At 42.6% G+C, this 115,343-nt stretch carries 104 protein-coding genes and 1 tRNA gene (1 of these 105 running past the window's edge); 57 read left to right on the plus strand and 48 right to left on the minus strand.

Annotated features, from left to right (window positions below):
* The 3 genes from F0145_RS05010 to F0145_RS05020 form a co-directional block, all read right to left on the minus strand.
* The coding region (locus tag F0145_RS05010) for an IS4 family transposase (protein WP_150087222.1) at positions 1–960 on the minus strand (960 nt) is incomplete at its 3' end.
* Positions 961–1,452 (minus strand): 5-methylcytosine restriction system specificity protein McrC, encoded by a 492-nt coding sequence (locus F0145_RS05015; protein WP_150087223.1) that lies wholly within the window; start codon positions 1,450–1,452, stop codon positions 961–963.
* Positions 1,436–3,871, minus strand: coding sequence for an McrB family protein (locus tag F0145_RS05020; protein ID WP_150087224.1), 2,436 nt, complete (start codon positions 3,869–3,871; stop codon positions 1,436–1,438). The genes F0145_RS05015 and F0145_RS05020 overlap by 17 nt, the downstream gene beginning before the upstream one ends.
* Positions 3,872–4,247: 376 nt before the next feature.
* Here F0145_RS05020 and F0145_RS05025 point away from each other — a divergent pair, with 376 nt between their 5' ends.
* From F0145_RS05025 to F0145_RS05045, 5 genes are all read left to right on the plus strand, one after another.
* Entirely contained in the window at positions 4,248–7,607 is a 3,360-nt protein-coding gene (locus tag F0145_RS05025; RefSeq protein ID WP_150087225.1) for a helicase-related protein, read from the plus strand.
* A 2-nt stretch (positions 7,608–7,609) separates the two neighbouring features.
* On the plus strand, positions 7,610–8,443 hold the full coding sequence (locus F0145_RS05030; RefSeq protein ID WP_150087226.1) for a KilA-N domain-containing protein: 834 nt from the start codon (positions 7,610–7,612) through the stop codon (positions 8,441–8,443).
* 233 nt (positions 8,444–8,676) lie between these two features.
* Complete coding sequence (locus F0145_RS05035; protein ID WP_150087227.1) at positions 8,677–9,444, plus strand: hypothetical protein; 768 nt, start codon at positions 8,677–8,679, stop codon at positions 9,442–9,444.
* A 150-nt stretch (positions 9,445–9,594) separates the two neighbouring features.
* Positions 9,595–11,982, plus strand: a complete 2,388-nt coding sequence (locus F0145_RS05040; RefSeq protein WP_150087228.1) for an Eco57I restriction-modification methylase domain-containing protein — start codon at positions 9,595–9,597, stop codon at positions 11,980–11,982.
* Positions 11,969–13,528 carry an AAA family ATPase gene (locus tag F0145_RS05045; RefSeq protein WP_150087229.1) on the plus strand — a complete coding sequence of 520 codons (1,560 nt, stop codon included), beginning with the start codon at positions 11,969–11,971 and terminating at the stop codon, positions 13,526–13,528. Before F0145_RS05040 ends, F0145_RS05045 begins: the two co-directional genes overlap by 14 nt.
* Positions 13,529–16,093: 2,565 nt before the next feature.
* On the opposite strand, the gene F0145_RS05050 is transcribed toward F0145_RS05045, so the two are convergent.
* Genes F0145_RS05050 through F0145_RS05060 form a run of 3 tightly spaced genes read right to left on the minus strand, consistent with a single transcriptional unit; the run spans position 16,094 to position 16,911 of the window.
* On the minus strand, positions 16,094–16,336 hold the full coding sequence (locus tag F0145_RS05050; protein ID WP_150087230.1) for a hypothetical protein: 243 nt from the start codon (positions 16,334–16,336) through the stop codon (positions 16,094–16,096).
* Between the two features lie 6 nt (positions 16,337–16,342).
* Positions 16,343–16,531 (minus strand): DeoR family transcriptional regulator, encoded by a 189-nt coding sequence (locus F0145_RS05055; RefSeq protein ID WP_150087231.1) that lies wholly within the window; start codon positions 16,529–16,531, stop codon positions 16,343–16,345.
* Positions 16,532–16,533: 2 nt separating this feature from the next.
* Positions 16,534–16,911, minus strand: a complete 378-nt coding sequence (locus tag F0145_RS05060; protein ID WP_150087232.1) for a hypothetical protein — start codon at positions 16,909–16,911, stop codon at positions 16,534–16,536.
* Positions 16,912–17,225: 314 nt separating this feature from the next.
* Between F0145_RS05060 and F0145_RS05065 the strand changes: the two genes are divergently transcribed.
* Positions 17,226–17,744 carry a hypothetical protein gene (locus tag F0145_RS05065; protein WP_150087233.1) on the plus strand — a complete coding sequence of 173 codons (519 nt, stop codon included), beginning with the start codon at positions 17,226–17,228 and terminating at the stop codon, positions 17,742–17,744.
* A 54-nt stretch (positions 17,745–17,798) separates the two neighbouring features.
* Positions 17,799–18,560: an SOS response-associated peptidase gene (locus F0145_RS05070; RefSeq protein WP_150087234.1), complete on the plus strand. Its 762-nt coding sequence runs from the start codon at positions 17,799–17,801 to the stop codon at positions 18,558–18,560.
* A 133-nt stretch (positions 18,561–18,693) separates the two neighbouring features.
* Here the strand turns inward: F0145_RS05070 and F0145_RS05075 are convergent, their stop codons facing one another.
* On the minus strand, positions 18,694–19,041 hold the full coding sequence (locus F0145_RS05075) for a hypothetical protein (protein ID WP_150087235.1): 348 nt from the start codon (positions 19,039–19,041) through the stop codon (positions 18,694–18,696).
* Positions 19,038–19,436, minus strand: coding sequence for a hypothetical protein (locus tag F0145_RS05080; RefSeq protein WP_150087236.1), 399 nt, complete (start codon positions 19,434–19,436; stop codon positions 19,038–19,040). The genes F0145_RS05075 and F0145_RS05080 overlap by 4 nt, the downstream gene beginning before the upstream one ends.
* A 231-nt stretch (positions 19,437–19,667) precedes the next feature.
* On the opposite strand from F0145_RS05080, the gene dinB reads away from it, so the two are divergent.
* The 3 genes from dinB (at position 19,668) to F0145_RS05095 (ending at position 24,701) form a co-directional block, all read left to right on the plus strand.
* On the plus strand, positions 19,668–20,834 hold the full coding sequence (gene dinB, locus F0145_RS05085) for a DNA polymerase IV (protein WP_150087237.1): 1,167 nt from the start codon (positions 19,668–19,670) through the stop codon (positions 20,832–20,834).
* A gap of 4 nt (positions 20,835–20,838) precedes the next feature.
* On the plus strand, positions 20,839–23,790 hold the full coding sequence (locus tag F0145_RS05090; protein WP_150087238.1) for a DNA polymerase III subunit alpha: 2,952 nt from the start codon (positions 20,839–20,841) through the stop codon (positions 23,788–23,790).
* A gap of 311 nt (positions 23,791–24,101) precedes the next feature.
* Complete coding sequence (locus F0145_RS05095) at positions 24,102–24,701, plus strand: hypothetical protein (RefSeq protein WP_150087239.1); 600 nt, start codon at positions 24,102–24,104, stop codon at positions 24,699–24,701.
* A 96-nt stretch (positions 24,702–24,797) separates the two neighbouring features.
* On the opposite strand, the gene mobC is transcribed toward F0145_RS05095, so the two are convergent.
* From mobC to F0145_RS05115, 4 genes are all read right to left on the minus strand, one after another.
* Positions 24,798–26,786, minus strand: coding sequence for a conjugal transfer protein MobC (mobC, locus tag F0145_RS05100; protein ID WP_150087240.1), 1,989 nt, complete (start codon positions 26,784–26,786; stop codon positions 24,798–24,800).
* 20 nt (positions 26,787–26,806) lie between these two features.
* Positions 26,807–28,126 (minus strand): relaxase/mobilization nuclease domain-containing protein, encoded by a 1,320-nt coding sequence (locus F0145_RS05105; RefSeq protein ID WP_150087241.1) that lies wholly within the window; start codon positions 28,124–28,126, stop codon positions 26,807–26,809.
* The gene (locus F0145_RS05110) at positions 28,114–28,503 is read right to left on the minus strand and encodes a plasmid mobilization protein (RefSeq protein ID WP_150087242.1); all 390 of its coding nucleotides are present in this window, start codon (positions 28,501–28,503) and stop codon (positions 28,114–28,116) included. The genes F0145_RS05105 and F0145_RS05110 overlap by 13 nt, the downstream gene beginning before the upstream one ends.
* Positions 28,504–28,733: 230 nt before the next feature.
* Positions 28,734–29,639 carry a toprim domain-containing protein gene (locus F0145_RS05115; protein WP_150087243.1) on the minus strand — a complete coding sequence of 302 codons (906 nt, stop codon included), beginning with the start codon at positions 29,637–29,639 and terminating at the stop codon, positions 28,734–28,736.
* 157 nt (positions 29,640–29,796) lie between these two features.
* Here F0145_RS05115 and F0145_RS05120 point away from each other — a divergent pair, with 157 nt between their 5' ends.
* Positions 29,797–30,111: a hypothetical protein gene (locus tag F0145_RS05120; RefSeq protein WP_150087244.1), complete on the plus strand. Its 315-nt coding sequence runs from the start codon at positions 29,797–29,799 to the stop codon at positions 30,109–30,111.
* A 19-nt stretch (positions 30,112–30,130) separates the two neighbouring features.
* On the opposite strand, the gene F0145_RS05125 is transcribed toward F0145_RS05120, so the two are convergent.
* Positions 30,131–30,661 carry a hypothetical protein gene (locus F0145_RS05125; RefSeq protein ID WP_150087245.1) on the minus strand — a complete coding sequence of 177 codons (531 nt, stop codon included), beginning with the start codon at positions 30,659–30,661 and terminating at the stop codon, positions 30,131–30,133.
* A gap of 522 nt (positions 30,662–31,183) precedes the next feature.
* On the opposite strand from F0145_RS05125, the gene F0145_RS05130 reads away from it, so the two are divergent.
* From F0145_RS05130 to F0145_RS05210, 17 genes are all read left to right on the plus strand, one after another.
* Positions 31,184–31,750: a GNAT family N-acetyltransferase gene (locus F0145_RS05130; protein ID WP_150087246.1), complete on the plus strand. Its 567-nt coding sequence runs from the start codon at positions 31,184–31,186 to the stop codon at positions 31,748–31,750.
* Positions 31,751–31,769: 19 nt separating this feature from the next.
* The gene (locus tag F0145_RS05135) at positions 31,770–33,959 is read left to right on the plus strand and encodes an ATP-binding response regulator (protein WP_223815856.1); all 2,190 of its coding nucleotides are present in this window, start codon (positions 31,770–31,772) and stop codon (positions 33,957–33,959) included.
* 139 nt (positions 33,960–34,098) lie between these two features.
* Positions 34,099–35,304 (plus strand): hypothetical protein, encoded by a 1,206-nt coding sequence (locus tag F0145_RS05140; protein WP_150087248.1) that lies wholly within the window; start codon positions 34,099–34,101, stop codon positions 35,302–35,304.
* A gap of 597 nt (positions 35,305–35,901) precedes the next feature.
* Positions 35,902–36,450, plus strand: coding sequence for a hypothetical protein (locus tag F0145_RS05145; RefSeq protein WP_150087249.1), 549 nt, complete (start codon positions 35,902–35,904; stop codon positions 36,448–36,450).
* 187 nt (positions 36,451–36,637) lie between these two features.
* Positions 36,638–36,976, plus strand: coding sequence for a DUF4134 domain-containing protein (locus tag F0145_RS05150; RefSeq protein ID WP_150087250.1), 339 nt, complete (start codon positions 36,638–36,640; stop codon positions 36,974–36,976).
* 33 nt (positions 36,977–37,009) lie between these two features.
* The gene (locus tag F0145_RS05155; protein WP_150087251.1) at positions 37,010–37,330 is read left to right on the plus strand and encodes a DUF4133 domain-containing protein; all 321 of its coding nucleotides are present in this window, start codon (positions 37,010–37,012) and stop codon (positions 37,328–37,330) included.
* Positions 37,331–37,333: 3 nt separating this feature from the next.
* Positions 37,334–39,811 (plus strand): TraG family conjugative transposon ATPase, encoded by a 2,478-nt coding sequence (locus tag F0145_RS05160; protein WP_150087252.1) that lies wholly within the window; start codon positions 37,334–37,336, stop codon positions 39,809–39,811.
* Positions 39,812–39,822: 11 nt separating this feature from the next.
* Positions 39,823–40,500 carry a conjugal transfer protein TraI gene (locus tag F0145_RS05165; protein ID WP_150087253.1) on the plus strand — a complete coding sequence of 226 codons (678 nt, stop codon included), beginning with the start codon at positions 39,823–39,825 and terminating at the stop codon, positions 40,498–40,500.
* A gap of 7 nt (positions 40,501–40,507) precedes the next feature.
* Entirely contained in the window at positions 40,508–41,146 is a 639-nt protein-coding gene (locus F0145_RS05170; protein ID WP_150087254.1) for a hypothetical protein, read from the plus strand.
* A 12-nt stretch (positions 41,147–41,158) separates the two neighbouring features.
* The gene (locus F0145_RS05175) at positions 41,159–41,788 is read left to right on the plus strand and encodes a TerB family tellurite resistance protein (protein WP_150087255.1); all 630 of its coding nucleotides are present in this window, start codon (positions 41,159–41,161) and stop codon (positions 41,786–41,788) included.
* A gap of 17 nt (positions 41,789–41,805) precedes the next feature.
* Entirely contained in the window at positions 41,806–42,984 is a 1,179-nt protein-coding gene (gene traJ, locus F0145_RS05180; protein ID WP_150087256.1) for a conjugative transposon protein TraJ, read from the plus strand.
* A gap of 31 nt (positions 42,985–43,015) precedes the next feature.
* Positions 43,016–43,633 (plus strand): conjugative transposon protein TraK, encoded by a 618-nt coding sequence (gene traK, locus F0145_RS05185; RefSeq protein WP_150087257.1) that lies wholly within the window; start codon positions 43,016–43,018, stop codon positions 43,631–43,633.
* A 49-nt stretch (positions 43,634–43,682) separates the two neighbouring features.
* The gene (gene traM, locus F0145_RS05190; protein WP_150087258.1) at positions 43,683–45,023 is read left to right on the plus strand and encodes a conjugative transposon protein TraM; all 1,341 of its coding nucleotides are present in this window, start codon (positions 43,683–43,685) and stop codon (positions 45,021–45,023) included.
* Positions 45,024–45,071: 48 nt separating this feature from the next.
* Positions 45,072–45,917, plus strand: coding sequence for a conjugative transposon protein TraN (gene traN, locus F0145_RS05195; protein ID WP_150087259.1), 846 nt, complete (start codon positions 45,072–45,074; stop codon positions 45,915–45,917).
* 51 nt (positions 45,918–45,968) lie between these two features.
* Positions 45,969–46,772, plus strand: coding sequence for a hypothetical protein (locus F0145_RS05200; protein ID WP_150087260.1), 804 nt, complete (start codon positions 45,969–45,971; stop codon positions 46,770–46,772).
* A 13-nt stretch (positions 46,773–46,785) separates the two neighbouring features.
* Positions 46,786–47,094 (plus strand): hypothetical protein, encoded by a 309-nt coding sequence (locus F0145_RS05205; protein ID WP_150087261.1) that lies wholly within the window; start codon positions 46,786–46,788, stop codon positions 47,092–47,094.
* A 23-nt stretch (positions 47,095–47,117) separates the two neighbouring features.
* A complete protein-coding gene (locus tag F0145_RS05210; RefSeq protein ID WP_150087262.1) occupies positions 47,118–47,378 on the plus strand; it encodes a helix-turn-helix domain-containing protein in 261 nt (86 codons plus the stop codon).
* Between the two features lie 49 nt (positions 47,379–47,427).
* Here F0145_RS05210 and F0145_RS26100 read toward each other — a convergent pair whose 3' ends face one another.
* From F0145_RS26100 to F0145_RS05250, 8 genes are all read right to left on the minus strand, one after another.
* Positions 47,428–47,595 (minus strand): hypothetical protein, encoded by a 168-nt coding sequence (locus F0145_RS26100; RefSeq protein WP_190277474.1) that lies wholly within the window; start codon positions 47,593–47,595, stop codon positions 47,428–47,430.
* Positions 47,596–47,720: 125 nt separating this feature from the next.
* The gene (locus F0145_RS05220) at positions 47,721–48,944 is read right to left on the minus strand and encodes a site-specific integrase (protein ID WP_150087264.1); all 1,224 of its coding nucleotides are present in this window, start codon (positions 48,942–48,944) and stop codon (positions 47,721–47,723) included.
* A gap of 248 nt (positions 48,945–49,192) precedes the next feature.
* Positions 49,193–49,280, minus strand: a tRNA-Ser gene (locus tag F0145_RS05225).
* Positions 49,281–49,349: 69 nt separating this feature from the next.
* On the minus strand, positions 49,350–50,426 hold the full coding sequence (locus F0145_RS05230; protein WP_150087265.1) for an asparaginase: 1,077 nt from the start codon (positions 50,424–50,426) through the stop codon (positions 49,350–49,352).
* A gap of 1 nt (position 50,427) precedes the next feature.
* Entirely contained in the window at positions 50,428–51,204 is a 777-nt protein-coding gene (locus F0145_RS05235) for a TatD family hydrolase (protein ID WP_150087266.1), read from the minus strand.
* Between the two features lie 25 nt (positions 51,205–51,229).
* Positions 51,230–52,324 (minus strand): glycosyltransferase, encoded by a 1,095-nt coding sequence (locus F0145_RS05240; RefSeq protein ID WP_150087267.1) that lies wholly within the window; start codon positions 52,322–52,324, stop codon positions 51,230–51,232.
* Positions 52,321–52,950, minus strand: a complete 630-nt coding sequence (locus F0145_RS05245) for a polysaccharide deacetylase family protein (protein ID WP_150087268.1) — start codon at positions 52,948–52,950, stop codon at positions 52,321–52,323. The genes F0145_RS05240 and F0145_RS05245 overlap by 4 nt, the downstream gene beginning before the upstream one ends.
* Positions 52,937–54,088 carry a glycosyltransferase family 4 protein gene (locus F0145_RS05250; protein WP_150087269.1) on the minus strand — a complete coding sequence of 384 codons (1,152 nt, stop codon included), beginning with the start codon at positions 54,086–54,088 and terminating at the stop codon, positions 52,937–52,939. The genes F0145_RS05245 and F0145_RS05250 overlap by 14 nt, the downstream gene beginning before the upstream one ends.
* A 503-nt stretch (positions 54,089–54,591) precedes the next feature.
* Between F0145_RS05250 and F0145_RS05255 the strand changes: the two genes are divergently transcribed.
* Positions 54,592–55,740 carry a M12 family metallopeptidase gene (locus tag F0145_RS05255; RefSeq protein WP_150087270.1) on the plus strand — a complete coding sequence of 383 codons (1,149 nt, stop codon included), beginning with the start codon at positions 54,592–54,594 and terminating at the stop codon, positions 55,738–55,740.
* A 297-nt stretch (positions 55,741–56,037) separates the two neighbouring features.
* Here F0145_RS05255 and cobA read toward each other — a convergent pair whose 3' ends face one another.
* Together cobA and F0145_RS05265 are read right to left on the minus strand one after the other, a co-directional pair.
* Positions 56,038–56,763, minus strand: a complete 726-nt coding sequence (gene cobA / locus F0145_RS05260) for a uroporphyrinogen-III C-methyltransferase (RefSeq protein WP_150087271.1) — start codon at positions 56,761–56,763, stop codon at positions 56,038–56,040.
* 136 nt (positions 56,764–56,899) lie between these two features.
* Positions 56,900–57,715 (minus strand): hypothetical protein, encoded by an 816-nt coding sequence (locus tag F0145_RS05265; protein ID WP_150087272.1) that lies wholly within the window; start codon positions 57,713–57,715, stop codon positions 56,900–56,902.
* 514 nt (positions 57,716–58,229) lie between these two features.
* On the opposite strand from F0145_RS05265, the gene F0145_RS05270 reads away from it, so the two are divergent.
* Positions 58,230–59,267, plus strand: a complete 1,038-nt coding sequence (locus F0145_RS05270) for a lysylphosphatidylglycerol synthase transmembrane domain-containing protein (RefSeq protein ID WP_150087273.1) — start codon at positions 58,230–58,232, stop codon at positions 59,265–59,267.
* Between the two features lie 62 nt (positions 59,268–59,329).
* Here the strand turns inward: F0145_RS05270 and F0145_RS05275 are convergent, their stop codons facing one another.
* On the minus strand, positions 59,330–60,835 hold the full coding sequence (locus tag F0145_RS05275) for a Gfo/Idh/MocA family protein (RefSeq protein ID WP_150087274.1): 1,506 nt from the start codon (positions 60,833–60,835) through the stop codon (positions 59,330–59,332).
* Positions 60,836–61,079: 244 nt separating this feature from the next.
* Here F0145_RS05275 and F0145_RS05280 point away from each other — a divergent pair, with 244 nt between their 5' ends.
* From F0145_RS05280 to F0145_RS05295, 4 genes are all read left to right on the plus strand, one after another.
* Complete coding sequence (locus tag F0145_RS05280) at positions 61,080–62,201, plus strand: glycosyltransferase (RefSeq protein WP_150087275.1); 1,122 nt, start codon at positions 61,080–61,082, stop codon at positions 62,199–62,201.
* 138 nt (positions 62,202–62,339) lie between these two features.
* The gene (locus F0145_RS05285) at positions 62,340–62,597 is read left to right on the plus strand and encodes a hypothetical protein (protein WP_150087276.1); all 258 of its coding nucleotides are present in this window, start codon (positions 62,340–62,342) and stop codon (positions 62,595–62,597) included.
* On the plus strand, positions 62,598–63,773 hold the full coding sequence (locus F0145_RS05290) for an ABC transporter permease (protein WP_150087277.1): 1,176 nt from the start codon (positions 62,598–62,600) through the stop codon (positions 63,771–63,773). It begins immediately after the preceding gene.
* A complete protein-coding gene (locus F0145_RS05295) occupies positions 63,736–64,989 on the plus strand; it encodes a GAF domain-containing SpoIIE family protein phosphatase (RefSeq protein WP_150087278.1) in 1,254 nt (417 codons plus the stop codon). Before F0145_RS05290 ends, F0145_RS05295 begins: the two co-directional genes overlap by 38 nt.
* Before the next feature lie 431 nt (positions 64,990–65,420).
* On the opposite strand, the gene F0145_RS05300 is transcribed toward F0145_RS05295, so the two are convergent.
* The 3 genes from F0145_RS05300 to F0145_RS05310 are packed head-to-tail and all read right to left on the minus strand — an operon-like array spanning position 65,421 to position 67,586.
* Complete coding sequence (locus F0145_RS05300) at positions 65,421–65,852, minus strand: Dabb family protein (protein WP_150087279.1); 432 nt, start codon at positions 65,850–65,852, stop codon at positions 65,421–65,423.
* 23 nt (positions 65,853–65,875) lie between these two features.
* Positions 65,876–66,970: a ComEC/Rec2 family competence protein gene (locus F0145_RS05305; RefSeq protein WP_150087280.1), complete on the minus strand. Its 1,095-nt coding sequence runs from the start codon at positions 66,968–66,970 to the stop codon at positions 65,876–65,878.
* 25 nt (positions 66,971–66,995) lie between these two features.
* Complete coding sequence (locus F0145_RS05310; RefSeq protein WP_150087281.1) at positions 66,996–67,586, minus strand: DUF4202 domain-containing protein; 591 nt, start codon at positions 67,584–67,586, stop codon at positions 66,996–66,998.
* Positions 67,587–67,691: 105 nt separating this feature from the next.
* On the opposite strand from F0145_RS05310, the gene ruvC reads away from it, so the two are divergent.
* The gene (ruvC, locus tag F0145_RS05315; RefSeq protein WP_150087282.1) at positions 67,692–68,261 is read left to right on the plus strand and encodes a crossover junction endodeoxyribonuclease RuvC; all 570 of its coding nucleotides are present in this window, start codon (positions 67,692–67,694) and stop codon (positions 68,259–68,261) included.
* A gap of 326 nt (positions 68,262–68,587) precedes the next feature.
* Here ruvC and F0145_RS05320 read toward each other — a convergent pair whose 3' ends face one another.
* The 6 genes from F0145_RS05320 to rsmA all read right to left on the minus strand — a co-directional run bounded on the left by F0145_RS05320 (position 68,588) and on the right by rsmA (position 73,991).
* Positions 68,588–69,733, minus strand: coding sequence for a sugar phosphate isomerase/epimerase family protein (locus F0145_RS05320; protein ID WP_150087283.1), 1,146 nt, complete (start codon positions 69,731–69,733; stop codon positions 68,588–68,590).
* Between the two features lie 105 nt (positions 69,734–69,838).
* A complete protein-coding gene (locus F0145_RS05325) occupies positions 69,839–70,231 on the minus strand; it encodes an HIT family protein (protein ID WP_150087284.1) in 393 nt (130 codons plus the stop codon).
* A gap of 5 nt (positions 70,232–70,236) precedes the next feature.
* Positions 70,237–70,710 carry a transcription elongation factor GreA gene (gene greA, locus F0145_RS05330; RefSeq protein ID WP_150087285.1) on the minus strand — a complete coding sequence of 158 codons (474 nt, stop codon included), beginning with the start codon at positions 70,708–70,710 and terminating at the stop codon, positions 70,237–70,239.
* 175 nt (positions 70,711–70,885) lie between these two features.
* Entirely contained in the window at positions 70,886–71,845 is a 960-nt protein-coding gene (locus F0145_RS05335) for an NAD(P)-dependent oxidoreductase (RefSeq protein ID WP_150087286.1), read from the minus strand.
* A gap of 9 nt (positions 71,846–71,854) precedes the next feature.
* Positions 71,855–73,219 carry a magnesium transporter gene (gene mgtE / locus F0145_RS05340; RefSeq protein ID WP_223815827.1) on the minus strand — a complete coding sequence of 455 codons (1,365 nt, stop codon included), beginning with the start codon at positions 73,217–73,219 and terminating at the stop codon, positions 71,855–71,857.
* On the minus strand, positions 73,212–73,991 hold the full coding sequence (gene rsmA / locus F0145_RS05345; RefSeq protein WP_150087287.1) for a 16S rRNA (adenine(1518)-N(6)/adenine(1519)-N(6))-dimethyltransferase RsmA: 780 nt from the start codon (positions 73,989–73,991) through the stop codon (positions 73,212–73,214). Before rsmA ends, mgtE begins: the two co-directional genes overlap by 8 nt.
* A gap of 162 nt (positions 73,992–74,153) precedes the next feature.
* Here rsmA and F0145_RS05350 point away from each other — a divergent pair, with 162 nt between their 5' ends.
* The 9 genes from F0145_RS05350 to accC all read left to right on the plus strand — a co-directional run bounded on the left by F0145_RS05350 (position 74,154) and on the right by accC (position 82,141).
* Positions 74,154–75,587 (plus strand): leucyl aminopeptidase family protein, encoded by a 1,434-nt coding sequence (locus F0145_RS05350; protein WP_150087288.1) that lies wholly within the window; start codon positions 74,154–74,156, stop codon positions 75,585–75,587.
* 58 nt (positions 75,588–75,645) lie between these two features.
* A complete protein-coding gene (gene pdxA, locus F0145_RS05355; RefSeq protein ID WP_150087289.1) occupies positions 75,646–76,668 on the plus strand; it encodes a 4-hydroxythreonine-4-phosphate dehydrogenase PdxA in 1,023 nt (340 codons plus the stop codon).
* 69 nt (positions 76,669–76,737) lie between these two features.
* Positions 76,738–77,283 (plus strand): YceD family protein, encoded by a 546-nt coding sequence (locus F0145_RS05360; protein WP_150087290.1) that lies wholly within the window; start codon positions 76,738–76,740, stop codon positions 77,281–77,283.
* 29 nt (positions 77,284–77,312) lie between these two features.
* Complete coding sequence (gene rpmF / locus F0145_RS05365) at positions 77,313–77,498, plus strand: 50S ribosomal protein L32 (RefSeq protein ID WP_146897292.1); 186 nt, start codon at positions 77,313–77,315, stop codon at positions 77,496–77,498.
* Between the two features lie 2 nt (positions 77,499–77,500).
* Positions 77,501–78,442 (plus strand): phosphate acyltransferase PlsX, encoded by a 942-nt coding sequence (gene plsX, locus F0145_RS05370; RefSeq protein WP_150087291.1) that lies wholly within the window; start codon positions 77,501–77,503, stop codon positions 78,440–78,442.
* Positions 78,443–78,471: 29 nt separating this feature from the next.
* Positions 78,472–79,476, plus strand: coding sequence for a beta-ketoacyl-ACP synthase III (locus tag F0145_RS05375; protein ID WP_150087292.1), 1,005 nt, complete (start codon positions 78,472–78,474; stop codon positions 79,474–79,476).
* Positions 79,477–79,617: 141 nt separating this feature from the next.
* On the plus strand, positions 79,618–80,181 hold the full coding sequence (efp, locus tag F0145_RS05380; protein ID WP_146897304.1) for an elongation factor P: 564 nt from the start codon (positions 79,618–79,620) through the stop codon (positions 80,179–80,181).
* A gap of 3 nt (positions 80,182–80,184) precedes the next feature.
* Positions 80,185–80,691, plus strand: a complete 507-nt coding sequence (gene accB, locus F0145_RS05385) for an acetyl-CoA carboxylase biotin carboxyl carrier protein (protein ID WP_150087293.1) — start codon at positions 80,185–80,187, stop codon at positions 80,689–80,691.
* A gap of 106 nt (positions 80,692–80,797) precedes the next feature.
* Entirely contained in the window at positions 80,798–82,141 is a 1,344-nt protein-coding gene (accC, locus tag F0145_RS05390; RefSeq protein WP_150087294.1) for an acetyl-CoA carboxylase biotin carboxylase subunit, read from the plus strand.
* A gap of 162 nt (positions 82,142–82,303) precedes the next feature.
* Here accC and F0145_RS05395 read toward each other — a convergent pair whose 3' ends face one another.
* Positions 82,304–82,882 carry a DUF3109 family protein gene (locus F0145_RS05395; RefSeq protein ID WP_150087295.1) on the minus strand — a complete coding sequence of 193 codons (579 nt, stop codon included), beginning with the start codon at positions 82,880–82,882 and terminating at the stop codon, positions 82,304–82,306.
* A gap of 279 nt (positions 82,883–83,161) precedes the next feature.
* Here F0145_RS05395 and F0145_RS05400 point away from each other — a divergent pair, with 279 nt between their 5' ends.
* A complete protein-coding gene (locus tag F0145_RS05400; RefSeq protein WP_150087296.1) occupies positions 83,162–83,875 on the plus strand; it encodes a hypothetical protein in 714 nt (237 codons plus the stop codon).
* A 145-nt stretch (positions 83,876–84,020) separates the two neighbouring features.
* Here F0145_RS05400 and F0145_RS05405 read toward each other — a convergent pair whose 3' ends face one another.
* The 3 genes from F0145_RS05405 to F0145_RS05415 all read right to left on the minus strand — a co-directional run bounded on the left by F0145_RS05405 (position 84,021) and on the right by F0145_RS05415 (position 86,750).
* Positions 84,021–84,557: a DUF4142 domain-containing protein gene (locus F0145_RS05405; protein WP_150087297.1), complete on the minus strand. Its 537-nt coding sequence runs from the start codon at positions 84,555–84,557 to the stop codon at positions 84,021–84,023.
* A 365-nt stretch (positions 84,558–84,922) separates the two neighbouring features.
* Complete coding sequence (locus F0145_RS05410; protein WP_150087298.1) at positions 84,923–86,380, minus strand: M56 family metallopeptidase; 1,458 nt, start codon at positions 86,378–86,380, stop codon at positions 84,923–84,925.
* A gap of 4 nt (positions 86,381–86,384) precedes the next feature.
* Positions 86,385–86,750 carry a BlaI/MecI/CopY family transcriptional regulator gene (locus F0145_RS05415; RefSeq protein WP_150087299.1) on the minus strand — a complete coding sequence of 122 codons (366 nt, stop codon included), beginning with the start codon at positions 86,748–86,750 and terminating at the stop codon, positions 86,385–86,387.
* A gap of 227 nt (positions 86,751–86,977) precedes the next feature.
* Here F0145_RS05415 and F0145_RS05420 point away from each other — a divergent pair, with 227 nt between their 5' ends.
* From F0145_RS05420 to F0145_RS05435, 4 genes are all read left to right on the plus strand, one after another.
* A complete protein-coding gene (locus F0145_RS05420; protein WP_150087300.1) occupies positions 86,978–89,206 on the plus strand; it encodes an ATP-dependent helicase in 2,229 nt (742 codons plus the stop codon).
* Between the two features lie 171 nt (positions 89,207–89,377).
* Positions 89,378–90,043, plus strand: coding sequence for a DUF4290 domain-containing protein (locus F0145_RS05425; protein ID WP_150087301.1), 666 nt, complete (start codon positions 89,378–89,380; stop codon positions 90,041–90,043).
* Between the two features lie 161 nt (positions 90,044–90,204).
* Positions 90,205–91,512: a UDP-N-acetylglucosamine 1-carboxyvinyltransferase gene (gene murA, locus F0145_RS05430; RefSeq protein WP_150087302.1), complete on the plus strand. Its 1,308-nt coding sequence runs from the start codon at positions 90,205–90,207 to the stop codon at positions 91,510–91,512.
* Between the two features lie 199 nt (positions 91,513–91,711).
* Positions 91,712–92,608, plus strand: coding sequence for a DUF4349 domain-containing protein (locus F0145_RS05435; RefSeq protein ID WP_150087303.1), 897 nt, complete (start codon positions 91,712–91,714; stop codon positions 92,606–92,608).
* Positions 92,609–92,770: 162 nt separating this feature from the next.
* Here F0145_RS05435 and F0145_RS05440 read toward each other — a convergent pair whose 3' ends face one another.
* Together F0145_RS05440 and F0145_RS05445 are read right to left on the minus strand one after the other, a co-directional pair.
* Positions 92,771–93,892, minus strand: a complete 1,122-nt coding sequence (locus F0145_RS05440) for an acyltransferase family protein (protein WP_150087304.1) — start codon at positions 93,890–93,892, stop codon at positions 92,771–92,773.
* A gap of 253 nt (positions 93,893–94,145) precedes the next feature.
* Complete coding sequence (locus F0145_RS05445; protein WP_150087305.1) at positions 94,146–95,306, minus strand: THUMP domain-containing class I SAM-dependent RNA methyltransferase; 1,161 nt, start codon at positions 95,304–95,306, stop codon at positions 94,146–94,148.
* A gap of 209 nt (positions 95,307–95,515) precedes the next feature.
* Between F0145_RS05445 and murB the strand changes: the two genes are divergently transcribed.
* Entirely contained in the window at positions 95,516–96,532 is a 1,017-nt protein-coding gene (gene murB / locus F0145_RS05450; RefSeq protein WP_150087306.1) for a UDP-N-acetylmuramate dehydrogenase, read from the plus strand.
* A gap of 295 nt (positions 96,533–96,827) precedes the next feature.
* Here murB and F0145_RS05455 read toward each other — a convergent pair whose 3' ends face one another.
* From F0145_RS05455 to F0145_RS05470, 4 genes are all read right to left on the minus strand, one after another.
* Positions 96,828–99,215 (minus strand): endonuclease MutS2, encoded by a 2,388-nt coding sequence (locus tag F0145_RS05455; RefSeq protein ID WP_150087307.1) that lies wholly within the window; start codon positions 99,213–99,215, stop codon positions 96,828–96,830.
* A gap of 279 nt (positions 99,216–99,494) precedes the next feature.
* The gene (locus tag F0145_RS05460; protein WP_150087308.1) at positions 99,495–100,265 is read right to left on the minus strand and encodes a TIGR02757 family protein; all 771 of its coding nucleotides are present in this window, start codon (positions 100,263–100,265) and stop codon (positions 99,495–99,497) included.
* An 83-nt stretch (positions 100,266–100,348) separates the two neighbouring features.
* The gene (locus F0145_RS05465) at positions 100,349–101,350 is read right to left on the minus strand and encodes a DPBB and LysM peptidoglycan-binding domain-containing protein (RefSeq protein ID WP_223815829.1); all 1,002 of its coding nucleotides are present in this window, start codon (positions 101,348–101,350) and stop codon (positions 100,349–100,351) included.
* Between the two features lie 13 nt (positions 101,351–101,363).
* Positions 101,364–102,212: a DUF4905 domain-containing protein gene (locus tag F0145_RS05470; protein WP_150087309.1), complete on the minus strand. Its 849-nt coding sequence runs from the start codon at positions 102,210–102,212 to the stop codon at positions 101,364–101,366.
* A 237-nt stretch (positions 102,213–102,449) separates the two neighbouring features.
* Between F0145_RS05470 and kdsB the strand changes: the two genes are divergently transcribed.
* From kdsB to F0145_RS05485, 3 genes are all read left to right on the plus strand, one after another.
* Positions 102,450–103,196 carry a 3-deoxy-manno-octulosonate cytidylyltransferase gene (kdsB, locus tag F0145_RS05475; RefSeq protein ID WP_150087310.1) on the plus strand — a complete coding sequence of 249 codons (747 nt, stop codon included), beginning with the start codon at positions 102,450–102,452 and terminating at the stop codon, positions 103,194–103,196.
* Between the two features lie 238 nt (positions 103,197–103,434).
* Positions 103,435–104,343 carry an ABC transporter ATP-binding protein gene (locus F0145_RS05480; protein WP_150087311.1) on the plus strand — a complete coding sequence of 303 codons (909 nt, stop codon included), beginning with the start codon at positions 103,435–103,437 and terminating at the stop codon, positions 104,341–104,343.
* Positions 104,340–105,113, plus strand: a complete 774-nt coding sequence (locus F0145_RS05485; protein WP_150087312.1) for an ABC transporter permease subunit — start codon at positions 104,340–104,342, stop codon at positions 105,111–105,113. The genes F0145_RS05480 and F0145_RS05485 overlap by 4 nt, the downstream gene beginning before the upstream one ends.
* 99 nt (positions 105,114–105,212) lie before the next feature.
* On the opposite strand, the gene F0145_RS05490 is transcribed toward F0145_RS05485, so the two are convergent.
* From F0145_RS05490 to dnaG, 3 genes are all read right to left on the minus strand, one after another.
* Positions 105,213–105,887, minus strand: a complete 675-nt coding sequence (locus tag F0145_RS05490) for a hypothetical protein (protein ID WP_150087313.1) — start codon at positions 105,885–105,887, stop codon at positions 105,213–105,215.
* A 3-nt stretch (positions 105,888–105,890) separates the two neighbouring features.
* Entirely contained in the window at positions 105,891–107,093 is a 1,203-nt protein-coding gene (locus F0145_RS05495) for a bifunctional 3,4-dihydroxy-2-butanone-4-phosphate synthase/GTP cyclohydrolase II (RefSeq protein WP_150087314.1), read from the minus strand.
* A gap of 316 nt (positions 107,094–107,409) precedes the next feature.
* Positions 107,410–109,320, minus strand: coding sequence for a DNA primase (gene dnaG / locus F0145_RS05500; RefSeq protein ID WP_150087315.1), 1,911 nt, complete (start codon positions 109,318–109,320; stop codon positions 107,410–107,412).
* 295 nt (positions 109,321–109,615) lie between these two features.
* On the opposite strand from dnaG, the gene F0145_RS26105 reads away from it, so the two are divergent.
* Together F0145_RS26105 and F0145_RS05505 are read left to right on the plus strand one after the other, a co-directional pair.
* The gene (locus F0145_RS26105; protein WP_190277475.1) at positions 109,616–109,762 is read left to right on the plus strand and encodes a hypothetical protein; all 147 of its coding nucleotides are present in this window, start codon (positions 109,616–109,618) and stop codon (positions 109,760–109,762) included.
* A 1,025-nt stretch (positions 109,763–110,787) separates the two neighbouring features.
* Positions 110,788–111,498, plus strand: coding sequence for a DUF421 domain-containing protein (locus F0145_RS05505; protein ID WP_150087316.1), 711 nt, complete (start codon positions 110,788–110,790; stop codon positions 111,496–111,498).
* Positions 111,499–111,531: 33 nt separating this feature from the next.
* Here the strand turns inward: F0145_RS05505 and F0145_RS05510 are convergent, their stop codons facing one another.
* Both F0145_RS05510 and F0145_RS05515 read right to left on the minus strand, forming a co-directional pair.
* On the minus strand, positions 111,532–112,491 hold the full coding sequence (locus tag F0145_RS05510; RefSeq protein ID WP_150087317.1) for a hypothetical protein: 960 nt from the start codon (positions 112,489–112,491) through the stop codon (positions 111,532–111,534).
* 116 nt (positions 112,492–112,607) lie between these two features.
* A complete protein-coding gene (locus F0145_RS05515; RefSeq protein WP_150087318.1) occupies positions 112,608–113,666 on the minus strand; it encodes a formylglycine-generating enzyme family protein in 1,059 nt (352 codons plus the stop codon).
* 339 nt (positions 113,667–114,005) lie between these two features.
* On the opposite strand from F0145_RS05515, the gene F0145_RS05520 reads away from it, so the two are divergent.
* Both F0145_RS05520 and F0145_RS05525 read left to right on the plus strand, forming a co-directional pair.
* Positions 114,006–115,109 carry an Mrp/NBP35 family ATP-binding protein gene (locus tag F0145_RS05520; protein ID WP_150087319.1) on the plus strand — a complete coding sequence of 368 codons (1,104 nt, stop codon included), beginning with the start codon at positions 114,006–114,008 and terminating at the stop codon, positions 115,107–115,109.
* A gap of 4 nt (positions 115,110–115,113) precedes the next feature.
* A protein-coding gene (locus tag F0145_RS05525) for a NifU family protein (protein WP_150087320.1) crosses the window boundary here: on the plus strand, positions 115,114–115,343 show its 5' portion. 40 nt of this gene lie beyond the right edge of the window; only the first 230 of its 270 coding nucleotides appear in the window; it begins with the start codon at positions 115,114–115,116; its stop codon lies off the right edge, out of view.

The following is a 115,343-nucleotide window of genomic DNA, read 5'->3' on the forward strand; positions in this document are numbered from 1 at the left end:
CCGGAAGACCTGCTCAATGTTCCAGCGTAAACTATACCAGTAGATTAGCTGGTGCGCCTGCTGTTGGGTTTGGACTACATGGGTCGTGAGCAAGCGCCAGTAAATGGGCGCTTGCCCGGCGGGCGCATCTATTTCCTTGGCTTCTACCACATACAGGGCTTTGCCCACGCCTTTCATAACTAACCCCACTTTTGCCCAGCGTAAAGCCACTACCGCTTGCCTGGCTACGCGGCCGCGGCGGGTTTCGCCCGCTAGTTGTAGCTGGTAGCGTCCCCCTTCCGGCAGGCTGGTCAGTAAAGTAGAAAGCTTGCCGGCACCGTTGACCAGCAGGCGGTCCGCATTCGAGCGCACCAGCAAATGGGTCTGGTTGTCGGGCACTTGTAAAAACAACTCGCTAATGTCGCCTTCCCGGTCACAGATAATGGTCAACGCGCTGGCCTTTGCCAACACCTGCTTACTGGCTTGAGCAGCCTGAATCCAGCGGTAGCTTTCTTTCTCTTCTATGGGCTGCTTTTGATACTGCCTTTGCTTTCTATCTAGCGCCATTGCTTCTCTACTCCAGACCTGCACATGGCTGTAGCCCAGGCAGCGGCCAGTATCCGCTTGCACCACCAGCGAAGGATGCAGGAAAAAGCCTAAGGACTGCTTATCTCCAATCACCCCGAGCTGCTGCTGGTCGGAAATGTTGCGCCGGTTGCGTTCAAAGTTAGGCTGCGTCGTATCCTGAAATACTAAATAATGGGCGCCCACCTCCACTTGCCGCGCACAGTCCGCTTGCAAGTACGAAATGATTTGACTGGTCTGCAAACGGGGGTTATGCAGCAGACGGTAGTAACTCCGCTGCTCGGCTTCGCTCGCACTTAGCTGATGTATCACCACACTTTGCTTTTCTATTATCTTTTCTACTACTTGCTTGACCCGTCGCTCTATCCGAATGTTGCTAAATATTGCATCTGCCATTTACCCCCAACAGCTCCCCGCTCCATTTTGTGTCCTAATCGTAGCTGTATAATGTGCAAAAATATAAATCAGCGCTTCCAGGAAGTCATCCGTTGGCAAGTCGTCGAGGGCCGTTTTAGAAACGGGAAAATTTATTCTTCGGCAATAACTAAGCCAATATAAAAGATGCTGAAAGTAGCTCTTGAAGTCGGGTTCTTTACAATCCTGAAAAATCTTCGGGTAAATTTCAATTCGGTGTCCTTCAAATTGCACCACGCCAACATAATTTCGAGCTTTAATTTTATTATGATAAAAGGTAAAGAAGCGCTGTTTGGCAGCGCTTCTGCCTTCATTTATTTTTTTGGATTCATCTTCTTTATACCAATTGCGGCTTTCCCATACGGTATTTAAATATTCCTGAAAATCCGAAATAAATTCAGGTTGCGAATAGGGCCAGGCAAGCGCTTTATTTTCAATTGCTTTCCATTCAAAGAGTCTAGTTAGAGCTTCCATCCACAGAATTTATACTTACCGGAACATTGTCAAAAAGTACTTTATTAAACCCGCTGGGTTCAGCCGTAGCTACAAATAATTGCTTCAAGGTGCTATCACTTATAGCCTGCTGAACGAGGGTAAGCATTTCCTGCTCTTTGTTATAAAAGTACTCGGCTAATAGCGGAAGTACCTTATGGTTCATAGTAAATATCAAGTCAACCTCATTATTGCCCGCATTCATAAAGTAAGAATGACCTATCAGGAAATCTTTCCCCTTTTTCTTTAAAATCAATTGATTAAGCGCGGTAAAGAAAGATTGAATATTAGCATCCTTGATGGCAGTAACATCGGGCAATAATTCTTTAAAGACAAACCGGCGGCGTAAAGCAATATCCAGGAGGGCAATCGATTTATCTGCTGTATTCATAGTGCCAATAATATAAAGATTGGGGGGCACCGAAAAACTCTCTCCATTTGAAAGTTTAATTTCTAATTCTTGTAAGCCGCCTAATCGCTTATCTGGCTCTAATAAAGTAATTAATTCTCCGAGTACCCTGGAAATATTGGCTCGGTTTATCTCATCTATTATCAGCACGTAAGTTTGCAGCGGTTCATACTTGGCAGTGGCAGAAATGGCCTGAGCTGCTTCTTTCAGGTGTTTAACAAAAGGATGAATATAGACGCCTAATCCATTATTAAGGTAAGACCTGGTTCCTTCGTAAACATCTTTTAGGGTGCTGATAGATAGCTTATGGCTGGTACCACCATTTTGCTTTTCAAAATCCAGATTAAATTCGTTTCGCTTGGTTATTTTAAAACTATAACCCTCTTTTCTATTCGCAATGACAACCGGATTATTGTTCTCCAGTGGCTTCAGTACCTCTTCAAATACTTCATCAAAAGAGACTTGGATTCTTTCGGGTTGTTTACTTGCCTTTAAATAGTTTTCCCGGGCTCGTTGGCAAATTTTATAGAACACACCCTCATGTCGTTTAAAAGCCATGGAATCTCCATCCAACTTGGGTTTAATGCCTACTACAAAATCTTCGTATCCATAGCTCTGGTGGAAGGTGATAAATTCTGCCCGGCCATTCTTCAGGTAAGTATTAAATTTGTTTTGCAAAGCTCTACGTTTTTCAATTGCATCTTCACCGAAATTACTTTCATAATCCTCAGGCTTTCCGCCTTCCAAAATACTCATCGCGTATTCTGTAGTTCTATAAGTTTTACCAGTACCAGGTGGGCCATATAAAATAAGATTTAAAGGTAATTCTACCTTCCTCATTTCCGGTTTTTCGTCTACTTCAATAAGGTCATCCGGTTCATCGTCTAAAGGTTCATCTGTGTTGAAGAAGATGGCTTGAATGTGCTCGGGTTTAGTTACTTTATGTACTGTTGTCCAATAGCCGTTACTCGGTAGTACAAATGATTCGAAGTTTTCTTCCCATTTAACCTTTAAATTTTCGCCGTCATTGGCATTTCCCGTTACTTCCCCTCTGGCTTTAATTCTCATCACCGAATCGGTTCTGCGCTCTGTATAAACCGATTTAATAGCTATCATGCTGCCTACTGGAATAGATTTTACCTGCTCTTTAAACAGGCCGTTTGCGTTTTGCCATATACCTTCGGCCAGGAACCTTTCTGTCTGGTCCTCTTTATCCCAACTTGACCCAACTAAATAATAATTAAGCAACTCAACCTTGCTGTAAACTAATGCTGTTTTGTTGTGGATGATGTTGTAATAGCTTGAGAAAGATGAAAATTGGTACAAGTTCTTCCCATTCTCAAAATCAGTTCGTATCCGGTGTAATTGGGTTAGATTGGAGGAACCAGTCTTAAAAGTTTTCTTTGCGTTGGCTTGTTCAAATATCTGAATAACCTCATAAATGGATTTTCCCTTTACATTAAATAAGTGTTGGTCTTGTTCCAAAGGAGCGAGGCTATCATTCTGGTAAACACCAAAGTTTTCGAAAACCAAGTCATCATTTAAAGTAATTACTCGGTCGTTATTATGGAAAGTGCTTGTATACTTTTCTAAAGCGACTGATTTAACGATATAGAATTTAATAAAGTACTCGGCTAATGCAGCTTGCCGAAAATCCTCGTAATTTATTTCTCCCGAAAAAATATATGGTTGCTTTATCGCGCCTTTTAATTGAGCATTAACTTCAGGGCTAATGGCGTGAATTGATAAAAAATTGTCTGACCTCAATTCAAATGGTTCTACTTCGCCAAAAACCAAAGTATCTCCTTCAACTACAGATTTTAATACTCCTAAATAAACAAACCCTTTACCTATAAAGAATCCTTTATCTCCTATTTGTAATTTGCTATAAGTTTTATTCCACCTTTCAGGTAAAGGATCGCGCCAGGTAATGGAAGCAGTTGAAGGGTCGTACTGGTCTTGAATAGTTATTTTAGCAAAGAAAGTTGGCATAATGTAGGTCTATTAAAATTTTTTTAATATACATGGAATGAAATATATTTTAATGCCTTTTTATTTATGAATTTAAATAATAGAATTTATAGCATAGATTTGGAGAAATGAGGAGTAGTTACAAACCACTTATGGAAAAGAGCGCCAAAGGAGGGAATTAAAGTTTTTGGGATAAAAGTAATCGACTCACTGCACTCGGAAAAGGATTCAGTTAAATTTGTATGCTTAATAGAGATAGCCGCTAAACGTTCTTCCCTGGGTCGTAGAGCACCCGCCATAACAAACTATCAGACGTTGTCTAGTGAGCAATTTTATTTTAATCCGGTACTATTATCACTTTCATACACAATTAGGAACAAAGAGACACAAAGAATAAATGTCAACTAAATTTTTTACAAATCAAGATAGTAACAGCTTATTGAAGAAATTCGAAGGTGTCTTTTCTAATATTGAGAGCATTAAACATTTTGATGCCTTGGTTGGCTACTTTAGAACTTCGGGGTACTTTAAAGTAAGAGCATTCCTGGATAAAATTCCCAAAATCAGAATTTTAGTTGGAATAAATGTAGACCAACTCATTAAAAAATACCACGATAAAGGCCAGTTATATTTAGATAATCCGGATGAAACGAAAGATAGTCTTTTAGAAGAACTTATTAAGAATATACAGGAGGCCGATTATGATGAGGTTACTGAAAAAGGAATTATTCAATTTATAAAAGACTTAACCGAAGGAAAAATTGAATTAAGGGCCCATCCGAAAAAGAAAATTCATGCTAAAGTTTACATCTTTCGGCCAGTTCCATTTAATGAATATGCTCCATGTGAGGTAATTACCGGCTCATCTAACCTTACAGATGCCGGTTTAGGAGCAAACCCCGAGTCTAATTACGAATTCAATGTAAGTTTAAGGGACTACGAAGATGTAAAATTTGCGACCGAAGAGTTTGAGAGGTTATGGTTAGAATCAGTTCCTATACTACATGCAGAAGCTCAGAGGATTAAGGAAAATACCTATCTTAAAGATGACTTTACTCCTTTTGAGCTCTATATAAAAATGCTTATTGAGTATTTTGGGAAAAGAGTAGATTACGACCCGTATAATATTGATTTATTATTGCCTAATAAGTTCATGCGCTTGAAATATCAGTCGGACGCAGCTAACCAGGGTTTTGCTATTATGATGAAACACAATGGTTTCATTTTGGCTGACGTAGTGGGTTTAGGTAAAACCATAATCGCCTGTATGGTGATTAAAAAGTTTATTTATGAAAACGGTACCCATTCTAAAATTTTGATGGTAGTGCCACCGGCATTACAAGCTAACTGGCGAAGAACAACAGAGGATTTCCAAATCAGAAATCACTTCGAGTTTATTAATATTGGCAGCTTGAACCGGGTCTTAGATGAAAATGATTACTCCTATTCCAATGCCGATAAATTTGACATGGTGGTGATAGATGAATCTCATAAGTTCAGGAATGATTATACCGATATGTATTTGGCATTGCAAGAAGTCTGCAAAAAGCCTCGCTCTAGGCCAGCCGAGAACGGGGATACCAGAAAAAAAGTGATCCTTATTTCTGCTACCCCACTCAACAACCGGCCACAAGATATAGAAAACCAGCTATATTTATTTCAGGATAGAAGGAACAGCACTTTAGAGAATATTAAAAATCTACAGGATTATTTTAAGCCGCTTAATGAGCAATATAAAAAATTAGCCGCAGAGAAAACCCTAAACATTAGAAAGCTAAAATCTCTTTTCCAGAAATTGAGAGATGATGTAGTGGAACCCCTTGTAATTAGAAGAACTAGAACGGATATTGAAAACAACAAGGAGTATTTGGAGGATATGGCAAATCAAAAAATTATCTTCCCCAAGGTAGATGACCCTATTTCCCTGTATTATCAATTAGACGGTAAACTAGGCAAGCTTTTCTATGAAACGGTTTCCCTTATTACAGGCTTAGACGAAAACGGGCAAGAGTCTGATGGTCTGGGGTACTACCGGTACAGAGCTATTGAATTCTTGACAAAAGAAGAAGATAAAAAAACATACGGTAATGTAAAATCAATTTCAGGCCGGTTAAGTGCCATTATGAAAACGCTTTTAGTTAAACGATTGGAAAGTAGCTTTTTTGCCTTTTCCCAATCTATAAAGCGGTTTCAGAAAGCTATTAACAACATGATTAGCATGTTTGAAGACGAACGAGTGTTTGTAGCACCAGCCTTGGATATTAACAAGCTGCTGGAAGAAGGATTGAGTTATGACCAGATTGAAGCAAAAATCAATGAGAAGGGTGGGAATAACAAAGAATTTAAACCGGGTGATTTTGATAAAAAATTTATTGGTTTCCTAAAAACAGACAAAGAAAAGATTGATGATTTAGTCGCCAGATGGGGCCGGGTAAAAGAAGACCCTAAGCTGGAAGAATTTTCAGAGCAGATTAAGAAAGAATTTTTTAAGAAGAAAAAAAACCATAGCGGGAAACTAGTTATTTTTTCAGAATCTAAAGAAACGGCCGAACAATTATCCAAACACCTGTCAGAATCTTCGGAACATAGAATTCTAACGGTAAGCGCCGACAACCGAAGGGCAGTCGAAAATATTTTACTGCAAAACTTCGACGCAAACTTGGAAGAAGAAAAATGGCGAAATGATTACGATATAGTTATTACTACCGAAGTTTTGGCCGAAGGGATAAACCTGCATAGAAGTAATTTAATTGTAAACTACGATGTTCCTTGGAATGCCACGCGTTTAATGCAGCGCATCGGGCGGGTTAACCGTATTGGTTCCCGGGCCGAGCAGATTTATGTCTATAATTTTTACCCGTCAGCCCACGGCGACGAACAAATTAAATTAGTAAATAATGCACTCCGGAAATTGCAGGCATTCCATTCTGCTTTCGGCGAAGACAATAAAATTTTCTCTTTACTCGAGGAGAAAGGCGAAGGAGCATTATTTGGGAATAAAATTCAGAAAGAAGAAAGCGAAATTTTAAAATATCTGAACGAACTCCGGGAATTTAAAAAGAAGTCCCCAAAGCGTTTTAATGAAATCAGCAAAATACCCAATAAAGCCAGGTGCGGCCGGCAAACCCAAGCAGGCCAGCAATTAACGCTACTGGAAGCCGATTCTGGTATTATAAATTACCCGTTGCATAACACATCAGTTACTTATTTGAAAAGCGATAATCATCCGGGAATTTTTTGTTTAATTACACCAGAACTGAACATTATTGAAATGAATTTTCTGCAAGCGATAAAAATTTACAAAGCAGATGAACAAGAAAAGGCCGTTGCCTTACACAAACAACACCATGAACAAACCGGAAAAGGGCTTGACTATTTTAAATCCGAAAAAAACCAGGCAAATATTCAAACTATTTCCCGGAAGAATTTAAGTCCGGCCGAAAACAAGGCAATAACAAACATTAATGCTATTTTAAAATTTGCACCTACCGAGCAGAAGAAAATGGCATTACAGCGGACTTTAGACTTAATTAAAAAGGGAACTTATGGTTCCAAGGGATTGCCAAAATCAATTAATGATTTTTTTACGATAAATGTAAAGCTGTTAAAAGAACCTACCGCCTTTATAGAACTCCTATTTATTGATGTGCTGGACCGTTACGACCTTTCTTCCAATGCCGACGAAGGATCAAAGGAAAATTTACGGCAAGGTGGCATTATTAATCCTAAAATTGTATTAACCCAAAGCTTTGTGTAAAAATGTCCAAAGGCAAAAAAGCTGCTATTGAGGTAAAAGGCACTTCTATAACTGTTATTACCCACGGCAAAGAAGACTTTATATCATTGAGCGATATGGTGAAAAGCTTTGATGGCGGCGCTGCTTTAATTGAGCAATGGCTTCGGAACAAAAATACCGTAGAGTTTTTAGGCATCTGGGAGCAGATTAATAACCCGGATTTTAATTCCCCCGAATTCGAGGGAATTAAAAATGAAGCCGGTACTAACCGTTTTTACCTTTCTGCTAAAAAATGGATTGAAACTACCATGGCAAAAGGTTTAATTGCCAGTGCTGGCAGGTACGGCGGCACCTATGCCCACCGGGACATTGCTTTTGAATTTGGCAGCTGGCTCAGCCCAGAGTTTAAACTCTACCTTATCAAAGAATTTCAGCGGCTGAAAGACGATGAGAATAGCCGCCTATCCTTAAATTGGGATTTGCACCGTACGTTAGCCAAAGTAAACTACCGCATCCATACCGATTCTATTAAAGAAAATATCATTCCGCCCACCATTACAAAAGAACAAGCCAGGCTAATTTATGCCAATGAAGCCGACCTGCTAAATGTAGCTATATTTGGTAAAACAGCCGCAGAATGGCGACAGGAAAACCCGGACTTAAAAGGCAACATCAGGGACTACAGCACCATTGAGCAATTATTGGTACTGTCTAACTTGGAAAGTTTAAATGCAGAATTTATCCGAATGAACCTGCCCCCGGCTGAGCGACTTAAAAAACTTAATGAGATTGCTATTACCCAATTAAAATCTTTACTGCCAACGCCGCAAATAAAAAAATTACCAAAGCAAAAATAATGGCCGCTAACCGCATTCAATTACAAACCGCCTTAAATAAACCGTACGATAGAATTCTTTTTGGGCAAGAAATATTAAGACCTGTATTTGGCGCCAGTCTCTCCTTAAATACTTCTTTAATCCCGGCTTCGGTCCAGCCTAATAAATCGGAGCAGGCTGTAATCAATACAGTTTCCATTTATGGTAGCATTACTTTAGAAGATAACACCGAAATAACCTGTTACGAAATAACGTTGCAACCACAGGTTAGGCTGGAGCAGAATAAAGTTGCTATTCAGCGATATGTGAGAAAGCTGCTTACAGCCGGGCAGGCGGCTTTGGTAAATTTTATTGTACCTAAAAATAAAGATTTTTGGCGATTAACGCTGGTAGCTAAAGACAGTGAGCTAACCGAACAAGGCATAAAGGAAAAAACAACCCATGCCAAACGTTACACCTATATAATAGAAACGGGGGCTAACAAAACGAATAAAACCCTGGCCGAGCGGCTGGAAAAATTATCTATTTCTGACCTCTACTTCAAAGATATTACCGAAGCTTTTTCGGTTGAAAAATTAAGCAAAGCCTTTTTTGATGAATATACCTTGCACTACCAGAAGTTTTATGAGTATCTGCAAGAATCAAATTATCGAAAATCAGTTTTTAAGGTTTCCTTACCTACCGATGCTACTAAAGAAGACAAGGATAAAGCGTTCAAACAAATCCGGGACTTTACAAAAAAACTATTAGGCCGGATTGTATTCTTATATTTTGTCCAAAAGAAATGCTGGTTAGGGGCAAGTAATATAAATTACCAAGATGGCAAGCAAGATTTTATAAAGTACTTATTTAAGCAATCTGGGGGAAACGAAACCTTTTACAGCAATTGGCTTTCAGTTTTGTTTTTTGAAACCTTAAATGAAGAACGTCCAAACGAAAATTTTACCATGCCAGATGGCTCAAAAGTGAAAGTGCCTTTTTTAAATGGTGGCTTATTTGACAGAGATGACTATGACGAATAATTATTAACATTTAAACCTAAGTTATTCCATAACCCTGATTTTGAGGAAACCATATTAACTAAAAAGAACAAGGAATACAGCCGGGGCTTCCTAGACTTTTTGGATGCCTTTAACTTTACCGTTTATGAAGACAGTCCCGACGACCACACAGTGGCCGTTGATCCCGAGATGTTAGGACATATTTTTGAAAACTTGTTGGAAGACAACAAAGACAAGGGTGCTTTTTATACGCCCAAAGAAATTGTGCACTACATGTGTCAGGAGAGCTTAATCGAGTTCCTTGCTACCCATTGCTTGAATTACAATTCTAATGATTTAGGAAAATTTCCCTCTTCTGGAAATTTAAAAGCGTTTCTTTCTGATTTGGTAAAACTTAAAATAGTTAACCAAGCACATTTAAATTCTGAGCAAGAAAATGAGGAATGGTTAAAAATGCTATTAAGTTTTATTGACGAATTATTAACTACTGTAAAAATATGTGACCCAGCTATTGGGAGCGGAGCATTCCCAATGGGTTTATTGCAGGAAATATTTACGCTTAAAGAAGTAATTACTTACGAAACCAAAGCTTCTTGGAACCCTGCCCAGGTTAAAGAAAACATTATACAAAATAGCATTTATGGAGTAGATATTGAGAAAGGCGCTGTAGATATTGCCCGGCTGCGTTTCTGGCTTAGTTTAGTTGTAAACGAAGATAAACCCAAAGCCCTGCCCAATTTAGATTATAAAATTGTGGTAGGTGATAGCTTGGTAAGTAAGTTTGAGGACAAGATTATTGAAGTAGATTGGGAAGTAAAGGAAGGCACCCAAACCACTATTTTTGGGAACGAAAACGTATTGAAACAGCAGGAATTATTACAGAAAATTTCTGATAAACAATCTAAATTTTTTCACCCTAAAAGTAAGAACAAGCCATCGTTACATGCCGAAATAAGAGATTTGAAAATTGATATTTTGATTAACCAATTAGAATTGATGATTAAAACTAACGGCATTGAAAAACAACCATTATCTTCTAATAAAAAGTTTAAAGACCTAACTATATTATATAACCGAACTCAAGATTGGAAAGAAACTATTAGTAAACTACGAAACTTAAGAAAAGATAAAGATAAAATTTTTAAACATTTCGATTGGAAATTAAATTTTCCAGAAGTATTAAATCCAAATTTGGTATTAGAAGAAAAACAAAGAGGTTTTGATATTCTAATTGGAAACCCGCCTTATGTTGACTCAGAAACAATGATGAAGTCATATCCTTTAATCAGGGATGTTATCAATAGAAAGTTCAAGGCTGCAAAAGGAAATTGGGATTTATACATTCCTTTTCATGAATTAGCAATTAATCTAATGAGAGTAAATGGAGTAAAAGCTTTTATATCTCCAAATAAGTGGCTTTCAATAGCTTATGCTACTGAATTCAGGAGGTTGTACAAAAATAAATGTTATAAAATATGTAATTGTAATGGTGTAAAAGTTTTTGAAGCAGGTGTAACCCCAGTCATCTCTTTTTTTAAGTGTAGTACAATATCCCAAATTTATATTGATAGAGTAAACCAAAAATTTGAGTTCAGTACTAAAAATATAGTTGAATCAGAGCTTATTGATCAGAACTCATTAGGTCTATTATTATCTAATTCATCTTCTATTTTGCTCAAAATAAAAAGGATTAAAACCAACTTTAAAGATTATATTATTTGTGAAAATCCTTTTTCAACAAGTGAAGCTTATCAACTCTGTGATATTTTAATTGATAGCAACAATGAGAAAGAAGAATTCTTTAAGTTAATTAATACAGGAACTATTGACCCTTACATATCCCTATGGGGTACTAAACAAACTACTTATTTAAAATCCAGGTATCTACACCCAATTGCCAAATTAAATGATCTAAATAAACTATTTCCAAGGCGAGTTCAGCAAATCAAATCAAGAAAACTAATAATAACAGGAATGAGGTATTTAGAATGTTTTTTTGATATAGATGGAGAATATATAGCAGGCAAATCAACGCTAATTATTAAAGAAGTAAAAGAAGACAATTATCTTCTATTTTGTGCATTACTTAATTCTAAATTAATATCATTTTTTATAAAAGAATCATATAGTTCGCTTGGGATTGATGGAGGAGTAAATTTTACGAAATCAATTATTGAAGATGTTCCTTTGCCTACAGTTGATTCAACATTAATTGAAAAATTTTCTTGTTTTGTAGAATATATTATATTCCTAAAAAAAATAAATTTAATTCTTATAAGTGAACAACTAATGCCTGCTTATTTCCAACAAATAATAGATGGAATGGTATACGAACTGTATTTTCCTGATTTACTCAAAAATCATAATCGTGAAATTATCTCACATTTAGGTGAATTACCTAGAATTACAGATAATATGAATGATGAGAAGAAGTTGAGCATTATTAAAACCGTATTTAACCGCTTAAATGACCGAGAACACCAAATAAGGGTAAACATGTTTTATATTAATTCTATTCCTGAAATTGCTATTATTGAAGGCAAGCATGAGAATAACTGATATTCGGATAAAAAACTACCGAGCCTTTTATGGCGAGCATCATTTTGAATTGGATAGAGATGGTAAAAACCTAATGCTGTACGGCGAGAACGGCAGCGGTAAGAGTTCTTTATTCACAGCCTTAAAAGATTTTTTTCTTTCGTCTGATGAAAAGTTAAAAGAAGTAGAAGAAAATATTTTTGTTCCTGCTTCACAAAAAAACACGGCAAGTATTAAAATTACCCTTCGCGAAAGTGCTGAATCTTCTAAGAATATTGATTTTGAATTAAACTCAATCCAAAAAGAAATTATCAGTACGGATAAAGTTGTCATATCAGCAGCAAATAAAATTAAGGGCTTCTTCGATTATCGTAATTTACTAAAAACACACATCAATCACGAGCAGCAAGTAGACCTATTTAAAATAATAGTGCATGAAATTCTTTATCATTCAGTTAATCGTTTTTCCAATAAAGAAATTGGTAAAGAGTGGGATGCCATTTATGAGGACACTCATGATAAAAAGCAAACAACTAGATTAAAGGAGGCAACAAAGAATTACCTCAAAGATAAATTTAATCCTGGTCTTATCGAAATATTGCAATCTATAGAACAAGACACCAATACCTTTCTCAAATATTTTGGAATTAACGTTAACATAAAACTTGATTTTGATAAAGTAGAATATTTAGGAAGGAGAGGTTTATCAGGTAATAAAACTAGCTTAAACATAGATTTTTATAAACAGCATATCCCTAAACATCAGAATTTCTTAAACGAAGCCAGATTAACTGCTTTAGCCATAAGCTTATATTTAGCATCAATAAAAATAAACCCGACTAAAGGGGTTTTAAAAATTTTAGTACTCGACGATTTACTTATTGGTTTGGACATGAGTAACCGTTTGCCCTTACTTGATATTATTAAAGATCATTTTGTAGAAGTTAAAACTGATGACCGGTTTCAGATTATTATGACTACTTATGACAAAGTTTGGTATGAATTAGTGAAAAGCTACTTTGGACCCGAGCAATGGAAATTTGTTGAGGTATATTCGAGATGCTTGCACGATGAAGATTTTGAAATCCCAATAATTAAGCATGATAACGGCTATCTTCCCCTTGCTAAAAAGCATCTGGCGGAGAAGGATTTCAAAGCATCTGCGGTATATATCCGGACAGAGTTTGAACGGTTAGTGAAAACAATTTGTGATAAACAACGCATTCCGGTATCTTATCGCAAAAATCAAAAAGAAGTAACGAGCGATGATTTCTGGAATGCTATTGAACTACAAACAGATTTAGACCCAGATTTAATAAAACAAATCAAAATTCACCGAGGCGTCGTTATGAACCCTTTCAGCCATTATGACTTAGAAAAGCCAGAATTTGAAAAAGAATTAAGAGATACAATAACATCAGTTGAAAGACTCAGTAAAGTACCTATAAAAAACTTAAAGAAAAGGACCTATAGTGATTTGTTGAAAGAAATATCAAGACTTGAGCTGCAACTAAAAAAACCAATAATTAGTAAAATAATTAGCGCTTTAATTGACAAAAGTAAATAGCTTTTCCATTTATTCAGTAAGTTACTCAAGTATTTAATTTAAAATGGTATCTTCTTTTCTTGATTGCATAATATGTGAAGGTTCAAGACATGCACTACAGTTTTACTTGTTGACATAATCACCAATAATTAACATTATGGCTGTAGGTATGGGTAACTCGATAGAGTTATCCATACCTACAGCCTTTTTTCTACCTTTTGAGAAGATGCATAAGCAAGAGGATGAAAAGCTTCACTCAGCCGATTAGAAATAGTTTCCAGCTTCATATTTTCTTTACCAGGACAAAATCCCAAAACTTAAATAAATCATCTTCAATTTGTTTAGACAACTTCTAACCTAGTTAGGCTACCCCTGACAACATGAAGAGGCACAAATTGAAACCAGTCATATTAAGTAGAGAAGAAATCAGGCTGGCCGTTTTATAGGTCTGCCGGGCCATAAAATGCTTTCGGTCATTCAGCATTAGTAAGAAAGTTAAAATAACTACGATGGTGAGGCTGGCTGCTGTTATCTTTGCTATGACTTCTAGATCTTTTTCCCTTTGCTAAAAAGTTAAACTGTTAGGAGTTTAAAATGTTGAGGTTGTTGGTAGGTGTAACAGACCTGGGCTCCAGGTGCTGGTAACTTTCTGGCTGGGTGATTTCCGTACTTCAAAATTTTGATTGCTCCTAAATCGCTGGTGTAGGCTAATCAGCTAACTTACCTGGTGTTTTAGGTTTTTTTATTAGCTGCATGGAGCTATTTGCAGAGCCTACTTCTGGCAATTTACCCCAGCACCGTTCATTTTACAAACCTTAAACGGACCATTAGAAATTGTAAAGTATGCCAGGCATTTTCGCTACTTCTCCCCTAGTACTAAATTTTCTAAATAATATCTAATCTACCTAAAATTTATTAGATGAATTACAAGGCTTAAACGAGCCTTCTAAATTGTAAGCCGGCCACCGCATTATAAATAGGAGCTTATGCCGGGGATTTACCGGTTCGATTCCTTACCTGGTGTTTAAAGTATAAAATACTTAAAAGGTCAAGGGTAAGCCGGTGCTCTGGTACCCTGGTAACTCTACCCTTCCGACAGCTTACCTGATTTTAGGCTATTTAAAAATTTTTAAACCCGTTTACATGAGCTCTACGGACATTGTATAATTGTAAAGCGCGCAAGCTACCTCCGCTACACCCTCCCCTTTTGCTAAATTATCAAATTCATACCGCTGTTTACAATACCTCTACGTTCATTCTACAATTGTAAAAAAAGCATCAGCCTTTTTGTCAGGCCGCTACTTCCGCCATTTTATTAAAGAAGTTTAGTATTTTACAAACCATAAACGGTCATTTTAAGCTTGTAAAATATCCCCTTCTTTACTCCCAGCCACTCTGACTACTCCTTTTTTCCAATCTTTAGGAAGTCCTGACATTTTACATTATAAGCCGGAACAAATTACGCCTTACATTGAGCAGCTTTACGACGATGCCGAAATCTGGCTCATTAATCAGTGAGCTCCTTATCTGACATAGCAGTTTCAGGAACTCGACATACTTCATAACTCGGTATTGATGGTCTTGCCGCTGGTGCGCCGGAGGCCGTCGGGGTACGCTGCTCACCAATTTGACCTGTACCTGTTCATCAAATATAATCAGGTAATCGAGCTTAGATAACTGGATCCTACCGGGTGAAAGAATTAATCCGCCAGAAAGGAGATGACTCGTCGCACTGTTACAAATCAGAAATAGCCCTAATGGCCGTTGAACGGATGAAAACCAGGAATCATTATATCAGATAGTATTAATCTATTACCTGAGTGTGTTGGGTTGTTCAGGTAATTCCTCTCGTCAGGGAAATTGTCTATTTGTACTTGCAGCATTAAGCGCTTATTCTCCATAATCCACTCCTCTGTAAAAACCTTTAGCTCATTGGCAAGGAAAGATGTTCCAATTATATGGCAGGTCATCTATCTTGAGTTTCTTGTAAGGTCGCCCGTAATCTTAATGTAGATCAAGGCAAAGTTCTTGGAGATGGATTTTATTTTGGTCAATCCTTCCAGTTTGGTCAAAGAAAAGCTTTATGCTGTATATAGAAATGCGTGTTACTTTGACATAATACCTACCCTAATCGAACAATCCCCAGTTTTGGCCATCCATCATACAGTATACAGACGGTACTCATGCTAGAAGCTATTTCAAAGGCTATCAACTATGGGCATTCAGTTTAAAATACCGGATGATGATGGAACCTACCCTTTTAAATCTGACAAATCTATGGTTGCAAGTAACAGCTCCAGAGCCTTCCTGCTTTTAGAATCTCTTACCAATTCTATTTAGCTATCAGGTGCCTGGTACCATATTTCAGCAAAGAAGCTGCTTATGTGATATAGAACAATTCGCTAATCATCCTCCTGCCGGAAACAGATAAATGAACTATATTGCCAGCCAGACTAACGTTTCCCGTTTCTCATTGTTCTGAAAATTACACAGGTATAAATCCATTATCTGCTTAAATGGGTAAACTTTACTATAGTATTTTCTCAGAAGCAAACGAAAGCCTTAATGGTTTAATGCCAATAGTCATTATAATTCATGATCCCGCTCACCGGTATAATCTTGTTTAAGGGCAACCGTTTGTCGCATTACATGAGCATCCGGGACGTCTTTTAACAATTCTCTTATTTCTTCCAGACTGTAATTAGTTTTAAATTCCAGTTCGACATCCGAAAAAACAGGATGAGGTAAAATAGTATAAGAAGATAGCGCAAACATATCAATAACTAAGTCTAAGTCCTCCCGGGTTTCGGCTCTTAATTTGTATTGCATCTGTTTTTATTTGTTAAAACCAAATTTATTTAAAACCGGCAGCAGTTTGGCTTTTGTTTCTTCGCTCAGAGGCCGGGCTTCTCTCTTAATTTTATCCAAGTACCCGCGCGGTAAACCTGCTTCACGTTCTATCTTCCGAGCCGTAGGCAGGTTGTTCAGGAAAGTGGTTAAGGTTTCTTTATTGAGTTCTGCCATATTTAACTATTATAGTTAACCGGGGTTTTACAATTTTCTAATGCATAATCTACCCAATACTTTAGCCATTCCATACTTACAAGCTGCCCATTTTCTTCTGGCCATTCCGGGTCCATATAAATACCCATTTCTTCATCTATATTAGGAGAATAACCCGCTACAGCGTTAGGATATTTAGACTTTAAAGTCTCGTATGCATTATCTATTATTTCTTTGTGCTCTTTAACTAACGGAACACATCCGGGATGTTCCCGCAACAACCCATAACTTTCATTATAGAATAAATCTACTAATCGGACGAACTCGGCGAATTCCCGCCAACTTGAATAACTAGGCCTCCGTTTAGAAGTCTGATCCGTAGGTTCATCATATATAGGCAATGCTTATGTTTAAACACATCAGCTTCCCACTTGATAAAACTTTCCAAACCGTAATCATATACTTCTGTCCGAAGTTCTCCTATAATTAAGGTGTATCCCATAGCATGGTGTTTAAATTTCTCAAACATACAAAAAGAACGACATATAGCGCACATATTTCAAAATACTTTTCAGTTACTCTTTACAGATTAACCAAGCTTCCTATTTCATAGGATTCAATATATTTCTTGGTAATATGAATAATTTAAGTGTTAAATTTGGTAATATTCTGTATATTATACATCAATTTTGATTTTAAGCTATGGAGACTCAAGATGGAGAAATATCTTATTTATTTTGAAAACGGGGAGCCAGGCGCAATAACTGCGATTTTCGCCAAAGATGTTGAACAAGCTAAATACAAATATTGCTTAGAGCATGTTCTGCATGATTCCCTTTTTCTTTCTTATATCTATTCAGACTTAGGTCACGAGTTATTTAAGAAAGATGATAAAGGTGAAATCTATGGCAGGAATGCTGAAGGGAAATGGAGTTTGCGGGAAGATGTAACGCCAGAACAGGCTAAAATTATTTTCGATAATAACGTAAAACAGCTATTTAAAAATAACCCTGAATACGCTGAACTTTTGCTAAACTGGTGGTATACCGATGCTGATAAGGACCCAGTTTACCCTGAAACGAACCATGATATTACCTTACAGGAAGAGCAAGTGCTTTGGGATAAGTTTATTTCGGAAATGCATGAAAAATGGCAATTTCCGGAGGAAATGCTCCTAATACTCTTGGTTGCTTCCTGGCCTGAAAACAGAATGATAATACCTATAGCGCAATAAGCGTAGGGCCATCAGGCTATGTAAATCCATCACCTGCTTAAATGATTAAACTTTATGTGCGGACGCGCTTCGATTGACAAAGAAAAGATTCCCAAGCAGCACCGGTTTGCGGCCAAACTGGAGGGCGTGGCCTTTGAAAAGAACTTTGATGCCCGCCCTTCCCAACAACTCCCAATTATTCTGCCTGACTTAGATAAAGCGATTATAGCTACCTGGGCTTCTCCCGAAAAAGAACCGGATGGAAAACCTACCCTGCCCTTCAATGTCCGGCAGGAAAACCTGTTGTTTATCGCTAGGTTTCGCAGCTTATTGCCCCGCAACCGCTGCATCATCCCGATTGACGGGTTCTTTGAGTGGAAAGAAATAGAAGCCGAACTGGATGAAAATATAGTTGAACCCGCAGTCGGCTTAGGGCTGGATATGTTTGGCAACCCTATTAGAAGCAGGGCGGAGAAAAAACGATTGAAGAAAGCCAAGCCGCAGAAACAGAAATACCGCTTTACCCTAAAAGATAAAGAACCATTCGGGTTAGCCGGGCTGTGGCGGGAAAGCCTGCTGCCGGCTACCGGGGAACTGCGCCGCTATTTTACCATTATTACCACCCAGGCCAATGCGGCCGTGATGCCTTACCACGACCGTATGCCCGTTATTTTATCGCCCGAAGATGAAGCTAAATGGATGAATAATCGGTTGCAGGAAAAACAATGGTATAACCTGCTCCAGCCTTACGATGCCAAACAAATGGCAGTGATGGCCATTGATGATTACGAAAGTACGCTAGGTAATTATGTGGCCCCGCAACTAAACTCCAGGTAATTCAGGTTCGCTGAGCAACTTAGAAACTTGCCTAACCAAATGAATGCTGGCATTCCGTAGCGGCAAAAAGGGAGCCTTGCGTATATAGTTTTTCGGCCTGGCATTTCTTTTCATAAAGCCGCAGAAACTCCTGTCAGAAGGCTAAATTATACCCTAAATACTCTAAATCTACTTTCACTTCCTGACTTTCAAGGATTGTTATTTGGATTTTGTTATGCACCGCCGCACCCTTATGGGGGAGCTGGTTTAGAACGCTTAAAAGTTGGTCTAATTTTTCTTCCCGGCTACTAGCGGATAACTCGACAACATCCGAAAAAATAATTTCTTCTACCTTTTCGCTCACCGCCGCTGAAACAGGTAAAGCGCCCGACTGGTAAGCGTTGATTAACTTTTCGTCTGTAATACCAAAGAACCAACGCATGTCCGCTAAGGTCAAGTGCCTTCCTTTACAAAATGCTGTAAATGCCTCCTTCGTCATCATAGGTACTGAATATGCAGTTCATTTTCGTTAGCCCCGGCTTTAGGCGCTTCGTAATAACTATCCCGGACCTGAATCTCACCGTTATCCTTAATTTCACCGGTATTATATTCGGCCAGCATGACCCTGTTGGGGGTACCATAATCTAAATACAATCGTACTTTTCCCGGACTGTCTAAGAAATTAATGGAGGTGATTCTTTTCTTATTAAAGTCCACAAATGCTTTAGCCGAAGTAAAAGTAAAGCCCAATGCTTTTAAACTTTCTTTTAGTTTACCTGCACGGAAGGCATCTATCTTTTGGTTTACTTCATCCAGGTAAGCCTGTGCTTCCTTCGATATTTTAGCCTTTCCTTTTAATTTACCTGATTTCGATTGTAATGCATTAACATTTTTCATAATTCTATTTTTAAAGGTTACTACTTATGCAGTCGTGGTTAATAGTAATATCAGCTTGACTAATAGCTTGAATAATAGCCTGAATAGCAGCCTATATAAAGCTAATATTATTGGCTAATATATAGAACATGTTAATAAATGCTAATATATGTGGATATTTATTTCTTATATATTTAGCTTATCCATATTAATTATGTGTATTTGCTAAAATTATTAGCTTTATGGATAACTATGCTGCTAACAGAAAACCGGACCATTGCCCACCTGGACCTGGATACTTTTTTTATTTCGGTAGAGCGCTTGCGTAATTCTCAGCTTGTTGGTAAACCCGTTATGGTGGGTGGTTCTTCGGACCGGGGGGTAGTGGCCAGTTGCAGTTATGAAACGCGGTATTTTGGGGTCCATGCGGGTATGCCCATGCGCCTGGCCCGGCAGCTCTGCCCCGAAGCTTTGGTGTTGCGGGGGGATATGGAAGCGTATAGTAAATATTCCCAGGACGTGACCCAGGTGATTGCGGCCCACGCACCCGTGTACGAAAAAGCTTCGATTGACGAGCATTACCTGGATGTAAGCGGCATGGACCGCTTCTACGGTACCTGGCAGTGGACGAAAGAATTACGCCAGAACATCATCAAAGAAACCGGCTTGCCCGTTTCCTTTGGTTTATCGGTGAACAAAACCGTTTCCAAGATTGCCACCGGACAAGCGAAGCCCAACGGGGAAATACAGGTTCAACCGGAACAGGTAAAGCCATTTCTGGCCCCCTTATCTATCCGCAAGATACCGGGGGTCGGGCAGAAGAATTACCAACTCCTTCGCAACATGGGTATTCCGACCATTGAGGTGCTGACCATGATTCCGGTAGAGCTAATGCAGAAAGTACTGGGCCAGGAAGGGGTGCATATCTGGGAAAAAGCCAACGGCATTGACCGCACCCCGGTTATACCCTATGCCGAGCAAAAAACCATCAGTACCGAGCAGACCTTTCACACCGACACCACGGATATGGTGAAGCTCAACAACCTGCTCGTTTCCATGACCGAGAACCTGGCTTTTGAGCTGCGGAAGCAAGGCAAACTCACGGGCTGCATTACGGTTAAAATCCGTTACGCGAACTTCGATACCCACACCCAGCAATTATCTATTCCGTACAACGCCGCCGACCATATTTTAATCCGCAAAGCCAAAGAATTGTTCGGCAAACTCTATAACCGCCGGCTGCTCGTGCGCTTACTGGGGGTGCGCCTGAGTAACCTGGTGCAAGGATTCCAGCAGATAGATTTATTTGAAGATACGGCCGAAATGGCCAACCTCTACCAGGCCATGGATAAAATTCGCTGCCGCTACGGCGAGGATGCCGTGAAGAGGGCGGTGGGTTTAAAATCAGGTTTAGCTTAACCTTATGCTGGCCTTTGTGCACTCCTACTATAGTTTGCGCTATGGCACGTTGTCGCCGGAAGAACTGGCGCTGGAAGCCAAAACCAAAGGCTACCAAGCCTTAGCCTTAACTGATATTAATTATACTTCCGGCGTATTTCCTTTCATCAAGGCTTGCCTGGCGCAAGGAATTCAGCCCTTGGTGGGCATTGAGTTCCGGCGCGACAACCAGTGGCTGTACACGGGTATTGCCCAAAACCAGCAGGGTTTTCGGGAGCTGAACCGTTTTTTAAGTACTTACCTGCTCCAGCACCAACCCTTACCTGATGTTCCGCCGGAATTTAACCACGCCTACATTATCTATCCTTTTGCCCGCTATAACCCCAACCATAATAAAAACCCGCTGCGGGCGAACGAATATGTAGCCGTAGCACCGGCCGATGTTAACAAGCTGCATTTTTCGGATATAAGAAAACACCCCGAGAAGCTATTAATGTGGGGGCTTTTTACCTGTAAAAACCAGACGGGCTTGGAGTTGCACCAGCATTTACGGGCCATTGATAATAACATCCTGTTAAGCCAACTCAACCCGGCGCATGGTCTTTCGGATAATAATTGTTTTTTGCCTAGTTCTGAATTACTAATTAAATACCAGCAATTACCGGCGCTTATCCGCAATGCCGAAAAACTTGCTACGGCGGCAGCGTTCAGCTTTGATTTTACCAGCCGCAAAAACAAATTTACTTTCACCGGCACCGCCTCCGACGACAAAGAGCTACTGGAAAAGCTGGCCTGGGACGGGCTGCGTAACCGCTACGGGGCGAGCCACCAGGAAGCGAAACAACGGGTCGCGCACGAGCTGGCCATTATCCACAAACTGGGCTTTAGCTCTTATTTTCTCATTACCTGGGATGTTATCAGGTATTCTTTATCGCGCAACTTTTACCACGTGGGCCGGGGCAGCGGGGCCAACAGCGTGGTAGCTTATTGCCTGCGCATTACCGATGTAGACCCGATACAACTGGACTTGTACTTTGAGCGGTTCCTGAACCCCAAGCGCACGAGCCCGCCCGATTTTGATATTGATTACAGTTGGCTGGAACGCGACGAAGTGCTCGATTATATTTTCAAGCGCTACCAAAAAGAACATACGGCCTTGCTGGGGGCCATGAGCACCTTTCAGCCAAGTTCTATCCTGCGCGAACTGGGCAAAGTTTATGGGCTGCCTAAAGCCGAATTAGATGCGCTGGTCGAACAGCCCGCCGCGCCCGGTAATGCCAATCACCTGACCGGACAAATCTTCCGGTACGGGAAGCTGCTCACCGATTTTCCCAATCTGCGCAGCATCCACGCCGGCGGAGTGTTGATTTCAGAGGAGCCGATTACCAATTACACCGCCCTGGATATGCCCCCCAAAGGCATGCCTACTACCCAATGGGATATGTACACCGCAGAAGATATTGGTTTCGAGAAGCTGGATATATTGAGCCAGCGGGGCATTGGCCACATCAAGGAATGCGTGGATTTAGTGTGGCAGAACCAGCAAATTAAAATAGATGCCCACGATATAGAGCGGTTTAAGCAGGACGAAAAAGTCAAGGCGCAACTTAAAGCCGGCAGTACCATTGGCTGCTTTTACATCGAGAGCCCGGCCATGCGGGGCTTGCTCAAGAAATTGCGGTGTGATAATTATTTAAGCCTGGTCGCGGCCAGTTCGATTATCCGGCCCGGCGTTGCCCAGTCGGGCATGATGCGGACCTACATCCAGCGGTTTCACGCGCCAGATAAAATCCAGTACCTGCACCCGGTCATGGAAGAGCAGCTGAAAGAAACTTTCGGGGTCATGGTGTACCAGGAAGATGTCATCAAAGTAGCGCACCACTTTGCCGGCCTGGATTTAGCCGATGCCGATGTGCTGCGGCGGGGCATGAGCGGTAAGTACCGGTCCAAGACCGAGTTCCAGAAACTGGTGGATAAATTCTTTAGTAATTGCCAGGCCAAAGGTTACCCGGAAGCGCTAACCAAGGAAGTCTGGAGGCAGATAGAAAGTTTCGCGGGTTATTCTTTTTCCAAAGCCCACTCGGCCAGCTTTGCCGTGGAAAGTTACCAGAGTTTGTACCTGAAAACTTATTACCCGCTGGAGTTTATGACAGCGGTAATCAATAACTTCGGCGGTTTTTATAAAACCTGGGTGTACGTGCAGCAGGCGCAGAAAGCGGGGGCCGTTATTCATTTGCCCTGCGTGAACCATAGCTTTCTGACTACCGCTATCTTTGGCCACGATATGTACCTGGGTTTGATTCACATCCAACACCTGGAGCAGAAACTTGCCCAAACGATGGTAGCCGCGCAGCAGCAAAATGGCCCGTATACCAGCCTGGAAAATTTTATTCAGCGGACCGGTATTACCTTAGAAGCGCTCTTAATATTAATCCGGGTACAGGCTTTACGCTTTACCGGCCAGTCTAAAAAAGCCCTGCTCTGGGAAGCCCATTTACTGCTGGGGTATCAGGTAAACCACCGGCATACTAACCTGTTGTTCCAGGCCCCGGCTAAAACGTTTACGCTGCCGGCGCTGACCCATACATTGATTGAAGATGCTTACGACGAAATAGAGCTGCTGGGCTTTCCCGTTAGCTGTACTTACTTTGATTTACTGCAAACGAAGTTTCGCGGCGAGGTGCTGGCTACTAACCTGTTGCCCTATGTAGGTCAAAAAGTACGGATGCTGGGAATATTAGTAACCACCAAATACGTGCGCACAGTAAAAGGCGATATCATGCAGTTCGGCACCTTTCTGGATGTGGACGGATTTTTTTTTGATACGGTGCATTTCCCGCAATCATTGAAGCTGTGGCCCTTTAAAGGTTTTGGGGTGTATTTGCTCTACGGGAAAGTCGTTGAGGAATTTGGCTTCCCCAGCATTGAGGTGGAGAAGCTGGCGAAGATGCCTTTTCAGAAAGACCCCAGGTACTGAAGGGTTACAAACTTTTCTCAAGGCAATAATCCAGTGGGGCTTTAAATATAAAAAACTTATCATACCCGGTTGACCTTTAATGCTTTTGGCTATAAACCAGCAAACCTGATTAACAGCTGGTTCCTAATTTACTATAAAAGACTGTAGCTTGAAGGACAAACCTTCTTTTTACCAGTTTCCTACTTAGTAAGCTTGGTTTACTGCTTGTAAAATACTGATAAGTCGGTATTGCTTTAAACTCTTTAAATTAGAATCTTTATTCTATACTTTTTTCAAAAATCATCCATCATTTGGTTCTGTGAATATGTAAAATGAAAGTCCTGGACAATCCCAAACACACTTCGGACGAGAAGCTTCATTGGGAAATTGAAAAATTAAAGGCTGAAGTTGATACCCATAAGCGAAGCCATTATAAGAACCCTAGTCTGATAATTACAGCCTTGCTAGGAATTTTGGGTATTTGGCTGCAATATAAAAGTTCCAACCGCGAATATCAGTTAGCTGAGATAAAAAAAGAACAGGCTGAACCGGACATCGCAAATCTGGAAGTTAAGCGGACGCAAGTTACTCTTGACATTACCAATCTTAATAAAAAAAGAGCGGAGACCGACCAGCTCTTAGCCCAAGCGCAACAAGACCTTAACACCACATTACAGCAGCGAAAATTAGAAGAACAGAAAATCGCGGATGCTTTTAATTCCCTGACTAAGGCCCAGGCTGCCTTAGCCAAAGGACAGTCCTCAACCGCAGTGGTGGCCGCTGTTAAAGATGCAACGGCTCTGATAAAAGATGCCAGTCAAACCAATCAAGTTAATGCGCAAAAATCTCGCGCAACCTTAAAACGGATAGAGCGACTCCGAAAGGAGGTAACTTCAAAGAAGAATCCTAAGTCAAAGCTTAATGGATTTTAGATAAAAATACCCAAAAACAGGTATTTAGGTTGCCGATGTTGGAGATTTATTAAGTCGTATTCCAGAGATAACTAACAGCTTTATCAGCCGTTCAATTTAATAGTTGGCTTTTTTTATAAGCAAATATTCTAATGCTGGGTCGTTAATAATTCTATCCATTTCGGCTTGCATGAGTTGGGTTACTTCCTGCTTTATTTGGGAATAATTCTTTTGGACCGTAGCGTTATCGAGCTTGCGAATAACCGGAATTTCCTCGTAACTCCTCTCCTCTTTTTTTAATTGAGCGTGGTTGTTTTGTATCTGGCAATGAAACGCCTTTAACTCTATTTTTTGGTTTGGGTCATCGGCTACCAGGCCCACAAATTCCCCTGAAGATAGGGCGGCAATCCGGGAAGGCGGAATCGCAGATTCCAATTGCTGGGAACGACTAATGGAGGTATCGGAGCTGTTGATGGAATAGCTGGCACGGTCCTGCATAATGCGCCCGAAGCGCTCCGATAATTGCTTGGCCGTATCGCCGGTTACCTGGCCGCTGATAATATTGCCCGTTATATTCATCAGCACATCGGCCTGCTCGCGGCCATAATCTTTGCGGAGTTGGCTCAGGTCCTGCACCCCTAAAGTAGTGGCTACCTTATTCGAGCGGGCCGTGGCCAGCAGGTTATCCATGTTGCTCAGGTAAATGGTAGGAAACTCGTCAAAGATGAGGCTGCTTTTCTGTTTGCCTTTCTGGTTTACCAGCTTTACCAGCCGGGTAACGTACAAGGACAGCACCGCCCCATAAATCTGAATTTTCTGCGGGTTATTGCCCATGCAAACCAGCTTCGGTTCGTGCGGGTTGTTAATATCCAACGTAAAATCCTGGCCCGATAATACGTAGTACAACTGGGGCGAAGCCAGCCTTGCCATGGCTACTTTGGCCGAAGCAATCTGTCCTTCTAACTGCTCCATGGCCCCGTTCAGGTAAGCCGTGATAAACGGATTAATGAGCACCTCTATTTCGGGTTCGGTTCGGAGTACGGTAAAGAGCGTGTCATACTCCACCTGCATTAATTCTATCACATGCGGCAGCGTGCAATACTCCCCGTTCTGGTACCGCCGCAAGAACCAAATAATGGCCGTTAAAAAGTTAATCGGCGATTCCACAAAGAAATCGCCCTGCCGTTTTATCCACTCCCGGTTCAGCCCCAGCAAAATCGTTCGAGCCGATTCCGCCGCATCGGTAATGTCGGTCATGGCGATTGGGTCCAGCGGATTGCAGCGGTGGCTACGACTTAAATCATCAAAGTTTATAATATAGAATTGGGGTTCTATTGCATACCGGTCCCGGTGCTTTAACCAGGTATTATAAGCAATCCGGCTCAGGTCATCAAACTTAAAGTCGTAGACAAACATGGTAAATCCTTTTTGAATGTGTTGAGTGATAACATGCCGGATTACAAAGTAAGATTTACCTGCACCCGGGGAACCCAGCACCAGCAAACCCCGGAAAGGATTAATGATGTTCACCCAGCTTTGGCGCACCTTATTTTTCAACCGGTAAAGGCCCGGCAGGTTAATGGAATATTCATTTTCCAGTTGCCTTTCTTCCTGCGGAAAGGTCTCGTTCTGCTGGTTAAATATGTCGTTCTGGAGTTTGTTTTTAATAATTCGGGAAAGCTGGGTACCGCCTGCCAGCAAAAGCAAATAGCCCACTGCTACCAGCCCCATATAAAGCATAACTACCTGGGTATCTTTTATTTCCAACAGCAAAACCAGGTAGCTACCATAGTATATCAGTAAGCCGGTAAACAGGTAAGCAAAAGCTACCTGGTAGCTTAGTTTTTCCGCTTTACGACCTTTCACTCCCAGTAAGGAAATGCTTAACAAAACCATAGCCAACAGCTTGGATAACTGGAAGAAAGAGAACAGTTGCGTGTTTTGAACAATGCCTAAGAACCGGTCCGTTAGCAAGCTCGTGAGTTGCCACTCCTCAAAAGCAGCATAACCATAAAAGTAAAAATGAAGTATTAAAATAGCCAGGCTCATGATTCTGGTCATATCCAGAATTTTGCGCAGCGCCTGTTCGTTCTCTCCGGTTTGCATAGCCATATAGCAGGATTTTATTAATGATTACCTAAGCGTCTTTGCCTTTTCTTTTTGCGGTAATTTTTCAGTTGTTGCGGCACGTAGTCGAACGTCTGCTCCGGCTGCAGAAAAGCTTCCAGAATTTTGTTTAGCTCGGATAACATGGTATTACTATCAGGTTCCTGCCTTTTCATGACCTCTTGCGGAGAAGATGATTTTTGATATTTTCTTTTCCTAGTTTCTGGCTGCTCCGACCCAATTCTTTCAGCTTGGCTTAAGGTTTGATTGGGAGCAGCAGGCAGCTGAATGCCACACCTTTCCTGGATACCGGGCGCACTATATTTTTTACCCAGGTCGCTGCCCTTGTATACGCCTTTGGTGCGGTGGTCAACGTACGTAATACCATAGATACGACCATCCTTACTTAGTTGTAAGACCAGGCTAATTCCTTCTTTTTTCAGGCGGTCCTTTAAACCAGCCAGCGAAATATTCGGTTGCTTTAAAAAAGTTAAATCTACAGCATTTTTCACCCGGACTTTACTTGGTTCCCGGGCGGTTTGGTTCAGTTTAAATTTACTTTCTAAATATTTCAGCGTGGGTTGCTGGTAAAAAGCACTGGCTTTAATGGGCACCCCTACCCTATTTCCCTGTTCATCCAGGAGCCGGTACAGCAAGCCCCGGTGCTGGTACATTTTGGAATGCTCGCTGCCTCGGTCGGCTTCCACGTTGTATTGCCTAAGCACGGCATTGAGCTCCGGCAAGGAGGTGTATTTATACTCCTGGAGTACCTTGTTTAACACTTGGCCAATGGCTCTTCTGGTTTCCGATTTGCCGTACTGAACCTTCTGAACGGAGACTGGTTCCAGGTCAGAAAGCTGCCTTTTTGAATGGTCTTTTGCCTTCACCAGCCCAAAACTTTGCTCGATTTCTTGGCGGGCTATTTCAGAAACATTTTTACCCAGGTTATGCAAGGAAATCCGTTTGCCATCCGGTTGAATATTAGTCGTTACCAGGTGCACGTGCGGGTGCGCTGCATCGTGGTGCTGGTAGACCAGAAAAGGCTGCTCCCCAAAGCCAATCTTCTCCAGGTAAGCCGTTGCTATCTCTTTTAACCTGTCGGTGGGTAGCTGTTCAGAGGGGTCAAAATTCAGGGAGATATGCACGCTGTTTACTTTTGTCCTTTCGTTTAAGCTTGCCTGTTTCAGCAATCGGTTAAGCTTCTGGGAAATAGTTAAGGCTTCCACCTGCTGCACATAATTCCCGGCCAAAATACATTCGGCTTTCCCTTCTTTCACCTTTTGTTCATTATAATTAAAAGCCCGCCGGAGGTTGCGGCTGGTATGAATTACTGCAACCATATTGCTTCTATTTTCGCCATCCTATTTTTGATTTCCGCCACTTTTTCCTGCAGTAATTTTTCCTCCATTTCCCAGGTTAGCAGCCAGCTCCGAAACTCGGGTAGCTGGCTCAAAGTATGCAGCTTTTTCACGGCCTGGTTGAAGTTGTTACCAATGCTGTTCAACTCCTTTCGTAGGGTTATCAACTCAGCCATAAACTCATCCAGCGATTGGTTGCGGTGATTAATGGTAACTGGTTTTTGCAGCAATATTTTGCGGGCGTAATCACTTATTTCCCGGCAAGTAGTCTGGTGAAAGTGGCGGTAAATTTGCTCCTGTTCCTGGGGCTTTAAGCGCAGGTGCAGCCACTTGGTACGGTTGTCATTTTTCGCTTCCATTACCTAACTTTCTTCACAATTTTAATCTTCTTTATACTTGGCGCTGCTCCGCCTCCGACTCTGGAGGAAAGGACTGAATTTCCTGGTGGTGATACAACCATACATCTTGCCGATTGCACCAAAAACCGCAATCTTTCGGCCCGTAACTGGTGCTGCAGGCATTATCAGCGGAAATTAGCAGAAAGCGGCGATGCTTTAGTAATGCCCTTCGCCCTTCCACAAAAGGTGTTTTAATGCAGGTTGTTTTTGAGACTTTTCCTTTGCGTTTTACCCTGGTTAATCAACCATTCATTTAAGTCTTTGCAAGGCCGGTATAAAGCACTTTTATCATGGTACTGGAGACTTATGTCTAAAGCTTTTTGCGTTATTTTTAGGCCGGCAGCATCCCGGTCCAAATAAAGATTAATGGTCTGGTGCTGCTCCAAGAAAAGTCGTGCTTTTTCAAAAAAAGAGATCGAATTCAGCACCAGAAAATCCATTTGTCTTTGGGCAGATGGGGAAAGTACTTTCAGGTAAGATAGAAAGTCGAAAAAACCTTCGAAAACCGCCACTTGCGGGGCACCGTTTTGGAAGGTAGTAATGCCTTTGGGAGAGCTGCTGATTTTGAAATAAGGATGCCGTAATTCATAACCTCCAGCATCATTTCGAAACCCAATGGCTACGTATTCTTTATCTTTTAGCTGGTAGCTGATTTCCTGGCAATATTTTTTTGCCAGGTCCAGGGTAATGCAGCGTTGCTGAACGTAACGGCACAAAAAAAAGGACCAGAGCGGTCTTTCCTTTAAGATGCTAATCGAGTGTTCATTTGCTTCCCGGTTTACATTTTCCCGGATAATAGCCGGTCCTTGAACAGAGAGGGTTCCAGGTAAGTGGTGTAACAATTCACTTACGGTACAGCCATGATAACGAATGGCAAAGTCAATCAGGTTACCACCTTGCCCTAAGCCATGGTCGTACCAGCAGTTGTGCTTTTGGTTCACTTTAAAAGAAGGGGTTTTCTCCTCACGCAAGGGCGAAAGATACCAGTAATCCTGATTCTTTACTTTTACCGGGTGGTGGCCTAATTGAGCCAGATAGCCTACCAGGTCTATCTGCCGGGCTTCCGCGCAGGAAGCCGATTGCTTTCTTGTCTCCATAACTTCACTTTATCCTGCTCTCAGACAACAGTGAAGTTAAACAGCGCCTATGACATTTACCTATCATGGCCGGATTTTGGCCATGACTGTTTTCTACCGGGAGCGTATATTTTCATAACCAAAAAATTAAGCTAATATTCATCTAAAGCAGAAAATCATGTTAACCACTGATGATGTAGCCCGGGTGTATGATACCATACTGAGTATTCCGGGCATGAACGAGAAAGTAAAAATAGATTTAAAAATTACCCGTAAAAATGCTTTGCTACTAAATCGGATAATTCAGAGAGGGTTGAGTAGTAATAATGAAGAAGATTCCACCGACCTGCTGGATAAGGTTCCGCAAGATGCCTTACAGGAACTAGCCTCTCTAGCAGAGGAGTGTTTAAAGAAAGCAGGATTAACTGAGTTTAGTGAAAAGTTAAAAATGTTGGATGGGAAACATTCAAGCCCTACAATCGGGAATGTATAATAATCCGGTGTTTGCAAGCCTACTTTCTTTTCTCTAATTGCCACTGGTTACCTTCCAGGATAAAAAAAGCTTTATTGGTGGGTTTCCGGTTAAAGCGGGTAGGCTGAAGGGTGGCAAAGGGTGTTAGATTTATATAAGCAGTTGTATATTCTGCTACAGCACTTTTTCCATCAGGCTGGGTTTTCAAAGAGGTTATTTCCACCAGTTCTTCATCTGCTAATTTCACCTTTTGAATGTAAAGGTGTTTATCGGCTTCCGGGGTCTCTAACAAGTAAGGCTGCGCATTGGGAGTAAATTTAATCAAAGGTTTTCCAAGCTCACTTATTTTTTGAGTTTGGCTTATAATTACAACACCAGCTTTATCCAATCCGGCTTCTATCGTCTTTCGGGCATGTTGAGGGTCGCTGCAGTAAAGGTCATAGTCAATTACTTTAGGATATTGCTGGTCTTGCTGGACCAACTGAAAAGCCTTTTCTGAGGTTATTTCATTGGAAGTACAACCTGCTAGTATTAAACAGGTTAACCCCAACATGGCAGTTACCTTTTTCATAGCAAATGGATTTAGATTTCTATTCTAAAATACTTAAATTTTACTTTATTGTAAAACATTAAAGATTAAAAGGGAGAAAACCGTTTACTTTTAGTTCATTTAAGATTCTTAAACCATCAGCGCCCGGTCGATTGGATGAATGAAATGGAAGGATGGAATGGAAGGATGGAATGAGACGGGGCGCCACCTTACAGGTGTACGGGCTGCCAGCCCTTTTTATAGTTAATAAATTATCTGGCAGCTGGTACACCTGTTCTGATGAACATTCTTGCAATCTGTTATAATTAAACCATCATAAAAAAATCATAATTTTTAACAAATAAATGATTGTTACCAATTTTTCAAAGGAACCAATGTTTATGCCATTTAGTTGTCATCCAAACACATATAAACCACCCCAGCTTTCCTGACTCTAATGATAACGCAAATTTTACTTCGTTGTAATTTACCTAAAGCCTTGGTGTGGTAGTTAATGATATAAGCTACGGTGAAAAAACTTCTTTAACTTTTATTAGAACACCTATGATAAAAGCAACCTACAACGATAAAGATTTGGTGGTGGATATTCTTACCAGGTCTTTTGAATCTAACCAAAGTGTTAACTACATCGTGAAGCAGGATAAGGAACGACTAAAGAGAATTAAATACTTAATGGATTATTCTTTTGAGGTTTGTTATTTATTTGGTAATGTCTTCCTTTCGTCAGATAAAAAAGCCTGTGCTTTGGTTTTGTACCCCGACAAAAAAAAGACCACCTTCAAGACCGTTTTATTAGATGTAAAGCTTATTCTTAATACGGTAGGCTTCCAGAATATAAAAAAGACGCTTTCCCGGGAAAGCCTCATAAAAGGAATTCAGCCAAAAGAACACATGTATTATTTATGGTTTATTGGTGTCGATCCTAAATTTCAGCAGTCGGGCATTGGAACTTCCCTTCTAAACGACCTTATCCAGGATAGCAATCTTAAAAAAAGGCCAATTTATTTAGAGACCTCCACCTTAAAAAATTTGCCGTGGTACCAAAAGTTCGGCTTCCAGGTTTACCATGAAGCTTATTTAGGATACAAATTATTTTTTCTAAAAAGATAAATTATAAAATTTTGATGTGATGTTGGTATTTGGGACAGAAATGCACCTGGTAACATTCGTTTTCCTGGTTTTAGAAATCGCGATGTTCTTTTTTCAGTTTATTTACTTCTTGTCCAGGCCTCAGGAAAAAAACAGATTCTGGTACCTGGTATTACTATTTCTTCTGATTCTTTATAATGTAACCGGCGGTTTATTCCCGGATAAAAATTTGCCACTACCTATTATTGCCCAAAATATAATGGCCTATGGCAGCGGGTTTATAATGGCCTCCTATATTCCTTATTACTTCTATAAGGCCTTCAACTTACAACAACTGCGCTTCCATGCCTTATATGGGATTTACCTTTTCTTGATATTACCGTTTCTGGTATTCTTTGTAGTAGAGTATTCCATAAATGGTAATCTGGATTTGGCAAGACAACACGGAATTATTATTCCATTTTTCTACACCATTGTACTACTTCTTAGCATTTTAAAAGCTACTCGGGCAAAATATAAAAGCAACCCAACAAAAAGCAATCTAACAGAAGTTGTAATAGTTTGCTGCGCTGTAATTCCATGGGCATCTATGCCCATTATGGCTTATTTTAACGCCAGTCAGCTATTGGAAGTAAGTGTATGTAACGGAGGGTTTATTATAATTACCATTATATTTATCAGGCAATCAATACATAAGTCCAGAGAAGAATTTAGAAAGCTGCAGGAGTTAAATACTAAACTTTCCGAAAAAGTAAAGGAGAGAACCCAACAGTTGGAAGCCCTGCATGAGCAAAGAACTCATAATTTTGTAAACTTGGTTCATGAGACTAAAACACCGCTCACCCTAGTTAATAATTATCTGGATGACTTTTTACATAAGCATGGTTCAGGCGAAGAAATGGATATTATTAAAGGAGGGATACATAAACTCACAAAAGATATTACCAGCCTTTTTGATATTGAAAAGTTTAATAAAGGAGTTAGCATTTATAATCACCACCAGATTTCAAATTTTAGCACTATTTTGAATGAAAGCTTAATTCTATTCGAACCTTACTGCCAAAAACACAATTTAAACTTAATTAAGAATATTACTGAGGAGGTATTCATTAAGGCAGACCCCAATGCTATTAATAGAATTGTATACAACCTGATAGAAAATGCAATAAAATTCTCCTACCCTGGCGGGATGCTAGAAGTTACTTTAAAAACTATAGAAGATAAAATATTCTTTTCGGTTCAGGATACCGGCCCAGGTATTAGTACTCATTTCCACAAAAAGATTTTTGAACCTTATTTTCAAATTAACAGAGAAACGACTAGCCTGCAAGGAATGGGTCTAGGTTTGCCAATCGTTGCGAAGGTAACCGATAGTTTAGGCGGGCAAATACTGATTGACAGTAACCCCGAAAGAGAACCCGGAACTAAAATCAGCATCATACTCCAACGTCATTATTCAGTGCCGGGTCATATTACCGCGGCACCCTCCGAAACCGGAGCCCCTACTTATTACCTGGAGGATTTTACCATTAATGACACCCCTTATATGGCTAACCGCCAAACAATCTTACTTGTAGAAGACAATAAAGCTATGTTGAACTTCCTTATAAAGAAACTAAGCTTAAAATACAACATATTCTGTTCTTTAAATGGGGCGCAGGCTTTAAAAAAATTGCAGGACTTACCCGTAATTCCGGACCTGATTTTAACCGATATTATGATGGACAAAATGGATGGGTTTAATTTTGCGAAGGCTTTATCGGAACAGAAACTGTTTAATCATATTCCCTTAATTTTTTTATCGGCCAAATCAACTTCGCTTGACAAAATTAAGGGTCTTAGGTTAGGCGCTATTGATATGATTCAGAAACCCTTTTCTTCCGAAGAACTGATACAGAAAATTGACTCAGTGCTGCAGAATATAAAAAAGCAAAAAAGCGCCATACTACAAGCTGCTATTTCTAACCTGAAGATATCCCTGTTGCCGGAGGAAAATCCTATAAATCAGAATGCTCCTTCCGTTTTTGAACAAAACTGTAAACTATATAATCTAACCGACCGGGAAATTGATATTGTAAAACTTATCCGACAGGGTTCAAAATATAAGACAATAGCCGAAAGTTTATTTATTTCGGAACGAACCGTTAACAAACACGTGCAGAATATCTTTGAAAAAGTGGGTGTCTCGAATAAAGTAGAATTGTTAAACAAACTGGACCTGAATTCCTAAAATAGGCCTCTATTTACTCCTAAAACCCATTTTAGCCTTATTATACGCAATTTTGCGTAGGATAATAGTATATAATAAGTATATGAAAAAACCCCTCAGATAGTCAAATTTGGATATGTAGAATATTCAAATTATTAAAATGCAGTGCGGATATACTTTAGAGTGGTTGGAATCATTAATAAATAATTCTCTTAACCTTACAAAAACAGAGCTAGCCCCGGAATCAATAGCACCTGACCAAATCAGGTTCCTGGTATCAAAAATTGAAGAAGAGAAGAACCGGCATCAATCTTTCCTGAACCAACAGGTATTTCTTCTGTTAGAAGAGGAGAAAATTGAGGTACTTATAAATCAGTATTATGCTTCCCTGGTATTTTTACACCACCAGGCCAGGCATAATAAAGGCAACCTGATTCTCAAACACCCCCTCCTGAAAGAGGTTCATTCAGCGCTTATTCTAAGTTTAGAGGAATTGACTTCTTTCCTTGAGGCTCGATTTTCAAATTATTTAAACCCGAACCAGGAGGCTTCCGGTATTCGGTTAAAAGCATTCAAAAAAGAAATAAAATCATTTTTAGCTACGGTATGGCCAACTTTAGAGAAGAAGGTAGGTGAAAAGCGCCTGACGGATATTATTTTCGTGGGTTTACAAACAGTGCTTGACAATATTAAAAAGGAAAATCCAATTTCTTTACTGGAGGTTTCTTACATAATGGATTTAATGATGGAATTAAAGAAACTTTCGGAACCAAGTACCACTACCTGTCCGGTTGCCGGCTTTAATGAAATTCTTATCAAATTAAATTATAACAGCCAAGCTTATATAAACTATTACATCCTTAGTATAACCCAAGAAATTAATGCCATTGTTGAACTGGCAGAAAAACTGGAAAAACTACTTTTTCTAAGAAAAAACTTTAACCAGATAAACAGCAAACCCGGCATAATTTTACATGTTGAAGGCAAGAATCTAATAACAACCATTAGTAACTGGTTTAACCAGGAAATTAAATTCCTGGAAAAGAAAAACCAACTAAGGTTAACCTCCCCCAAAAACGAAGCCAACAATACTAAACAATTACCTCAAGAATCGCTTAAAATCGTCAGTACTTTATCCGTCGACCAAATGAGTTTGATTTTACGGGCAGCTGATGAATTAAGAGTTATCAAGGCTCGTTCGCTAAATGCGGTTTTTAAACAAATTGTACCCTATTTATCAACTTTGTCTAGAGAAAACATTTCATTTGATAGTATGCGCAGCAAAGCGTATACAGTTGAAGAAAAAGACAAGGAAATTGTAATTAAAACGCTTCAGCAAATGGTAAATAAAATAAAGGAGTATTAAAAACAAGCAAATAGGTTAAGGGGATTAAAGAATAAAATTATAATTGAGACTACTCCCTTTTCTCGGAACACAAGGCTTTAAGAGATAAGGTGATTGACATGCTGGAAGAAAAGCCCAAGACTCCGGGAAGGAAAGCTATCGAAGAAAGGGAAATAGATAAGGTGGTTGGATACGTGGACACCTTTATTTATGGTATAGCCGCCAGAGTTTAAAGCCTAACTAATTTTATAAGTATTTACCACTGCAGAACCTTTTGTATAAATTGACCCTCCCTTTTTGGAATCTGTTCAGAAAGGTCTTTACGTTCCGGCCAAGTTCCAACCGTAATATTTTTCCCTCCCGCAAAACTTATCCTTAATGTATTTCACTAAATTAACAATCATTGCCGGGTTGGCTTCCGGTACTTCCTTCACGAATTCCAAGATTCAGAACTTACTTTAAAACCTCATTTTTGGGGTCCAGGAAGGGTCCAACAAAAGTTGGACTTGAATTGCGCATTCTGAAAGTATTCCTTTGAGAGGTAATTGTAAGCAATCTGGTTCTGGCGCAAATAGTGGCTGGACCGGCTGAAATCGTGAAGAAAGGAAAGAAAAGACCATGTTTACAAACATCTCCTGGGCTAACTACCTGTTGGTAGTAACCCTCCTCCTAATAATTTACTATCTGGTAATTGGATTCAGGTTTTATTTCTACGAATTAAAGGCCTTCATTTCCGGTTTGCGGAAGCCTAGTATTAGTCCGGAGCACACCAAAACATCCCGTCTTCCGGCAGATAACCATTCCCCTGGTGGATTGCTAGAGGATTGGCCAGAGGCCTTCGAAATCCCTAACTCTCCCGGAAACCAGCTACATAACCCTCCTACAAAGGAGACATGGATATCCAGCGAACAAAAGTTTGCCATTGCCGAAGCTGCCCAAAAGGCAAAAAATAAAGAAGAATTTATTCAAATTATCCAATTGATCCTGGTAGCCTATCCGGGTTTAAAAGTAACAACTTTCCGCTCTGCTATTCAAGACCTGATAATGGCAGAAACTGAAATATTCAGTTCATTTTCACTTACCGAAGCAGATTTTGAAGAATTGTGGCTGGCAGCGGATACCCCTTCCGACGCAGAACGGTCGGAGGAGAGTATTCCGGTTGAGTAAATAATTGTTAAAAAAGTTACATATGTAAAATTCTAAATACGGCTGTATCTACCTCGGGGCTGAAGAGCAATAGATGGGATGGGATGAGGTAATGAGATAATAGCCGCTTCTCTGCCTCTCTGCCAGTTGGCAGAGAGGCCAGCAGAAGAATCAGGATGCTAATGTTTAATTCTAAATAAGGTGAAGTATGAAAACGAAGCAATTGAAATTTAAAAAATTAGGTAGCAGAATAGGTTCAACCCTGAGCCTGACTCTGGCTTTAGCTTTGCTGGCACCCGCTGCATGGGCCCAGGATGGTAATGCCGGCATTAATGAAGCTAATGAACAAGTACGGAGCTATTTTGACTCCGGAACCGACCTGATGTATGCCGTGGGCGCGCTGCTTGGTCTTATTGGCGCGGTAAAAGTTTACCAAAAATGGAATGCCGGCGACCCCGATACGAGCAAAGTGGCCGCTGCTTGGTTTGGCAGCTGTGTTTTCCTGGTAGTGGTGGTTACCGTTATCAAGTCTTTCTTCGGGATATAAGAGTGGTTATTTTAATTACAAAAGAAGAAAGCAGTGGAAAACAGTGTATACACCCTGAACAAAGGAATTAACAAGCCCCTGGAATTTAAAGGCCTAAAAGCCCAATACATCTGGTACCTGGGTGCCGGTTTGGTGGCTCTACTTTTTCTGTTCGCTATGCTTTACATTGTGGTGGAACTGGATGCTTTTAGCTGCGCCGGCATAATCCTGGTAATGGGTGCTGGTCTGGTTTTAAAAATCTACCAGTTAAGTCACCAATATGGTCAACACGGCCTGATGAAAAGCCTGGCCCGCCGCCAAGTGCCACTAGTTGTAAAATCCTATTCCCGGCTAATTTTTAAGCTAAATTCATAGAACATGGAAAAGCAACTCGATGAACTGCTCCCTCTGATGGGGGTGGAACAGGACTGCATCCTCTCCAAGCAAGGCGATATTACCGTGGTATTCCAAATTTACCTGCCGGAGATCTTTACCCTATCTGACCAGGAATACGAAGTGTTACACCATACTTGGGTAAAACCTCTTAAATTACTACCCTCTCACACCGTTTTTCACAAGCAAGATTGGTTTATCCAGGACCACTTTCAACCAGACTTTACCCGGGAAGATACTAGTTTTCTTTCCCGCTGCAGCGAACGCTTTTTTAACGAACGGCCTTTTCTCGATCACCGGTGTTACGTGTTGCTCACCAAAAAACCCGCGGGCCGACCGCTTGCCACGTCCTTGTTCTCTAATTTGCTGCGCCGCACGATTGTACCCCAGCAGGTGTTAAGTCCGCTTTTGTTGCAAGATTTTCTGGACCAGGCCGGGCAATTCAAACGTATCCTAGAAGACAGCGGACTGGTTAAGTTAAAAAAACTACAGGAGAAGGATTTACTCAGCCACCAGCACCGGTTGGGCATTATTGAACAGTATTGCTATTTGGCAGAGCGGGATAATGCCTGTTTAGTAAAAGATATAACCTTTGGCGATAGCATCCGGATAGGCGACCAGCTTTGCCAGCTCTACACCCTCGGAGATGCCGAAGATTTGCCGGCTTTATGCGGCTCCCGGATTAATTATGATAAATATTCCACCGACCGATCTAAATTCAGCATCGGCTTTGCCGCAATCCTGGGCCAACTCCTGCCCTGCAACCACCTGTACAACCAGTACATTTTTCTGGAGGACGTCCGACATACGCTGCAGCAACTGGAACGCAAAAGACTACGGCTGCAATCCTTATCGGCCTATTCCCGCTCCAACACTTTGGCCCGGGATGCTACGAATGATTTTCTGAATGAGGCCATCCAGCACCAACGTTTACCAGTCAAAGCCCATTTTAACCTGCTGGTCTGGACCGATAACAAAAAAGAAGAAAAAGATTTAAAGAATAAGGTTTCCTCGGCCCTTGCCCAGCTAGACACTGCCGCTAAACAGGAAACCGTTGGGGCCCCGCAAATTTTCTGGGCCGGTATTCCGGGCAATGAAGCGGATTTTCCCATGAATGACACCTTCGATACATTCGCCGAACAGGCTACCTGCTTTCTAAACCTGGAAACCAGCTACCAATCTTCTTTAAGTCCGGTGGGCATCCGCTTAGGCGATCGTTTAACCGGCCGGCCCCTGCACGTAGACTTATCGGATGAACCGGTTAAAAATGGTATCTGTACTAACCGCAACAAGTTTATTCTGGGTCCTAGCGGCAGTGGCAAATCCTTTTTCACCAACCACCTAGTGCGCTCTTACTACGAACAGGGTACCCACATTGTCCTGGTAGATGTTGGTCATAGTTATAAAGGCTTGTGTGATTTAGTAAAAGGATATTATTTCACCTACTCCGAACAACACCCTATCCGGTTTAATCCTTTTTTCATTGGACCGGGCGATAACTTGGACACCGAAAAAAAAGAAAGCATAAAATCGTTGTTGCTGGCGCTCTGGAAGAAAGACCATGAAACATTCGCCCGTTCAGAGTACGTGGCCCTGTCGAATGCTTTACAGCTATATTACGAATGGCTGCCAAAAGAAGAACAGATATTTCCGGGGTTTAACAGCTTTTATGAGTTTCTGCGGGACCAATTTACCAAAACACTTGCAGCCGATAACGTTAGAAATAAGGATTTTGATATCAACAATTTTCTCTACGTGCTCCGCCCCTATTATCAGGGCGGTGAATTTGATTATCTGCTCAATGCCACCCAAAATTTAGATTTGTTGCAGGAACGTTTCATAGTCTTTGAACTGGACAACATCAAAGACCATCCCATTTTGTTTCCGGTAGTAACCATCATTATCATGGAGGTGTTTATTTCCAAAATGCGCAAGCTCAAAGGCGTACGCAAAATGATTCTCATCGAAGAAGCCTGGAAAGCCATTGCCAAAGAAGGCATGGCTGAATACATTCGGTATTTGTTTAAGACAGTTCGGAAATTTTATGGAGAAGCCGTGGTAGTTACCCAGGAGGTAGAAGATATTATTTCTTCGCCTATCGTAAAACAAGCCATTATCAATAACAGCGATTGTAAAATACTGCTAGACCAAAGCAAGTACCTGAACAAGTTCGACCAGATTCAGCAGTTGCTGGGTTTAACCGAGAAAGAAAAAGCTTTGGTCTTATCGGTTAATAAAGCCAACGACCCCACCCTTAAGTACAAAGAAGTTTTTATCAGTTTGGGCGGGACCTTAGCCAAAGTTTACCGCACCGAAGTATCGCCGGAAGAATACCTGACTTACACCACCGAAGAAACCGAAAAGATGATAGTACTGCAGTATGCCGACCGCTATGGGGATATCCGGAAAGGCATTGCGGTGCTGGCTAATGAAATAAAAACCCAGGGATTGCAGCATAAATAAATATATACGGTATGAAAAAGCTATTTACCGGATTGGGAATTGTACTGGTGGTAATGGTTACACCCGTTCCGCCCACCCAAGCCCAGGATCCCATTACCCTTATTATCAAGGCAGGCATTATCAAAGCCATTAAAGCCATGGACTTGCAGATTCAACGGTTACAAAACCGCACCATCTGGCTGCAGAATGCGCAGAAAGTATTAGAAAATACCATGTCGCAGGCAAAGCTCACCGAAATTTCCGATTGGGTAGAAAAACAACGGCAATTGTATAGCGATTATTACCAGGAACTCCGGGAGGTAAAAAACATAATTGCTTATTACCAGCGAATCCGGGATATAACGCAGCAACAGGTACGCCTGGTGGCGGAATACAAAAGAGCCTGGGGCTTATTTAAACAGGACCAACACTTTTCGCCGGAAGAACTGGAATACATGAGCAACGTTTACACCGGTATTTTGGCGGCCAGTTCCCAGAATCTGGATTATATTTTAAAGGTTATTAATGCTTTTTCTTACCAGATGAGTGATGCCCAGCGCCTGGCCATCATCAACGCAACGGCCGACCAATTAGAAATTAATTACCGGGACTTAAAGGCTTTTAATGAGCAAAATATGCTACTCAGCCTGCAGCGGGCCCGCAGTAAGCAGGAAGTGGAAGTAATAAAACAGTTATACGGAATTCAATAAGAAAATAATGAAACGCATAATTCTCCTATTAATAGCCGGGTTAGGTTGTGGGTACGTTCAGGCGCAAACCCCGGAAGAATGGATGAATCAGAAAAGCACTCAAACCAAATACCTGCTCCAGCAGATAGCGCTTTTTCAGGTGTACCTGGGCTATGTTCAGAAAGGCTATAGTATTACACAAGGCGGCTTAAGTGCCATAGGGCATCTTAAAAATCAGGAGCGACAATCACACGCTGATTATTTTCTGGCATTAGAAAAAGTTAATCCAAAAATCAGGTACTCTTCCCGTGTAGCAGCCATCCTGGCAATCCAGATTAACCTGATGCAAACCTGGCAAAGTGCCTTCCGTGAGCTACAACAAAATAGCCAGTTGAACCCGGTCGAAAAAGACTATCTCACCCGCACGCTAAAGAACCTGTTGCAGGAAAATGCCGCAGATTCAGAAGCCTTGGTAGGGATAATATCGGACCACCATTGGGCAATGAAAGATGATGAACGGCTACAACGAATTAATGCCCTTTATTTGACAATGCTGGATAAATATGCTTTTGTCCAAAACCTGATGAAGGAAGCAAAAACACTGGCCATGCAACATTTCCAGGCGCAGAAATCCATTCAGACCAGCCGAGCCTTATATGGATTTTGAAAGCAGATAATTATGAAAACCCAATTTATTTTCCTGCTCTTCCTGCCACTAGGTGTTTCGGCCAACCTATCGGCTCAAAACCAGGAAGCTCAACAACTACTGCTAAACGTAGAAAAACTGGCTCAACTAAAGCAGATACTAAGTGATATGAAAAAAGGATATACCATTCTTAGTACCGGCTACAACACCATAAAAGACCTGTCCGAAGGCAATTACCGTTTGCACCAGGCTTTTCTGGATGGGCTGCTGGCCGTAAATCCCACGGTTCGCAATTATCAGAAAATTTCGGGCATAATAAATTACCAGGTGTTCATCCTGCAAGAGTACAAAAAAGCTTATAACCGCTTCCGGCAGGATAAAAACTTTAACCCTAAAGAAATTAAATACCTCCAGCGGGTTTACACCAACCTCTTTCGATTGAGCCTGCAAAACCTGGATGAGCTGGCCTCTATTATAACGGCTAACCAGCTCCGGATGTCCGATGAAGAAAGGTTAAATGCTATTGATAGAATTTACCAGGACATGCTGGATAAATTAATTTTTCTCCGGCATTTTAATCACACCACCACCCTGCTGGCCATCCAACGGGCCCGGGAACAAAAAGATGTGCATACCCTTCAGAAAATCTATGGCTTAAATTAATATAAACTATTATGGTAATGTGGCGAAGAGCTGCTTTTGTAGCAGCCGTGGGAATGTTATGGCCCTTTTTTACCCTGGCCCAGGGTATGGGTAACCAGGTTCAGGGCCTGCAAGGCGTTTTAAACCAACTCTACGAAGAAATGCTGCCGATGTGCAGCAAACTGATTAGCGTAGGTCAGGGCATAGCCGGTTTTGCGGCAATCTGGTATATCGCCGCCCGGGTTTGGCGGCACCTGGCCAATGCCGAACCCATTGATTTTTACCCTTTGTTCCGGCCCTTTGTGATTGGTTTGGCCATCCTGCTGTTTCCTTCGGTGCTGGCCATCATGAATGGGGTGATGCAGCCGACCGTTACTGCCACGGCTAACCTGGTTCAGAACTCAGATAAAGCTATTTTGGCCTTGCTGAAGCAAAAAGAAGAGGCTATTAAGAATACCAGTGCCTGGCAAATGTACGTCGGGGAATCCGGCAGCGGTAACCAGGAACGGTGGTACCGGTACTCCCACCCTGAAAACCCGGCGGCGGAAAATGAAGGAGTGATGGAAAGTATTGGCAATGACCTGAAGTTTGCCATGGCCAAAGCTTCTTACAATTTCCGTAACTCGGTAAAAGAATGGATAAGCGAAGTGCTGCAAGTCCTCTACCAGGCCGCTGCCCTTTGCATCAATACCATCCGCACGTTCCAGTTAATTGTGCTGGCCATTCTCGGGCCACTAGTCTTTGGCTTGTCAGTTTTTGACGGCTTCCACCATACGCTTACGGTTTGGATGGCCCGGTATGTCAATATTTATCTCTGGCTACCGGTGGCTAATCTTTTTGGCGCTATCATTGGGCAGGTGCAGGAGAAAATGTTGGATCTGGATATTCAGCAGGTACAATCCACTGGCGATACCTTTTTCAGCCCCACCGATATGGCCTATCTCATCTTTCTGCTCATGGGCATTGTCGGGTATTGTACGGTTCCTTCAGTGGCAAATTACATTGTGCAAGCCGGCGGTAGTAACACCCTGCTCTATAAAGTAACCAGTCTATTCAGCAATGCTTCCCGTGGTACTATCAACACCGTAGCCGGTGGTACCGGAATGGTTACGAATACCTTCAGCCATGCTGCTGACCGCATTCACCAGGGTTTAACCGGAAACCACTCCCAGGCAGGCCACGCCCACTATATGGCCGACAAACTCTCCGGCAAATAAAAGCTATCCCTTATCCTAAACCAGTTGTTTTATGTTTAAAAAGATGCAAAATATTGACACGGCTTTCCGGTATGTTCGCAGCTTTACCCTGGTGGTGGTTACGGGTAGCCTAGCGCTTTGCGGCTTCACGCTCTATAAAAGTTACCAGTGGGTAGCCGGCGCGCAGAGCAAGGTGTTTGTTTTGGCCAACGGCAAAGTACTGGAAGCCTATGCGGCTGACCGAAAAGATAACCTGCCGGTAGAAGCCCGAGACCATGTCAAAACATTTCACCAGTACTTTTTCTCACTGGACCCGGATGAAAAAGTAATCCAAACCAATATCAACAAAGCCTTGTACCTGGCAGATGCCTCGGCCAAACGGGTATATGATAACCTGAAGGAGAAAGGTTTTTATGCCGAAATTATATCGGGCAACATCAGCCAGCATATTACCATCGACAGTGTCTGGCTAGATATGAACCAATATCCATATGCTTTCCGCTGTTATGCTACCCAAAGCATTACCCGCACTACCAGCCAGGTATTTCGAAGTCTTTTAACCGCAGGTTACCTGCGCAATGTCAGTCGGTCGGATAATAATCCTCATGGCTTTTTAATCCAACGCTGGACCATCCTGGAGAACCAAGACCTGAAAAGCCAATCGCGCTAGACCCTGTACTCGACCATTTAAACAAGTAGCTACCTTAAACAATTTTAAAATGAAAACGAATCATTTGCCCCGGTTTTTACAACAACGCAAATTTTTTCTGGCTCTCCCCCTGTTAACAATCCCCTTTATCACGCTGATATTTTGGCTCCTGGGTGGTGGTCAAGTCAACCAAATGCAGGCGCAGTCACCTACTGCCCATAAAGGGTTTAATTTAGAACTACCAACGGCATACCTGCCAGAAGAGCAACCCTTAAATAAGTTAAGCTATTACGAAAAAGCAACCCAGGATTCGGCCCGGCTGGAGAAACTCTTAAAAAAGGACCCTAACTGCCAGCCGCCGCTAAAACCAACGGGAGAAGAAAACGACCTGGCAGGTATCGAACAAAAATTACACCTGACTTCAAACAGTCTAAACACCACTCTGCTAAACCCAGCGGATGATGTCACTACCCAAGAAGCCCAAATTTACCAAAAGCTGCAACAGGTAAATACGGCGCTCAAGAAAGCGGAAAAGCAACCCAATATTAAATCACAGATTGGTACAGGTCTTTTAAATCACCCGGGTACTTTCCTGAACCAGGCAGATATGGACCGCTTGGAACAAATGATGGGAATGATGAAAAACGGAAATCCCGATGAAGACCCAGAAATGAAGCAGATAAGTGGCATGCTGGACAAAATATTGGCTATTCAGCATCCCGAGCGAGTACGGGATAAAGTCCTCCTGACTCAGCCTCATTACCCAAGGCAGGTTTTATCGGCTGGTGTCCTTCCGGCAGAGCCCATATCTTTAGTAGAGAATATTCCTGATGTCAGGAATTTGGGGATTGCCTCAGCCAAAGCATCGTTAACCACCAAAGGCTTCCTGTCTCTGGAAGAACCTAAAAATAGCCTAAACGCGGAGCAAAATACTATTCCGGCCGTCCTGCACGAAACCCAAACCCTGGTAGAGGGAGCGGTGGTTAAACTAAGATTAATGGAAGTTATATACCTGAACGGCGTAACGGTTCCGGCCGGCACGCTGGTTTATGGAACGGCTTCCCTACAGGACGAACGGCTACACATTAAGATAAACCACATAACTTACCAGCAATCTCTAATTCCGGTAGACTTAACCGTGTGGGATTTGGATGGGATGAACGGCATTCACATGCCCGGCACCCTTTCCCGGGAAGTTGCCCGCCAATCAACGAATCAGGCACTACAAGGTATTGGCCTGCCCACTTACGACCCTTCGTTTGGCACCCAGGCCGCTGGTGCTGGCATCGAAGCAGCTAAAACACTCCTCAGCAAAAAGACCAAACAGGTTAAAGTGACGGTGAAAGCTGGTTACCAAGTGTTGCTCCGCGATGGCCGGCAAAAGAACTTCACCAGCCCCACCAGAACTTAAAACCAATTAGTAAAATAAACCTCACTTGAACTTTAAAAAGCTAAGAAAATGAATCGTACCATGCTCCTTACCGGATTACTGCTATGCTGCTGTACCATTTTAACTATGGGTCAAGCCAGCCTGGATGTTCCCGCTGTCACTATAATAAAACCTTATCAATTAGCTATTTCTACAACAAAAACAACCCACCTGATATTTCCGCATACGATTAAAAGTGTGGACCGGGGGAGCCGGGAAGTGCTTGCTGAAAAGGCTAAAGGCGTAGATAACATCTTACTGGTGAAAGCCGGCAGCCTGAACTTTCCCGAAACAAACTTAAGCGTTATCACCACCGATGGCCGGTTTTATTCCTTCCGGGTGGTTTATGTTAGCCAACCGGCCGCGCTTTCCTTTTCATTTTCCAATGATACCAGTTCCTCAAGCCATCTATCCTATTTCCCTTTAAGCGCGAATAAAGCTATCCTGGAACAGTTAGCAGAAAATATTGCCCAGAAGAAAAAAATGAACTTGGGGGTAAAAAATTCTAAAAACAAAGTCCGGCTTCAGTTGAATGGGCTTTACATCCGGGACGATGTAGTTTTCTACCAGTTGGCAATCCAAAACCACTCCCCTATCCGGTACGATACCGACCTGCTGCGCATTTTTATTCGGGATAAACAACAAGCGCGCCGGACGGCTAGTCAGGAAATTCCACTGACGCCCTTACACCTTAAGGGTAATGCTTCTATCATACCTGGTCAATCCCAACAGGTATTGGTATTAGCTTTACCTAAACTTACCATTCCGGACCAGAAATTTCTGGCCATCCAACTGATGGAGAAAAATGGCGGCCGCCATTTAATGCTAAAGGTGCATAACCCAACGTTGCTTAAAGCCCAGCCTATTATAGACTAATCAAACTGCTTTACCCTCATTATAATTTTATAACCTTAACTATTGTCAATCATGAACCAACAAAACTTTGACTACCTGAAAGACCAGGTAAAATATACCGGTTTTGGGGATGGCCTGGAAAAGGATTTAAAAGAACAACTCCAAAAGCAAGCCTCCGAATTCCAGCTCGCCTACCGCATAAAAATAGGTCAGGATATGGCCGCTGTAACTTTGCACTTTAAAAAATCAGACCAGAGCGACCTGTACTTTTTTAACCGGTATCAACTAACCTTAAAACCCGACCAAGACCAGCAGCAGATAAACCAAACCTTTTATATTCATAAAGGCCAGAACATCACCCTCAAGGAAGCTTATAATCTATTGAACGGCCGGGCGGTGAATAAGGACTTGCTGAATAAAGAGGGCCAGATATACAATGCCTGGCTACAACTTGATTTTAAACAAACAGAACCAAACGGCAACTTTAAGATAAAACAATTTCACCAGAATTATAGCTTTAATTTGGAAGCAGCACTGGCTAAATATCACATCAAAGAATTAAAGGAGGAGCCGGAAAAAAGCCGCTTACTGGAGTCTTTGCAGAAGGGTAACCGCCAGGCGGTTACCTTAATCCAGGAAGGCAGAGAACAAAAGCATTATATTGAGGCCAATCCCCGGTTTAAAACCATGAACCTTTATGATGGTAACCTGCAGCGACTGAATCATAACCAGTTGAAGGCAGAAAGTCAAACCACTAAGCATTCGGAAAAGCAGGAGATGCAAAAAACCAATGTTAAGCCAGTCCAGGAACCAGCCGGTGAATCTACAACGCCGGCTCAGAAAAGAGGGAAAAAGAATGGCGCGACCTTACACTAATGGAGAATTCATCATGTCATCGGCAGAAGTCTTATCCTCGTTTTTTACCAGAATTGCCCGGGACCCGCGCATCAGTCTGAACCATATCGGGATGTATGCCGCCCTGGTGCAATTCCGCCTGGAGCATGGTTTTGATAACCCGATATGTGCCTTTAGGTATGAGTTGATGCAGTTGGCTAAAATTTCCGGGAAATCCACCTACCACAAACTCATCAAAGATTTAAGTGACTTTGGCTATATCCGCTATGCACCTTCCAGGAGAAGGAACCAAGGCAGTACCATTTATTTCCCGGTCGATTTAGCCCTTGAAAGTATAAAATAAAACACGCTGTAAATACGAAGTTTATGCAGGTAGAATTGATTACAAAGGAAGATTTACAAGCCTTCCGTTTACAACTCGTAAATGAATTGAAAGAACTATTACGTTCCCACCAACCCACCACCCCGGAATGGCTGCGTAGCAGTGAAGTTAGGAAGAAGCTGAAAATATCAGCCAGTACCTTGCAAAACTATCGGATTAGCGGGAAGTTAACGGCTTCCAAGGTTGGCAGTATTCATTTTTATCGGAGTATGGAGGTGGAAAGATTATTAGATAATAACCGATGATCTAGTTTCCATGAAGCAGGTAACAGAACTAAAGAGAGGCTATATCACCCTAATTCGTGATGAGCGCATCAACGTCTGGCATATTAGCATTTACATAGCCTTCTTGTATTTGTGGGTTCGAAAAAAGGGTATAAACCCGTTGTATATTACGCGTAAAAAAGTCATGAAACTGGCCCATATCAGTAGCATCGCCACCTACCACAAATGCATCAAACAATTGCAGGAATTTGGGTACATTCGTTATGTACCCTCCTACAATCGTTTCTTAGGAACCCAGGTTTTTCTGGTAGCAGTTCCAGATTAAACCAAAGCTCAGTTTAATTATTGTTAACCGACTTTAAATTACCTAACCTTTTTAGCTAATTTACTTTTCAGAAGGTTCATATCCTCACTAATCTTTTTGTCCAGTATTTTAGCGTAGTGCTGGGTCTGTTTCATGGATTTATGGCCCAGCATTTTAGAAACTGTTTCCATGGGCACCCCATTGCTCAGGGTAATCGTAGTGGCAAAGGTATGCCGGGCAATGTGAAAAGTTAAGTTTTTGTTGATGCCACAAACATCAGCAATCTCCTTCAGGTAGGCATTCATCTTCTGGTTACTTAACACCGGCAACACCTTGCCAGTATTACAACATTGCGGATGGTCCTGGTAGCGCTTGATAATCTCCAAAGCCATAGGTAATAAAGGCATCCGGGAGACAGTTTCAGTTTTCTGCCGCATGGTCAGCAGCCACTGCTCACCATCCATACCAACTGCTATCTCCGAGCGTTTTAACTTTTTTACATCGGCATAGGCCAATCCGGTATAACAACTGAACAGAAAAATATCTTTAACCTGATTCAGCCTTTCGATGGTAAAGGATTTGACCGCAATGATTTGCAGTTCCTTTTCCGTCAGGGCGGTTCGCACCACCTCCCTTTTATTCATTTTAAACCCCAGGAAAGGATCCCGATTAAGCCAGCCATTCCGCACACAGTGTAATATCACTTTTTTAAAGTTACTTAAATATTTCATGGTAGTATTGTGGCTGCAATGCCGTACACTTTTGAGCCAGAAAGCATATTCGGATATAAACTCATAATCAAGTTGCTGAATAGCCATATCAGCTACCCCGTATTTCCATTGGATAAACGAACGGGTATGGGCTAAAGAGGTTTGATAACGCTCTAGGGTACCGGGAGCAAATTCCCGGCCAACCAGCGCTTTCATTTGCTGATTATGCTGCTGAAAGACTGCCAGCACAGTCCTTTTATTTTCTTCCTTTCCGGTAAGTTCCTGCTTGAGAGCTTCTGCCGTTATTAGCTTATCCGCTTCCAGTAAGGTTCTCCGGGCTTCATGCACTTTGGTGCGTAAAGTTTCCAGGTACTGATTGAGGGACTTGGCATCCTCTTTCGAGCCGGTAGCCCGGCCGGCTTCTGCACTCCAACGGGCAGGTTCCCACAATCTTTTGGTAGATATTTCTCGGGCAGCACCATCTACGGTGAGGCGCAGGTAAACGTACTTTGGACCGGTAGTGTAATTTTTAGGTTGTTTTAGAAAGAAAAACAACCCGAAGCTCTTTTCCATTTTTATTCCTCCATTTTAAATTAAATTTCGGAATACAGCTCCATTGATACAAGATGTTTACGCCGTGAACTACTGTATACCAACAACTAACCACCATTTTCTAGCGTCTTTTTTATACCTAAAAAGACGCCACGAATTACGCTGGTAAATTATGTGTTTAAATGCATGATTTAGCGGAGCAGGCAAAATAAAAAGGCCTTTAAATCATTGATTTAAAGGCCTTTGCTGCTTTTTGGTGAAGCAATCAGCAGAGAGGATGGGATTCGAACCCACGATACCCTTTTGAGGTATACACACTTTCCAGGCGTGCTCCTTCAACCACTCGGACACCTCTCTGTAATTGGCTTGCAAATTAAAGGATTAATACCGCACTTTGCAAATATTTAAATTTTAAAACCATTTAGTTTACAAAGGTTCTAAAGATATCTCGCCGCGCAAATTACTTTCAAGCATTTTCCGGCTTTGTTCCGGAGGTAAATCCTGGCCCAGCACAAACATTAATTTGGTAACAGCGGCCTCGCTCGTAATATCGTAACCGCCAATTACACCTAAATCGCTTAAATATTTACTCGTCTGGTACATTCCCTGCTCTACCCGCCCGCCATCGCACTGGCTCACGTTTAAAATAAAGGTACCCCGGTCTACGGCTTCCTTAATAGCATTTAAAAACCAGGGAGCCGTTGGGGCATTGCCCGATCCGTAACTTTCCAGCACTACGCCTTTCAACCCTTTGGTTACCAATAAATTCCGGATTACACGCTCGGCCAAGCCTGGAAACAACCGTAACCTTACAATATTTTTTTCGAGTTTCTGGTGCGCTTTAAAGGTGCCCGTTGGGAATTGCAGCAACATCATGGAATGATACTCAATATTTACCCCGGCGTGTGCCAGCGGCGGGTAATTAGACGACCGGAAAGCGTTAAAATGCCGGCTTTCTACTTTTTTAGAGCGATTGCCCCGCAACAATAAACGGCCAAACATAATACACACTTCCGGCACAATACACCGGCCTTTGCGGGTAGATACAGCCACTTCCAACGCGGTAATCAGGTTTTCACGGGCATCGGTGCGCATTTTGCCAATAGGTACCTGCGCCCCCGTAAACACCACCGGCTTTTGTAGGTTTTCGAGCAAATAACTCAAAGCCGAAGCGCTGTAAGCCATGGTATCGGTGCCGTGCAGAATTACAAACCCATCGTAGTCGTTGTAATTTTCCTGAATAATGGCGGCCAGCTTAATCCAGTCTTCGTCGGTTACGTTAGAAGAATCAATGGGCTCTTCGTAACTGATTAGCGATAAAGCAATATTTAATTGCCGGAGCTCGGGTACCCGGAATAATATTTCTTCGAAATTAAAAGGCACCAGATGGCTACCCGTCCGGTCGTAAATCATACCAATGGTACCACCGGTATAAATGAGCAGCACCGAGCCTTCAGGTTCGAGGGTTAAAGCTGTATTAAGATTTACTTTACGTAAGGCCATGCTACAAATTAAATAGTTTTTTAGTATTAGCTGTACACGCCTCTACCAACTCCGCTAACGGCACGTTTTTTATTTCGGCTACCCGTTTAGCCACCAGAGGCAGGTAAGCCGGCTCGTTCCGTTTACCCCGGTGCGGCACGGGCGCCAAATAAGGGCAATCCGTTTCGAGCATTAAATATTCTAAAGGCACTTCGGGCAAAACTTTATCTAAGCCGCCGTTTTTAAAGGTAGCTACGCCGCCAATGCCCAGGTAAAAACCGGTTTTAATTACTTTTTGTGCTTCTTCGGCGGTGCCCGAAAAACAATGAAACACGCCTTGCAAGGTACCATCCTGGCTACGTTCTATTATTTCGTAAACTTCGTTAAAAGCTTCGCGGGTGTGCAGCACAATCGGAATATTATATTTTTTTGCCCAGTCTACCTGAATTTGTAAAGCTTCCTGCTGCTGCGGCAAAAAAGTTTTATCCCAGTACAGATCAATGCCGGTTTCACCGATGGCAATAAATTTACGTTGGTTCAACCAGTTTTCAACGGTATAGAGTTCTTTTTCAAAATGCTTCTGTACCGAACACGGGTGTAAGCCCATCATAGCCAGACAAACTGCCGGATGGTCGGCTTCGGTTTGCAACATTACATCAATGGATGTATGGTCTACGTTGGGCATTAAAATTTGCGCCACGCCCGCTTCGGTAGCTTTCCGGATTGTTTCGTCCCGGTCGGGCTTAAATTGCTCCGAATAAATATGAGCGTGCGAATCTATATAATTTAAAACAGACATACCGGCAGCATAACGTTACTCCAGATTAATATTTTCGCGCTTTCCAGTTTACCTTTAATGGCAACAGAAAGAACAAAATGGTAACCAGGGACACAAATATCGTATAAAACTCAAATAAAATTAATTTATCCAGCCGGTATCTTAACCCCAGCTTGGCTAAGCACCTGTAAATGAACCAGGTTTGCAGAAATAATTTAGCCAAGAAAATACCCAGCACTACCCACCCCGAGGTATAAGCCACAAACGGCAGGCAAAAAGCATAAAACGAGGCGTATATCACTAAAACCAGGCTCATGTACCAGGGTAAATGCCAGATTCCCTGCATCCAGCGTTTGCGCTGGTGCAACAGTTGCCCCAGGTTTTGGGCCGGGGCCGATAAAGCTAATACCCCCGGATGGAAAATATTAAGGGTGCGAAATTTTTGCTTGGTAACTGCTTTAAATAGCTGCACATCTTCGGTTACCGAAAAAGGCATGTTTTCGTAGCCGCCCGTAGCTTCGTAAGCCGCGCGGGTAACCAGCATGTTATTGCCCATGGTACTCACCGGCAGTTTTAAATTTGCTACTATTTGCATCAGGCCCAGGGCATTTACCCAATCTATGGCCTGGAGTTCCGGAAACAAGCCTTTGCCGGTAACGGTGGTAATGCCCGTAATTATGCCAATATTGGGTTGGCGGGTACCGGCCAACATATCCCGAATCCAAGTACGGGGTACTTCTATGTCGGCATCGGTAATAAAATAAATATCCGAAGTAGCCAGCCGGGTTAGGTGGGCCAGTACATTGGCTTTGCCCCTCGCCTGTCCTAAGTTTTCTTTAATCTGCACGCAGCGGTAAAAGGGCTTGTGTTTAATATATTGCCGAATTACTTCGTAGGTATTATCGGTAGAGGCATCATCGCCCAGCAATATTTCAATTTTGTTTTGCGGGTAATCTAACCGCCCAATGGCCTCCAGGCATTTTAGAATGGTATGCTCTTCGTTGCGGACCGCAATTAAAATACTAACGTAGGGTTGTATGCCCAACGGGGCAGGCGCTTTGGGTTGGTTAACCGCTTGCAGCACCACCACGAGTATAAATATCCCGAAAAAAATACTGAAATAAATAAGCGATACAATCATAAAGCGCTGAACCGGTAACCCAAAGCGGTAAAGTGCGCCAGTAATCGCGGCAAAACATATTGCATATTACGGCTGGCTTTCTGGCTATCGTGAAACACAACGATAGAACCGGGTTTCGTGTTTTTGATTGTTTTATTTAAACACGCCTCTTGCGTTAAACTTTTATCAAAGTCGTAGGTTAAAACATCCCACATAACTATTTGATAATCTGATTTTAATAAATAATACTGCTGTGGCGTAAATTTACCGTATGGCGGCCGGAATAATTTATTTTTTTTTGCCGGAATAATTTTATCCAGTTCCTGCTGACATTGCTCAATATTAGCCAGGTAAGCCGCAGATCGGGTTTGCCAGCCTTTTAAATGGTGGTAAGTATGGTTGGCCAAGGTGTGGCCGGCGGCGGCAGTTTGCATAACCAGCTCCGGGTATTTCCGGAGGTTATCACCAACGCAGAAAAAAGTAGCCTGGGCTTGGTATTGCTGTAGCTGGTCGAGTACAAAAGGCGTGAATTCAGGCACCGGGCCATCGTCGAAGGTAAGGTAAATAATTTTTTCGGAGGTAGGCCGGTGCCAGGTTAAGCCGGGCAGCAAAGTTTTTACCAGCCAGGGCGTACTAAACAGGCGCACGGGATTTAGCTTGCGTGTTTAAAACTTCTTCGAGTACGCGCATTACTTTTTCGGCGCTATGCTCCCACGAAAACCGACTGGCATTTTGCAAACCGGCCTGCACCAGTTGCGTCCGCACTTCTAAGTCGTGGTACACTTGTATAAGCGCGTGCGTAATTTCTTCTACGACCAACGGATTAACCAGCATGGCACCGTTACCGGCCACCTCGGGCATCGCACTGGTATTGGCAGTAATAATCGGGCAGCCGCATTGCTGCGCTTCCACAACGGTAATTCCAAAGCCTGTTAGCGCAGGCACGTACACGTTAGCCACAGCCGCTCCGTAAAGTTGTATTAGTTCGGCATCGCTCACGCGCCCGGTAAATATTACTTCGGATTTAAACTGCATTTGGTTGTAAGCTTCCTTTATACCCTTGCCCGACCATTTTTTTCCGCCCACCATGAGCAATTTTACTTCGCTGCCGGTTTTAAGCTTAAACATATCAAAAGCCTGGAAAAGATTAATTAGATTTTTACGCGCTTGCAGACCTCCCACAAACATAAAGAAAGCTTCGCCGTGCGCGTATTTTTGCCGGATGGCTACTTGCTGGCCAAAATTTACTTTCCGGAAATTAGCTCCGGCAGCATTATGTACCACTCTAATTTTATCCGGATTTATATTGTATTGCTGTATTATATCCTGACGGGTAAACACCGATACCGCAATTATTTTATTTGAGGCTTGGGCAAAGCGTGGGCCATAATAATTTAAATATTTCCGGTTAAGATAATCTTCATCCTGCGGATAATGTTCGTAGGCCAGGTTGTGTATAACGGTTACCCGCGGTACCGTCGTATTAAGCGTAGTCATGCCATCCGGGGATAGAAAAATATCGGGCTGCAGCTTTTTTAAGGCTTTGGCTAAACTTACCTGATACCACCAGTAAAACAAAAATGGGTGCCTGGCCGATGGATACACAACTATCGGCTTTACGTTGGCACTATAAATAAATTGCTTATCGTAAGCCCGATCGAAGAAAAAGTAGAACTCGTGCTCTGGGTATTTCACCGTTAGCCGGCGCAATATTTCGTGCGTAAACCTGCCGATGCCTGCTAACCGGTTGGGTAATAAAAAGCGTGTATTTACGGCTATCTTCAACGGTAATGCAATAATATTTTAAATTAATCTGCTGCCTTTTTTAGGAGCAACATGGAAGGGGTCAGAAATATACCCAAAATGGCATGCTTTGGTTTTGCGTCCGGTTTTCTACTACCAGCTCCGAGTTTATCAGCAGGTTAAGCCAAACCATAAAATCAATATTTCCGGGCAATTTTTATTAAGCTTGAATTTGCGGCAAAATAACGAAATAAACAGAAGCTTTCGTGATTCCATTTTGGTACCCCAAAAAATCTACCGAAACAGGACGGTACTAATAGCAGGCACCCATTAATAAGGTAAGCCAGAAGTAACTACCTGTTAAATATAAGGCTGAGGCATTTTTTCTATTCCTTTATCCTGCTTACTGAAGCAATATTGCATTAATATTTAAGATAACCGGGCAGATAAAAGGTTAGGGCAATATTTAACTAATATTTATTGCATTTAATCTATAAATTTTGTAATTTAAATTATTCTTTATCAACCTGTTAAACCCAGACGTTATGGAAAATGCAACCGCAATAGACCCCGCCAATGTAACGGCTAATGGTGCCGGCACCACGCATTATTCTTACTGCAATTTACCAGTTGCTCCCGAACGCATACTGGGTCCCGAAATTCATGAAAACCGCGCTAGTTTAATTTTGCTTTTTAGTAATAAATGGGTAAACGGCACGGTACTCCGCTATTATTTCTTCGATAAAGAAACCGACGGCAATAATGTGATGCTGACCAACGGCACCAAGCAATGGCGAACCTTTACCACTTCCGAAGCCGAAAAAGAGGTGGTGCGGAAAGCTTTTACAACCTGGAAAAACTTAGGCATTGGGTTAGAATTTAAAGAAGTAAGGTCGCGCGACGAAGCCGAAATACGGATTGGTTTTATGCGGGGCGACGGGGCTTGGTCGTACATTGGCCGCGATATTATTGATTTAAATATTGGCCGCGACGATCGCACCATGAATTTTGGCTGGGATTTAACCCGCCACCCACGCGAACTCGATACGGCCTTGCACGAAATTGGCCATACCCTGGGGTTTCCGCACGAACACCAAAATCCGTACGCGGGTATAGTCTGGGACGAAGAAGCCGTTTATGCTGCCCTGTCGCAGCCACCTAACAGCTGGAGCCGCGACAAAACTTACCACAATATTATTCGCAAGATTGCGGCCGATACCGTACAGGGTTCTAACTGGGACCCGGATTCCGTGATGCATTATCCGTTTGAGCCAGGCTTAATAAAAGAACCGCCCCAATACCGCAATGGCTTAACCCCGGCCGGCGGGCTTTCGGAACGGGACCAGAATTGGATTAAAAACTTTTACCCGCCCCTAGAACCTGATAAAGAAATTGAGTTAAAAGTAGCTGAATCTGTTAAGCTAAACTTAAATCCGGGAGAACAGAAAGATTTTATTATTAAGCCCAAAGCTTCCCGCAATTACGAAATCCGGACTTTTGGTTCTTCCGACACGGTAATTGTACTCTTCGAGAACGTAAAAGGCGAACTACGCTACTTTAAAGGCGATGACGACAGCGGGGAAGACCGGAATGCCCTTATTAAAACCAGATTACGCAAAGGCCGCTCGTATGTACTGCGGGTAAGACTTTATTACGCCAACCACGCCGGCGAAACCGCCGTGATGTATTATTAAATATTACAAGCTGCCTTATTAACTGCAATGTAAAATCAAGCATCATTCAGGCTTAACCGATATTACGCAAAATTTTCCAGTAAACAGTTTTTTTAAGACTAAGCAGTCCACACTTGTCATTCAGGAGGAACCTATTTAGCAAGTAACCAAATAGGTTCCTCCTGAATGACAAGTGTGGATTGCTTAAACCTCTTTTTATATTAAGTCACTTCAATTTCTATTATTCAGCTAAAAAGTAATAATAGCCAACTTAAAATTGAAAACAAGACAGCACATGGTGTAAGCCATACATTCGGTTTAAAACTGCAAATCCACCACCTTACCAATTATAATTATAGCCGGTGAACCAAAGTGCTGCTCCTTTACCAGGGCTTCAATGGTATCTACAGTACCCGCTACCATCCGCTGGTTGGGGCGGGTACCGTTCTGAATAACAGCCACGGGGGTTTGGCTTTTGCCCACGGCTTTAAATAATTTGGTAATTTCGCCCAAATTATTCATGCCCATTAATATTACCACTGTAGCCGTAGATTGCGCTGCCAGTTGTAAATCGCTGGAAATATGACCTTGGGTAGTGGCACCGGTAATAACCCAGAAACTCTCCGAAACCCCGCGGCTGGTAAGCGGAATATTGAAGGCCTCGGGTACGGCTACGGCACTGCTAATACCCGGTATTACAACGGTTTCTATCCCAAAAGAACTGGCATAAACTATTTCTTCGTATCCCCGGCCAAAAACAAAAGGGTCGCCGCCCTTCAGGCGCACAATATGGCCGTAATCCTGGGCGTACGATACAATCAACTGGTTTATTTCGGTTTGAGAATATTCGTGGTTACCCGAGCGCTTGCCCACAAAAATGCGGGGAGCGGTAGCCGGAGCCAAATCCAGCAACTCGGTGTTAACTAAGGCATCGTAAAGAACCGCGTTGGCTTGCGACAGGGCTTGCGCACCCCGTAAGGTAATTAAATCGGTAGCTCCCGGGCCTGCGCCAATCAGGGTTACTTTCGGCTTTTGAACTTGCATGAAATAAGTGGCCGGTTTTTGAAAAGAGTGGCAATATAAAGCAAAATCGGGCACGCTTGCAAACGTACCCGATCTGCGCCTACGCGAACGCTCTTCTTTTCCGGTTCAAACGGCGGTAATTAAATAAACCAAAGCTTTAGTTGGCAAATTGCTTTAATAAATGCTGGTCTTCTACGGCCAAGGCATCGGTAAGTAAATAATGCAACAATTTTAACAAGGCTTTATAGGTGGGCAAATTTTTTAACGTTTGGCGGTTACGCGGGCGGGGCAGCCAAACCGAAAGATTTTCGGCAATTGCCCCTAACTTAACCGGGTTCATAATTAATATCCGGTCGGCCATAAAAACAGCATCTTCCAGGTGCTGCGTAGCATATATTACTGTGCGGGGCTTTTCTTCCGAATCCATTAAATTTAACAAACTCATGTGGAGCAGTCCTTTTTCTGAGGCATCCAGCGAATCGAATAAATAATCGAGTAGTACCACCGCGTGGCCGGCGGCAAACCGCAAAGCCAATTTAGTTTGCTGAATTACCAAGCCCGGCACCTGCAAAGGCGTTAAATCGCGGTAAGCCTGTAAGCCGGCTGCGGTTAAATATTGCTCGGTTAAGGTTTTCTTTTGATTTACGCCTAAATAAGATTGGTAATAATGAATAACCTGGTAAACCTGGTGGTAAATACTGTGTACTGGTGAAAGATTCCGGTAATAAAATTCGGCTTCGTTGGTGGCGGCAGCAATGGCGCGGCCACCCGCATAGGTTCTTTTTTGAATGTCGTGCTGTTCCTGGAAAACCTGGTGCAGCCAGGCCACACAACTACTACGCCCACCCATTAACACCACAATCTCGCCCTGGCAGTTCTGCAGATTAAAAGCTGGATTTAATTTATAGCGGCCTTTGATAGTAGATAAATACGGGTCCATTTCTTTGATTTGGTGGTAACGCATGATTCTCATAAGGCAGCTATTTTATAATATTATAATTTTTTACATCCAGATTAACTTGATTTGTGCCTTTCCGTGAAAGCTGGGCAATAGCAGTTATGTTTGTTAGACGATAATATTTCGTATCTACTGCTCAGCTTTCACAGGAAAGGGCTTAATATTTTTAGTTTATACCATCTGATAAGAAAAGTATAACTGATTTAATTTTTAAGGCTACAAAACTCAATTTAAATATCTTCATTATTATAGGTAATTGTTTGAATTTTATATATCAAACATACACAAACACCTTAAAATTAACAACACACATTCTAAAAAATATTTATTTTTCAAAATACCCCTTCAAATTTAACCACCTTTAAAGTTAATTTAAGTATTTAGATTGTTTTGTATTAAATTTTTAAAGCAGTCTTTTTTGTCTTTGCTATACTTTTGCAGATTTCACCTAGCATTAAGCTGGCAAGTTTTCATTTTACAATCTGGGTATTGGTTTTAATAAGTAAATTGCGGCCCTTATTTCAGGTACATGGGCAGTAGAAAAAAGAATATTTCAGACTTAAGTTGGTTACTGCTTAAGCTCTTTATTCTGGCGGGTACATTTTATTATTTATACCAAACAATTATTGGCGAAGGGCAAAAGCCGGAAACCTGGTTTTTAGAGTTGCTGCGCACCTTACAAAAAGGTCGGGGCGCTTTCATTTTTCTAGCCTTGGGCCTTATTACTTTAAATTGGGGGCTGGAAGCCCGCAAGTGGCAAAAATTGGCGGCTAAAGTAGAGCCGCTCACCTTTTGGCAGGCCTACCGGTCGGTATTAGTCGGCATTTGCCTGGGCTTTATTACCCCCAACCGGATGGGCGACTACGCCGGGCGCATTATGGAACTGCAAAGCCGGCAACGGCTGGAAGCCCTGGGAGCCATTTTTCTAGGCCGTTTTTGTCAACTAATTATTACGGTAGCAACGGGTTCGGTTGGTATATTTTATTTTCTGGCCAGTTTTCTTAATCCTGGTTTTGGTATTCTGGCCGGTGTTGCTACTACCCTGCTTTTAATTAATGGAGGTATTTTCCTGTTATTATTCCGGCCTGGCATATTGTTAACGGCCGCCGCCGCTATACCCATTTTAAACCGGTTTATGCAATACGTAAATATTATAGATACTTATACCGTGGCCGAAATACGGCATTTGCTTTGGCTATCGTTTTGGCGCTACGGTGTTTTTCTGGGGCAATTTATGTTGTTGTTGTATGCTTTTGGCGTCAAAGTGCCCTGGTACCAGATGGCCTTGGGCATAAGCGGCACTTTTCTCTTAAAATCAGTGGTACCATCGGTGAGCGCCCTCGCCGATTTAGGGATGCGTGAATTATCGGCTATATATTTTTTTAGTTTACTCGGGCAAAGCAGTTTTTTGGTAATGAGCGCCAGCTTAAGTTTATGGTTTATAAATATTGGCATTCCAAGTTTAGTAGGCTTATTATTTATCTGGCGACTGAAATGGAAAATCAAAACTAAAAAAAAGAAAAGTAAAATTAATAGCTTGGTACTGCAAGAAGAAGAACAATACTAAACTAAAACGGGCAGCCTGCTAGGCTGCCCGTTTTACGTTTTAATTAGGAGCATACAAATTATTTAAACATTTAAGCCCCACCCCTGGCGGTATTCGCGGGTTACAAATTGGGTAGCTTCCGGCGAATTGGTAAATTTAAGGTTAGCCGAATCCCACGATAATTTTTTACCGGGGAACCGCGGTGCAATCATACCCAGCAACATGGTTTCGGTTAGCGGGCCGGCGTAGTCGAAGTTAGAAGAAGGCTGTTTTTTGCCGTCTTTGCAGCAGCGTACCCAATCCATTTCGTGACTCACATCGATCCGCGGAATAGTTTTAGCCGGTTGTTTGTAGCTTTCCATGCGGCTTTTGGGTAATAACCGCGGGTTAGAGCCGTACGTGTCGTGCATCAGTTTGCCTTTATCACCAACCATTATCACGCCACCCCCAGTGTTCATATTTTCCGAAATATCCAGTTCTTCGGGGCGCGGCGGCATAATACCCCCATCGGTCCAGATAAGTTTAACCGGCGGCATATTTTCACGGGCCGCAAACTCATAAGTAATTTGGGTAGCCAACGGATAACTTACCCGCGGGTCTTCTTTGGTACCACCCCATGGGGTACTAGAGGCTTCTACGCTAACCGGCGGACCTAATTTTAAGGCCCAATTCGGATGATCGAGTAAATGCGCGCCCATATCGCCCAAAGCGCCTACGCCAAAATCGGTCCAGCCACGCCAGGCAAACGGGTGGTAATCGGGATGGTAAGGCCGCATCGGGGCCGGACCTACAAATAAATCCCAGTTTAAAGTAGCCGGTACCGCCACCGTGTTAGTAGGTCGGGCTTGGCCTTGCGGCCAATACGCCATGGGCCGGTTGGTCCAGGCAAAAACGGTATGCACACTGCCAATCGCGCCATCCCAAATCCATTCGTTTATGAGTCGGGCGCCTTCGCTGGAGTGGCCCTGGTTACCCATTTGGGTAATAATTTTAGCTTTACGGGCAGCTTCGGCCAAGGTGCGGGCTTCGTGTACGGTATACGTAAGCGGTTTTTGCACGTACAAATGCTTCTTCCGCCGAATGGCTTCCATGGCAATTACTGCGTGGGTATGATCAGGCGTGGCGATTACCACCCCATCAATATCCTTTTTCATTTTATCAAACATTTCGCGGTAATCCTGAAATTGCTTGGCTTTGGGATATTGCTCTTTTAACTGCCGGAAATTGGTAATCTGGTCGTTTATACTTTTGCGTTCCTGCTCGGTTTTAGCTGAACTTAAGCGGGTTTGGGCACGGCTGAGGTCATCGTCTAGCTTGGTAAAAGCTTTATTCGCATATTCTTTATCTACATCGCACAAGGCCACAATATTCTGGCTCGACAGGTTTAACAGGTTAGCTCTCCCCATACCGCCTACGCCGATGCCGGCCACATTAAATTTATCGCTGGGCGCTACAAAGCCCGGCCCGCCTAATACGTAACGCGGAAAAATGTAAAAAGAAGCGGCAGTTAAGGCGGCTCCTTTAATAAAATCCCGTCTTCCTAGTGATTTTTTTTCTTCTTTATTGGGCGTTGGTTTTTTATCTGACATGGTGGATGAATATTTTTAATATATAATAAGGTTAAGCCGCTCCTGCTTTGGGCGCTTCCGGGATTTAATGTATTAATTTTATATTTAAAATGCACCTTTTAAGGCATTTTTTAACTATGTTGGAATAAATATTCACTAACATCTAATCTAAAATTAGCCACGAACTGCTACCCCGCCGCTTTTTTATAAAGTAAGAATTAAGATACCTTTGCTAAGCGTAAAGGACTTTCCAGAACGCTTATGTATGCTGATACTGCTTTTAGGATTAATATTTTTATACGGATGGGTTATGCTGCGGCGGCTGTGGGCCTGGCAACAAATGCCACCCGCAATACTGCCACCGGATTTTAAATCAAAAACCAAAATATCGGTAATTATTCCTATCCGCAACGAAAGACAGAATATTTCCCGGCTCCTTCAGGATTTAAGCAACCAAAACTATCCGGCACAATTATTCGAAGTATTGGTGATAAATGATCATTCCGAGGATAATTCAGAAGAATTAGTTAACCAGTTAGCCGGGCAGGTTCCTTTTACTTTGCGGTGCTTAAACCTGGCAGAACAAACCGGAAAAAAAGCGGCCGTAGCGCTGGGGGTAGCCGCCGCCACCGGGGAGTTATTGGTTTTTACCGACGGTGATTGCCGGGTGCAGCCAAACTGGCTAACTTATTTCGCCTTTTGTTACGTTACAAAGGAGGCAAAATTTATTAGTGGCCCGGTTTGTTACGCGCCTACGCCTACGTTTTTCGAGAAAATGCAGTTGGTAGAATTTGCCAGCTTAATTGGTACCGGCGGCAGCTCCATTGCCTTAGGCAAACCCAACATGTGCAACGGGGCCAACTTAGCGTACCCGAAAGAAATATTTACCCAGGTTAATGGTTTTGCCGGCAACGCGCACCTGCCCTCCGGCGACGACGAATTTTTGATGCACAAAGTACACCAACAATATCCAGGCTCGGTTTACTTCCTGAAAGCCTCGGCGGCTACAGTTTTTACCCAGGCCAAACCTACATTAGCCAGTTTTTTTGCCCAACGGGTGCGTTGGGCCAGCAAATGGCCGGCTTACCAGCAAATAGGCGTAAAACTGCTGGCGGTGCTGGTGTTTGGCGTAAACTTTATGTTGTTCTTAGGTCTGCTGTTGGCCTTAACGAATAATTTTTCCTGGTTTGCGCTAAGCTTAGCCTTTGGCCTTAAAATCCTTATCGATTTTCTGTTTTTAAAGCCCGTACTTAAGTTCTTTAATAAATTAAAATATTCCTATATTATATTACCTTTACAGTTTATCTATGTGCCCTACGTGGTAATAACGGCTTTAACTGGTTTACGGGGTTCTTACCACTGGAAAGGAAGAAAAATAAAACCATAGTACTGCTTATTCACAAACTTTTAAGGCCTTAAAATTTTATTCGGAATAATTATTTAATATAAAATAATACTGAAAAAATAATAAATCAGCTAAAAAACAGTTTTAACCGAATAGTAGCGGTACCTGAACAATGTTAGTATGAACGAAATTGAGTACGACATTATTGATGAACTATACTTTGTAACAGCTTACAAAGACATAGCTGCAACTTTAAACCTATCGGACGAAGACCTGGGCCGGCACCTGGCTGCTTTGGCTAAAAAGGGCTATGTTAAAACCTTGTACCCCGACCCCGATACCGAAGTAGCTTTCGACGAAAATATATTCCAAGCGAATTACCGGCAATATTTTTATTTGGCTACTAAAGCCGGCCTGATTACGCATAATTCTCGCTAAATGGCTGTAACCCAAGCACCAGTTACTGTTTCGCGGCCACCCGCTTATTATATCCGGTTACGTTTATGGCGCAACAAACCGGCTATGCTGGGTTTACTATTTATTTTGGCGGCCACGGTAATTGCTATTTTGGGTTATTTAATTTTACCCGATGCCACGCCAAATGCCAACAATAGTTTTGTAGCGTTGCAAAAGAAAACACCCGGCTTTGCGGTGCAGGTTTTACGCGTTCCGGTTAATACCGAGGCCGCGCCTGGGGTTAATATATTTTATAAAATGCTGTTCGGCCAGGAAGATTCTTACCAGGAATACCCCATCCGGAGTTACCAGGTAAACGGCAGTTGGGTAATAGCCCAGCCTTACGAACAAAATAAAGCGTTGCCACAAGAAGATTTAAAATTTGCCATCTCGGCATTAACACCCCCGGGTACAATCCCCAATACTACCAAACAATTGCCAGGGCAGGTGGTTTATACAAAACACTTTTGGCTTGGCACCGATAATGCCGGACGGGATGTGCTGAGTAGATTATTGTTGGGTACCCGTATTTCACTCGGTATTGGCCTGGTGGCGGTATTAATTTCGGTATTTGTGGGTATTGTTATTGGTGCCATAGCCGGGTATTTTGGCGGGTTCATAGATAGGCTCATGCAGTTCCTGATGACCGTGGTTTGGTCGGTGCCGAGTATTATGCTGGTTATTGCTATCTCGCTGGCCCTGAATAGCAAAGGCATTTGGGTTTCGTTTGTGGCCGTGGGTTTAACCATGTGGGTTGACGTAGCCCGGGTAATACGCGGCCAATTTTTAAGTTTAAAAGAAAAAACGTATATTGAAGCTGTGCGTGTTCTGGGTTTGCCCCGGCACCGCATTATTTTAAATCATTTATTGCCCAACATGACCGGGCCGCTAATTGTAATAGCCACTGCAAATTTTGCCTCGGCTATTTTAATGGAAGCGGGCCTGAGTTTTCTGGGGTTGGGTGTGCAGCCGCCGGCTCCCTCCTGGGGAATGATGGTTAGCGAAGGTTTTCAGTTGATAGGAGCAAAAGCAGGATTCTACCTTGTTTTACTACCCAGTGTTCTCATCAGCTTATTGGTGTTGAGTTTTAATCTGCTCGGAAACGGGCTTCGTGATGCGTATGACCCTAAAATCCTCCTTACCAATACCCCTGGCTGATGCCACGGATATTAAGAAGGAATTAAACCTGAAAAAGCTGGAGCTTTCGGCTCTGCTGGAAGTTACCCAGGCAATTAATAATAATTTGCCCGAGTACTCCCTGTACAAAATATTTCACTTTACGCTACTAGCCCAGTTGCACATAAACCGGCTTACCCTGTTTGTAGTCGACGACGATTGGGAGTGTAAAATTTGTTTTGGCACCAGCTACAACTTTAAAAAGCTCGATCAGTTACCCGAAGCCATTAAAGAAATTTCCGAAATAACCTTGATTTCGGATTTAAACCTCGATGCCAAGTGGCAGGAGTTCGAAACGGTTATACCGGTTTTCCAGAATAATAAAATATTGGCTTTCGTGCTGATTGGTAACTCGCAGGCCTATTATTCCGATATTGCGGCGCTCTCTTTCGTGCAAACCATTAGCAATATTATTATTGTGGCCATGCAGAACCGCAAGTTGGCCCGCCAGCGCTTAGCCGAAGAAGCCATCCGGAACGAAATAAAAATTGCCCGCGAAGTGCAAACCATGCTCTTCCCAAAGGCTTTGCCCAATAACCAGGATGTAGTGGTGCACGCCAGCTATATTCCGCATTCTTCTATTGGCGGCGATTATTACGATTGCGTGGAAATAGACCAAGACCGGTTTTTGTTTTGCGTAGCCGATGTTTCGGGTAAAGGTGTACCGGCTTCCTTGCTCATGTCTAACTTTCAGGCGGGTTTACGCACCATTGTGCGCCAATCCGATGACCTGGTGAAAGTAGTAAAAGAACTAAACCACCTCATTTACAACAACGCCATCGCCGAAAAATTTATAACCTCTTTTTTAGGAATATACAACCGCAAAACCCGCGAACTGCAATACGTAAATGCCGGCCACAACGCCCCGGTTATGCTCTACGAAGATAATTCGTGCCAATTATTAACCGAAGGCTGCACCATGCTGGGTATTTTTGAAGAGCTGCCATTTATATCGGTGAGTAAATTACAGGTGCCGAATAAAACCCTACTGCTCTGCTATACCGATGGCTTAACGGAAGTTTTTAACCTAGAAGAAGACGAGTTTGGCCTGGAGAACACCATTAATTTCCTAAAGAACTCCCGCTACCTGAGCTTACCTAAACTGCACGAAGAATTATTAGAAGAAATTAAAAACCACAACCAGGGCAGTACCTCTTTTCAGGATGATATTACGTTGCTGTCTTGCCGGTTTAAGTAAGTTAAATTTATATTCATTTAGGTCTTAACATCTATAAACCAGCAACGGCTTTTAGTTTAACTAAAAGCCGTTGCTGTTCTACGCCACTTATAACGATTGGGGTTGCCACCATAAGCATGAAGACTAAGAGATACATTATTTTGCCGTGTCAGGTGTTATCACCTGACACTAACTTTATCCAGCCTATGCTTACAGAACATCCTAAATATTTCATGTATTATGCCCACCCACATTCATGATATAGGAATAGGAATTTATAAGAAATTATGCGGAAAGTAAGTGTCAGGTGATAACACCAGACACGGCGAGAAGGCCCTATTTATGTGAATTAATAAGTTTATGGAAATCCTTTGAAACAAAAAGCCTTGCAAGCAAAATACTTACAAGGCTTTTTATTAAGAAAATCTACTTAGAAGTAGGTTGAAAAATATTTAATTCTTCGCCCCGAAGAAATCAATCACCAACACTTTATCTAAGTGCGGACCTAATATTTTACCAAACTCTTTATGCGCCGGGTGTGGCAAATAAGCATCGCGGTCGGCGGCATTTTTAAAGGTTACCAAAAAGCAATGCGTGTAGCCCTGCGCTAAGTTTTCGGGACTTACGTTGGTACCCCACTCGTAACCAATAATAGTAGGAATTTTGCTCGGCAACGCTGAGAAAGCTTGTTCTACTTCTTTTACCTGCGCGGGCGTAGCAGAATCTTTAAATTTAAATATAACCACGTGGCGCAATAATTTTTCATCGTTCTGCTTCATAGTTGTAGGCTTAGGCTGGGCTTTAGTTTTATTTTGACTCATGGCGGAAGTTATGGCGCCGCACCAAAGCAAGGCGACTAACAAAAAATAAAATCTTTTTCTCATGTAAACTTAGGCGATTAATATAGTTAGTGAATAGTTTTGGTGATAAAAGTTTTCTCGTGTTTGGTGGCCGGAATGCTAACGGCATATTTTTTACCATCGGGTGCCACGGTTAATTTTATAAAATTAGCTTTACAGTTTTCTTCCAGGTTAGCAATATAACCTTCCTGGGTGTTAAACTCCGAATCTTGCCGGATATTTTTGTGCAATTGGTAAGCGGCCTGGATGCTGGGCGTGTTGCGCAAAGTGGTGACGGTTTCGGGGCCGCAGCCTTTGCGGGTGCCGTTGTTCATGATGCTAACCGTAGGCGCTAAATTTTTAATCAGCACCGGGTTATTGCTTTGGTCGAGGCCGTGGTGGTTTACCTGGAACACATCTACGGTGCCAACCAGGTTGGTGGGGCATACCAGGTTTTTCTCAATATTCCAGGTCAGGTCGCCGCCATCGAAAAACCGGAACGGCCCGTAATCCATTACCAGCACCATGCTATTGGCGTTGTCGGAAGTATCGGTTGCTTTATCGGTGGTGGTTTCGCAGCCGTCGGGGTTTTTAATGTTTTTAGCAACCGTTACAAACTGTTTGTCTACCCCTACAAACTTTATGGTTAAATTTGGTAAGCCTTTCGCCAGTTTTTGCAACGGTATTGTTCCGTTGGGTTTAATTAAAGATCGCTTTTTTACGGCCATATCTTTATAAGGCTGAATATTCTGCGCAAAGTTTCTATCCTCGGTTAAACTGGCCGGAACACCTTTATCGATTACTTCCACAATGGGTATTTTTGCGGCTAATTCGGCGGCTCCGCCATAATGATCGATGTGCCAGTGCGTAGTTACCAGGTGGTCAATTTGTTTCAAGCCGGCCACATTACGGGCCACCTGGAATATGCGTTCTGAATCACGGCCACCAGGATTGCCGGCATCAATCAAAATTGATTCGCCGGCTGGGGTTACAATCAGGGTAGCTGCGCCGCCTTCGGTATCAATCCAATACATAGTCAGGTTGGTGGCGGCAGCGGCTACAATATTTTTAGGAGGTTCGGGCCGGAGTAGCGGCACCGTAAACCCCGAAACCAATACACTTGCCGCAAACAAGCCGGCGAATAAAACCCGGTTTTTTTTCATATTTAGCTATATCAATTATTCAACATTAAGCCAGCGCCTTACCTATTAATTCCTGCGCCTCAGTTGGCAAGCTCAGTTGCAGGGCCAGTTGGTGACCTTCCGGCGTCATTTTGCGCCAGGTTTTCTGCACAATATCAATCACTTTAGCTTCATCGTGCTGGCGGGCAAAATCCTGGAAATAATATTCCAGGAAAACCAAACAAATAACATCTTCCAGCAACTGCACTTCGGGATCTATTTTAAGCTGTCGCTTTTGCACCAGAAACTGTACCCGCTCAATTATTTCGGGTTCGTACCCTACTTCGGTTAATATTTGTCCGGCTACTTCGGCGTGGTATTTTTTCAGGCTGTTGCGCCATTTGTTGTAGCCCTGCACATCCATCGGAAAGTCTTTGCGCGCAATGGCCCACCGCCGAATGTGCTGACAACGTACGGCTAGTTGCAGCGCTTCCGAAGCATCCGGCGCAACCCTATTTAGGCATTCTGTCATGCGCTGGGCATACAGCACCTCTTTGGGGTACGAAATACCGTCGGCTATTTCCACATGCGGGTCTTCGCTGTTTACTTCGTCGAACCGGCGTATGGCCTCCTGGAAGCGGTTTTGATCGGCAATCATGTAAATATTCTTTTTTAGCCCTTAAAGGTATAGGTTTTAGGTTAATATTAATTAGCCCGCCGTGAATTTTAGAAGCTTCGGTAATGTTCGTAGCTTTGTATATTCATGATAAGAGCAACCCCTACCCTTTTAACCAATAAGCTGATTCTGGGCGTAGACCCCGGCACCACCATTATGGGCTTTGCCCTTATAGAAGTAACGGGGTCCAAAGTAAAAGTACTTACTTACGATACCATCAACTTAAAGCGGGTAACCAACCACGCCGTTAAACTCAAGCGCATTTACGACGGCACCATAGAACTGATTAACCAATATTTGCCCGATGAAATGGCCATTGAAGCGCAGTTCTATTCCAACAACGTGCAGTCGATGCTAAAACTCGGCCGGGCCCAGGGCGTGGCTATTGCCGCCGCTTTGTCGCGCGATATTCCTTACGTGGAGTACGCACCTAAACGTATTAAACAATCTATTACGGGTAACGGGAATGCCTCCAAAGAACAGGTAGCGCACATGCTGGGGCAAATTTTAAAATTAACCGATGTTCCTAAATTATTTGATGCCACCGATGCGCTGGCTGTAGCTTTGTGCCATCACTACCAGAAAGGCGTAAATACCCAGGCCGGCACCAAATCCTGGAAAAGCTTCCTCACCGATAACCCGGATAGGATTAAGTAATATTTATAGCACTAGATAAATAAAGAAATATAAAGTTTTCTGCTTTCGCGAGCGTCCCGCTCGTGAATATTCCCTCCGGCCTCTGGCCGATATAAATATTTATTTTATTTCCTATTCTGAAAAAGGCAACACTATCGCGGGCGTCTTGCCCATGATGTTTTCATCCGGCCTCTGGCCGCATTAACTAATAGCTGAAATAATTAGTTTAAGGCAGGTTTACACAGGCCAGAGGCCTGAATAAAAAAGGCACGAGCGGGACGCTCGCGCCAGCAACCAGGATAAATTAATATCCTGGTTTTAAAGTTTAGCACTAAATATCACCTCGGCTACAAACCCAGTTCTTCCATCGTAACCACCGGAATATCTTTCGTAGCAATTTCAGCTAAAGGTTTTTGATTGCTTTTATCATACTGGTAACCAGCTTTACCAAGCGGCCACAACATGGGCATTAACGAATAAATGGCCCCTTTAAAACCCTGGGTAATGGCTTCTAAATTGCCGGTATCTTTCGAGTTTTTGGCTTCGTTTTCAATTTCGAAAGGGCCAGTAAAACCTTTAGCTTTTATAACATCAACAAAAGCCCGCCAATCCATACTATCGGAGCCACCGAAGCCGGGGAGCATGGCTTCGTAGTTATGGCGGTCCCAGTCGTGCGCAGGAATAGGTACACCCGCTTTTTCGGCCAACGCTCTATCTACCGTTTGCATGGGGTACATGCTGCCCCAGTGGGCGCGTACGCGGTTTTGTAAATTGCGGGTGGCTTTTACGTGTATGCGGTGCAACCTCGAAAAATCCGTCTCCTGCATTACCGCTACCGGATCTACGTGCTGCCAAACATCATGCGACGGGTCGTAAATTTCGCCGTGGGCTTTACTTGGTATTAAGGCATACATCAGTTTGCGGGCCGCCAGTACGCCGGTTAAATTATTGAAGGTAGTAGTGTAGGAAGCCGAACGCCAGCCTTCCATCGGGCAATTTTCGTAGAGCACCGTTACGCCTAAATCTTCGGCGTATTTAATTATGGGCGTAAACACCCGCGCGTATTCGTCAAGGTTCTTCTGAAATCCGTTTTCCTGGTTGCCCAGTTCGTGGTTGTAGCCCACAAAAGTCCCAACTTTTACGTCGTTCGCATCGCCACCCAATAAATGCGCAATCCGGATGAGTCGCAGCAGATGATCCTGGTTTTTGCGGCGTTCCGTTTCGGGACCGCCAATTAAGTTCTCGAAAGCGCCGATTGATAATTTTAAACCGGCTTCGTTAAAAGTAGCCAAGGTGCGTTTGGCATCTTCCAGGGTAAATGCTTCATAATCCAGGTGCGTGGCTACGTGGTCCTGGCGGGTGCCGTCGCGGCGGAAAACACACAAATCAATGCCTTGCACCCCAATATTTTGGGCGCGGGAAATTAATTCCGGCAGCTTCAGTTTATCAAAAGCCGAACTCATTAACCAGATTGGATTATTTAGGGCCTGCATAAATTAGGTCTGAATATTTAAAGTTTTTAAATCTATTAATCCGCTGCCAAATAAAAAAGACCTTACCGAAATGCATCGATAAGGTCTTTTCTTAAATATTTAAGTTTATAAATACGATTTTATTTTAGCCGCTATTGCTTCCATTTCTTCCGCCGGAAATTGCTTTTTTGGTTGCGAAAAATTCATATCGTTCATTTGGTTAATTGGAATAAGATGCACGTGCGCATGGGGCACTTCCAAACCAATAACCGCCACGCCAACCCGCGTACAACCAGTTGCTTGTTTAATAGCGTGGGCTACTTTTTTGGCAAATATTTGCATATCGCCTAACAACTGATCTTCCAAATCAAAAATATAATCAATTTGGGCTTTAGGTATTACCAAGGTGTGGCCTTTCTGCAAGGGGTAAACATCTAAAAAAGCCAGAAAACGATCATCTTCGGCAACTTTGTAGGCAGGAATTTCGCCTCTTACTATTTTGGAGAAGATTGTTTCCATGGCTGCTACCGCGATATTTCTAATATTTCGAATTTAATTTTACCGGCCGGAATAATAATTTCGGCTACATCGCCGACTGATTTACCCAGTAAGCCTTTGCCAATAGGTGATTTTACCGATATTTTACCGGCGGCCAAATTGGCTTCTTCTTCCGAAACCAAACAATAATCCATTACCATGCCGTTGTTCAGGTTTTTAATTTTAACCTTCGATAAAATAAGAGCCTTACTCATATCCAGGTTTGAGTCGTCGATCAGGCGGGCATTACCTACTACTTCTTCCAGCTTCGCAATTTTTAACTCCAAATGACCTTGGGCATCTTTGGCAGCGTCGTATTCGGCATTTTCACTTAAATCGCCTTTGTCGCGTGCTTCCGCCAATTGCCGGGCTACTTCAGCCCGTCCTTTTGTTTTTAGTTCTGCCAGTTCATCTTTTAGCTTTTGCAAGCCCTCAGCGGTGTAATAAGAAACAGTTCCCATAATTATAATACGTTTATTAACATCTGGTAAAATAAAAAGAACGGTCTGCCACAGACCGTTCCTAGTGCAAGATACGAAAAATATTCTATCGGGTAAATATTTATAGCGGCAGAAATTATTCGCCGGTGTTTACTGCATACTTTTTAATTTAGGTCGTTTTTGTACTTTAAAATAATTAATCTGCGTCTGTTTGCTGCAACAATTCTTTAATTTTCTGCACCAGCACCTCGTTTATTTTCACGTAAGATTGATGCGACCAGCCGCCAATGTGCGGGGTTAATATTACATTATCGGCTGCCGCCAGAAAATCGAAATTTCTTTTTTGCGTTTCGGTTAAGGTTAGTAATTTTTCGTTTTCCAGTACATCCAGCGCCGCGCCTCTTACTTTTCCTGTATTTAAATATTTAACTAAATCGGTCTGGTTTATTATTTCGCCGCGTGCGGTATTTATTAGCCAGATTTTCTTGGAAAAAGAATTAAAAAATGCTTCGTTGGCGAAATGTTTGTTTTCCGGAATATATGGAATATGCAAACTTACTACATCGGCTTTGGCAAAAATTTCGGTTAAAGGAACCAAGCGGGCAAATTCATCGGCAGCCAAACCGTCGTCTTTGTCGTAGGCCAACACCTCGCAGTTAAAACCAGCCAGCCGCCGGGCAAAGGCGCGGCCCATGTGCCCGTATCCGATTAGGCCAATGGTTTTGCCCATTATTTCTTCGCCGCGGTTGGCTTCGCGCAGCCATTGGTAAGCCCGCACTTCTTTATCGGCTTTTACCACGTTCCGGAACAAGGCCAGCAATAACCCAAGCGTAAATTCGCCAACGGCATCTTTATTTCCTTCGGGCGCATTTATTAAAGCAATATTCTTTTGCGCCAGCGAGGCTTCGTCAATATTATCTACGCCGGCGCCGGCGCGGGCTACAAATTTTAAGCGGTCGGCGTTTGCTAAGATTTCGGCGTTTACTTTTATTTTGCTGCGCACCAGCAAGCCATCGTAAGCGGGCAATATTTCTTTTATTTCGTCTTTTTTAATTTCCGGCCGGTAATCTACTGCAACGCCAATTGCTTCGAGCATGGGCTCAATGGTGGGGTGCATTAGGTCAATAATCAGGCAGGAAAACTTTGGTGGCGTCATAAAACTTATTTAAAGATGTAACAGCAGGTGGGCGACAAAAAAGTAAACCCCCAAACCCAGCAAATCGTTGGCAGTAGTAATAAAAGGCCCGGCTGCCACCGCGGGGTTAATCCCAAACCGGTCCAGGATCATGGGCGTTATAGTCCCCATCAGCGACGAAAGCATAACCACGCTGAATAAAGCAATGGATACTACGATGGAAAGCCGCGGGTTATCGTTAAACATTAAATTAAAGCCCATTACCAGCGACGAAATAATTAAAGCATTAATTAAAGCCACGAGCAACACTTTAAATAAACGCTGCGTCAGGTTATCGAAAATAATTTGCTTACTGGCTAGGGTTTGAATAATTAAGGAAGAAGATTGGATACCCACGTTGCCGCCGGTGGCCGTAATAATTGGTATAAATCCGGCCATGGCCGGCACCAGCATTATTTCGGAATCGAATATTTGAATAAATTCGGCACCTAATAAGCCCCCCACCATAGCTACCAGCAACCAGGGCAAGCGGGCCCGCGACAACCGCAGCACGCTATCGTCTTCTTCTACGTCTTCGGTAATACCCGACATGAGCTGGATACTGGTTTCGGCTTGCTCCTGAATTACATCTACCACGTCGTCGATGGTGATGCGGCCCATTAATTTGCCCTGCGAATCGACTACAGGAATAGCTTCCAGATCGTAGCGTTGCATAATATCTACCACTTCGGTGTCTTTACGGTAAGTTTCTATTGAGATTACGTCTTCGTCGAATAATTCCGAAATGGGCGTGTCGTCGTTCGAAAGAATTAAGGTTTTCATGGCGATGCGGCCAATCAGCCGGTCGCGGTCGTCTACCACGTAAATGGCGTAAACCTGCTCTACCGCTTCGGCCTGCCTCCGGATTTCTTCGATGCATTGCCGCACCTCCCAGTTTACGTTTACTTTAATCAGCTCTTTGGCCATGAGCCCGCCCGCCGAATCTTCTTCGTAATGGAGCAGGTCAATAATGTCAGCGGCTTTCTCTTCGTTGTCCAGGAAAGAAATAATTTCTTCCCTGGATTGCACTTTCTGCTCGTTCAGAATATCTACCGCATCATCCGAATCCATCAGGTTTACGTAGCGGGCAACTTCTTCGGAGGTAAACGATTTGAGGAAATTGGTACGCACGTCGGCATCCAGGCCGCTCAATATTTCGGCACCAACTTCGGGGTCCAGCAAATCGAGCACGTATTTCGATTGGGCAGTATCCAGTTCGTACAAAACCGTGGTAATATCGGCCGGGTACATATCTGCCATGCTCGAAGTAAGAAATTCGGCATTTTGCTGCTCAATGGCCTCCTCTACCTGGTCGATATATTCGCGGGTGATTTCTACTGGCATAAACTCAGACATTGGCTTCTACAAGTTTGGTCAGTTCCACAAAATCGGCCACCGATAACTGCTCGGCCCGCTGATCAAATACCGGCAGGCTGGTTACGCTTTCGGGCAGTTTATACGGTTTCAGGCAATTGCGTAAGGTTTTGCGGCGTGTACCAAAACTTAATTTTACCACTTCAAAAAACTTCTTTTCGTCACAACCCAAATATTCGGTGTTGTTGCGTTCCAGCCTAATTACCGCCGATTGCACTTTGGGCGGCGGCTCGAATACGTGCGGCGGCACGGTAAACTCGTATTTAATGGTATAATAAGCTTGCAGCAGCACACTTAATATGCCATAAACTTTAGAACCCGGCGGTGCGGCCAGTCTTTCGGCTACTTCTTTCTGCAGCATGCCTACAACTTCGGTTACCAAATGCCGGTGTTCCAACACTTTAAAAAATATCTGGCTCGAAATATTATAAGGGAAATTACCAATAACGCTTAAGTTCCCTGGGAAAATGCCGCCCAAGTCCGTTCTCAGAAAATCAGCCTGAATAATTTTGCCCCGCAAAGCCGGAAAATGCTCTTTCAAATATTGGATCGATTCGGCATCAATATCAATTACGGTCAGGTTCAGGTTTTTATTGGGAATTAAATATTGCGTGAGCACGCCCATACCAGGGCCAATTTCCAGCACATCGCGGGTTGCTTGCGGCAATTGCAACAGGTCCACAATATTCCGGGCAATCTGCTGATCGGTTAAAAAATGTTGCCCCAAATGTTTTTTTGGTCTTACCTTTTGCATGTGCGGTTACGGTTCCCTTAGTTTAAAACGTATGCTATTGTACTTTAGATATTTACTAAATGGCTGTTGCCTGCTAGTTAACGTATATAAAAACGCAACTTTACGAATCCTGCTTTGTGTTTGCCAAACTTTATTAACTTGCGGGTTAAAGATACGATTCCTATGCCAACCCAGCTGAAATACAATACAAGATTAAGTAAAAATATAGATACAGCTATAATTATTGGTCCGGATTATGAAGCCCCGGCAGAAGAATTTAGCCCGGCAGAAAAAGAATATATTGGGCAGCAACTAACCCACAAAAGTAAATTAATATTGCTAAACCGCTACACGCACCGGCTGTACCTGGTAGTAGTAGCAGCTAAACCAAATGTGGCGCTCTACCACGAAGATTTACGAAAAGCCGGCTATACGCTGCAAAAGCACCTGAAAGAAGGTAAAGTAGTTGAAATTCAACTAGCAGATCGTACCTTTAGCAAAGCCGCTTATTACCTGGCCGAAGGCTTATTTTTAAGTAACTACGAATTTAATAAACATAAAACTGATAAATCTGAAGCATCGCCGCTGCACACCATAACGCTCACGGACGGCACCATTTCGGAGAAAGAAGTACTAGAATTACAGGAAATATTAAGCGGTGTTTGCCTGGCCCGCGATTTGGTAAACGAACCGCACAACTTCCAATCGGCCGAACAGTTTAGCGAACGCATTGTAGCCATTGGCGAAGAAGCCGGCTTTAGTACCGAAGTGCTGAACCAACTGCAAATTCAGGCTTTAAAAATGGGTGGTTTGCTGGCGGTAAACCAAGGCAGCCTCGACCCCGCAACTTTTAATATATTAGAGTACAAACCCGAAAACGCTAAAAATACCAAGCCATATATATTGGTTGGCAAAGGCGTGGTGTACGATACGGGCGGCCTGAGTTTAAAACCCACCCCCAACAGCATGGATTGGATGAAATCCGACATGGCGGGGGCTGCGGCCGTAATTGGTGCTTTTTATGCTTTGGCCAAGAATAATATTCCGTTGCACGTCATCGGCTTAATTCCGGCTACGGATAACCGGCCCGGCGGGCGCGCTTTTGCCCCCGGCGACGTAATTACCATGTTCAACCAGAAAACTGTTGAAGTGCTGAACACCGACGCCGAAGGCCGCTTAATATTAGGCGATGCGTTGGCTTTTGCCCAAAAATATAACCCCGAACTGGTAATAGATTTAGCTACTTTAACCGGATCTGCTGCCCGGGCAATAGGCAAAGAAGGTTTGGTTATGATGAGCAATGCGCCGGAAGAAACCGTACAAGCCTTTAAAAAAGCCGGCGACAAAGTACACGAGCGCCTAGTAGAATTTCCGCTGTGGGACGAATACCAGAAACACCTGGAATCGGATATTGCGGATATTAAGAACCTGGGTGGTGCCGATGCCGGTGCAATCTCAGCCGGTAAGTTCCTCGAATATTTTACCGATTACCCCTGGATCCATTTGGATATTGCCGGCACGGCTTACATCCCCACCGGCGATAATTACCGGGGTAAAAACGGTACCGGCAGCGGCGTAAGATTGCTTTATACTTACCTAACTTCTTTATTAGCTTAAATATTTATTTCTCTCCTTTACGCTTACGTATAACATATAGCGTTCCTGACCTTACACAGTGGAAACAAAAACCAAAATAAAAATAGGCATCAGCCTCGGCGATTTTAATGGCATTGGTCCCGAAGTAATTCTTAAAACCCTGGCCGATAACCGCATCTTAAATTTTTGCAACCCCATTATTTACGGGTCCGGGCAGATTGTAAATAAAATGCGCAAAAGTCTGGCGCTAGAAAATTTTTCTTTTCAGCAATACAAAACCGCCGAAGCCGTAGAAAATAAACGGGTAAATGTAGTTAATTGCTGGGACGAAGACTACGAACTCACCCTGGGCAAACCAACGCCGGAGTCGGGCCGGGCTGCGCTCCGTTCTTTACAAGCGGCCTGCCAGGATTTAAAAAGCGGCTTGATTGATGGTTTGGTAACCGCCCCTATTGATAAAGACAATATTCAGGCTGATGAATTTAAATTTCCGGGCCACACCGAATATTTAACGTCTTACTTTGATTCGCCGGAAAGTTTAATGTTTTTGGTGAGTGAAAAATTGCGGGTAGCCACCGTAACCGGGCACCTGCCTATAAAAGATGTGCCGCAAAAACTCACCCAAGAACTATTAATTGTAAAACTTTCGCTGTTATTAAATTCGTTGCAAAAAGATTTTGGCATTCTAAAACCCCGGATTGCCGTGCTGGGCTTAAACCCGCACGCCGGCGAAAAAGGTTTGCTGGGCCGCGAAGAAGAAGAAATTATTATACCGGCTATTAATCAGTTAAAAAACAAAGGGCACCTGGTATTTGGTCCTTTTCCGGCCGATGGCTTTTTTGGCATGGCCAACTACCACCAGGTTGATGCCGTATTAGCCATGTACCACGACCAAGGTTTAATACCGTTTAAGACGTTGGCCTTTGAAACCGGCGTTAATTTTACGGCCGGTTTGCCCATTGTGCGCACTTCACCCGACCATGGTACAGCTTACGATATTGCCGGAAAAAATCAGGCACGGGAAACCTCTTTTCGCGAAGCCTTGTTCCTGGCTTGCGACATAATCCGGAAACGCCGGATGGTGCCGGTTAGTCCTATTTAATATTTAGTTATAATTTTTATAATTAAGATTGTTTTAGTAATTTTGCGCTTTGCTTAGAAAAAACGGACTGTGAAGAAGCTAAAGGAATTTGATATAAACTTAGTTGGCCTCAAAGACAAGAAACACGAGTACGACTTTGTGCTGGATAATGGTTTTTTCGAAATATTTGAGCAAAACCTGGTAAACGGGGGCCAATTAACCGCCCACGTAGAAATGGACAAATCGCCGTTGTTGCTAAATTTTGATATTAGCATTAAGGGAGTGGTTAATTTAACCTGCGACCGTAGCCTGGAAGAATTTGATTATCCGGTAGAAATACACCAGAACCTGCTGATAAAGTTTGGGGAGGAAGAAGTGGAACTGGATGAAAACGTTTTGCAGATTACCCATGGTGCCCAGAAATTTAATATAGCCCAGCACCTGTTCGATTTTATTGGGCTAGCTATTCCGATGAAGAAATTGCATCCGCGCTTTGTAGCAGACGAAGCCGAAGAAGGCGATATACTCATTTACTCTACGGCTAAAGAAACCGGTGAAACCGAAAATGAGGCTGGTGCACAAGAAGAAAACAATGATCCCCGGTGGGATATACTAAAGAACTTAAGTAAGAATTAAAATATAAAATCGATTATTAGTTTACAAAAATGGCACATCCTAAACGTAGAATTTCCAGCACCAGAAGAGATAAAAGAAGAACTCATTATAAACTGACGCCAAGTACGCATGCTGAATGCTCTAATTGCGGCTCGCCTGTTCTGTATCACCGTGTGTGTTCGGAGTGCGGTTATTACCGTGGCAAGCTGGCAATAGAGAAAGAAGTAGCGGCTTAAATATGAGAATTGCCCTGGACGCTATGGGCGGCGACTTTGCGCCTGAGGCTATCATTGATGGTGCTATTCTGGCTACTCAACGTTTAAAAGAGGATATTACAATTGTTCTGGTTGGGAAAAAAGACGTTATTCAGTCATATTTAAAGAAGAAAGATTTTAGTTCTTCTAGACTTGCTATTGTTCATGCCGATGAGGTAATTTCGATGGGCGAACACCCCACCAAAGCCTTAACGCAAAAACCAAACTCTAGCATTAGCGTTGGGTATTATTTACTAAAAACAAAAGAAGCTGATGCCTTTTGTAGCGCCGGTAATACCGGCGCTATGATGGTAGGTGCCATGTTTAGCGTAAAAGCAGTGGAAGGCGTAATGAGGCCCTGCATTGCGAACTTACTCCCTAAACTAAATGGCAGTACCGGTATTTTCCTGGATGTAGGTGCCAACGCCGATTGCAAGCCCGAAGTGCTGGAGCAATTTGGTGAAATTGGGTATACTTACGCCAAGTACGTATTGGGCATCAAAAACCCCAAAGTGGGCCTCATGAACTTGGGCGAAGAAGAAGGTAAAGGTACCGTTCTGACCCAGGCCGCTTTTCAATTGTTAAAAGGCAACAAGAATATTAATTTTATTGGCAACGTAGAAGGCCGCGATTTATTTAACGACAAAGCTGATGTGGTCGTTTGTGACGGCTTTACCGGCAATGTTATTTTAAAAATGGCCGAGTCTGTCTACGATATTATGGCCAGTAAGAATATGTCCGATCCTTTTTTCGACCGCTTTAATTACGAAGCAGTAGGTGGCAGCCCTATTTTGGGCGTGAATGGCAACGTGGTTATTGGCCACGGTGTTTCCAGTCCGTTGGCTATTGCCAATATGCTTAACCTGGCTTCCAGCCTGGTTCGGGCAAATATTTCAGAACATTTCAAAGAAATTTATAGCGCCTAAACCAACCGGTTTAGGCTTTTGCTTTTTATATGACCAAAATTACTGCTGCAATTACCGGGGTTAGCGGATACGTGCCGGACTATGTTCTGACGAACAAAGAACTGGAGACCATGGTAGAAACCAACGATGAATGGATCGTTTCCCGGACGGGCATCAGAGAAAGACGCATCTTAAAAGGAGAAGGCATTGGCACTTCTTTTATTGGCATTAAAGCCGTGCAGGACTTACTGGCAAAAACCAACACCCGCCCCGAAGAAGTAGATCTTTTAATTTGCGCCACCACTACCCCCGACATGGTTTTTCCGGCTACGGCCAATATTATTTCTGAAGCTGTGGGGGCTGTTAATGCTTTTGGCTACGATTTACAGGCGGCTTGCTCCGGCTTTATTTTTGCTTTAGCCACCGGGGCGCGTTTCATAGAATCGGGCCGTTACAAAAAAGTAATTATTGTGGGCGCCGATAAAATGTCGTCGATTATTAATTACAAAGACCGGACTACCTGCATTATTTTTGGTGATGGCGGCGGCGCGGTTATGCTGGAGCCTAACACCGAAGGTTTAGGTATTCTGGATGATATTTTAAAATCGGACGGATCGGGTGCAGCTTACCTGAATATGAAAGCCGGCGGCAGCCGTTACCCAGCCTCGGCCGAAACCGTAGCCCGCAACGAGCACTCGGTTTACCAGGAAGGCACCACCGTGTTTAAGTTTGCTGTAAAAGGCATGGCCGATGTGGCAGCCGAAGTAATGGAACGCAATAATTTAACCGGCGACGATATTGCCTGGCTGGTACCGCACCAAGCTAACAAACGTATTATTGATGCTACCGCTTCGCGCATGAGCGTGGGCAGCGATAAAGTAATGATGAATATTGATCGTTACGGCAATACTACCAGCGGTACCATTCCGCTCTGTTTGTGGGACTACGAATCGCAAATGAAAAAAGGCGATAATATTGTGCTGGCAGCTTTTGGCGGCGGATTTACCTGGGGCTCTATTTACCTGAAATGGGCCTACGATACCGTACAAAATTAATTACTGCCTAACCTGATTTAAATAAAAATTAAGTCAGGTTATTTGTTTTTATCTTTTATTCCCGAATTTTAAAACCCTGCTTTGGGTAAACTAAATAAAAAATTAATTACTGTACATCAGTAAAAATATAGCTTTAAAAAAATGGCAACCACTGCGGATTTTAAAAACGGACTTTGCCTGGAATACAACGGCGACTTATACGTAATCACCGAATTTCAGCACGTAAAACCAGGTAAAGGCCCGGCTTTTGTAAGAACCAAATTAAAAAATATTAAAACCGGCAAAGTACTCGATAATACTTTTAATGCCGGCGTAAAAGTTACCACGGCCCGGGTAGAACAGCGTCCGCACCAGTTTTTATATAAAGACGATTACGGCTATACCTTTATGGATAACAATACCTTTGAGCAGGTAGTGTTGGAAGAGAAAATGGTACCTTTTGCTGATTTACTAAAAGATGGTCAGGAAGTAACTATTTTATTCCACGCCGAAACCGAAACCCCGCTTACCTGCGAAATACCACCTTTCGTAGAATTACGGATTACCTATACCGAACCGGGCATTAAAGGCGATACCGCCACCAATGCTTCTAAAGCCGCCATCGTTGAAACCGGTGCCACCATTCAGGTACCTCTTTTTATCGAGCAGGATGAATTGATAAAAGTAGATACTCGTACCTATACTTACGCCGAACGTGTTAAATAGCTTATGAAACCGAAGGAACTACAAGAATTAATTGACTTTATTGCCAAATCAGGCCTGAATAAAGTTGATATTGAAACAGAAGATTTTAAACTATCTGTAAAACGGGATGCTGATACGCCTAAAATCCGTTACATATCGGAAGCACCTAGTGCCCCGGCACCCACGGCTTTGCCCCAGGCAGCTCCTGCGCTTAATATGCCAAGCGATCCGGCCAGCATTATTGCGCCACCGGCAGCTTCTAAACCCGCAACTAACAGCGACGAAAGCCACTACATTACCATAAAGGCACCTATGATTGGTACGCTATACCGGTCTTCAACGCCCGATTCTCCGGCGTTTGTAAACGTAGGCGACGAAATTAAAAAAGGTCAGGTAATTTGTATTATCGAAGCCATGAAGCTTTTCAACGAAATTGAAGCCGAAGTTTCGGGCAAAGTAGTAAAAGTATTGGTAGAGAATGCCTCGCCGGTAGAATATGACCAGCCTTTGTTCCTGGTTGATCCCAGCTAATTTGGAAAACTAAATACCGAAAAAAGAGAATGGAGATGTAAACACGTCTCCATTTTCCTTCTCTAAGCATTTAGATTTCCCGGTTATTAAATTTTAGAACTACACTATGTTTAAAAAAATATTAATTGCCAACCGGGGCGAAATTGCCCTACGAATTATTCGTACTTGTAAGGAAATGGGAATTAAAACGGTAGCCGTTTATTCTACCGCCGATAAAGAAAGCCTGCACGTACGCTTTGCCGATGAAGCTGTTTGTATTGGTCCGGCAGCCAGTTCGGCTTCTTACCTGAATATTCCGAGTATAATATCGGCGGCCGAAATTACCAATGCCGATGCCATTCATCCGGGCTATGGCTTTTTATCAGAAAATGCCGAGTTCTCGCGTATTTGCCAGGAAAACGGCATTAAATTTATTGGCGCGACCCCTGAAATGATTAACTCGATGGGCGATAAATCTTCGGCCAAAGCCACCATGAAAAAAGCCGGCGTACCTACTATTCCAGGTTCCGAAGGCTTATTAAAGTCGGTGGAAGAAGGTATTAAAATTGCCCACAAAATTAAATATCCGGTAATTATTAAAGCTACAGCCGGCGGCGGTGGCCGCGGTATGCGAATTATTAATTCCGACGACGAATTTGAGAAAGCCTGGCACAGCGCCCGCACCGAAGCAAAAGCTGCTTTCGGCGACGATGGCATGTACCTGGAAAAATTTGTAGAAGAACCGCGTCACATCGAAATTCAGTTAGTCGGCGACCAGTACGGCAAGGCTTGCCACTTATCGGAGCGGGATTGCAGTATTCAGCGGCGGCACCAGAAATTAATTGAAGAAACCCCCTCCCCTTTTATTGATGAAAAACTGCGCGATGCCATGGGCAAAGCGGCGGTAGCCGGCGCTAATGCTATTCAATACGAAGGCGTAGGTACTATTGAGTTTTTGGTTGATAAGAACAAAGACTTCTACTTTATGGAGATGAACACCCGGATTCAGGTGGAACACCCCATAACCGAAGAAGTTATTAATTACGATTTAATTAAAGAACAAATAAAAGTAGCGGCCGGCATTCCTATTTCGGGAAAAAATTATTACCCGCAAATGCATGCGATTGAGTGCCGTATTAATGCCGAAGATCCTGGCAACGGGTTCCGGCCGTCTCCGGGTAAAATAACTACCCTGCATATACCAGGTGGCCACGGCGTGCGGGTAGATACGCACGTTTATGCCGGCTATACCATTCCGCCCAACTACGATTCGATGATTGCTAAACTAATTGTTTGCGCCCAAAGCCGGGAAGAATCAATCGTAAAAATGAAGCGGGCTTTAAGCGAATTTGTGGTAGAAGGCGTAAAAACTACTATTCCGTTCCACCTGAAGATGATGGACGACGAAAATTTTAAATCCGGTAATTTTACCACCAAATACCTCGACACCTACGATTTCAGCGATTTGTAAGAACAACTTGCATAAAAATAAAAAGCCCTGGCATTTGCCGGGGCTTTTCTGTTAAATAGCTGCTTATAATAATTTACTGACAAGGATAAATATTCAGTAGCCCCCACTTACACTTTATACTTATAAGTTAATAGGTAGGTTTGTGCGTAAACGATTATTTTTTTATTGCTGCACGGCCTCTTCTTCCGCAATAATATTTTCCAGTTCCTGGTACCATTCGCTGCCGTATTTCCGGATAAGCGGCTCCTTTAAAAACTGATAAACGCGTACTCCTAAGTCAGCGCCAAAACTACAAGCCGGACTACAGATTTGCCACTTATCGTAATTTAACGCTTCAAAGCCGTCGTACTTAGTAATACGGATGGGATATAAATGGCAGGATATGGGTTTTTTCCAGTCTATTTTTCCATCGAGATAAGCCTGCTCAATACCGCACTTCAAAGTTAAATTTTCGTCGTAAATGGCGTAGGCGCATTCCCGGTCGTTGATAGTAGTAGTAGAAAAATCGTCTTCCCAATCCTTAATATACAAACCCTGTTCCTCAATGGCTTTTACGCCGGCATCTGAGAGGTAAGGCTTAATTTTATCGTAATTATCGGCTAATATTTGCAGCTCATCTTCTGCTAAAGGAGCGCCCAAATCGCCTTCTATACAACAAGCGCCTTTACATTTTTCGAGGTTACAGACAAAGAATTTATCTTTAATATCGTCGCTAATAACCGTATGCTGCAATACTATCATGCTAATTTATTTAAAAGAAAGACAAAAGTACGGCTAATTTGGTTCGGCACAAAAAAAGAGATTGTGTGGTTTAAATGTGCGCTTCTTGCCCTGGCAATAATTAAAGTTAAATATCGGTTTAGAAAAACGCCAGTATAACCAATTCTTACATTTTTCGATATAAAAATCCATGGTTAAATATGGCACAAGTACCTTGTTTGCACTTTAATAAGGCTGGAACTTACCTTGTAAATACCGCCTAATTTTATTATATTTCATTACCAGATTAACTATTTGCTTATGAAAAAGCTGCAAACCAACTGGCTAACCGATGGCCTGATTGATTTTGAATATAAAAAGTACCTGTTATTGGCTTACCTCGAAGGCGTAAAAGAAGAATTTGGGGCTAAACGCTTGTACCCGGTTTTTTCAGATTTGATTATGCATTACAATAATATAATGCAAGTAAAAGAACACAAAAAATTAGTGTACGAACAGTTTCCGCAACGTATTAGCCGGGCCGATTTTCATAAACTCGAAATAGTTTACCAGAAAATTGTAGAAGACGATGAAACCATGCGCGAAATTGAAGAAATTGTTCAGTTTGCCGCACCCAAGTTTAATCATGCCTTACAGAACGGCAAAGAAATATACGATTATATTGAAAGCAACCTGGAAATAAGTCCCGTTGGTATTACCCCGCTCTACCGCGATGCAGGCTATTTATTCTTGGATGAATTTACTGGTAAGGAAACTCGCGTATATGAATACCAGATGACCATTTTTGAAAATGCCTACGAAACTTATCGAGGAATTAATACCCATTATATTGAATCGGTTAGGCGGAGTTTGATTAATACCTACGAAAACCTGAAGGTAAACCTGGTAAAACAACGTAAAAAATTACCAAACCCAGCCACCTTTGTAATTGTTGCCAAAGTACCCTGCTCTTTCGATCAGTCGTTGCTTCCAATTGCCAAACGTACGCTGGTTAAATATGTGAGCAAACTATAAATTACCCGTAAAGGATTGAACTTGTGTTTTGTAGAATATTCTACTACATTTTTTAAACAAAAATTAATAAATAATTAACTATATAAATAAAAAGACGCGGACTTGTGTAAGCCCGCGTCTTTTTATTTAAATATATTAAGAATATTTAATCCGTCATATCTTCCAATTCTTTGGCCTCTTGTAAGTGCATGCGCAACACCGGCAAGGTTTTATCTACAAAAGCCTGCACCTGGGCATCGGCAATATCTTCATCAGCATCTTCGAATAAATCTATTGCTTCCTGGTGCGCATCTACCTGCATTTTGGCAAACTGCCGATCAAACTCTGTTCCGTTCTGGTTTTGTAAAGTAGTTACTTTCTGCTGTTTGTCGGCTGGTAGAGTTACCGGATTAGGTAAAGTAACGTTTTTCTGCGTTGCCAATGCTTTTAATTCGGTACTGGATTGGGTATGATCTGCCACCAGCATAGCGCCAAAAGTTTTCACATCAGTCATTACTCCTTTTTGAGCAGCTAAACCGCCGGTTGTAATTTCAAATATATCGCTGGCTGCTGCCTGCTGTATAAACTCTTGCACCGTTAATCTGGGATCGTTATTGTCATCATCGTCGTCGCAAGAAGTGGCAATTCCTAGTGTAGCCAGCATCAACATTAAAATTTTTCCTTTTACAAGTAACTTGTTCATAATTTACTAACCTTTAATTTGTTTAACTTTTAGCGTGTATACTAAAACATTCCTTAGCTTAAACGGCATTAAAAATTAGTAGTTTACCAATCTTCCCAGAATAAACACTTATTTAATTCAGTGTAAATACGTAATCAATAAATCAATATAATCCTATCTTAAAAGATATAAATTGTTCTCTATTAACGGAAATACCCTAAACAGTACGACTTATTTAAAATAATACAATTCTAAAAATAAGGCAGGCGCTTTTCCTTTTTAGCTTATATAATTCCTTAAATTGAGTATTACAAAGAATGCTCCAGCCTGAAAAGTAAAGAGTGGGCAACTGGCAGTTTTCCACTCTTTATCAATACTTTGCACATTTAAAATTTGCTATCAGGAGGTTGCGGAGGTGCCTGGGGTAGTTTACCAAATTTACTTTGTGCCACTGCCCTTCTTTCCTTATTTTTCAAGTCGTACTCTTCCCGCTCTCCAGACTTCAAAAACACAACCATTGTTTCATTACCCTGCCAACCTAACATAGCCACTTGCTGATTGCGTTTCATAAAGGATACGTGATCCGAATCCATTTTTCTAACGACAGGTGCAGGAGGCGGGGGCGGATTGTGAATGGGGAAATACCCGTATCGTTGATGAAACTGAGCTAACTCACCTGCATTTTTAAAATTATAGTTTTCTTTTTTCCCCGACTTTAACTCCACTACAGCCGAAACAATGGTATTATTTTTCAGGATAGGAGTGAAATTTTTAATGTTTGGATTTCTTTTAAAGAAAGCTTCTAAAGTAATAGGTTCATCCTTTTTTCCGTTCATTATATCTACGGTAGTTTCTGGTAACGGTGCGGGGGGAGCCGGTGGCGGAGGTGGTGCTTCCGGAACAGATCCAGCCTGTACTTCTGATTTATTTGCCTCGGTGTTGGGCAAATCTTTAAAAGCAGTTTCGGCTTTATCCTGGCAGGCCCATAATAAAAAGGCCAGCATTGGTATTACCAACAGAAATCTGCCTGATTCCCGTTGCTTACTCGGCATTCTGTTCATCATATTAATTCTGGTTTTAAGTGAAGAAATATTAAACTGATTGGCAATTGTAAAATCAGGTAGCCCAATTACCTTTAATAATAAGTACTGGTAATATTTTTTGTCTGAATGAGGCATCAGCAAAATTTCCCTATCGGCTATAAATTCCAGGTTTTGCCTTATTGCCCGCTTTAACAGCCAAACAAATGGATTGTACCAGTTAACCAGGGTTAATAATTCGAGCCAAAGTACATCCAGGGTATGTTTCTGGTTTATATGTACCTGCTCATGCCGGATAATTTCGTGCAGTTCTGCTGGCTGCAGCAGATTTTTATTCAGGAAAATGGCATTCCCAAACGAGAACGGGGCAATATCTTTATCTACCTGGTAAATATTTAACGCCCCATGTTGTAACCGGGTGGCAGACCGACGGAGGCGGAAGAAAGACACAAATTGGATGAGCAATTTGCCTCCCTGCACCAATAATCCCAGCCCAAAAAGAACAAGAATAAATTGGAAGATAGGATAGGCTGGTTCAGCAACCCTTTCGGTATGCAACATTGGCGTATATAAATTACCCATATTGGGTATCTCTTTTATTATTCTTAGGTTTTCAGCTTCCTGAATCATCAGAAAAGGACCTACATTAATTAGCGGCAACAAAAAACATAAGGCCGTTCCTAACAAGAAAAAAAAGCGATTCCAGTTGTAGAAAGTAAGGTTGCGTAAAGCCAGGTAGTAAAACAAGTATATTACACCCAGGCAAACCGAAAGCTTGATATTATATAGAAAGAAAGCCGCCATATCTTTATTTTTTATCTTTGCCTTCAATCAGATTAATAATCTCCTTCAATTCATCGGCCGAAAGCTTTTTCTGCTCCACAAAAAAGTTTACCAACTCTTTATAAGAGTTTGCGAAATAATTCCGGACTACCCCGCTCATAAATTTTTGCTTGTATTCTTCTTCCGAAACGGCAGGCTGGTACAGGTAAGCATTGCCTATTAAGCGACTGGTTAAGTAGCCTTTCTTTTCCAGGTTTTTAACTGTAGATGCCAGCGTGGTATAAGGAGGCTTGGGTTCCGGAATATTTTCCAGAAATAATTTCACGTGGCCTTCACCTGTTTTCCAGATGGCCTGCATGGCTTGTTCTTCCGGTGGCGTCAACTTTTCCATATTTTATCTTTATGACTTATATACTACCTTATACTACGAATCAATCGTATAGTTACGAATATTTCGTAGAATTACGAAATATTCGTTTGTTTTTTTTCTAAACTATCTAAATAGGTTATTGATAAACCCGCAAAACGATTCGGTGCTTTTAGGTGTTAGATATAGCAGGAGATGCGTATAAAAATACTTAACTTTGTTCTCTCTTTTTTTAAGAAAGCTTAGCAGCGATGGATTACCTTAAATTACTGAACGACTCTCAAAGACAGGCCGTAGAGCAAACCGATGGCCCAGTTATGATAATTGCGGGCGCCGGTTCCGGCAAAACCCGGGTACTTACCTACCGGATTGCCCACCTGATTAACAAAGGCGTAGATCCTTTTAATATATTATCGTTAACCTTTACGAATAAAGCGGCGAAAGAAATGCGCCAGCGGATAGAAAAGGTGGTGGGCGGCGAAGCCAAGAATATCTGGATGGGCACTTTCCACTCGGTATTTGCGCGCATTTTACGGGCCGAAGCGCCTAAAATTGGCTACCCCAGCAGCTTTACCATTTACGACACCGACGACTCCAAAACCCTGATCCGGAATATTGTAAAGGAAATGGATTTGGACGATAAATTATACAAACCCGGTATGGTACTGGGCCGGATTTCGGCGGCTAAAAATAAACTCATTTCGTGGCAGCAGTACAAGCAAGATCCTACCATTCAGGCCGACGACGAAGCAGCCTTGCGCCCGAAAATTGGTAAAATTTACGAAACGTACCAGAACCGCTGCTTTAAAGCTGGGGCCATGGATTTCGACGATTTGCTGTTTAACACCAATGTGCTTTTCCGCGACCACATAGATGCCCTGAATAAATACCAGCATATATTTAAATACGTGATGGTAGATGAGTACCAGGATACCAACTACTCGCAATATTTAATAACGCGTAAGCTGGCGGCCAAAGACCGTAATATTTGCGTGGTCGGCGACGATGCCCAGAGTATTTATGCTTTCCGGGGGGCCGATATTCAGAATATTTTAAATTTTGAACGCGATTACCCGGAGTTGCAGGTTTTTAAACTGGAACAAAATTACCGCTCCACTAAAAATATTGTGCATGCGGCCAATTCGGTTATTAAAAACAACAAAGCCCAGCTTCGCAAAGACGTTTACACCGACAACGAAGAAGGTCCGCTGATTGAAGTAATTAAGGCCAACTCCGACAACGAAGAAGGCAAGCTGGTGGCCAATTCCATTTTTGAAGAAAAGATGAACAACCATCTTTCTTACGAAGATTTTGCCATTCTGTACCGCACCAATGCGCAAAGCCGGGCCATGGAAGAAGCCTTGCGGCGCATGAATATTAAGTACCGAATTGTGGGGGGCTTATCGTTCTACCAGCGCAAAGAAATTAAAGATTTAATTTCGTACCTGCGTTTAACGGTTAACCACAACGACGAACAAGCTTTGCGGCGGGTAATAAATTATCCTAAACGCGGTATTGGCGATACAACCATCGAGAAAATTATTGTTTCGGCCGACGAATCGAACCATACCATTTGGGAAGTGGTAAGCAATGCCAAGAGCTTTTTAACCGGGCGGGTTGCCGCTCCTATTGAGGATTTTGCCACCAAGATTAAAAGCTTTACTGTTATTGCCGAAACCAACGATGCCTTTGAAGCCGCCAAGCATATTGCCAAACAGTCGGGCATTATCGAAGATTTGTACGCCGATAAATCTATTGAAGGCGTAGCACGTTACGAGAATATTCAGGAATTACTCAACGGTATAAAAGAATACGTTGACGACCCCGAGAAAGAAGATAAAAGCTTAGGCGCCTTTTTACAGGATATTGCCCTGGTTACGGATGCCGACACCAAGAAAGATGATAATGGCGAGTTTGTTACGCTCATGACCATTCACTCGGCCAAAGGTTTAGAGTTCCGAAACGTGTTTATCGTGGGCATGGAAGAAAATTTATTCCCCAGCCAGATGATGCTCACTTCCCGCGCCGATTTAGAAGAAGAACGCCGCTTGTTTTACGTGGCTATAACCCGGGCCGAAAAGAAATTAACCCTCTCCTACGCTACCAGCCGTTACCAATGGGGAAACCTGAGAGCCTGCGAAAAAAGCCGGTTTATTGATGAAATTGAACCTACTTTCCTTAACTTTCAATACGGCGAGGCAGCAAGCGCTTTTGATAAGGTATTAAAGAAAAAGAGCAACCTGGTTGCGCCCGCTCCTAAAAAAGTAAGTGCCAGCAATTATATACCGCCCACCGACTTTGTACCCAGCGATACATCCAACCTACAGGCCGGTATGCGCGTAGAGCATCCCAAGTTTGGGTTTGGTGTAGTGGCTAAAATGGATACCCAGGGCAACAGTACCAAAGCCATCATCGATTTTGAAGAAGCCGGCGAAAAAACCCTGCTCCTCAGTTTTGCCAAACTCCGGATACACAGTTAGTAGCAAGTATTTGGTAGCAGGTAGCAGGATTTTCAGCTTACTTAACTATAATATAAAATTAGTTAACCCTGGCCTATAATAATCTGCCAGAAAATGCTTTTTATCAGATACCTGCTACCAACTACCTGATACCAAAATTTTTCTTACCTTTGATCGTTAAACTACCTCTATATGGTTGCTAATTCATCTTTTAAACAGGAATTGTTGCTGCGCGAGTACGGCATCAATGTACAAAATATAGTAAAATACATTTTAACCGTTCCCGATAAAGCCGACCGCACCCGCTTGGCGCATTTGCTGGTTAACCTGATGGCTAAGCTCAACCCGAGTATGCGCGAAATACAGGATTCACAGCAGAAATTCTGGAATCACTTATACGTAATGTCGGATGCGAAACTGGATGTGGACAGCCCTTTTCCGTTGAGCGCGATGGAGTACCTGAACGAAAAGCCTCAGCGCATGGAATTGCCAACCCAGGTTCCCAGCTACAAGCATTACGGCAAAAATGTAGAGCATCTTATTCAGCGGGCAGTGCTACTCGAAAATCCCCAGGAACGCGAGAACGCCATTATTTCGATTGGCAAGCTCATGAAAACGTTGTACAAGACTTACAACCGCGATAATATTACCGACGAAATTATTCTGAACAACTTACGGGAATTATCGAAAGGTAAATTGGATATGGATTTGGCTTACGTAGAGGCCAACAACTTGTTCGATTCTAATGTAAAAGCTGGCGGCTCAGGCAATTATTCTAATCAACAGAATAACCAGCAGAATATGCAGCGCAAAAAGCAAAACCAGAATCAGAATCAGAACCAGCGCCGGAAACAGTAGGTTTTTACGGCTGGTAAAATAAGTTTCTGTTTATTAAAGCCGGCTTCTCCGCAATTTTTCTTCTGGCACAAAACGCTACTTTAAAGCAAAAGCAAGAACTAAAATTAGTTCGGGGCATTGCTTTAACTTAAAATTATTATTTAGAACTTAAATCGTATTGAATGGCCTCTTTTGAAGTTATAGGCGGCAATAAATTAAAAGGCGATATTCACCCACAGGGTGCCAAAAACGAAGCTTTACAAATTCTTTGTGCCGTTTTACTTACTGCAGAACCCGTTACCATTTCTAATATTCCCGACATCCGGGACGTAAACAAATTAATTGAATTATTAGCCGATTTGGGGGTTAAAGTTACCCGCGAGTCACCCGATACTTACACCTTTCAGGCCGACGATATTAACCTGGATTACCTGAAAACAGATTCTTACGTGGCGCAGGGGCGTGCCATTCGGGGTTCGGTTATGATTATGGGACCATTATTAGCCCGTTTTGGCACCTGCATGTTGCCTAAACCCGGCGGCGATAAAATTGGCCGGCGGCGCATGGATACCCATTTTATTGGCTTACAGAAACTAGGTGCCACTTTTACCTACGATTCCCAGGATAGTTTTTTCCATATCCAAGCCCCAAACAAATTGAAAGGCACGTACATGTTGCTGGATGAAGCTTCCGTAACGGGTACAGCCAATATTGTGATGGGCGCTGTTCTGGCCGAAGGCATTACGACCATTTACAATGCAGCCTGCGAACCTTACCTGCAACAACTTTGCAAAATGCTTTGCCGCATGGGTGCTAAAATAAGCGGGGTTGGGTCTAATTTATTAACCATTGAAGGCGTTGAAAAACTGGGCGGTACTGAACACCGGATGCTCCCGGATATGATTGAGATTGGATCTTTTATGGGCCTGGCTGCCATGACTGGCTCCGAAATAACTATCAAAAATGCTCAGATTCACGAGTTAGGTATTATTCCGGACACTTTCCGGAGCTTGGGGGTTAAAATGGAATTTCACGGCGATGATATTTATTTACCGGCCCAGGACCATTACGAAATTGACACCTACATTGATGGCAGCATCCTGACCATTGCGGACCAAATCTGGCCAGGCTTTACCCCCGACCTGATTAGTGTGGCGCTGGTAACGGCTACCCAGGCCAAAGGCACCGTACTCATTCATCAGAAAATGTTTGAAAGCCGCTTGTTCTTTGTAGATAAACTGATTGACATGGGAGCTCAGATTATTCTCTGCGACCCGCACCGCGCTACCGTTATTGGCCAAAACCGCCAGGTACCGTTGCGGGGCATCAGCATGACTTCGCCGGATATTCGCGCCGGGGTAGCTTTATTAATTGCCGCTCTTTCTGCGGAAGGCCGCAGCATCATCGAGAATGTAGAGCAGATAGACCGTGGTTACCAGTACATAGATAAACGCCTGAATGCCATTGGCGCTGATATTAAAAGGCTATAGTTTTTATTAGCTTAAAGAATATTTAAAAACGCCTGGTATAAATAACCAGGCGTTTTTCATTTTAAAGTGGTCTTCTGTTCTGTTTTCCGAATAAATATATAATTTTCTTTATGGATTTTACCTAAATCTGCGTCTTTCTAGTATAGCGCATCCTGGCCAGTACGCTCTGCTAAAATATTCACTTTAAAATCCTAAGGTAATGAAACTGCTTATTATTTTCGCCGCTATACTTTCCTTGTTCTGCCGCTGCCAAGCCAAACCAGAACCTCCTTCTGAAGGACAGTACAAAACCACTGATATAATATTTCCTTCTCCGCCACATAGACCTAAAAACCAGGAAGAACAATCTGAAATGGTGGCTTCGAGCCCAAGGTACGATGCGGAAACATACAAAGTTGAATTAGCGGAACCATCTCTATTTCCGGCAAAAGTAATTCGCCACGCTTATTTGCGCCTGCAAGTAAAAGATTATGCTGCTAGCACCAAAGCCTTAAACAACTACATTGCGCACTGGAAAGCCTTTATTTCAAACGCTGAAGAAGATAGAGCTAGTGGTACTTTAGAAAACAGTTTAACCATAAGAGTAACCGACGACAACTTCGAACCATTGGTGCAGGATTTACTAAAGGAAAGCGATTACCTGGAACAAAAAACAATAACCTCTAAAGACGTTACGGAAGAATGGTTAGATAATGATACGCGACTAAATAGCCGGAAAAAAGTAGAGGAGCGTTACCTGGCATTACTAGCCAGGGCCAAAAACGTAAAAGAGATTTTGGCCATAGAATCAGAACTTAGAACTATTCAGGAAGAAATTGACGCAGCAGCAGCCAAACAGCAGTATTTACAAAACCAAGTAGCCTTTAGCACAATTACCCTGGATTATTTCCAGACTACTTCCCCAACCATCTCTCCGGACAACAGCTTGACAAAAAGAATTTTGCAAGCCCTGATAGCTGGTTGGGATGGTACGGTAGCGGCTTTAATATTACTTATACAACTATGGCCTATTGCTTTGTTAATTACATTGCTGGTAACGCTTTACCTTAAATTTAAGAAGTCCAGATTTTCGGTAATTAATACTCCTCACCTGTAGGTTGATTCAACCTTAAATTACTGTCTACAAAATTCATTTAAAGAGCATCTGCGTTTCGGGTGCTTTTTGCTTTTAAATTGCGGATTGGTCATGATTTCAATTGCTTCTTGCCTCGCAATATTTATACAAAATAGCTACCGGTGCTGGTTAATTGCCCATATTTTATACCCGCACATAAATTTTCTTTTTATCGAGCAGATAACCAACCAGCCAACAGCACAACATAAAAGCTATGGCAAATAAGAATGAGCCAATATGATTTCCTAGCGGCATAAATAAACGCCGGTAAGTAGCTTCATACAAGCTTATATCTCCTACCCGAAAGAAATGCATTAAGATAGCCCCAACCTCCGACAACAAATAAATAAATAATGGATTACGGCCAAACACTTTAAAAAAGTAAGTCCAGTTGGTTTTATGCAGCATTTCTATTACGTACACCAATATGCCTAATAATATGCAATCTAAGCCAACCGTTAAGGTTACAAAAGAACTGGTCCATAACTTTTTGTTTACCGGAAATATTAAGTCCCAGGCGTAAGACACTGCCAGTAACAGACAGCCAATGAGCAGCAATTTGGCTAAGGCCTCAAACGTACTTCCTTGCTTTTGTAAAAAATAGCCAATCGCGAATCCGGCCGTTACGTTGGCTACCGCCGGCAAGGTACTTAACAAGCCTTCCGGATCAAAAGGTACTCCTTCGCCCATGTATAAATGCTCTGCCCCTACCAGCCAGGTATCGAGTTTTAGTACGGCATTACCGTGCAAGGTTAATTGGGCTCCCGGCTCACCAAATAGTAACAGCAAAACCCAGTACAGGAACAACCCAACTACCGATACAATCAAAGCTCTTTTCCAGTTGAGGTAATAAATCAGAAGTGCAGCAATGCCGTAAGCCAAAGCAATTCGTTGCAAAACGCCAAAAATGCGGGTAGTGCCAATAGGGTTAAAAACTAATTGTTGCTGCTCCCAATGCACAAACGGAAACCAATACATCAGGTAACCCAGTAAAAAAATAATAAAAGTACGTTTAAATATTTTACCTAATACCTGGGTTTGGTTAAGCGCCTGTAAACGAGGCATCACAAAGCTCATGGCATTGCCAACCGCAAATAAAAACGACGGAAATACCAAATCGGTGGGCGTAAAACCGTGCCACTTCGCGTGATGCAACGGGCCAAAAGTGGTAGCACCATTACCAGGCGTATTTACAATAATCATAAAGCAAACCGTCATGCCGCGGAATACATCCAGGGCTGTAAATCGTTGGTTTGATAAAGCCATAAAGCAGGATTTAGGAAATATACCGTTGTTAATATCCGGATTAAGTAAACAGCTCCGGCCCTTCTAAATATATAGAAAAGTTAAGTTTTTCCAGCTATTTAGTTTTAACTGGTGTTAAAACTTTATGCCAATTATAAATTAAGTTTACTTAAACGCGCTGCGGCGAAAACCAGAGCTGTTTTACTAAGAATTGGGCTTTAATAATATTTTACGGATACCAATACCAAAGCGCGCTTTGCTGCTAATTACCTATTTATTGCTTTTTACTGCCCCTATACAATTCAAATTTTAAGAGCCGACATTCAATGGCGCCATTATACAACGGAATACGGCGCGAAGTGCGCAGGCCAATATGTTTGGCGGCCTCCAGGTTGCCGGTAAACACATAAGCATCGTAACCCGAAAAATTTGATTTAAAGGTATCGCCTATAGTTTTATATAATTGATTGATGCTTGCTTCATCGGTTCCCAAACGTTCGCCGTAGGGTGGGTTTAGCATTACTACGCCCCTGTCGCCAATGGCTTGGGCTTCGCGAAAATCGCGCACGCGCACCCGTATTTCGTCTTCCAATCTGGCCTGGGTAATATTGTTGCGGGCAGCTTCAATGTAATCTTTGTCTATATCAGAGCCAATTATTTCCAGATCTGCTTCGGGCAAACGCTTGGCTTGGGCCTCGGCAACTAAAGCATCGTATAGGTTTTGGTCAAAATCGGGCCACTGGCTAAAGCCAAAACTATTTTGCCGGTATAAGCCGGGTGCAATATTATAGGCAATCATAGCTGCTTCTATTAACAAAGTACCCGAACCGCACATGGGATCTATAAAAGGCGACTGCCGATCCCAGCCGGATAATAATATTAAACCCGCTGCCAATACTTCGTTCAGGGGTGCCACGTTGGTTTGAATGCGGTAACCCCGCCGGTGCAGCGAGTCGCCGGAAGCATCGAGGGCCAACGTTAATTGGTTTTCGTGCATGTGCAGGTTCAGCCGGATATCGGGCCGGGTAACATCTATGTCGGGCCGCCGTCCGGTTTTATGCCGAAACTGATCGACAATGGCATCTTTGGTAAGCTGCGACAAAAACAAAGAATGCTGAAAAGTTGATTTGCTCACAACGGCGTTTATGGCAAAAGTCTGATCCAGGCTTAAATAATCCTGCCACCGGATGCGGCTTACTTTGCGGTATAAATCTTCTTCATCGCGCACGTAAAAAGAAGCAAAAGGTACCAATAGCCGGATAGCCGTACGGCACCAAATATTGGCCGCGTACAACAACCGCTTATCACCGGTAAACTCCACGGCCCGGGTTGCAACTTTTACGTTTTGGGCGCCTAGCTGCCGGAGTTCTTCGGCCAATATTTCTTCCAGGCCAAATTGTGTAGTAGCAATAATTTCAAAAAAATTGTTTTTCATGCTGTTCCGGTACAGATGCGGTTAATATTTGTGGTTCAAACTTAAAGCAAAATTGTGATTACGCATATATTTAAATTTCCTCTTATTCGGAATAAAATTTAAATATTTATCTTAACGCCAGGTGCGCCAAAGCAGCCGTTAATATTTAAATAATTTAACCCTACTGGCAGGTTTTGTGCTTATTTTTGTGTTTAGGTAAAAACCACCAGATGAATTTACAACTTAATTATTCGCTTAAAAACCTGAATACGTTTGGCATAGATGTGGTTGCCCGGCAATTTGCCAGCTTTAAGAATGTAGCCGAGTTGCAGGAATTGCTTAATAACCCCGAAATAGATAAAAATAATTTATTGGTACTGGGCGGCGGCAGCAACGTTTTATTTACCCAAAATTACGACGGCACGGTGCTGCAAAACTTAATCGGGGGCATACATATTATTTCAGAAACCGACGAAGATGCTTTGGTAGAAGCTGGTGGTGGCGTAAGCTGGCACGATTTGGTTTTGTTTTCGATTGATAAAAATTTGGGTGGCCTTGAGAATCTTTCGCTAATACCGGGTACGGTTGGGGCAGCACCTTTGCAAAATATTGGTGCGTACGGCGTAGAGTTAAAAGATGTATTTCAGAGTTTAGAAGCGGTAGAAATAAGTACGGGAGCCGTAACTACCTTTGATGCCGAAAAATGTGGCTTTGGTTACCGCGAAAGTATATTTAAAAGAGAGCTTAAAGGAAAATATATTGTTACGCATGTTACCTTGCAGTTAAGCAAAAAGCCGGTTTTTAATACTACTTACGGCGCCATTAAGAGCACGTTAGAGGCCATGCAGGTAAAAGAAATTACGCTTAAAGCCTTGAGCGATGCCGTTATTGCTATCCGGCAAAGCAAACTACCTAACCCGGTGGTTATTGGCAATGCCGGCTCTTTTTTTAAAAACCCGGAAATATCGCCCGACCAGTTTGCGGCTTTACAAGCACAATACCCCAATATTCCGAGTTACCCGGCGGCCCACGGCAATATTAAAGTACCAGCCGGCTGGCTGATTGAGCAATGCGGCTGGAAAGGGAAAATAATAAATAATTACGGCGTGCATAAAGATCAGGCCCTGGTACTGGTAAATTACGGCGGTGCCGAAGGCAACCAAATTCGGGCGCTGGCTTACGAAATAATAGAATCGGTAAAGCAAAAATTTAACATAACGCTGCACCCCGAAGTAAATATTATTTAAGCAATATTGCCTCTTAAACTGTTTTACCAAGTCTCATTTGCGCGCCAGTTTGTAACTGGTGTGTTTGATGAAAGGAAGTTTCCACTTCCGGCCAGTTTAAAACTGGCCATTATTAATAGGCACAAGTTACGCTTCGCTAAACTTGCGCCAGCTAAAAATATTCCTCAGAAAGAAGGTATAAAATAAATGGCTTCCCTAATAATCAAGGAAGCCATTTATTTTAAAGCGTGTTAAAAATTAGCAATAGTTAGCAGCAATTGGCAAATTCCGAGCGGGCTTAACCAATTTAGCTATTTTATTTAAGTACTACCAGCGAAACGCCGTCACCGCCGCGTTCAACGTGCTCATTGCTGATGCTGGCTACTTCTTTCACGCTGCGTAAGTAATCCCGAAGCACTTGCTTTAAGATGCCATTGCCCCGGCCGTGAATAATTTTTATTTCCGGAATACCGAGCATAATGGCATCGTCTACAAAAGCCATAAGCTGGGTTAAGGCATCTTCGGCCCTTTGGCCCCGCACATCCATCGTCGGACTAAAATTGGCCATGCGCTTGGTTAGGTTCATGCCCTGACGGGATGGTTCCGACGCTTCTTTCTTAACTTTCGGTAATTGCCCTTCTACCCGCTCCAGGTTTTCGGTTTTAACAATGGTTTTAATATTGCCAAACAGCACTTCGGCGGTTTTTCCTTTTAACGAAACAATTTGCCCCACCGAATCCTGCCCCACCAACGAAACTAAATCGCCGGGCACCAACGCGCCTTTAGCCGTACTCAGCTTTTTGGCTGGGCGGTGCTCTACTTTAATTTTCTCCTGGGTAAAAGTTTCCAGTGCCTGCCGGGCCTGCTTGGTTTGTTCTTTATCGGCCTGACTTTGCCGGATTTGCTGAATGGTGGCTTCAATTTGCTGGTTCGTATCGCGGAGTAAGAGCTTGGCTTTTTGCTTCGCTTCCGAAATAATATCGGCTTTGCTTTCCTCCAGCAATTGCTTCATATCGGAATATTCTTTAGCCGATTGCCGCATTTTTTTCTCCTGCGAGGCTAACTCACGGTTACGTTTTTCTACTTCCGCTTTCTCGGCTTCAAGTTCTTCCAGTAAGCGATCGTAGCGAATTTTATCGCGACCGGCCAAATTACTGGCTTTGTTTACAATTTCCTGTGGCAAACCAATTTTACGGGCAATCTCAATAGCAAACGAACTACCGGGCTTACCAATTACCAACTGGTACAATGGTTTTAATTCTTTGTGGTCGTAACGCATGGCCCCGTTTACAATACCGGGCGTACGCTGGGCAAAGTTTTTCAGGTTGGTATAGTGGGTGGTAATTACCCCAAACACGCCCTGCTGGTTCAGCTTCTCCAGCACGGCCTCGGCAATGGCGCCGCCCAGTTGTGGTTCGGTACCGGTGCCAAATTCATCTATTAAAACCAGACTTTTTTTGCCCGCCAACACCACAAACTGCTTCATGTTTTGTAAGTGCGAACTGTAAGTACTCAGGTCATTTTCCAAGGATTGCTCGTCGCCGATATCAATAAAAATATCTTCGAACATACCGGCCTCAGAACCCTCGGCTACCGGAATAAGTAAGCCGCATTGCAGCATATATTGCAGCAAGCCCACTATTTTTAAAGTAACTGATTTACCGCCGGCATTTGGTCCGGATATGAGTAAGATGCGTTGTTCTTTGTCCAGCGCCAACGATAAAGGTACCACTTCCCTATCCTGGCTTTTAAAGTTCAGGTAGAGCAACGGATGGCGGGCATTATGCCATTTTACCGCCGGGGTTTTATGCAAGTTTGGCAAAGTTGCTTCGATGCGGGAGGCATAAATAGCTTTGGCCCGGATAAAATCGAGCAGCCCTAAATATTGGTAAGCCTTGCGTAAATCCATTACAGCCGGCCGCAACTGGTTGGTTAAAGCGGTAAGTATCCGAATTAATTCCCGGTGGTAAGCATTCTCCAGGTCTTTAATGTCGTTGTTTAATTCAAATACCGTATCTGGCTCAATATAAACTGTTTGCCCGCTCGTAGATTCATCATGAATTAACCCTTTTAAACGGCGCTTATATTCGGCTAAAACCGGAATAACAATGCGGCCACCGCGTACAGTTGGTTCGGCATCGGCGTTGGTCCAGCCGGAGGCTTTGGCGTGCCGCAGTACGGCCTGAATTTGTTTGCGCAGTAAAGCTTGCTGGTGAATTAAATCTGCTTTAAGGCGAGCCAATTCCGGCGATGCATTGTCCCGTACAGTTCCGTTATCGTCTACTACCTTATCCATAGCCGAAAGCAAGTGCCGGTCTACCTGAATGGCCTCGCCCAGCGCCCGCAAATTAGGATACAAGGTTTCTTCGGCCTGCGAGAAAAAAGTAAGCGCTTGCCGGATGGTCCGCAACGACATTTTGATTTCGTAAAACGCCCTTACATCCAGGAAAGAACCTTCTATAGCGGCCCGGTTCAGGTGCTCGGTAACATCAAAGTAGTGCTGGGTTGGGAAATCTGCGCCAGATGTCATTAATCCCCGGAATTCGTGCGTTTGATGCAAGAGTTTCTGAACCAAATCGAAACGGGTCAGGTACTGCATGCGGTTTACAAAATATTGCCCCAGCGGACTCAAACAAAGCGAAATAAGGCTTTCTCGGATTTGGTTAAACCCAATTTTATTTTCAAAATTTTGTGGATATATCAAGGTTTTAAGCTTAGATCAATTCAGGTAAAAAATGTTTGTTCATTCTACGAATGATAATAGTATGGTATAACATTCCGGAACAAAAATAAATTTAATATTCCGAAAAAAATCTTTAAATATTGCGGGTAAGGTAGTAAGCAATAATTCTTCTATTGCAAAACCAAAACAATTATTCTTACTTGAAAATATTACTTCATTATATCATACATATTAAACTGATTATCAACTAGAAATAATAAATATTAAAAAGTATTTATAAAACTAATTTCGGGTGTACTTTTAAAATTTCTCTTCTATTCCGAGGCCAAATAAAGCAAAATCATATTTTATCGGGTCGGTGGGGTCAAACTCCCGTAAGTGCTGGGTAAGTTCCGTAGCTGTTTCCCAATCGGTTTGAGGCCGGGTTATTAAGCCTAGTTTGCGGGCCACCCGCCCCACGTGTACATCACAAGGGCAAATTAAATCGGCGGGCTGCATGGTTTTCCAAATGCCAAAATCCACGCCTTGCTCATCTTGTCGTACCATCCAGCGTAAATACATATTAATGCGCTTACACGCCGATTTGCGGGCCGGGGTAGAAATATGTTTGCGCGTCCGGTTGGGGGCTTCTGGCAGGCTAAAAACCGTATTAAAAAAGTTCTCCAAACGCTGCTTCTGATTGGTTATGGTGCCTTGGGCGGTAAAAGCATCTTCCAGCGATTCGTGGGTTTGGTAATATTGCTGTAAGAAGTAAACCAGATATAACAAATCGGTATCGTTAAAGGTCCGGTGCTTAAAACCCAACAAAGCTTTTAAATCTTCTTCCTGGTGCTGTAGAATGAAACGATAGGGTGCATTATCCATCCGGGCCATTAACTCCCGGCACTTCTTTATAATGGTTACCCGTTGGCCCCAAGCCAGCATGGCCGCAAACAGGCCGGCTATCTCAATATCCTGCTTTTGGGTGAAGCTGTGCGGAATGACAATCGGGTCATTAGGTATAAAAGTTGGCTGGTTATATTGCTGAAATCTATCTTCTAGTAATATTTTAATATTATCTTTATAATACATTGATTTAAAAATACTTATAAAACAAAACCCACTTGCCCATGAGTTGCCGGACAAGTGGGTTTTACAATAATTTAGAACTGGGTTTACGGCATATAAGAAACTTCTACCCGGAACCTATTATCCAAAGAAGCCAAGCGTTGGAAAGCTCTTTTGGAGATTTTTACAACTACCTTATCGTTGTTGCCGGTTTCGGGTAATTTGCCAATAACCCGCACGTAAACACTTTGGCCGTTCATAATATTTTTTACCTGCAAAATAGAACCCACCGGGGCAGATTTGTGCAAGGCCAGATATTTATTGTTATTGTTATTGCCTTCAATTACTTCGGCCAGGCCGCTCTCGGTAACTTTACTTACACTTTCGCTTGCCCCGGTGTTTTCCTCGCGATCCAGGCTTTCTTCGGTTTCCCGCCGCACAACCGGCTCGGCGGTTCGCACCGGTTCCGCCGTCCGGACGGGCTCATTGGTTTTAACTACTATTTCTTCGGCCGGCTTTACTGGTGGTTTGGTAGCCGTAGGGGTTTTGCTTTTCTCTACAGTATCGTCTATTTCGCCAACGTATTGCGGATTATTATTAGGCGTGGGTTTGTTGCCCATGCCCACTATCAGGTCAGCGCCTACGGTTAAGTTATCAGAGGTTAAATTATTCCACTTCCGGATATCGGCCATGGTAATATTATACATGCGGGCAATGGAGTACAAAGTTTGTTTGGGTACCACTTGGTGTACTTTATTGCCTTTGGCATCTATTACATAAGTATACGGCGTAGAGGGCGTCGAATTTTTAAGAATGGGGGCTACTGGTTCCGGGCTTTTTAAAGGTGCCTTGCTGGGAATGTACACAATCTGCCCAATAGTTAATCCGCTTTGAATATTCGGGTTGGCATCTACAATCTGGTTAACCGGCACATTGTATTTCCGGGACAAGGCAAATAAAGTTTCTTTGGGAACTACTTTATGCACCACAAAATTTTTACCGTTTCGCTTCTCCAAACCAACCGAATCGACCGGCATACCAGCCGCCAAAGCAGATCCTTCTTGCAAAAGGGTAAAGAGCGCCGCTACACAAAAGACTTTTTTTAACATAACTATAAATCAACTAGACCTCGTAACCCAACAGAGCTTTTTTATTTTTTACTAAAATTAATGTATCCTGGAAAATAAAAAAATTATCTATCCCGATTCCGGTTAAATCTTTTCCCAGGTCTTCCTGCAGATAAAGTTCACCGGCTAACGAAAATATTGCCAACCGATATGTTTGCCGGCCATCTTGCTGAGACAAATAAAATCCCAGCGCTATAATATTTTTATACTCTAAATAATCAATGGCAAACAACGCATTACAACCGGTTTTTTCTTTTATAAATAATTCTAAATCAGCGAAATACTCATTCCCTGCCGGATAATGCTGCGGTACTGCCAATACCTGATTTTCGTCTGCGTGCCAAGAACCTAATTTAACCGGTCCGGTGGCAATATTTCCGGCTACCTCTAGCTCCTCGCCAGTGGCAGGGTTCAGGCCAATTAACTCGGTCAGCTCGCCAGTAGCCGGCAGTGCCAGCACGGCAGTAGCGGTTAAACCGTAAAAGCTAAACTCCGGCCGCTGCCACTGCACTTGTGCCTTCTCAACATTTACCGCCGTTATGCCAACCGACCTACCCACACCTTTGGCCGCAACGCCTTGCAGGTACATAATTCCGTTCTGAATGGCCGCTAAATTTTGCCACCAGGCTTTAGCAGGCCGGTAATCCTGCATTATAAAGGCTCCGGTTTTACCAGCAAATACCCCAAAAAAAGTTTGCAAGGTATCGGCATCGCAGCATTCTATGGCTATTAAGCCGGCTTTCGCATCGAACCGAAGTTGCCAAACTGGGTACTCCCATTCGAGTTTATAAGCCGGAGCTATTTTACCAGCGTCATTAATTAAGCTTTCTCCTGCCGCCTTCATCTGCCTGCAAATTTAAAAACAATTGCCTAGCCGCCCAACTATTTAAAAATTTCGGAAAGAAATACACCGGATGCTGTTAAAATTAATTAAGTTGCCGCTTCCGGGTTAAAGGCACAAAGATTAAGCCACAAGGCTCCAGACCAAGCAAATTGGAGCAAGAATGTTTAATTTTATTTTGGATTGATTTGGCGGAACATCCTGGCCCGGATATATTAATTTAAACTTTGGATATTAATTATGAATAGTATCGGCATTATACCGGCGCGTTATGCTTCTACCCGCTTTCCGGGTAAACCTTTGGTACAGATAAACGGCAAATCCATGATTCAGCGGGTTTACGAACAGGCCAGCCAGGCGCGGTTGCAGCACGTGTTGGTAGCCACCGACGATGAGCGTATTTTGGCCGAAGTACAAAAATTTGGTGGCAATGTGGTGTTAACGGGTACTAACCACCAGAGTGGTACCGACCGGTGTTTTGAAGCGTACACGTTGTTTAACCAGCCCTGCGAATTTATTATAAATATTCAGGGCGACGAACCTTTTATCCAACCCGAACAGATAAACTTGGTTATTGATTTATTTTCGTCGCCGGCCACCCAACTGGGTACCTTGGTTAAACAAATAAATAATCAGTCCGAATTATTTAACCCCAATATGCCCAAAGTAATTCTGGATAACCGGCAACAGGCTATTTATTTTAGTCGCCACCCTATTCCGTACGTGCGCGGGGCTGAGCCGGACCAATGGCTGGAAAAACACACTTTTTACAAGCACATTGGCATTTACGGTTACCGGGCCGATATTCTGGAACAAATTACCCAACTGGCTCCCTCTAGTCTGGAACTGAGCGAATCGCTGGAACAATTACGCTGGCTGCAGAATGGTTTCCGAATTGCCACCGCCCTAACTACCCAGGAAAATATTGGCATCGACACGCCCGAAGATTTAGAAAAAGCTTTGGCCTTGGGAAATAACAAAAGTTAGTTGCTTAACAATATTTTAGAATACCGGGAAATATTAGCGGGCGCAAAATTGCCGCAAGCCGGTTAGATTTTATTAACTGCCACTCAAAGCATTACGCACCAACCCATCTGCGCTATACCTTCGCCCAAATACTTTAAAAATGAGCTACCAAGGAAAAAATAATTCATAATTCATAATTCATAATTCATAATTCATAATTCATAATTCATAATTCATAATTCATAATTCATAATTCATATTGGCCAACGTTTTAGAAATTCTAAATCTTTCCAAAAAATATCCCGGCGGGGTTCAGGCCCTCAATGCCCTGACGCTGGAAGTGGCAGAAGGAAGTATTTACGGATTATTAGGCCCGAATGGCAGCGGTAAAACCACTACGCTAGGCATTGTGCTGGATGTACTTAGGGCCGATCAAGGGTCGTTTAACTGGTTTGGTTTGCCCCTAAGTAAAGAAACCAAGCGGCGCATTGGGGCTATTCTGGAAACTCCTAATTTTTACCCGTACTTGAGCGCCACCCAGAACCTGAAAATTATAGCCAATATTAAAAATACCGGCCACCAGGAAATAGAACCGGTTTTAAGAACAGTTGGCTTACTGCAGCGGCGAAACTCAGCCTACAAAGAGTTTTCGCTGGGCATGAAACAACGCTTAGCTTTGGCCGCCGCTCTGCTGGGCAATCCCCAGGTACTGGTACTCGATGAACCCACCAACGGCCTGGATCCGCAAGGTATAGCCGAAGTACGCGAAATAATAAAGCAGGTAGCCGGACAAGGCAAAACCATTATTCTGGCCAGCCACTTACTAGATGAGGTACAAAAAGTTTGCACCCACATGGCCGTATTGCAGGCTGGTAAGCTAAAAATTGCCGGCCGCGTAGATGCAATTCTGGCCCACCAAGATCAGGTAATTATCCGGGCCGAAAACCTGGCAGCTGCTCTAGCGCTTTTACCCCAATTACCGCAGGTTAGTAACTTCCGGCAGGATAATAATAGCCTGGTACTTACCCTGGCAAATAACTTTACCAGCACCGACCTGAATCAAGCCTTTTTCCAGCAGGGTATTATTTTATCGGAATTAACGGTGCGTAAGAAAAGCCTGGAAGCGCAGTTTTTGGATATTATTACCAATACCACCACAAACCAATGAGCAAATTACTACAGATCGAACTTCAAAAATTATTGCCCTACCGCACTTTCTGGGTAATATTGTTTATTTACAGCGCCTTCCTGTTATTGTTTGCTTACGCCAGCAGCCATATTACCATTAATGGGCAGCAGTCCGGTTCCCAGATTTATCAATTCCCGGGCATCTGGATGAAGCTTTCCTATGTAGCCAGTTATTTTAATTTGCTGTTGGGAATATTGCTGATAATATTAATTACCGATGAATACGCCTTCCGCACTTTCCGACAGCACGTAATCGATGGCTTGTTCCGGAAAGATTTAGTGGCAAGTAAATATTTGGTAATATTATTAGTTGGGCTAATTGCAACCACCATTTTAACTTTAATTGGGCTGGTATTTGGCATTACTTATAACCAGCATATTACGCCGGGTCTGCTATTTTCCGGTTCGATGCATGTAGTTTATTATCTGGTGCAGGCCATTGGTTACATGAGTATTGCGGTGTTATTTGGGTTTCTGATCCGGAAAAACGGGTTAGCCATTATTTCTTTCCTGGGTTATACTAAAATTGTAGAGCCGCTTATTCACTGGCGCCTCAACGATAACTTAGATCAATATTTTCCGATGAAAGTTTTAAGCAGTTTAACGCCAATGCCGGGCCAGGAAGTATTGGATGTTTTAACCGGACCAACTTCGGCGCTAAATCCGCAACAAGCTGTTTTGCCGGCTATCTTATACATTGGCTTGTTTTATGCGCTGGCTTACCTGGTTTTAAAAGTAAGAGATTTATAAGATATTCTAGCAGAAAAGCAGCAGGCCCGGATAAATCCGGGCCTGCTGCTTTTCTGCTAGAATGCTGCTATTATTTCAATAGCTTAAAGGCATAAAATATTACGGTAAACTATTAAAATGCCCAACTATCCGGGCTAAATCGCGGGCATTATCGTACTCCAGGTTATTTCGTTTTACAAAATCTTTCATTTCCCGGTCTTTATTACCAAATAAATCATCTAAATCGCGCTTGGGGTTACGCAACGCAATAATTTCGCCTTTGGGGTTATAAATGTAAAATAAATCCTGTATTACCGTTTGCTGGCGCGAATTACCGTAACCATACCCATAAGGATCATAATACCGGCCGTAACCCGCGTACATGGGTCCGTAGTTTTGGCTCCGGGTGGTTAATATTTCGCGCTTTACCAAGGTATATTTTCCTTCGCTGAGCAACTCAAAAAAAGCCGGCACTTTGTAATCAGAATAATCGTTGCCCCGGTTCCAGAGGTATGGCTTAAACGTTTGCCACACCCGGCTGCGCTCGTCGGTTACCGTAAAGCTGCTTACATTTACGGGCGCATAAGCTTGTATAGAACCATCCGGCAACGTAACCCGAATAATATCTTCTGACCGGTGATAAGTAACAGGCCCCATCAGGGTATCGCCACTCGTTAGTACAATGCGTCCTTTCGGCCATTCCTGAATATCGACCCGCTGGGCCGAAACCGGAAATTGGGCAGAAAACAACACAACTAACAATAAAATCAGCCGGAAGAAGAGAGGACGCTGCATATATTATTCTTTTAAAATCTGATGACCCAGCTTGTCGCGTTTAGTAGTCAGGTAATTTTTATTGTGCTGATTGGGGGTAATTTCAATCGGTACATTTTCTACTACTTCCAAGCCGTAGCCTATTAATCCAGTACGTTTTTTCGGGTTATTAGATACAAGCCGCATTTTGGTAACGCCTAAGTCCCGAAGTATCTGAGCACCAACACCATAGTCGCGTTCATCCATCCCAAACCCAAGTTCTAGGTTTGCTTCTACGGTATCGCGGCCCTGTTCTTGTAATTTATAAGCTTTTAATTTATTAAGCAAGCCAATTCCGCGGCCTTCCTGGTTCATGTAAACAATTACACCTTTGCCTTCCTGCTCTATCATTTCCATGGCTTTGTGTAACTGCGGACCACAATCGCAGCGGCACGAACCAAAAATATCGCCGGTAACGCACGACGAATGCACCCGCACCAAAACAGGTTCATCTTCCTGCCACGTACCTTTTACCAGTGCCAGATGTTTCGCGCCGTTGCTGCGCTGGGTAAAAGCGTATAAATCGAAATTACCGTATTGCGTAGGCATTTCAACGGCAATTTCACGGGTAATCAGGCTTTCGGCCACCAACCGGTATTTAATTAGGTCTTTAATCGTAACCAGCTTCAGATTAAATCTTTTGGCTACCAGTTCCAAATCGGGCAGGCGCGCCATTGAGCCATCTTCGTTCATTATTTCGACCAATACGCCGGCGGGCTCTAAACCAGCCAAACGGGCTAAGTCTACGGCTGCTTCGGTGTGGCCGGTGCGGCGCAAAACACCTTCTTTGCGGGCTCGCAACGGAAATATATGGCCGGGTTTTCCTAAATCGGCCGGATCGGTTTTGGGGTCAACTAAAGCCAGAATAGTTTTGGCACGGTCGCTGGCCGAAATACCGGTGGTACAGCCATGACCTAATAAATCCACGGAAACGGTAAATGCGGTTTCGTGCAGGGCCGTGTTACGGCCAACCATGGGTTCCAGGCCTAGTTCATCGCAACGATCTTCCAGCAAAGGCACACAAATAAGGCCCCGGCCATGGGTTGCCATAAAATTCACGATTTCGGGGGTTATGGTACTAGCGGCACAAATAAAATCGCCTTCATTTTCCCGGTCCTCATCGTCTACTACTATTACTACTTTGCCCGCCTTTATATCGGCAATGGCATCTTCTATTGTATCAAACATGGGAGTACAAACTTTAATATATTAGCAAACCGAGGTTGCTGTTCTTAGAACAAAGGTAAGGAAATATAAGTTTTAAGAAAGGCAAGGGCTGTAACACCGCTAACCGGGTTTGTATAGTGAGCAAATAAAGGATGTTTGACCGGATACTTTTAAGTTAGGTCGCATTTTCCGCAATAATGCTATAATATTAAAGGCTACTTAAAATAAGTAAGGTTTTAAGCTCATCGTAATATGCTTCCTGTAAAACAGGATGAATATTTTAATTCAACCTAACTCCTATATATTGCAGATAAAAACAACAAGTAATAATGAATATTTAGCGCACCACCACTACGCCTAACTGAGCACCAATTTCTACTTCGTACTGCTGCAGGGTTTTAATTAAGGTCATTATTTTCATTATTTCGGTAAAATCCTTCTCAGTTTTAAGCAGCTCCGAGTTTTCTTTAATCATTTGCTGTACGTTGCGCCACTTAAGCCGCAGCACGGCGGTATCGGCGGCAAACTGCAGCATATCGGTTTCGCGGGGCACAAATATCTGGTGCGTTTCCCAGTTTTCGCTTAGTTCAAATTTATCGGTCAGTAAACTAACCGCTTCCTGCCGAATTTCGCCATCGGGGTAATTAATAAAATAATCCGGCGAAACCAGGGGCGCCTGCTTTGCTACTTCCTGAAACAAAGCTACCAGCCGGGCATAAATAGGTATTTTAAATTCAATGTCTTCGAGTTGCGTCAGCAGGTAAGGCAAAAAAGGTTCACCTTCGGGTAGTTTATGCGCCGAATAATTCAACAGCAGGCGTAAGACTTCTCGCTCGTGGTGCAATAGAATGGCATCATCAGCGGCAACTTTATCTTCGGGTTGGGGCGTTAGTTCAGGATTAGGCGCATTTACCGGCATTTCCGGAGCAGCGGGTTTCTGCCGCTCCTGCTTCATAAGTTTATTGTACTCGGTTAACAGTACCTGCTCTTCTATACCAAATATTACACTGCACCGCTGTAAAAATACTGCCCGCTTAATAGAATCCGGAATTTTAGCAATGCTAGAAATAATTTCCCGGATGGCTTCGGCTTTTTTAACCGGGTTGTGCTCGGCCTCCTGGCTTAACAGCTCGGTTTTAAAAGATATAAAATCTTTGGCGTTGGTATTAATATATTGCTTAAAAGCCGTGTCGCCTACTTTCCGGATGTAACTGTCGGGGTCTTCTTTATCCGGAAACAAGACCACGTTTACGTTCAGGCCACCTTCCAGAATTAAGTCAATGCCCCGCAACGATGCTTTAATTCCGGCCGCATCGCCGTCGTAGAGCACCGTAATATTTTTGGTATACCGCCCAATTAATTTAATCTGGCCTTCGGTGAGCGATGTTCCCGACGAAGCCACCACGTTCTCGATACCGCCCTGACTTAAAGAGAGTACATCTAAATAACCTTCTACCAAATAACATAAATCCTGGCTCCGGATGCCTTGTTTGGCTTGGTACAGCCCGTAGAGCACATCGCTTTTGTGATATATTTCGGACTCCGGCGAATTAACGTACTTGGGTGTTTTGTCATTAGACTTAAGCGTGCGGCCACCAAAACCCACTACCCTCCCCGATATGTTATGGATGGGGAACATGACCCGCGCCCGGAACCGGTCGTATTTTTTATCTTCTTTAACAATGGTCAGGCCGGTACTCTCTAAAAATTCCAGCTTAAACCCTTGCGCCAGCGCTTTAGACGTTAAACCATCCCAGGCTTCGAGGCTATAACCCAGCTCAAACTTCTGAATAGTTGGCATAGATAAACCGCGGTCTTTAAAGTAAGGCAAGCCAATACTTTTACCCTGCTCGTGGTTCAGCAACATATCATGGAAATAATCTTTGGCGAAGTTCGATAATATATATTGGCTTTCTTTTTCGCTCTGCGCCTGGGTAAGTTCCGGGGTAACTTCTTCTTCAATGGCAATGGCGTATTTTCGGGCCAGGTATTTCAGGGCATCTACGTAGCCCAGGCCTTCAATATCCATTATAAACTGAATAGAATTACCCGCTTTGCCGCACCCAAAACACTTATAAATACCCTTAGCCGGCGACACCGAAAACGAAGGCGATTTTTCGTGGTGAAACGGGCACGGTGCCCACATGTTCTGGCCTTTTTTCTTCAGGGTTACAAAATCCCCGACCACCTCCACAATATCGGCTTGCTGAATAATCTGGTCGACGGTTTCCTGGGGTATGCGAAACATAATTTAGAAGCTGGGTGCTTTTACAAAGATAGAAAACCCGGACATAAAAGAAATTCATTCTTTTGCCTGGCGCCTTCAGCTTTTATAAACCTCCCTGATTGTGAATTGCTTTATCCGGAAAGATTTTTTAGCGCCAGAATATTGCTGCATTGGCCAAAATAAAAGGCCAGAATAAACCTTGAGAAGATGCTAGCCGAAAATTTTACAGCAAAAATTAAAAAAATTAAATATTAATGTTTTTTAATATTTAAACTTTCATTAATTTAGTGCAGGTTAATAAACGGATAACTATTCCATGAAAAAGTTACTACCACTATCTATGATTTTGCTGGTAAGCCAACTGGCTTTAGCATTATGGGCAGGCAAAAAAACACCCGAGGCAAATTTAGCTAAGGCCGGCAAAATGCTAAAGAGCGGTGAAGACTGGTTTATTGGCAGTTGATTTTTACTAAACAGTTTACTTTTTAAAATTAACCAGAACTAAGCATGCGCTTGCCTTAAGGTTATCTTTATTAAATTAAATTTTTCAGATATATTTAGGCTACTATTTACAAACAGTTATACAAAACATTTATACCAGTAATAAATATATATAGCTTGAAATAAAGCTTATTACCTTATACTTTTTAGATTTAACAATTATTTAACTCACGCGAGAAGTCTATTAAAACCTTCTTAAAAAAATATAAATAAAAAACTTAAATAATTTTTATTAAATATTATTTTACTTAGATTTGCCCAAGTTAAACAACCAGATATATTTTACCATACAAAAGCTTAGCCCCATGAAAAGCAAAGAAAATTCAAAAAAATTAGCCACCGTAGGCAGCTGGATTTTAAAACCAGGTCAGAAAATTACTACCACAACCCGATAGTATTTAGCACACCTCTACAAATTAGGATTTAAAGTAGTTGGCAATTCAGCAATAATTTTCTGCTGAATAAAACAAACTGTGTATCATTCCCGGAAAAATACTAATCTGGATTTACGTAATGTAGAATCCGGTGTATTTTTTACCTCAAATCTTTTCAAAGCTGTTTAACCCAACTTTAAACTAGCTCCTGTTTTAGTTTTGGATGACCATTTTACGCCTGCTGAAAATATTTGCCCCTACCCTAAAAAAAGCACCAAAAAAATGAACCGCCCCGCTCTGGTTAGTGGGGTTTTGTTTTTGTAGCCTTTCATATTCTGGTAATAATAATTACTTGAACCTAAAATAATTGCTAGTTTTCAATTGGCAGGAAATTAGAAGCTGGAAATAATTAGTAGCTTTAACTGCAAACTGGTGCGTACGCAGGAAATATTGTAAAGTATGCTTTAAGCCAATGGCTAACTTTAGTTAGTATTTACCAACCAGTTCTAAAAACAACCGCATTCTACCGGAAAATAATTCTGCCTGTCTGCTAATATTATTCGCACTATTTTTTTAAATTTTATACCGCAAACCTAATTTTTACAACTCCTTTATGAATAATGAGTTTGAGGTTTTTGATTTTCACCGAATCTTCTTTGGAAATACACCTCTGATTTTTTTGCTGGAAATTGTTTTCCGGACGCTGATAATGTATAGCTACAGTATTTTTTTATTGCGCATTTTAGGCAAAAGAGGAATGGGTCAACTTTCTATGCTCGAACTGGCCATTATTATTGCCTTTGGCTCGGCCATTGGCGACCCCATGGTTAATGCAGATTTACCCATAGTGCACGGCATGGTGGCAGTTACGGTAGTTACTTTATTCCAGATTGGTTTGGAACGTTTAGTAAATAAAAACAAAAAAGTAGAAGCTATTCTGGAAGGCGAAGCCAATTTAGTAGTAGACAAGGGCGTAATAAAATGGGATTGCCTCACCCGAGATAATTTATCTAAAGAAGATTTATTCCGGTCGTTGCGTAGTAAAGACGTGGAGCATTTAGGCGAGATTGAAAAAGCATTTTTTGAAACATCGGGTCAGATTTCGATAATGTTTCGGTCGCCGAAAAAAGTTAAACCGGGTTTGAGTTTAATACCCGAAAACGAATTAAAACCGGAAACAATCCTGAAAGCGCCGATGCCCATACCAACCGCCGGCCTTTACTGCTGCTTAGATTGCGGCAACGTTAAAAATTTAGAGCAAGGCCAAAAAGTAAGTAAATGTGAGCTCTGCGGCGGCAAAGAATGGGTAGAAGCTAAAAAATGACAGCTAATTTTTATAAAATAATCATAAAATAAATTACTGACTAGTAAATTGGTATTTCTTCAAAAAGTGTACATTCATTTCGTTTAATAAATTACTTTTATAATAATTATAGAAAAACGTAACGGTATTCTCGCGCTTAAGCAAAACTCCGCTTAAATATTTCCTGACTAAATTGTTGTTGTAAAATAAGCCTGAATCAAGATTAGAATAAACGGAGTAGGTTCTTCGATCATCAATTGAGCTTCCATATAAAAAATGAAATAAGTCAAGCTCATCAATTCCATTCAAAACATCTGAGTAAAGGCTAATAATAAATGGCATTTTTGTTTCTTCGATAAAATCTGCGTACTTATTAACCTTTTTTATAAACTCGCTTCCGTTTGATATTAATCTTCTTAGATCAATATCTACAGAGTTATTATTTCCAATAACAATTATATTCTTAAGAGTAGAGTCGACAGCTTTTATCTTAAAAGAAATATTTTTAAATAAAGTAATTTGCTCAAAAAGTGCCCTTTCATGAGAAAGCCATGATCTTAATTGATGTGTGATTTCATCAAGATCATACTCCGAAGGGTCAAAATATTCATTTTCAAAATTAACTTTTAAGTAGCAACTACCTTCTAATATTGATAATCGTTCTAAGAGCTCACTTTCAAAATCGTTTCTAATCTGGTCTTTTCTGGTAGGGTTCAATCTTGAAACTTCATTCAGTATCTTCTGTCCATTCAATGTCAATGTCCAATCTGGTTCTAAGTTTTTACTTTGAAACTTATATTTTTTTTCATATTCTGTTTGTGCCCCATTATTAGCAAAAAATAACCCAAAATTTATTTCAGTAATCTTTGAATAAAAAGTAGTCCTATTCTTTTCTTTAATTAAATTCTTCTTAATTTTTTCTCTAGTTTGAAAATCGAAAGCCAAAATTTTACTTTCAAAATCTTTCCAGTAATACACATATTCTTCATATAAGGTCATTACTTCAGCTTTCAAAAGAATATTATAATAAAGTATCTAAATTTGAACTAGCAAAAAAGTATAAATCGTTTCAGAACTTAGCCAATTTCATATTTATATTAAATTAGCTAAATCTTTCTACCACAGCTATATTATGATCCTTTGTTAGCCGGCTCCCCATCTTTCACACACCGGAAACCTAAATTATTGGAGGCGCTGCTTATTTCGCCTTTGCCGCGACTGCCGGGGCGGTAGCGAATGCAATATTCGTCGGAGCACAGGAAAGAGCCACCGCGTTGTACCCGTTTTATCGAGCCGGGTTCATCTGGGTCAAAGCTATCGGCTGGACCTTTGGGATTTTGTTTGGCGCTGTGCTGGTAATAATCGGGGCGGTAAAAATCCTGACACCACTCCCATACATTGCCATCCAGGTCGTAAAGGCCGAAGCCGTTAGCCGGAAAAGATTTAACCGGTGCAACCGTGATAAAGCCATCTTCGCCACTGTTTTTTTCCGGAAAATTTCCCTGGTAAATATTAGCTACCCATTTGCCTTCGGGTTTTAGTTCTTCGCCCCAGTAAAATTTGCGGCGACCTTTACCACCCTGCGCAGCATATTCCCATTCGGCTTCGGTGGGCAAACGCTTACCGGCCCACCTGGCATAAGCGGCGGCATCTTCGTAACACACCTGCACTACGGGGTCGTTGGGTTTGTTTGTTATAGAACTATTAGGCCCTTGCGGATGCCGCCAACTGGCGCCAGGTACGTATTGCCACCACTGCAACGGATTATCGAGGCTTACTTCCTGGGCCGGCGGCGTAAAAACGCCCGAGCCCGGCACCAGTTTATCAACTGGCACGCCAGGGAAATCGGCCGGATTAAGAGCTCGTTCGGCCACAGTTACGTAGCCCGTAGCTTTTATAAATTGGGCAAATTCTGCATTGGTCACTTCGTGCTCATCCATCCAAAACCCGCTTATTTCTACTTCGTGAATAGGCTGCGCATCCGGAAAACTGCTGTCATCGGAACCCATTTGGAACTTACCAGCGGATATCCAAACCATTTTAGCCGGAATGGTATCGGTTACTTGGGTTAATGCCGGCTGGGCCGATACTTCGCTGGTTTTAGAATTTTTCTTTTCGGGTTGCGTTTGGCAAGCAGCCAGTCCGGCCAGTAAAAAAGCAGTAAAATAATATCTTCGTAAGTGGGGCATTTGCAATAAATAAAAAACCAATTTAGTAATAATTTATTTAACTGCTAATCTGAGCCACGCGCGACAACGCCACAAACAACAGGTTATTTATAAATATTGGCTTGCTATGGTTTAAAGACAAATAGGGCATTTTCAACCACAACAGGTTTACTGTTCAAGAACAGAGTCATTGTATCCGGCGGTCTTGTTCTGAGCTTCAGCATAAGATTTTCGTTGTTCTAAAAAAAAACTATTACAGAGCTACTTCTCAGCTAAAACCGGCTAATATTCCGGTAAATCGGGGTATATCTGAACTAATTTTTGTACTTTTGTAAATAATTATATTAGCTAAAGAATAAGATGGCTATTACGCAACAAGATATATTAAAAGCCTTAAGTTATGTAGAGGAACCGGATCTTGGCAAAGATTTGGTAACCCTGAACATGATCGAAAATATTCAGATAGACGGTAAAAATATTGCATTTACTGTTATTCTTACCACCCCGGCCTGCCCCCTGAAAGAACTGATTCAGAACGCCTGTATCCGGGCCATTCATACCATGGTAGATAAGGAGGCTAACGTAACGGTTAACCTCACCAGCCGCGTTACTACTGCCCGCGATACGAATTCGGCTATTTTAAAAGACGTTAAAAATATTATTGCCATTGCTTCGGGTAAAGGCGGCGTAGGTAAATCTACGGTAACAGCAAACCTGGCTATTGCTTTATCGCAAAGTGGCGCCAAGGTAGGTTTAATTGATGCCGATATTTCGGGACCAAGTATGCCGCTGATGTTTAATGCCGAAGAAGAACGCCCCCAGGTATTCCGGACGCCCGAAGGCCGTAACCTGATTGAGCCCATTGAACGCTACGGCATTAAAATTATTTCTATCGGTTTCCTGGCTCCTGCCGAAAATGCAGTAGTTTGGCGCGGCCCCATGGCCAGCTCGGCTTTAAAGCAATTTATTTCGGATGTAGACTGGGGCGAACTTGATTATTTATTAATTGACTTACCGCCCGGTACCAGCGATATTCACTTAACTTTGGTACAAACCGTGCCGGTAACCGGGGCTATTATTGTAACTACCCCGCAAAAAGTAGCCTTGGCCGATGCGCAGAAAGGTTTGCAAATGTTCCGGCAACCGCAGATTAACGTGCCGGTGCTCGGAGTTATTGAAAATATGGCTTACTTTACACCCGCCGAGCTGCCGCAAAATAAATATTATATATTTGGCGAAGGCGGCGGCCAGCAATTGGCAACTAAATGGGGCGTTCCGTTGTTAGGACAAATACCACTGGTACAAAGTATCCGGGAAAGCGGCGACGAAGGAATGCCTGAAGTAATAAAAGTGGATTCGCCGGCTGGTAAAGTGTTTGAAGAAGTGGCCCAGGCCGTAGCCCAACAAGTTTCGGTGCGAAATGCCGGGTTGGCGAAAACAAAAATAGTACCTATTAACACCTGATAAAATGGTAGCGACCAACACAGAAGAATTACTATTTGAGCGAATTGAAAGAGCCTTGGACCAGATACGACCTTATCTGGAAGCCGACGGTGGGAACGTAAAAATATTGGAATTATCGGATGAGATGGTTTTGAAACTGGAACTGCTGGGTGCCTGTGGTTCCTGCTCGATGTCGGTTATGACCATGCGGGCCGGTATTGAACAAACCATTAAGCGCGAAGTACCCGAAATAAA

The sequence above is a fragment of the Adhaeribacter rhizoryzae genome (genome assembly GCF_008629685.1).
GTDB classification, from domain to species: Bacteria; Bacteroidota; Bacteroidia; order Cytophagales; family Hymenobacteraceae; genus Adhaeribacter; species Adhaeribacter rhizoryzae.

Coding starts and splice junctions, on each gene's coding strand:
- F0145_RS05015 (WP_150087223.1), bottom strand. CDS start 1,452: ATGGAAGCTCTAACTAGACTCTTTGAATGGAAAGCAATTGAAAATAAA.
- F0145_RS05020 (WP_150087224.1), bottom strand. CDS start 3,871: ATGCCAACTTTCTTTGCTAAAATAACTATTCAAGACCAGTACGACCCT.
- F0145_RS05025 (WP_150087225.1), top strand. CDS start 4,248: ATGTCAACTAAATTTTTTACAAATCAAGATAGTAACAGCTTATTGAAG.
- F0145_RS05030 (WP_150087226.1), top strand. CDS start 7,610: ATGTCCAAAGGCAAAAAAGCTGCTATTGAGGTAAAAGGCACTTCTATA.
- F0145_RS05045 (WP_150087229.1), top strand. CDS start 11,969: ATGAGAATAACTGATATTCGGATAAAAAACTACCGAGCCTTTTATGGC.
- F0145_RS05050 (WP_150087230.1), bottom strand. CDS start 16,336: ATGCAATACAAATTAAGAGCCGAAACCCGGGAGGACTTAGACTTAGTT.
- F0145_RS05055 (WP_150087231.1), bottom strand. CDS start 16,531: ATGGCAGAACTCAATAAAGAAACCTTAACCACTTTCCTGAACAACCTG.
- F0145_RS05065 (WP_150087233.1), top strand. CDS start 17,226: ATGGAGAAATATCTTATTTATTTTGAAAACGGGGAGCCAGGCGCAATA.
- F0145_RS05070 (WP_150087234.1), top strand. CDS start 17,799: ATGTGCGGACGCGCTTCGATTGACAAAGAAAAGATTCCCAAGCAGCAC.
- F0145_RS05075 (WP_150087235.1), bottom strand. CDS start 19,041: ATGATGACGAAGGAGGCATTTACAGCATTTTGTAAAGGAAGGCACTTG.
- F0145_RS05080 (WP_150087236.1), bottom strand. CDS start 19,436: ATGAAAAATGTTAATGCATTACAATCGAAATCAGGTAAATTAAAAGGA.
- dinB (WP_150087237.1), top strand. CDS start 19,668: ATGCTGCTAACAGAAAACCGGACCATTGCCCACCTGGACCTGGATACT.
- F0145_RS05090 (WP_150087238.1), top strand. CDS start 20,839: ATGCTGGCCTTTGTGCACTCCTACTATAGTTTGCGCTATGGCACGTTG.
- F0145_RS05095 (WP_150087239.1), top strand. CDS start 24,102: ATGAAAGTCCTGGACAATCCCAAACACACTTCGGACGAGAAGCTTCAT.
- mobC (WP_150087240.1), bottom strand. CDS start 26,786: ATGCAAACCGGAGAGAACGAACAGGCGCTGCGCAAAATTCTGGATATG.
- F0145_RS05105 (WP_150087241.1), bottom strand. CDS start 28,126: ATGGTTGCAGTAATTCATACCAGCCGCAACCTCCGGCGGGCTTTTAAT.
- F0145_RS05110 (WP_150087242.1), bottom strand. CDS start 28,503: ATGGAAGCGAAAAATGACAACCGTACCAAGTGGCTGCACCTGCGCTTA.
- F0145_RS05115 (WP_150087243.1), bottom strand. CDS start 29,639: ATGGAGACAAGAAAGCAATCGGCTTCCTGCGCGGAAGCCCGGCAGATA.
- F0145_RS05120 (WP_150087244.1), top strand. CDS start 29,797: ATGTTAACCACTGATGATGTAGCCCGGGTGTATGATACCATACTGAGT.
- F0145_RS05125 (WP_150087245.1), bottom strand. CDS start 30,661: ATGAAAAAGGTAACTGCCATGTTGGGGTTAACCTGTTTAATACTAGCA.
- F0145_RS05130 (WP_150087246.1), top strand. CDS start 31,184: ATGATAAAAGCAACCTACAACGATAAAGATTTGGTGGTGGATATTCTT.
- F0145_RS05135 (WP_223815856.1), top strand. CDS start 31,770: ATGTTGGTATTTGGGACAGAAATGCACCTGGTAACATTCGTTTTCCTG.
- F0145_RS05140 (WP_150087248.1), top strand. CDS start 34,099: ATGCAGTGCGGATATACTTTAGAGTGGTTGGAATCATTAATAAATAAT.
- F0145_RS05145 (WP_150087249.1), top strand. CDS start 35,902: ATGTTTACAAACATCTCCTGGGCTAACTACCTGTTGGTAGTAACCCTC.
- F0145_RS05150 (WP_150087250.1), top strand. CDS start 36,638: ATGAAAACGAAGCAATTGAAATTTAAAAAATTAGGTAGCAGAATAGGT.
- F0145_RS05160 (WP_150087252.1), top strand. CDS start 37,334: ATGGAAAAGCAACTCGATGAACTGCTCCCTCTGATGGGGGTGGAACAG.
- F0145_RS05165 (WP_150087253.1), top strand. CDS start 39,823: ATGAAAAAGCTATTTACCGGATTGGGAATTGTACTGGTGGTAATGGTT.
- F0145_RS05170 (WP_150087254.1), top strand. CDS start 40,508: ATGAAACGCATAATTCTCCTATTAATAGCCGGGTTAGGTTGTGGGTAC.
- F0145_RS05175 (WP_150087255.1), top strand. CDS start 41,159: ATGAAAACCCAATTTATTTTCCTGCTCTTCCTGCCACTAGGTGTTTCG.
- traJ (WP_150087256.1), top strand. CDS start 41,806: ATGTGGCGAAGAGCTGCTTTTGTAGCAGCCGTGGGAATGTTATGGCCC.
- traK (WP_150087257.1), top strand. CDS start 43,016: ATGTTTAAAAAGATGCAAAATATTGACACGGCTTTCCGGTATGTTCGC.
- traM (WP_150087258.1), top strand. CDS start 43,683: ATGAAAACGAATCATTTGCCCCGGTTTTTACAACAACGCAAATTTTTT.
- traN (WP_150087259.1), top strand. CDS start 45,072: ATGAATCGTACCATGCTCCTTACCGGATTACTGCTATGCTGCTGTACC.
- F0145_RS05200 (WP_150087260.1), top strand. CDS start 45,969: ATGAACCAACAAAACTTTGACTACCTGAAAGACCAGGTAAAATATACC.
- F0145_RS05205 (WP_150087261.1), top strand. CDS start 46,786: ATGTCATCGGCAGAAGTCTTATCCTCGTTTTTTACCAGAATTGCCCGG.
- F0145_RS05210 (WP_150087262.1), top strand. CDS start 47,118: ATGCAGGTAGAATTGATTACAAAGGAAGATTTACAAGCCTTCCGTTTA.
- F0145_RS05220 (WP_150087264.1), bottom strand. CDS start 48,944: ATGGAAAAGAGCTTCGGGTTGTTTTTCTTTCTAAAACAACCTAAAAAT.
- F0145_RS05230 (WP_150087265.1), bottom strand. CDS start 50,426: ATGGCCTTACGTAAAGTAAATCTTAATACAGCTTTAACCCTCGAACCT.
- F0145_RS05235 (WP_150087266.1), bottom strand. CDS start 51,204: ATGTCTGTTTTAAATTATATAGATTCGCACGCTCATATTTATTCGGAG.
- F0145_RS05240 (WP_150087267.1), bottom strand. CDS start 52,324: ATGATTGTATCGCTTATTTATTTCAGTATTTTTTTCGGGATATTTATA.
- F0145_RS05255 (WP_150087270.1), top strand. CDS start 54,592: ATGGAAAATGCAACCGCAATAGACCCCGCCAATGTAACGGCTAATGGT.
- cobA (WP_150087271.1), bottom strand. CDS start 56,763: ATGCAAGTTCAAAAGCCGAAAGTAACCCTGATTGGCGCAGGCCCGGGA.
- F0145_RS05265 (WP_150087272.1), bottom strand. CDS start 57,715: ATGAGAATCATGCGTTACCACCAAATCAAAGAAATGGACCCGTATTTA.
- F0145_RS05270 (WP_150087273.1), top strand. CDS start 58,230: ATGGGCAGTAGAAAAAAGAATATTTCAGACTTAAGTTGGTTACTGCTT.
- F0145_RS05275 (WP_150087274.1), bottom strand. CDS start 60,835: ATGTCAGATAAAAAACCAACGCCCAATAAAGAAGAAAAAAAATCACTA.
- F0145_RS05280 (WP_150087275.1), top strand. CDS start 61,080: ATGCTGATACTGCTTTTAGGATTAATATTTTTATACGGATGGGTTATG.
- F0145_RS05285 (WP_150087276.1), top strand. CDS start 62,340: ATGAACGAAATTGAGTACGACATTATTGATGAACTATACTTTGTAACA.
- F0145_RS05290 (WP_150087277.1), top strand. CDS start 62,598: ATGGCTGTAACCCAAGCACCAGTTACTGTTTCGCGGCCACCCGCTTAT.
- F0145_RS05295 (WP_150087278.1), top strand. CDS start 63,736: ATGACCCTAAAATCCTCCTTACCAATACCCCTGGCTGATGCCACGGAT.
- F0145_RS05300 (WP_150087279.1), bottom strand. CDS start 65,852: ATGAGAAAAAGATTTTATTTTTTGTTAGTCGCCTTGCTTTGGTGCGGC.
- F0145_RS05305 (WP_150087280.1), bottom strand. CDS start 66,970: ATGAAAAAAAACCGGGTTTTATTCGCCGGCTTGTTTGCGGCAAGTGTA.
- F0145_RS05310 (WP_150087281.1), bottom strand. CDS start 67,586: ATGATTGCCGATCAAAACCGCTTCCAGGAGGCCATACGCCGGTTCGAC.
- ruvC (WP_150087282.1), top strand. CDS start 67,692: ATGATAAGAGCAACCCCTACCCTTTTAACCAATAAGCTGATTCTGGGC.
- F0145_RS05320 (WP_150087283.1), bottom strand. CDS start 69,733: ATGCAGGCCCTAAATAATCCAATCTGGTTAATGAGTTCGGCTTTTGAT.
- F0145_RS05325 (WP_150087284.1), bottom strand. CDS start 70,231: ATGGAAACAATCTTCTCCAAAATAGTAAGAGGCGAAATTCCTGCCTAC.
- greA (WP_150087285.1), bottom strand. CDS start 70,710: ATGGGAACTGTTTCTTATTACACCGCTGAGGGCTTGCAAAAGCTAAAA.
- F0145_RS05335 (WP_150087286.1), bottom strand. CDS start 71,845: ATGACGCCACCAAAGTTTTCCTGCCTGATTATTGACCTAATGCACCCC.
- mgtE (WP_223815827.1), bottom strand. CDS start 73,219: ATGTCTGAGTTTATGCCAGTAGAAATCACCCGCGAATATATCGACCAG.
- rsmA (WP_150087287.1), bottom strand. CDS start 73,991: ATGCAAAAGGTAAGACCAAAAAAACATTTGGGGCAACATTTTTTAACC.
- F0145_RS05350 (WP_150087288.1), top strand. CDS start 74,154: ATGCCAACCCAGCTGAAATACAATACAAGATTAAGTAAAAATATAGAT.
- rpmF (WP_146897292.1), top strand. CDS start 77,313: ATGGCACATCCTAAACGTAGAATTTCCAGCACCAGAAGAGATAAAAGA.
- plsX (WP_150087291.1), top strand. CDS start 77,501: ATGAGAATTGCCCTGGACGCTATGGGCGGCGACTTTGCGCCTGAGGCT.
- F0145_RS05375 (WP_150087292.1), top strand. CDS start 78,472: ATGACCAAAATTACTGCTGCAATTACCGGGGTTAGCGGATACGTGCCG.
- efp (WP_146897304.1), top strand. CDS start 79,618: ATGGCAACCACTGCGGATTTTAAAAACGGACTTTGCCTGGAATACAAC.
- accB (WP_150087293.1), top strand. CDS start 80,185: ATGAAACCGAAGGAACTACAAGAATTAATTGACTTTATTGCCAAATCA.
- accC (WP_150087294.1), top strand. CDS start 80,798: ATGTTTAAAAAAATATTAATTGCCAACCGGGGCGAAATTGCCCTACGA.
- F0145_RS05395 (WP_150087295.1), bottom strand. CDS start 82,882: ATGATAGTATTGCAGCATACGGTTATTAGCGACGATATTAAAGATAAA.
- F0145_RS05400 (WP_150087296.1), top strand. CDS start 83,162: ATGAAAAAGCTGCAAACCAACTGGCTAACCGATGGCCTGATTGATTTT.
- F0145_RS05405 (WP_150087297.1), bottom strand. CDS start 84,557: ATGAACAAGTTACTTGTAAAAGGAAAAATTTTAATGTTGATGCTGGCT.
- F0145_RS05410 (WP_150087298.1), bottom strand. CDS start 86,380: ATGGCGGCTTTCTTTCTATATAATATCAAGCTTTCGGTTTGCCTGGGT.
- F0145_RS05415 (WP_150087299.1), bottom strand. CDS start 86,750: ATGGAAAAGTTGACGCCACCGGAAGAACAAGCCATGCAGGCCATCTGG.
- F0145_RS05420 (WP_150087300.1), top strand. CDS start 86,978: ATGGATTACCTTAAATTACTGAACGACTCTCAAAGACAGGCCGTAGAG.
- F0145_RS05425 (WP_150087301.1), top strand. CDS start 89,378: ATGGTTGCTAATTCATCTTTTAAACAGGAATTGTTGCTGCGCGAGTAC.
- murA (WP_150087302.1), top strand. CDS start 90,205: ATGGCCTCTTTTGAAGTTATAGGCGGCAATAAATTAAAAGGCGATATT.
- F0145_RS05435 (WP_150087303.1), top strand. CDS start 91,712: ATGAAACTGCTTATTATTTTCGCCGCTATACTTTCCTTGTTCTGCCGC.
- F0145_RS05440 (WP_150087304.1), bottom strand. CDS start 93,892: ATGGCTTTATCAAACCAACGATTTACAGCCCTGGATGTATTCCGCGGC.
- F0145_RS05445 (WP_150087305.1), bottom strand. CDS start 95,306: ATGAAAAACAATTTTTTTGAAATTATTGCTACTACACAATTTGGCCTG.
- murB (WP_150087306.1), top strand. CDS start 95,516: ATGAATTTACAACTTAATTATTCGCTTAAAAACCTGAATACGTTTGGC.
- F0145_RS05460 (WP_150087308.1), bottom strand. CDS start 100,265: ATGTATTATAAAGATAATATTAAAATATTACTAGAAGATAGATTTCAG.
- F0145_RS05465 (WP_223815829.1), bottom strand. CDS start 101,350: ATGTTAAAAAAAGTCTTTTGTGTAGCGGCGCTCTTTACCCTTTTGCAA.
- F0145_RS05470 (WP_150087309.1), bottom strand. CDS start 102,212: ATGAAGGCGGCAGGAGAAAGCTTAATTAATGACGCTGGTAAAATAGCT.
- kdsB (WP_150087310.1), top strand. CDS start 102,450: ATGAATAGTATCGGCATTATACCGGCGCGTTATGCTTCTACCCGCTTT.
- F0145_RS05485 (WP_150087312.1), top strand. CDS start 104,340: ATGAGCAAATTACTACAGATCGAACTTCAAAAATTATTGCCCTACCGC.
- F0145_RS05490 (WP_150087313.1), bottom strand. CDS start 105,887: ATGCAGCGTCCTCTCTTCTTCCGGCTGATTTTATTGTTAGTTGTGTTG.
- F0145_RS05495 (WP_150087314.1), bottom strand. CDS start 107,093: ATGTTTGATACAATAGAAGATGCCATTGCCGATATAAAGGCGGGCAAA.
- dnaG (WP_150087315.1), bottom strand. CDS start 109,320: ATGTTTCGCATACCCCAGGAAACCGTCGACCAGATTATTCAGCAAGCC.
- F0145_RS26105 (WP_190277475.1), top strand. CDS start 109,616: ATGAAAAAGTTACTACCACTATCTATGATTTTGCTGGTAAGCCAACTG.
- F0145_RS05505 (WP_150087316.1), top strand. CDS start 110,788: ATGAATAATGAGTTTGAGGTTTTTGATTTTCACCGAATCTTCTTTGGA.
- F0145_RS05515 (WP_150087318.1), bottom strand. CDS start 113,666: ATGCCCCACTTACGAAGATATTATTTTACTGCTTTTTTACTGGCCGGA.
- F0145_RS05520 (WP_150087319.1), top strand. CDS start 114,006: ATGGCTATTACGCAACAAGATATATTAAAAGCCTTAAGTTATGTAGAG.